The 115,343-nt window shown below is 37.4% G+C and carries 107 protein-coding genes, 1 pseudogene and 1 CRISPR repeat array (2 of these 109 only partly in view); of the genes and pseudogenes, 84 read left to right on the forward strand and 24 right to left on the reverse strand.

What is annotated here, in order from left to right; genetic code table 11:
* Positions 1 to 1,501, reverse strand: partial view of a M3 family oligoendopeptidase gene (locus tag IGL48_RS01970; RefSeq protein ID WP_025190670.1) — the 5' portion only. 326 nt of this gene lie to the left of the window's left edge; only the first 1,501 of its 1,827 coding nucleotides appear in the window; it begins with the start codon at positions 1,499 to 1,501; the stop codon falls past the left edge of the window.
* A 127-nt stretch (positions 1,502 to 1,628) separates the two neighbouring features.
* Between IGL48_RS01970 and IGL48_RS01975 the strand changes: the two genes are divergently transcribed.
* From IGL48_RS01975 to IGL48_RS01985, 3 genes are all read left to right on the forward strand, one after another.
* Positions 1,629 to 2,138, forward strand: a complete 510-nt coding sequence (locus IGL48_RS01975; RefSeq protein WP_002366143.1) for a VanZ family protein — start codon at positions 1,629 to 1,631, stop codon at positions 2,136 to 2,138.
* Between the two features lie 130 nt (positions 2,139 to 2,268).
* Positions 2,269 to 2,997 carry a YebC/PmpR family DNA-binding transcriptional regulator gene (locus IGL48_RS01980; RefSeq protein WP_002361233.1) on the forward strand — a complete coding sequence of 243 codons (729 nt, stop codon included), beginning with the start codon at positions 2,269 to 2,271 and terminating at the stop codon, positions 2,995 to 2,997.
* Positions 2,998 to 3,049: 52 nt separating this feature from the next.
* Positions 3,050 to 3,520, forward strand: a complete 471-nt coding sequence (locus IGL48_RS01985) for a C-GCAxxG-C-C family protein (RefSeq protein ID WP_002384891.1) — start codon at positions 3,050 to 3,052, stop codon at positions 3,518 to 3,520.
* 75 nt (positions 3,521 to 3,595) lie between these two features.
* On the opposite strand, the gene IGL48_RS01990 is transcribed toward IGL48_RS01985, so the two are convergent.
* Positions 3,596 to 3,769, reverse strand: a complete 174-nt coding sequence (locus IGL48_RS01990) for a hypothetical protein (RefSeq protein ID WP_002355495.1) — start codon at positions 3,767 to 3,769, stop codon at positions 3,596 to 3,598.
* A 112-nt stretch (positions 3,770 to 3,881) separates the two neighbouring features.
* Positions 3,882 to 4,856, reverse strand: coding sequence for a ring-cleaving dioxygenase (locus IGL48_RS01995; RefSeq protein WP_048949422.1), 975 nt, complete (start codon positions 4,854 to 4,856; stop codon positions 3,882 to 3,884).
* Positions 4,857 to 4,886: 30 nt separating this feature from the next.
* Between IGL48_RS01995 and IGL48_RS02000 the strand changes: the two genes are divergently transcribed.
* Positions 4,887 to 5,459, forward strand: a complete 573-nt coding sequence (locus IGL48_RS02000) for an alpha/beta hydrolase (RefSeq protein ID WP_002358653.1) — start codon at positions 4,887 to 4,889, stop codon at positions 5,457 to 5,459.
* A gap of 141 nt (positions 5,460 to 5,600) precedes the next feature.
* Here IGL48_RS02000 and IGL48_RS02005 read toward each other — a convergent pair whose 3' ends face one another.
* Together IGL48_RS02005 and IGL48_RS02010 are read right to left on the reverse strand one after the other, a co-directional pair.
* Positions 5,601 to 6,023 (reverse strand): cytidine deaminase family protein, encoded by a 423-nt coding sequence (locus IGL48_RS02005; RefSeq protein ID WP_002364839.1) that lies wholly within the window; start codon positions 6,021 to 6,023, stop codon positions 5,601 to 5,603.
* 128 nt (positions 6,024 to 6,151) lie between these two features.
* Positions 6,152 to 7,672 carry a UDP-N-acetylmuramoyl-L-alanyl-D-glutamate--L-lysine ligase gene (locus tag IGL48_RS02010; RefSeq protein WP_080120651.1) on the reverse strand — a complete coding sequence of 507 codons (1,521 nt, stop codon included), beginning with the start codon at positions 7,670 to 7,672 and terminating at the stop codon, positions 6,152 to 6,154.
* A gap of 203 nt (positions 7,673 to 7,875) precedes the next feature.
* Here IGL48_RS02010 and IGL48_RS02015 point away from each other — a divergent pair, with 203 nt between their 5' ends.
* The 17 genes from IGL48_RS02015 (at position 7,876) to IGL48_RS02095 (ending at position 24,838) form a co-directional block, all read left to right on the forward strand.
* On the forward strand, positions 7,876 to 9,525 hold the full coding sequence (locus IGL48_RS02015; RefSeq protein WP_002364837.1) for a putative polysaccharide biosynthesis protein: 1,650 nt from the start codon (positions 7,876 to 7,878) through the stop codon (positions 9,523 to 9,525).
* Between the two features lie 108 nt (positions 9,526 to 9,633).
* On the forward strand, positions 9,634 to 10,368 hold the full coding sequence (locus IGL48_RS02020; RefSeq protein WP_010824393.1) for a pseudouridine synthase: 735 nt from the start codon (positions 9,634 to 9,636) through the stop codon (positions 10,366 to 10,368).
* A 133-nt stretch (positions 10,369 to 10,501) separates the two neighbouring features.
* On the forward strand, positions 10,502 to 11,917 hold the full coding sequence (pepV, locus tag IGL48_RS02025; protein WP_010824394.1) for a dipeptidase PepV: 1,416 nt from the start codon (positions 10,502 to 10,504) through the stop codon (positions 11,915 to 11,917).
* A 143-nt stretch (positions 11,918 to 12,060) separates the two neighbouring features.
* A complete protein-coding gene (locus IGL48_RS02030) occupies positions 12,061 to 12,294 on the forward strand; it encodes a hypothetical protein (protein ID WP_002355504.1) in 234 nt (77 codons plus the stop codon).
* Positions 12,295 to 12,766: 472 nt separating this feature from the next.
* Complete coding sequence (gene cas9, locus IGL48_RS02035; RefSeq protein WP_202518390.1) at positions 12,767 to 16,780, forward strand: type II CRISPR RNA-guided endonuclease Cas9; 4,014 nt, start codon at positions 12,767 to 12,769, stop codon at positions 16,778 to 16,780.
* On the forward strand, positions 16,781 to 17,647 hold the full coding sequence (gene cas1 / locus IGL48_RS02040; RefSeq protein ID WP_002407325.1) for a type II CRISPR-associated endonuclease Cas1: 867 nt from the start codon (positions 16,781 to 16,783) through the stop codon (positions 17,645 to 17,647).
* On the forward strand, positions 17,644 to 17,973 hold the full coding sequence (cas2, locus tag IGL48_RS02045) for a CRISPR-associated endonuclease Cas2 (RefSeq protein WP_010824396.1): 330 nt from the start codon (positions 17,644 to 17,646) through the stop codon (positions 17,971 to 17,973). Before cas1 ends, cas2 begins: the two co-directional genes overlap by 4 nt.
* Positions 17,974 to 18,633, forward strand: a complete 660-nt coding sequence (gene csn2 / locus IGL48_RS02050; RefSeq protein WP_002364832.1) for a type II-A CRISPR-associated protein Csn2 — start codon at positions 17,974 to 17,976, stop codon at positions 18,631 to 18,633.
* 93 nt (positions 18,634 to 18,726) lie between these two features.
* Positions 18,727 to 19,092: direct repeats of the CRISPR family, unit length 36 nt; unit sequence GTTTTAGAGTCATGTTGTTTAGAATGGTACCAAAAC.
* Positions 19,093 to 19,286: 194 nt separating this feature from the next.
* Entirely contained in the window at positions 19,287 to 19,565 is a 279-nt protein-coding gene (locus IGL48_RS02055) for a hypothetical protein (protein ID WP_010824399.1), read from the forward strand.
* 2 nt (positions 19,566 to 19,567) lie between these two features.
* Positions 19,568 to 19,930 (forward strand): hypothetical protein, encoded by a 363-nt coding sequence (locus tag IGL48_RS02060; RefSeq protein WP_010824400.1) that lies wholly within the window; start codon positions 19,568 to 19,570, stop codon positions 19,928 to 19,930.
* Positions 19,924 to 21,597, forward strand: a complete 1,674-nt coding sequence (locus tag IGL48_RS02065) for a DNA/RNA non-specific endonuclease (RefSeq protein ID WP_010824401.1) — start codon at positions 19,924 to 19,926, stop codon at positions 21,595 to 21,597. The genes IGL48_RS02060 and IGL48_RS02065 overlap by 7 nt, the downstream gene beginning before the upstream one ends.
* A 19-nt stretch (positions 21,598 to 21,616) precedes the next feature.
* Positions 21,617 to 22,099 (forward strand): hypothetical protein, encoded by a 483-nt coding sequence (locus IGL48_RS02070; RefSeq protein WP_010824402.1) that lies wholly within the window; start codon positions 21,617 to 21,619, stop codon positions 22,097 to 22,099.
* 45 nt (positions 22,100 to 22,144) lie between these two features.
* Entirely contained in the window at positions 22,145 to 22,600 is a 456-nt protein-coding gene (locus tag IGL48_RS02075; protein WP_239660137.1) for a hypothetical protein, read from the forward strand.
* Between the two features lie 128 nt (positions 22,601 to 22,728).
* Positions 22,729 to 23,469, forward strand: coding sequence for a DNA/RNA non-specific endonuclease (locus tag IGL48_RS02080; RefSeq protein WP_229236160.1), 741 nt, complete (start codon positions 22,729 to 22,731; stop codon positions 23,467 to 23,469).
* Positions 23,470 to 23,486: 17 nt separating this feature from the next.
* A complete protein-coding gene (locus tag IGL48_RS02085; RefSeq protein WP_010824405.1) occupies positions 23,487 to 23,966 on the forward strand; it encodes a hypothetical protein in 480 nt (159 codons plus the stop codon).
* A gap of 21 nt (positions 23,967 to 23,987) precedes the next feature.
* Positions 23,988 to 24,467, forward strand: coding sequence for a hypothetical protein (locus IGL48_RS02090; RefSeq protein ID WP_010824406.1), 480 nt, complete (start codon positions 23,988 to 23,990; stop codon positions 24,465 to 24,467).
* Between the two features lie 35 nt (positions 24,468 to 24,502).
* Complete coding sequence (locus tag IGL48_RS02095; RefSeq protein ID WP_010824407.1) at positions 24,503 to 24,838, forward strand: hypothetical protein; 336 nt, start codon at positions 24,503 to 24,505, stop codon at positions 24,836 to 24,838.
* A gap of 1,323 nt (positions 24,839 to 26,161) precedes the next feature.
* On the opposite strand, the pseudogene IGL48_RS02100 reads toward IGL48_RS02095, so the two are convergent.
* Positions 26,162 to 27,174: pseudogene (locus tag IGL48_RS02100) on the reverse strand (acyltransferase family protein).
* 236 nt (positions 27,175 to 27,410) lie between these two features.
* On the opposite strand from IGL48_RS02100, the gene IGL48_RS02105 reads away from it, so the two are divergent.
* The 5 genes from IGL48_RS02105 (at position 27,411) to IGL48_RS02125 (ending at position 32,599) form a co-directional block, all read left to right on the forward strand.
* Positions 27,411 to 28,364 carry an ABC transporter ATP-binding protein gene (locus IGL48_RS02105; protein WP_002363150.1) on the forward strand — a complete coding sequence of 318 codons (954 nt, stop codon included), beginning with the start codon at positions 27,411 to 27,413 and terminating at the stop codon, positions 28,362 to 28,364.
* Positions 28,365 to 29,882 (forward strand): ABC transporter permease/substrate-binding protein, encoded by a 1,518-nt coding sequence (locus tag IGL48_RS02110; RefSeq protein WP_002355507.1) that lies wholly within the window; start codon positions 28,365 to 28,367, stop codon positions 29,880 to 29,882.
* 141 nt (positions 29,883 to 30,023) lie between these two features.
* Positions 30,024 to 30,479 (forward strand): arginine repressor, encoded by a 456-nt coding sequence (gene argR / locus IGL48_RS02115; RefSeq protein ID WP_002355509.1) that lies wholly within the window; start codon positions 30,024 to 30,026, stop codon positions 30,477 to 30,479.
* Positions 30,480 to 30,512: 33 nt separating this feature from the next.
* Positions 30,513 to 32,021 carry a phosphoglucomutase/phosphomannomutase gene (locus IGL48_RS02120; protein ID WP_010824410.1) on the forward strand — a complete coding sequence of 503 codons (1,509 nt, stop codon included), beginning with the start codon at positions 30,513 to 30,515 and terminating at the stop codon, positions 32,019 to 32,021.
* Positions 32,022 to 32,044: 23 nt separating this feature from the next.
* Positions 32,045 to 32,599 carry a GNAT family N-acetyltransferase gene (locus IGL48_RS02125; protein ID WP_002367997.1) on the forward strand — a complete coding sequence of 185 codons (555 nt, stop codon included), beginning with the start codon at positions 32,045 to 32,047 and terminating at the stop codon, positions 32,597 to 32,599.
* Positions 32,600 to 32,723: 124 nt separating this feature from the next.
* Here the strand turns inward: IGL48_RS02125 and IGL48_RS02130 are convergent, their stop codons facing one another.
* Positions 32,724 to 33,587: an RluA family pseudouridine synthase gene (locus tag IGL48_RS02130; protein WP_002364824.1), complete on the reverse strand. Its 864-nt coding sequence runs from the start codon at positions 33,585 to 33,587 to the stop codon at positions 32,724 to 32,726.
* Positions 33,588 to 33,929: 342 nt separating this feature from the next.
* On the opposite strand from IGL48_RS02130, the gene IGL48_RS02135 reads away from it, so the two are divergent.
* The 5 genes from IGL48_RS02135 (at position 33,930) to IGL48_RS02155 (ending at position 41,560) form a co-directional block, all read left to right on the forward strand.
* The gene (locus IGL48_RS02135; protein ID WP_048949564.1) at positions 33,930 to 36,116 is read left to right on the forward strand and encodes a PBP1A family penicillin-binding protein; all 2,187 of its coding nucleotides are present in this window, start codon (positions 33,930 to 33,932) and stop codon (positions 36,114 to 36,116) included.
* A 62-nt stretch (positions 36,117 to 36,178) separates the two neighbouring features.
* Positions 36,179 to 36,520, forward strand: coding sequence for a YlbF family regulator (locus IGL48_RS02140; RefSeq protein ID WP_002355518.1), 342 nt, complete (start codon positions 36,179 to 36,181; stop codon positions 36,518 to 36,520).
* A gap of 155 nt (positions 36,521 to 36,675) precedes the next feature.
* A complete protein-coding gene (locus IGL48_RS02145) occupies positions 36,676 to 37,911 on the forward strand; it encodes a DNA repair exonuclease (RefSeq protein ID WP_010824411.1) in 1,236 nt (411 codons plus the stop codon).
* Entirely contained in the window at positions 37,908 to 40,619 is a 2,712-nt protein-coding gene (locus IGL48_RS02150; protein WP_048949565.1) for an ATP-binding protein, read from the forward strand. Before IGL48_RS02145 ends, IGL48_RS02150 begins: the two co-directional genes overlap by 4 nt.
* The gene (locus IGL48_RS02155) at positions 40,616 to 41,560 is read left to right on the forward strand and encodes a 3'-5' exoribonuclease YhaM family protein (protein WP_002355522.1); all 945 of its coding nucleotides are present in this window, start codon (positions 40,616 to 40,618) and stop codon (positions 41,558 to 41,560) included. Before IGL48_RS02150 ends, IGL48_RS02155 begins: the two co-directional genes overlap by 4 nt.
* Before the next feature lie 39 nt (positions 41,561 to 41,599).
* Here IGL48_RS02155 and IGL48_RS02160 read toward each other — a convergent pair whose 3' ends face one another.
* The 3 genes from IGL48_RS02160 to IGL48_RS02170 form a co-directional block, all read right to left on the reverse strand.
* On the reverse strand, positions 41,600 to 42,628 hold the full coding sequence (locus IGL48_RS02160) for a peptidylprolyl isomerase (RefSeq protein ID WP_010716801.1): 1,029 nt from the start codon (positions 42,626 to 42,628) through the stop codon (positions 41,600 to 41,602).
* Between the two features lie 163 nt (positions 42,629 to 42,791).
* On the reverse strand, positions 42,792 to 43,136 hold the full coding sequence (locus IGL48_RS02165) for a YtxH domain-containing protein (protein ID WP_002398135.1): 345 nt from the start codon (positions 43,134 to 43,136) through the stop codon (positions 42,792 to 42,794).
* A complete protein-coding gene (locus IGL48_RS02170) occupies positions 43,137 to 43,562 on the reverse strand; it encodes an HIT family protein (protein WP_002398134.1) in 426 nt (141 codons plus the stop codon). It lies immediately after the preceding gene.
* Positions 43,563 to 43,777: 215 nt separating this feature from the next.
* Here IGL48_RS02170 and IGL48_RS02175 point away from each other — a divergent pair, with 215 nt between their 5' ends.
* The 4 genes from IGL48_RS02175 (at position 43,778) to trmB (ending at position 47,353) form a co-directional block, all read left to right on the forward strand.
* Positions 43,778 to 44,515, forward strand: coding sequence for an ABC transporter ATP-binding protein (locus IGL48_RS02175; protein ID WP_033627612.1), 738 nt, complete (start codon positions 43,778 to 43,780; stop codon positions 44,513 to 44,515).
* A gap of 1 nt (position 44,516) precedes the next feature.
* Positions 44,517 to 45,728 carry an ABC transporter permease gene (locus IGL48_RS02180; RefSeq protein ID WP_033627613.1) on the forward strand — a complete coding sequence of 404 codons (1,212 nt, stop codon included), beginning with the start codon at positions 44,517 to 44,519 and terminating at the stop codon, positions 45,726 to 45,728.
* 128 nt (positions 45,729 to 45,856) lie between these two features.
* Positions 45,857 to 46,636, forward strand: coding sequence for a phosphotransferase family protein (locus IGL48_RS02185; protein WP_002355531.1), 780 nt, complete (start codon positions 45,857 to 45,859; stop codon positions 46,634 to 46,636).
* 72 nt (positions 46,637 to 46,708) lie between these two features.
* On the forward strand, positions 46,709 to 47,353 hold the full coding sequence (trmB, locus tag IGL48_RS02190; protein WP_002355532.1) for a tRNA (guanosine(46)-N7)-methyltransferase TrmB: 645 nt from the start codon (positions 46,709 to 46,711) through the stop codon (positions 47,351 to 47,353).
* Positions 47,354 to 47,412: 59 nt separating this feature from the next.
* Here the strand turns inward: trmB and IGL48_RS02195 are convergent, their stop codons facing one another.
* The gene (locus tag IGL48_RS02195; RefSeq protein ID WP_002363162.1) at positions 47,413 to 48,159 is read right to left on the reverse strand and encodes a MurR/RpiR family transcriptional regulator; all 747 of its coding nucleotides are present in this window, start codon (positions 48,157 to 48,159) and stop codon (positions 47,413 to 47,415) included.
* A gap of 178 nt (positions 48,160 to 48,337) precedes the next feature.
* Between IGL48_RS02195 and pfkB (IGL48_RS02200) the strand changes: the two genes are divergently transcribed.
* From pfkB (IGL48_RS02200) to bph, 5 genes are all read left to right on the forward strand, one after another.
* Positions 48,338 to 49,264: a 1-phosphofructokinase gene (pfkB, locus tag IGL48_RS02200; protein ID WP_002355534.1), complete on the forward strand. Its 927-nt coding sequence runs from the start codon at positions 48,338 to 48,340 to the stop codon at positions 49,262 to 49,264.
* A 4-nt stretch (positions 49,265 to 49,268) separates the two neighbouring features.
* Complete coding sequence (locus IGL48_RS02205; RefSeq protein WP_002355535.1) at positions 49,269 to 50,687, forward strand: PTS fructose transporter subunit IIC; 1,419 nt, start codon at positions 49,269 to 49,271, stop codon at positions 50,685 to 50,687.
* 26 nt (positions 50,688 to 50,713) lie between these two features.
* Positions 50,714 to 51,175, forward strand: coding sequence for a fructose PTS transporter subunit IIA (locus IGL48_RS02210; protein ID WP_002358680.1), 462 nt, complete (start codon positions 50,714 to 50,716; stop codon positions 51,173 to 51,175).
* Positions 51,172 to 52,149, forward strand: coding sequence for a tagatose-bisphosphate aldolase (lacD, locus tag IGL48_RS02215; RefSeq protein ID WP_010824416.1), 978 nt, complete (start codon positions 51,172 to 51,174; stop codon positions 52,147 to 52,149). The genes IGL48_RS02210 and lacD overlap by 4 nt, the downstream gene beginning before the upstream one ends.
* Positions 52,150 to 52,337: 188 nt before the next feature.
* A complete protein-coding gene (bph, locus tag IGL48_RS02220) occupies positions 52,338 to 52,871 on the forward strand; it encodes a biofilm phosphatase Bph (RefSeq protein ID WP_002355538.1) in 534 nt (177 codons plus the stop codon).
* A gap of 87 nt (positions 52,872 to 52,958) precedes the next feature.
* Here the strand turns inward: bph and IGL48_RS02225 are convergent, their stop codons facing one another.
* Positions 52,959 to 53,390, reverse strand: a complete 432-nt coding sequence (locus IGL48_RS02225) for a GNAT family N-acetyltransferase (protein WP_002355539.1) — start codon at positions 53,388 to 53,390, stop codon at positions 52,959 to 52,961.
* Between the two features lie 75 nt (positions 53,391 to 53,465).
* On the opposite strand from IGL48_RS02225, the gene IGL48_RS02230 reads away from it, so the two are divergent.
* From IGL48_RS02230 to IGL48_RS02255, 6 genes are all read left to right on the forward strand, one after another.
* On the forward strand, positions 53,466 to 54,680 hold the full coding sequence (locus IGL48_RS02230; RefSeq protein ID WP_025190675.1) for an AI-2E family transporter: 1,215 nt from the start codon (positions 53,466 to 53,468) through the stop codon (positions 54,678 to 54,680).
* A 174-nt stretch (positions 54,681 to 54,854) separates the two neighbouring features.
* Entirely contained in the window at positions 54,855 to 56,234 is a 1,380-nt protein-coding gene (locus IGL48_RS02235) for a hemolysin family protein (RefSeq protein WP_002363168.1), read from the forward strand.
* Between the two features lie 173 nt (positions 56,235 to 56,407).
* Positions 56,408 to 57,982, forward strand: coding sequence for a peptide chain release factor 3 (locus tag IGL48_RS02240; protein ID WP_002355543.1), 1,575 nt, complete (start codon positions 56,408 to 56,410; stop codon positions 57,980 to 57,982).
* Between the two features lie 175 nt (positions 57,983 to 58,157).
* Positions 58,158 to 58,601: a DUF3290 domain-containing protein gene (locus tag IGL48_RS02245; protein ID WP_002355544.1), complete on the forward strand. Its 444-nt coding sequence runs from the start codon at positions 58,158 to 58,160 to the stop codon at positions 58,599 to 58,601.
* A 15-nt stretch (positions 58,602 to 58,616) separates the two neighbouring features.
* Positions 58,617 to 59,264 carry a DUF421 domain-containing protein gene (locus tag IGL48_RS02250; protein WP_002368017.1) on the forward strand — a complete coding sequence of 216 codons (648 nt, stop codon included), beginning with the start codon at positions 58,617 to 58,619 and terminating at the stop codon, positions 59,262 to 59,264.
* Between the two features lie 66 nt (positions 59,265 to 59,330).
* Positions 59,331 to 60,401, forward strand: a complete 1,071-nt coding sequence (locus IGL48_RS02255) for a hypothetical protein (protein WP_048949566.1) — start codon at positions 59,331 to 59,333, stop codon at positions 60,399 to 60,401.
* A gap of 41 nt (positions 60,402 to 60,442) precedes the next feature.
* Here the strand turns inward: IGL48_RS02255 and IGL48_RS02260 are convergent, their stop codons facing one another.
* Both IGL48_RS02260 and IGL48_RS02265 read right to left on the reverse strand, forming a co-directional pair.
* Positions 60,443 to 60,757 carry a DUF1827 family protein gene (locus tag IGL48_RS02260; protein ID WP_002355547.1) on the reverse strand — a complete coding sequence of 105 codons (315 nt, stop codon included), beginning with the start codon at positions 60,755 to 60,757 and terminating at the stop codon, positions 60,443 to 60,445.
* Between the two features lie 194 nt (positions 60,758 to 60,951).
* Positions 60,952 to 63,192, reverse strand: a complete 2,241-nt coding sequence (locus IGL48_RS02265; RefSeq protein ID WP_048949567.1) for an ATP-dependent Clp protease ATP-binding subunit — start codon at positions 63,190 to 63,192, stop codon at positions 60,952 to 60,954.
* Between the two features lie 301 nt (positions 63,193 to 63,493).
* Between IGL48_RS02265 and IGL48_RS02270 the strand changes: the two genes are divergently transcribed.
* From IGL48_RS02270 to ptsP, 3 genes are all read left to right on the forward strand, one after another.
* On the forward strand, positions 63,494 to 63,685 hold the full coding sequence (locus IGL48_RS02270; protein WP_002366170.1) for a hypothetical protein: 192 nt from the start codon (positions 63,494 to 63,496) through the stop codon (positions 63,683 to 63,685).
* 170 nt (positions 63,686 to 63,855) lie between these two features.
* Entirely contained in the window at positions 63,856 to 64,122 is a 267-nt protein-coding gene (locus IGL48_RS02275) for a phosphocarrier protein HPr (protein ID WP_002355551.1), read from the forward strand.
* A complete protein-coding gene (gene ptsP, locus IGL48_RS02280; RefSeq protein ID WP_002363173.1) occupies positions 64,122 to 65,849 on the forward strand; it encodes a phosphoenolpyruvate--protein phosphotransferase in 1,728 nt (575 codons plus the stop codon). The genes IGL48_RS02275 and ptsP overlap by 1 nt, the downstream gene beginning before the upstream one ends.
* A gap of 44 nt (positions 65,850 to 65,893) precedes the next feature.
* Here the strand turns inward: ptsP and IGL48_RS02285 are convergent, their stop codons facing one another.
* The 3 genes from IGL48_RS02285 to IGL48_RS02295 are packed head-to-tail and all read right to left on the reverse strand — an operon-like array spanning position 65,894 to position 70,176.
* Complete coding sequence (locus tag IGL48_RS02285; protein ID WP_048949568.1) at positions 65,894 to 66,973, reverse strand: DUF916 and DUF3324 domain-containing protein; 1,080 nt, start codon at positions 66,971 to 66,973, stop codon at positions 65,894 to 65,896.
* 35 nt (positions 66,974 to 67,008) lie between these two features.
* Positions 67,009 to 67,746, reverse strand: a complete 738-nt coding sequence (locus IGL48_RS02290) for a WxL domain-containing protein (RefSeq protein WP_010777416.1) — start codon at positions 67,744 to 67,746, stop codon at positions 67,009 to 67,011.
* 54 nt (positions 67,747 to 67,800) lie between these two features.
* Entirely contained in the window at positions 67,801 to 70,176 is a 2,376-nt protein-coding gene (locus IGL48_RS02295; RefSeq protein WP_048949569.1) for a hypothetical protein, read from the reverse strand.
* Between the two features lie 263 nt (positions 70,177 to 70,439).
* On the opposite strand from IGL48_RS02295, the gene tig reads away from it, so the two are divergent.
* Together tig and IGL48_RS02305 are read left to right on the forward strand one after the other, a co-directional pair.
* Positions 70,440 to 71,723, forward strand: a complete 1,284-nt coding sequence (tig, locus tag IGL48_RS02300) for a trigger factor (protein WP_002355556.1) — start codon at positions 70,440 to 70,442, stop codon at positions 71,721 to 71,723.
* Between the two features lie 111 nt (positions 71,724 to 71,834).
* Positions 71,835 to 72,497 carry a hypothetical protein gene (locus IGL48_RS02305; RefSeq protein ID WP_002355557.1) on the forward strand — a complete coding sequence of 221 codons (663 nt, stop codon included), beginning with the start codon at positions 71,835 to 71,837 and terminating at the stop codon, positions 72,495 to 72,497.
* 45 nt (positions 72,498 to 72,542) lie between these two features.
* Here IGL48_RS02305 and IGL48_RS02310 read toward each other — a convergent pair whose 3' ends face one another.
* The 4 genes from IGL48_RS02310 to IGL48_RS02325 form a co-directional block, all read right to left on the reverse strand.
* Positions 72,543 to 74,465 carry a PTS fructose transporter subunit IIABC gene (locus IGL48_RS02310; protein ID WP_010824420.1) on the reverse strand — a complete coding sequence of 641 codons (1,923 nt, stop codon included), beginning with the start codon at positions 74,463 to 74,465 and terminating at the stop codon, positions 72,543 to 72,545.
* Positions 74,466 to 74,488: 23 nt separating this feature from the next.
* The gene (gene pfkB, locus IGL48_RS02315; RefSeq protein WP_010824421.1) at positions 74,489 to 75,406 is read right to left on the reverse strand and encodes a 1-phosphofructokinase; all 918 of its coding nucleotides are present in this window, start codon (positions 75,404 to 75,406) and stop codon (positions 74,489 to 74,491) included.
* Positions 75,403 to 76,155 (reverse strand): DeoR/GlpR family DNA-binding transcription regulator, encoded by a 753-nt coding sequence (locus IGL48_RS02320; RefSeq protein ID WP_002381250.1) that lies wholly within the window; start codon positions 76,153 to 76,155, stop codon positions 75,403 to 75,405. The genes pfkB (IGL48_RS02315) and IGL48_RS02320 overlap by 4 nt, the downstream gene beginning before the upstream one ends.
* A 138-nt stretch (positions 76,156 to 76,293) precedes the next feature.
* Positions 76,294 to 77,853 (reverse strand): ClC family H(+)/Cl(-) exchange transporter, encoded by a 1,560-nt coding sequence (locus tag IGL48_RS02325; RefSeq protein ID WP_002358694.1) that lies wholly within the window; start codon positions 77,851 to 77,853, stop codon positions 76,294 to 76,296.
* A gap of 164 nt (positions 77,854 to 78,017) precedes the next feature.
* Between IGL48_RS02325 and pcrA the strand changes: the two genes are divergently transcribed.
* The gene (gene pcrA, locus IGL48_RS02330; RefSeq protein ID WP_033657650.1) at positions 78,018 to 80,276 is read left to right on the forward strand and encodes a DNA helicase PcrA; all 2,259 of its coding nucleotides are present in this window, start codon (positions 78,018 to 78,020) and stop codon (positions 80,274 to 80,276) included.
* Between the two features lie 125 nt (positions 80,277 to 80,401).
* A complete protein-coding gene (ligA, locus tag IGL48_RS02335; RefSeq protein WP_430601655.1) occupies positions 80,402 to 82,432 on the forward strand; it encodes an NAD-dependent DNA ligase LigA in 2,031 nt (676 codons plus the stop codon).
* On the opposite strand, the gene IGL48_RS02340 is transcribed toward ligA, so the two are convergent.
* Positions 82,429 to 82,644, reverse strand: a complete 216-nt coding sequence (locus tag IGL48_RS02340) for a hypothetical protein (protein WP_002382998.1) — start codon at positions 82,642 to 82,644, stop codon at positions 82,429 to 82,431. The genes ligA and IGL48_RS02340 overlap by 4 nt on opposite strands.
* Between IGL48_RS02340 and IGL48_RS02345 the strand changes: the two genes are divergently transcribed.
* From IGL48_RS02345 to IGL48_RS02380, 8 genes are all read left to right on the forward strand, one after another.
* Positions 82,610 to 82,696 carry a hypothetical protein gene (locus IGL48_RS02345; RefSeq protein WP_306173767.1) on the forward strand — a complete coding sequence of 29 codons (87 nt, stop codon included), beginning with the start codon at positions 82,610 to 82,612 and terminating at the stop codon, positions 82,694 to 82,696. The genes IGL48_RS02340 and IGL48_RS02345 overlap by 35 nt on opposite strands.
* A 317-nt stretch (positions 82,697 to 83,013) precedes the next feature.
* Positions 83,014 to 83,319 (forward strand): Asp-tRNA(Asn)/Glu-tRNA(Gln) amidotransferase subunit GatC, encoded by a 306-nt coding sequence (gatC, locus tag IGL48_RS02350; RefSeq protein ID WP_002355569.1) that lies wholly within the window; start codon positions 83,014 to 83,016, stop codon positions 83,317 to 83,319.
* Positions 83,319 to 84,788: an Asp-tRNA(Asn)/Glu-tRNA(Gln) amidotransferase subunit GatA gene (gene gatA / locus IGL48_RS02355; protein WP_002398120.1), complete on the forward strand. Its 1,470-nt coding sequence runs from the start codon at positions 83,319 to 83,321 to the stop codon at positions 84,786 to 84,788. Before gatC ends, gatA begins: the two co-directional genes overlap by 1 nt.
* Entirely contained in the window at positions 84,788 to 86,218 is a 1,431-nt protein-coding gene (gene gatB / locus IGL48_RS02360; protein WP_002358703.1) for an Asp-tRNA(Asn)/Glu-tRNA(Gln) amidotransferase subunit GatB, read from the forward strand. The genes gatA and gatB overlap by 1 nt, the downstream gene beginning before the upstream one ends.
* An 18-nt stretch (positions 86,219 to 86,236) precedes the next feature.
* On the forward strand, positions 86,237 to 87,325 hold the full coding sequence (locus IGL48_RS02365; protein ID WP_002355572.1) for a diacylglycerol kinase: 1,089 nt from the start codon (positions 86,237 to 86,239) through the stop codon (positions 87,323 to 87,325).
* 199 nt (positions 87,326 to 87,524) lie between these two features.
* Positions 87,525 to 88,898 (forward strand): 23S rRNA (uracil(1939)-C(5))-methyltransferase RlmD, encoded by a 1,374-nt coding sequence (rlmD, locus tag IGL48_RS02370; RefSeq protein ID WP_002368027.1) that lies wholly within the window; start codon positions 87,525 to 87,527, stop codon positions 88,896 to 88,898.
* The gene (locus IGL48_RS02375) at positions 88,899 to 89,027 is read left to right on the forward strand and encodes a hypothetical protein (RefSeq protein ID WP_002355577.1); all 129 of its coding nucleotides are present in this window, start codon (positions 88,899 to 88,901) and stop codon (positions 89,025 to 89,027) included.
* 139 nt (positions 89,028 to 89,166) lie between these two features.
* Complete coding sequence (locus IGL48_RS02380) at positions 89,167 to 89,484, forward strand: thioredoxin family protein (protein WP_002358707.1); 318 nt, start codon at positions 89,167 to 89,169, stop codon at positions 89,482 to 89,484.
* A 40-nt stretch (positions 89,485 to 89,524) separates the two neighbouring features.
* On the opposite strand, the gene IGL48_RS02385 is transcribed toward IGL48_RS02380, so the two are convergent.
* On the reverse strand, positions 89,525 to 90,370 hold the full coding sequence (locus IGL48_RS02385) for a helix-turn-helix domain-containing protein (protein WP_002392183.1): 846 nt from the start codon (positions 90,368 to 90,370) through the stop codon (positions 89,525 to 89,527).
* 398 nt (positions 90,371 to 90,768) lie between these two features.
* Here IGL48_RS02385 and ptcA point away from each other — a divergent pair, with 398 nt between their 5' ends.
* The 9 genes from ptcA (at position 90,769) to IGL48_RS02430 (ending at position 100,238) form a co-directional block, all read left to right on the forward strand.
* Complete coding sequence (gene ptcA / locus IGL48_RS02390) at positions 90,769 to 91,788, forward strand: putrescine carbamoyltransferase (RefSeq protein WP_048949570.1); 1,020 nt, start codon at positions 90,769 to 90,771, stop codon at positions 91,786 to 91,788.
* 66 nt (positions 91,789 to 91,854) lie between these two features.
* Positions 91,855 to 93,231: an APC family permease gene (locus tag IGL48_RS02395; protein WP_002355588.1), complete on the forward strand. Its 1,377-nt coding sequence runs from the start codon at positions 91,855 to 91,857 to the stop codon at positions 93,229 to 93,231.
* On the forward strand, positions 93,224 to 94,321 hold the full coding sequence (aguA, locus tag IGL48_RS02400) for an agmatine deiminase (RefSeq protein WP_002364800.1): 1,098 nt from the start codon (positions 93,224 to 93,226) through the stop codon (positions 94,319 to 94,321). The genes IGL48_RS02395 and aguA overlap by 8 nt, the downstream gene beginning before the upstream one ends.
* Positions 94,322 to 94,332: 11 nt before the next feature.
* Complete coding sequence (gene arcC / locus IGL48_RS02405) at positions 94,333 to 95,262, forward strand: carbamate kinase (protein WP_002355590.1); 930 nt, start codon at positions 94,333 to 94,335, stop codon at positions 95,260 to 95,262.
* A gap of 196 nt (positions 95,263 to 95,458) precedes the next feature.
* Positions 95,459 to 97,045 carry an amidase family protein gene (locus IGL48_RS02410; protein WP_048949571.1) on the forward strand — a complete coding sequence of 529 codons (1,587 nt, stop codon included), beginning with the start codon at positions 95,459 to 95,461 and terminating at the stop codon, positions 97,043 to 97,045.
* 561 nt (positions 97,046 to 97,606) lie between these two features.
* A complete protein-coding gene (gene pnuC, locus IGL48_RS02415) occupies positions 97,607 to 98,305 on the forward strand; it encodes a nicotinamide riboside transporter PnuC (protein WP_002355593.1) in 699 nt (232 codons plus the stop codon).
* Positions 98,306 to 98,313: 8 nt separating this feature from the next.
* The gene (locus IGL48_RS02420; RefSeq protein ID WP_002355594.1) at positions 98,314 to 98,958 is read left to right on the forward strand and encodes a deoxynucleoside kinase; all 645 of its coding nucleotides are present in this window, start codon (positions 98,314 to 98,316) and stop codon (positions 98,956 to 98,958) included.
* A gap of 349 nt (positions 98,959 to 99,307) precedes the next feature.
* Positions 99,308 to 99,739 carry a hypothetical protein gene (locus tag IGL48_RS02425; RefSeq protein ID WP_002398115.1) on the forward strand — a complete coding sequence of 144 codons (432 nt, stop codon included), beginning with the start codon at positions 99,308 to 99,310 and terminating at the stop codon, positions 99,737 to 99,739.
* Positions 99,740 to 99,851: 112 nt separating this feature from the next.
* On the forward strand, positions 99,852 to 100,238 hold the full coding sequence (locus IGL48_RS02430; protein ID WP_002358717.1) for a DUF1149 family protein: 387 nt from the start codon (positions 99,852 to 99,854) through the stop codon (positions 100,236 to 100,238).
* A 46-nt stretch (positions 100,239 to 100,284) separates the two neighbouring features.
* On the opposite strand, the gene IGL48_RS02435 is transcribed toward IGL48_RS02430, so the two are convergent.
* The gene (locus tag IGL48_RS02435) at positions 100,285 to 100,620 is read right to left on the reverse strand and encodes a hypothetical protein (RefSeq protein WP_002366186.1); all 336 of its coding nucleotides are present in this window, start codon (positions 100,618 to 100,620) and stop codon (positions 100,285 to 100,287) included.
* A 297-nt stretch (positions 100,621 to 100,917) separates the two neighbouring features.
* On the opposite strand from IGL48_RS02435, the gene IGL48_RS02440 reads away from it, so the two are divergent.
* From IGL48_RS02440 to IGL48_RS02505, 14 genes are all read left to right on the forward strand, one after another.
* Entirely contained in the window at positions 100,918 to 102,309 is a 1,392-nt protein-coding gene (locus IGL48_RS02440) for an L-cystine transporter (protein ID WP_002355598.1), read from the forward strand.
* Between the two features lie 133 nt (positions 102,310 to 102,442).
* A complete protein-coding gene (locus tag IGL48_RS02445; RefSeq protein ID WP_002358720.1) occupies positions 102,443 to 102,823 on the forward strand; it encodes a VOC family protein in 381 nt (126 codons plus the stop codon).
* 152 nt (positions 102,824 to 102,975) lie between these two features.
* The gene (locus IGL48_RS02450) at positions 102,976 to 104,142 is read left to right on the forward strand and encodes a serine hydrolase domain-containing protein (protein ID WP_010777421.1); all 1,167 of its coding nucleotides are present in this window, start codon (positions 102,976 to 102,978) and stop codon (positions 104,140 to 104,142) included.
* 99 nt (positions 104,143 to 104,241) lie between these two features.
* On the forward strand, positions 104,242 to 104,952 hold the full coding sequence (locus IGL48_RS02455) for a DUF1003 domain-containing protein (protein WP_010777422.1): 711 nt from the start codon (positions 104,242 to 104,244) through the stop codon (positions 104,950 to 104,952).
* A 153-nt stretch (positions 104,953 to 105,105) separates the two neighbouring features.
* Positions 105,106 to 106,056, forward strand: coding sequence for a rhodanese-related sulfurtransferase (locus IGL48_RS02460; RefSeq protein ID WP_002355603.1), 951 nt, complete (start codon positions 105,106 to 105,108; stop codon positions 106,054 to 106,056).
* 178 nt (positions 106,057 to 106,234) lie between these two features.
* Positions 106,235 to 106,618: an LPXTG cell wall anchor domain-containing protein gene (locus tag IGL48_RS02465; RefSeq protein WP_002379123.1), complete on the forward strand. Its 384-nt coding sequence runs from the start codon at positions 106,235 to 106,237 to the stop codon at positions 106,616 to 106,618.
* Positions 106,618 to 107,349 (forward strand): WxL domain-containing protein, encoded by a 732-nt coding sequence (locus tag IGL48_RS02470; protein WP_002358725.1) that lies wholly within the window; start codon positions 106,618 to 106,620, stop codon positions 107,347 to 107,349. Before IGL48_RS02465 ends, IGL48_RS02470 begins: the two co-directional genes overlap by 1 nt.
* Positions 107,350 to 107,365: 16 nt before the next feature.
* Positions 107,366 to 108,145, forward strand: coding sequence for a WxL domain-containing protein (locus IGL48_RS02475; RefSeq protein WP_002355607.1), 780 nt, complete (start codon positions 107,366 to 107,368; stop codon positions 108,143 to 108,145).
* Between the two features lie 19 nt (positions 108,146 to 108,164).
* Positions 108,165 to 110,264 carry a lectin-like domain-containing protein gene (locus IGL48_RS02480; RefSeq protein ID WP_282853207.1) on the forward strand — a complete coding sequence of 700 codons (2,100 nt, stop codon included), beginning with the start codon at positions 108,165 to 108,167 and terminating at the stop codon, positions 110,262 to 110,264.
* A gap of 22 nt (positions 110,265 to 110,286) precedes the next feature.
* A complete protein-coding gene (locus IGL48_RS02485; protein WP_002355609.1) occupies positions 110,287 to 111,027 on the forward strand; it encodes a WxL domain-containing protein in 741 nt (246 codons plus the stop codon).
* A 74-nt stretch (positions 111,028 to 111,101) separates the two neighbouring features.
* Positions 111,102 to 112,196 carry a DUF916 and DUF3324 domain-containing protein gene (locus tag IGL48_RS02490; protein WP_002361272.1) on the forward strand — a complete coding sequence of 365 codons (1,095 nt, stop codon included), beginning with the start codon at positions 111,102 to 111,104 and terminating at the stop codon, positions 112,194 to 112,196.
* 201 nt (positions 112,197 to 112,397) lie between these two features.
* A complete protein-coding gene (locus tag IGL48_RS02495; RefSeq protein ID WP_002420007.1) occupies positions 112,398 to 112,847 on the forward strand; it encodes a hypothetical protein in 450 nt (149 codons plus the stop codon).
* Positions 112,848 to 112,850: 3 nt separating this feature from the next.
* Positions 112,851 to 114,299 (forward strand): helix-turn-helix domain-containing protein, encoded by a 1,449-nt coding sequence (locus tag IGL48_RS02500; RefSeq protein ID WP_048949573.1) that lies wholly within the window; start codon positions 112,851 to 112,853, stop codon positions 114,297 to 114,299.
* A gap of 109 nt (positions 114,300 to 114,408) precedes the next feature.
* On the forward strand, positions 114,409 to 115,343 hold the 5' portion of the coding sequence (locus IGL48_RS02505; RefSeq protein WP_033594587.1) for a heavy metal translocating P-type ATPase. The gene runs 970 nt beyond the window's last position; the window shows 935 of its 1,905 coding nt (coding positions 1-935); the start codon lies at positions 114,409 to 114,411; the stop codon falls past the right edge of the window.

Genomic DNA, 115,343 nt, shown 5'->3' on the forward strand with positions numbered 1-115,343 from the left:
TGTAGCTTTCTTTTTGCGCCGCTAACATTAATTCAGTAATATCTTCTTCCGCTACTAAACCTTTTTGGCGCGCTTGATAAAAATTATTTTCAAAGATAAAACGCGCATGAATGTTCATAAACATGGCAATGGCATTTTGCATTTTTGTGTCTAAAAGGTTAATCTTTTCAACGTCTGATTTGGCCTCTTTTAAGGTGGCGTCAGCAACAATCAATTCTGCAAAGGTACTAGCCGTTTCTGCTACGTTCATGGCATACTCTCGATTCAATGAAGGTAAATCCCACATCACGCTACTATGGAAAGCGTGACCTAATTCATGGGCTAAAGTAGCTACTTCGTTGATTGAATTGCCAAAGGTCATGAAAATCCGCGACTCTTGTGTTTCAGGTAATTCTGTACAATAACCCCCAGGACGTTTGCCTGGACGATCTTCAGCTTCAATCCAACTTTTTTCAAAAGCCATCTGGGCAAAATCAGCCATTTTTGGACTGAATTTACGGAAATTTTCTAAAATAAAGGCAGCGGCTTGATCAAAGGAATACGTTTTTTCTTCTAAATCACCTAAAATAATTGGTGCATCTTGGTCTTGCCAATCCATTTTTTCTTTGCCGAATAATTGCGCTTTGCGCGTTAGAAAGTCGACGAATGGTTGTTTATTTTTTTGGATGGTTTCCCACATAACCGTTAATGTTTCTTGACTCATTCGATTATAGTTTAAGGGATTTTCTAAATAATCTGTAGTGCCATGCAATTTGTAATCAGATAAACGGAACCCATCTAAGTGATTTAGGGTGTCTGCTAAAATTGAAGCTTTGCTACTCCAAGCTTTCTCCCAGGCTGTAAACAAACGTTGACGAACCTCTTTGTCAGGATCTCCCATCATGCGGTTAAAGGCTTGGCCTGCAGATAGTTCTGTCACAGAGCCATCTTTTTCTTCAAAAGGAATCACAATGGAAGCAACAATCGTATCGTAATGTGTACTCCAAGCATTTAAACCATCTAGAGAAAGCGTATTGATGATATTTTCTTCTTGTTCGGAAAGCAGTTTTTTTCCATCACGGCGTAATTCATTTAAGCGAAAAGCCATTGTTTTGAACGGTTCTTCGGCTAACAGGGCTTGCCAATGTTCTGCTGAAATCTCGGTGATTTTTTTAGTAAAAATGGTTTCAGCTAATTGAATCGCTGGCAACAGATTGTATAAATCGCCTGATAAAATTTTGGCCTTGGTATCATTAGTATTAGCAGAAATTAAAGCAGTTAAAAAACTATTACATTGTGAAAAGCCATTTGAGATTTTCCCTTGTAACGTTAAGATTTCAGCAAATTGTTCTTTGCCTTGGGCACTTTCTGGTGTCCATTCTGTGATTAATTGATGGTACTCTTTTGTCTGTTCGGTTAATTGAGTCATTCGTTGGCTAAGTTCTTTGGACTCGCTCCCATTGGGGAAAATACTGTCTAAATCCCATGTAATAGAATAGGTCATATCCAATCCTTCTTTCATTTTTTTCTTTTCAGTATATCATAAGACCTAAGAGAAGTTGTTTCTTTTTCCCTCGAAACCGACTATAATAAAAAAGAATTTTCCGTGGCAGGCACGGGGCAACTTGAAACCAAGAAAAGAGGATTATATGAAAAATTATTTGAAAGATAGTAATTTATATTTAGTCATTGCGTTTGTAATTATGGCCATTTTATTTTTCAGTTCATCACAGACGTATGAACAGCAATCACAAGTTGGTCTTTTAGATAAACTTCTGAGCAGTCATCCTTTTGAAGAACAATTAAAAAATATTTCTTTTCAATATGCTGGCAGTGAAGTGAGCATTCAAGCTAGTGGTTATAGTAAATTTGTTGAATTTTTTATTCGTAAGGGAGCCCATTTTGGTACGTATTTTCTATTAGGTGGTAGTTGGTTTATTGGATTAGTGCCAAGAATCAAAGGTCTGTTTTTAACAGCTGTTGTTTCCTGGCTAGCTGCTACTGGCTATGCAGGTTTAGATGAATTTCATCAAATGATCACAGGCGGAAGGACCCCTCTTTTTCAAGATGTTATGTTGGATGCCATGGGTGCTTTGACAGCCATCGTTATTTGTTTGGTGGTTCATGGTTTGAAGAAAAATAAAAAAAGAAGACGCTAATTTAGAAGAGCTTCGTTTATTCGTCAGAAAGATGGATAAGCGAGGGTCTTTTTTTGGTAGCGCTTGTTCCTAACTGAAAAGAAGAGTAGAATAAAGGAGAATAGTAACGAAAAGTCAGGAGGAATCAAGGATGTCAGGACACAGCAAATGGAGCAACATTCAAGGGCGTAAAAATGCGCAAGATGCCAAACGTGGGAAAATTTTCCAAAAAGTTTCAAGGGAAATCTATATGGCGGCAAAAGCAGGTGGCCCTGACCCCGCAATGAATCCTGCTTTACGTTTAGCAGTCGATAAAGCTAAGTCAGCCAATATGCCCAATGATAATATTGCGCGCGCCATAAAAAAAGCCAGTAGTGCTGGTGAAGGGGAACATTATGACGAGGTAACTTATGAAGGATACGGGCCAGGTGGCGTGGCAGTTTTAGTTCATGCACTAACAGATAACCGCAACCGAACGGCCACCAATGTTCGCGTCGCGTTTACTCGAAATGGTGGCTCTTTAGGTGAAACGGGTTCGGTGAATTATATGTTTGATCGTAAAGGCTATATTGTCATTAAGCGAGAAGATCATGCAATTGAGGAAGACGACATGTTAGAAGTCGTTTTGGAAGCAGGCGGCGAGGATTTAGAAACATCACCAGAAGTATTTGAAATTTACACAGCACCAGAAGATTTTACAGCGGTTCGCGATGCTTTAGAACAAGCAGGTTATTCATTAGCACAAGCTGAATTAACAATGGTTCCGCAAACCTTACTAACCTTGAACGATGAACAAAAAGCGCAATTAGAGCGCTTGGTTGACAAGTTAGAAGACGATGATGATGTGTCAGAAGTATTTACCTCTGCAGAAAATCTATAAAATAAAGGGATGCTTGGCGTCCTTTTATTCATAAAATGAAAGCGGATACAGAATGGAGGGCATTTTGAAAAAGAGAATTTGTTTACAAGCAATCAGGGAAGAAGCGGAAGCCTATTATCGTAACGGTGATTTTTATTGCTCGGAAGCGATTGTGGCGACCATTCGGCAACACTTTGATGCGGAGATTCCCATTGAAGCTGTGGCCATGGCTTCTGGGTTTCCTGTAGGTGTTGGAGGAGCGAAGTGTATTTGTGGTGCTCTTTCAGGCGGGGTTATGTGCCTGGGCTACTTTTTTGGTCGGACAGAAGCCAAAGGAGAACAAGTAAATAAAACGATGGCTTTAGCCAACGAATTGCATCAAAGTTTTCGACAAAAGCATCGAGTAGTTTGCTGCAGTATTTTGACAAGTAAAATGACGATGGGTTCACCTGAGCATATGGAACAATGCATTGGCTTTACTGGAGAAATCGCTGAAACAACCGCAAAAATTATTGCACGAGAACTTGCTTACGAATTAGTCTAGTAAAAAATGAGAGAGGAGCAACCAGATTCATTCACCTGAATCTGGTTGCTCCTCTCTCATTTAATGCGTAATCAATTAACCAAGTACTTTTTCATAAGCTTCCACTTGAGATAAGACACGTTGGAGCTGTAATTCATTTTCAATATAGTTGATTGAATTACCTAAATCTTCTTGGCGGTTTGTTTCTAAACGATCGACTTCTTTTTTTGCTTCGTTCAATAAGTGTAGAACTTCTTCCTTAGATAACATGTACTCACCTCCTTGCGCAGTTCATCTACTATTAGTGTACTCCTTTTTTTCAAAAAAGGGCAATAATAGGATATTAAAAAACAAAAATAGCGGTCCTAACCGCTATTTTTGTTTACTCATGGCGTTGTTGTGCTAAAATCGCTTCGATTCGTTCTCTTTGATCTGCCAAAAAGTGAGGCAAATAAAGGGGGATTTCATCAAAGTTTGAGCTTTGATTTTCATAGGCTTCGACATCTAGCAGGCCTTTTTGTGTGGCTACTTCAAATAATAAGTGGTTCGGTTCTCTAAAATACAATGATTTGAAAAATTCACGGTCTTTAATCCCTGAGTTTGTAAAATTCTTTTCATCCAACAGGCTGTCAACTTGCGTTAATTCTTGCGTATCTTCCACCCCAAAGGCGACGTGATGAACGCCACCAATTCCTTCAATGGCAAGCGGATTGGTACGGTCATCAATGATATGAACCTCTTGATAAAACTGTGGATGATGATTTTCCAGAACGGTTACTTCATGTGCAGTTTCAAAAAAAGGTACTGTTTCTTTTTCATGCCAATGTAAATAATCCACTAAAGGTTGTTTGGTAGCTGCGGCATATTGGACGCGTAATTGAATTGCATCAATGCCTAAAATTGCATGTTCTACTGGAATTTCAGCATGCTCAGCTGGAAAATAATCTTCCGCATTTTCAAATTCACGTAACGGAACAAGCGCCATTTGTGTATTATCGGGCGCTTCAAAACGCAAAATTGGGTGTTGGTTAAATGTTTCCACACCATAGTGGCAGATACCCGCTTGCTCAAGACGTTCTGCCCAAAAATCCAAAGAGGCGCGCGTTGGTACTTTTAAAATAGTTCGTTCAATTGTATTTGTCCCAAAGGATTGATCTTGGCCATCATTCAATTCAAAAAAAGTTAATTCGGTACCTGTTCGTTGCTCATTATCTGAGAAAAACAAGTGATACATGGTGTGGTCATCTTGGTTGATCGTTTTCATTAGTAATTTTAATCCCAGTGTATTATGATAGAAGTCAAATGTAGGCTTTATCAATCGATTTAAAATAGAGATGTGATGAATTTGTGCATACATAGTAAAATTCCTTTCTTGGAGGTTTATTAAATGAAACAATTTTTTCAAAAAGGGTCGAAACCTAATCAATTAGTTGTCGCTTTCCATGGTACTGGTGGCAATGAATATCAATTATTAACGACCATCGCAACCCTTTATCCAGAAGCGAGTGTTCTAAGTTACTTAGGGACAGAAGGTGTAGGCGAACAGCGACGCTTTTTTGCGCCATTAGTCAATGGAGCATTACCTCGTGCTAACTTTGATGAGCGAGTGACGGCGTTTCTAGAAGAAGTTTGGCAACCGCAAAAGTTATACGATGAAGTTATTTTTATAGGGTACTCTAACGGTGCCAATTTTATTTTAGGCCTGTTAGAAAAGAACCCGACTATTGCTAACACTGTTATTTTACTGCATCCAAGCAATTTAGGCTATCAATATGTATCTGGTGAGTTTGCGACAAAAGTGATTGTCACAACAGGGGCTCAGGATGAGTTGAGTATTCCGGGACAAGTTCTTTCTTTAGCTAATCAATTAAAGAAACATTTCCCGGTCGACTTTTTGCTCGTTGATGGCGGTCATGGCTTATCAGAAGAAGAAGTAACGAAAATAAAAGAAGTTCTTTAAAAAACAAGCTGCAACCTTTGCTGATAAGTGGTTGCAGCTTGTTTTTTTCATGTGTGTAACTAAAAATGAATGCCAGTAATTGATAATAGAGAGGACTACAAAATTAACATCTTATTATCTTGAAATAGCTAATTTTATTCTTTAGTCATTAGTATAACGTGACCAACCCCACCACTTAGGCATTAACTCTTTTAACCGAACTATTTCTCGTTTTTGATAATCAACTAAGATTTCTGTATCAGCATTTTTAGGAGAAAGCTGGAGCAATAATTCTCTACAAGCACCACAAGGCATACCAGAAATTCCATTAGGAACATCGTCCCGAAAAGTAATAATTCGTTTAATCACTGTCTGTCCACTATCGGCATACATATTCAAAGCGGCAACTCGTTCTGCACATAAATCTAGAACACCACAACAGCTTTCAAAACAAAAGCCGGTAAATAATTGTCCATCTTCTGCCTCTAGGGCACAGACGACATGGTGTGTGTAAATAAATGGTGTTACTTCTTGAGGATGGTATTCTTTCTTTGCGTATTCATACATTTTTTTCCAAATATCCATGAATAAATTCTCCTTTATTTTTAGTTAGAATTATTATAGCAAATGTTCACACACAAAGAATAAAAAATAGAAGCATAAGAATGGATCATACTGAGATAGTAAGTGATAATCCTTATGCTTCTAAAAAATTATTTGTCAATAATCATTTTCGCAAGGGCAAAGTCTCCTGCGTAAGGTTCATCTACGCCGTTTACTTTTTGATAAAGGTCGGCACCTTTACCAGCTAAGACAATCGCATCATCAGCCGTTGTGCTTAAAGATAATGCGTGAGCAATTGCTTCGCCACGATCTAAAACGGTGTAAACAGGCATTTCTTTGGTAATATGGGCTTGAATTTCTTGGCAAATTTTTGCTGGATCTTCACTGGCTGGGTCATCGGTTGTTAGGACTGCAACATCAGCCAATTCAGAAAGAACCCTACCAAAGTCTTTGCGGCGAGAAATCGCTTTGTCTCCCGTGCTACCGACAAGAACAATTAAGCGGCCGTCAGGATGTTCTTCACGGACAAAGGTTAAAAGATTCTTCAAACTGTCATAGTTATGAGCGTAATCAACATAGACGGTTGCACCATTGGTATTCGTTAAAGATTCCATCCGGCCAGGGACGGTGGTTGCTGCGATCCCTTGTTGACACTCTTCTTTTGAAGCTCCCACAAGGACACTAGCAATCGCCGCACTTAACGCATTACCTTTGTTAAAATCACCACCTAAACGAAGGTGATAAGAGCCGGCCAATCCTAACGCATCTGCAGGACTTTCAACGATAAAACGTAAGGAATCCTCTGAAGAAACAGCGAATGAATAGTCAACTTCTGAAGCTGGCTGACTGCCATAGACAATGGCAGGGACTTTTTGCTGTTGTGCAGTTTCTTTAAGTAATGGAAAATAATCAGCTTCGTGATTCAACACAATGACTTTAGAATGTGTAATCAATTGACGTTTGCAATAAAAGTAATCGTCAAAGGTTGGATGTTCAATTGGACTGATATGGTCGGGGGTAATGTTTAAAAAAATGCCGACATCAAAAAATAACTTGTAGACACGATTAGTTTTGTAGGCTTGGGAAGAAACTTCCATAATAAAATGAGTCATCCCGTTAGCAACAGCGGTTGCCATCATTCGATACAAGTCCAAAGATTCGGGTGTAGTCAAGGCAGATTTAAAGAATGTTTTGCCATCTAATGTCGAATTCATGGTAGAAAGCAAGGCTGTTTTTTGTTGTGTAGCAACATCTAAAATATATTTGGTGAAATAAGCCGCTGTTGTTTTACCTTTGGTTCCAGTAAAGCCAATCAGTTTTAATTTATTTTGTGGATAATCATAAAAAGCCATGCTTAACACAGCCATTGCTTTTTTAATGTCAGTCACGATAATTCCTAGTTGCGCCGGAACCTCATAAGGCACCTCAGAAACATAGATTTCTAGGCCGTCTTTTACAGCATTTTCTAAATAGATTTCTTTAAAGTTTAATCCTTTACAAAAAAAGAGTGTTTCTGCTGTTACGTCTCTCGAATCGTAAGAAAGAGCCGTTACTTCTCGTTGACCTAACGTGTCGGAAAGGGTCAAGTGCCAGCCTTCTGGTGAAATAAATTCTTTTAATAGATCTTCTTTTTCTAAGCAATCGCGAATTGCGAATAATGAAATCGTCACTTTTTTTGCCTCCAAACGTTTCAACGAAATTTCAAAACTGATGTCATTATAGCATTATTTTTCTTTTAAAAAAACCATCTCGTTAGCGTGAGAAAATCCATGAGAAATGTTAAAATAGGATAATTCTTCGAGAAAGTCGTTGCATATCCCAAGATGAACAATTAAAATAAAGAAAGCATACTCAAAGAATATTGGAGGACAAAATGATCAATCAACCAAATTCAGTTGATCAACCAATCCTGACGAACCAAGAAAAAATGGTCAAAGGCTCAGCTTGGATGACAGCTAGTAATATTATCTCCCGCATGTTAGGGGCGATTTACATCATCCCCTGGTACGCTTGGATGGGCGAGCACGGAAACGAAGCGAACAGTTTGTTTTCAATGGGGTATACGATTTATGCCTTATTCCTAATGATCTCTACCGCCGGAATTCCAGGTGCGATTGCCAAGCAGACCTCGCATTATAATTCATTGAACGAATATAAAATTAGTCGACAGCTTTTTTATCGTGCCTTACAACTAATGGGTGGCTTAGGTGTGGTTTTTGCTATTGTGATGTATTTGGCATCTCCGGCATTAGCAGCTTTGTCTGGCGGAGGGCCTGAATTAGTTCCAACGATGCGTTCATTAAGTTTAGCCGTTTTAGTTTTCCCAAGCATGAGTGTCATTCGCGGTTATTTCCAAGGAAATCAAGAAATGATGCCCTTTGCTTTATCACAAATTGTTGAACAAGTAGCACGAGTTTTTTACATGTTATTAACTGCTTTTATTATCATGAAAGTCTTTGAAGGTAATTACGTTACAGCGGTGACCCAAGCCACTTTTGCGGCATTTATTGGGATGCTCGCAAGTTTTGCGGTTTTAGGTTATTACATGTACAAACAAAAACCATTATTTGATTATTTAGAAGAACACAGCGCCAATGAACATGAAATTGCTCCAAAAGAGTTATTGATTGAAACTTTTAAAGAGGCGATTCCTTTTATCGTAGTTGGCTCAGGGGTAACGGTCTTTAAACTTGTCGATCAGTTTACTTTCTCAAACTTTATGCGTTTGTTTACGGATTATTCAGATACCCAATTACGAGAGCTTTTCGGTATTTTTAATGCCAATCCGGACAAATTAACCATGATTGTCGTGGCTTTAGCAACTTCGATTTCGGCTACTGGATTACCGTTGATTACAGAAGCGGTCACCTTAAAAAATCACCGTGAGTTAGCGCGTTTGATTAGTAATAATTTACAACTTTTTGTGTTTGTAATGTTGCCAGCAACGTTTGGTATGATTGTTTTAGCGCAACCACTATACACTGTTTTTTACATGCCAGATGCTTTAGGCACTTCTTTATTAGTGCAAGCTTGTTACGCTAGTTTATTCTTGGGCTTGTATATGTTAGTGTCAAATATGTTAATGGGGATGTATGAAAATCGTGACGCAATGCGTTATTTAGGAATTGGTTTAGCAGTGAAATTAATCGTGCAATTCCCAGCAATCCGTTTATTTGAAGTTTACGGTCCGTTATTAGCAACGATGATTGGCTTTACGGTTTCTTGCGTATTGATTCTAAGAAGAATTCGTCAAGTGACACGTTTTAATTACAAATTAACCTTACGGCGAACATTGTTAATGTTCTGTATTACAGTCATCATGATGATTATCGCTTTGATTTTCCGTCAGTTCTTGTATCTATTTTTAGATCCAACTAGACGTTTCCAAGCCTTCATTATCGTTGTAATTGTGGCTGCTGCAGGAGGCGCTTTTTATGGCTATTCGGTCTTGAAGATTCGCTTAGCTGATCGTTTATTAGGGAAAAATGCCGCAAAATTACGTGCAAAATTCAATATTAAATAATAGCTGATTGAACTCCTTTCAGCAGATTCTCTTAAGAGACAAGGCTTGAGACATCGATCGATTCGATTTATGTCCCAAGCTATTTTTTTAAAGGAAAGAGGAATGACGATGCGTTTAGATAAATTTTTAGCCGATGTTGGTATCGGTAGTCGTAAAGAAATCAAACAATTGTTAAAGAAAAAAGTCGTTACGGTGAATGGTGACGTCGTAAAAGAAGCCAAAACACAAGTAAATGAAGAAACAGATCAAATTGCCTTGATGGGAGAAATTCTTACGTATCAGAAATTCTTTTATTACATGTTGCATAAACCACAAGGTGTCATTTCTGCGACGGAAGATCAGCGAGATGAAACGGTAATTGACTTGTTAACTGATCAGGATTACCGTGCCGACTTGTTCCCAGTTGGTCGCTTGGATAAAGATACCGAAGGCTTGCTTCTATTAACAAATGATGGCCAGTTAGCGCATCAATTATTATCGCCTAAAAAGCATGTGGATAAAGAATATTTAGCTGAAGTTGAGGGACTTGTGACAGCGGAAGATTGTCAACTGTTTGCGCAAGGATTTGCCTTGAAAGATGGAGAAATGGTTAAACCAAGTCGTTTAGTCATTGAGACGATCAATGAGGAAGAAGGGACTTCCGTAGTCCGTTTAGTGATTCAAGAGGGGAAATTTCATCAAGTCAAACGGATGTTAGCCACTGTAGGCAAACCTGTGACGTATTTAAAACGATTACGAATGGGCGAACTATGGTTAGATGAAACGTTAGAACTAGGGGAATATCGGCCCTTAACAGAAGACGAATTGCAACAACTACAACCTAAACAATCATACCTCAATTAAAATAAACAAAAACCCAGCACTTTCTGCGGAAAAGATAAAAATTTTCTCGAAAAATAGTGTCGGGTTTCTTTCTTTTTCTGCATAAAATGGTATGATTGACTATGTAGAACTTTATGAATAGGAGTGACAACAAATGACAATTGATTGGACAAAAGAAGTCGAAGTACGTAAAGACGACTTATTAGAAGATTTACAAAACTTATTACGGATCAACAGTGAACGTGATGATGCACAAGCAACACCTGAAGCGCCCTTTGGACCTGGACCAGTTGCTGGCTTAAAACACATGTTAGCGTATGGTGAACGTGATGGCTTTACGGTGAAAAATGTCGACAATTACGCTGGACACATTGAATATGGTGAAGGCGACGAAACGTTAGGGATTTTTGGTCATATGGACGTTGTTCCTGCTGGTGATGGTTGGGAAACAGATCCTTATGAACCAGTCATTAAAGATGGCAAAATTTATGCACGTGGCGCAAGCGATGATAAAGGCCCAAGTATGGCTGCTTATTACGCAATGAAAATTATCAAAGAATTAGGCTTACCCGTGTCTAAAAAAATTCGTTTCGTAGTAGGAAGTGACGAAGAAAGCGGCTGGGGCGATATGGATTACTATTTCCAACATGAAGAAGCGCCAGACTTTGGTTTCTCACCAGATGCTGAGTTCCCAATTATCAATGGGGAAAAAGGAAATGTGACTATTCGTTTAACTTTCCGAGGCGGTAACGGCGCTGATTATAAATTAGAAAGCTTCAAATCTGGTTTACGTGAAAACATGGTTCCGGGAACAGCAGATGCTGTTGTAACGGCTGCTTCAGCAGACGAAGCGGCTTCACTAGCTGCTAGCTTTGAAACATTCATCAAACAAGAAGCAAAAATTTCAGGTAACGCAGAACTTTCAGATAAAACAGTGACTTTCCATGTAGTTGGTAAAGGTGCTCACGGTGCTAGCCCACAATCTGGAATTAACGCAGCGACTTTCTTGGCAACTTTCTTAAATGATTACAGCTTTGCAGAAGGCGCATACAGCTTTATTAATACCATTGCTGAATTTATCCATGAAGATTTTTATGGCGAAAAATTAGGTGTGGCTTTTGAAGACGAAAAAATGGGTAAATTGACAATGAACGCTGGGATTGTTAACTTTGATCCAGAAAATCCTGAAAATAGCTTAGTAACATTAAACTTCCGCTATCCAAAAGGAACTTCAGCAGAAGAATTACAAGCAAAAGTTCAAGCAACAGTCGGTGAAACGGTCACTGCAACACAAGGAGATCGCAACCAAGAACCGCATTATGTACCAGTTGATGATCCATTGGTGGCAACGTTACTACAAGTTTATGAAGACCATACAGGCGAAAAAGGCCAAGAACAAATCATTGGTGGCGGTACTTATGGCCGCTTATTAAAACGTGGTGTTGCCTATGGCGCAATGTTCCCTGGCTACACAGACACAATGCACCAAGCCAACGAATTTATGGAATTAGATGACTTATTCCGAGCAGCTGCTATTTATGCAGATGCGATTTATCGTTTAGCGAAGTAAAGTAAAAAAGCTGTTTTCGATTTTCGAAAACAGCTTTTTTTGCAATTTTTGCCTTTTAAAAACCCAAAATCAGAACCGCCAATTTACTGAAAATTTCTTGCAAATCAAGGGATCCCACGATACGATAAATAGGAGAAAAGGCAATGAGTGAAACACTTATTGTTAACTATTTAATCAAAGGACGTGTGAAGATGAACGTAGAAGAATTAGTTCAAAAAGCAAAAGATTTAATTGGAGAAGGCAACGTGGAACATGCGCAACAATTCATTGAAGAACATAAAGATGAATTAGGCGAACACTATCATAAAATTACAGCGATGTTAGCTGATACAACGACAGATGGTTTGTTTGATAAAATTAAAGGATTGTTTCAATAGTCGTAATTAAAAAGGCAAAACACAGTTAACCACGCACTGTGTTTTGCCTTTTTTGCCGTGTAAAGTTTGACAACATCAACAAATAGTAAAAGATATTACCATACAATAAATACAGATTCGTTATTTTAAGAAAAGTAAAGGAATTAAGGTAAGAGATTCTTAATTAGATAATGTTATTTTTGTTATATATATAATTCTATTAGTTTACAAAAACTATAAATACCCCTTTTTTTAAGAAAATAAGAATGGTAAACTTTAAGTAGCGGTATTCAGTTTGATTAATTTGGAAGCGATTACTTTCTGGCTGTAAACAAAAAAAGCGCCGAAACAGCGCCACTTTACAGTTGATTACGGTTAAAACCTTATTTTAACTTGCTATGTTGTTTAGAATAGTCCCAAAAGAACTTAACTAAATTATAGCATAGAATAAAAATCATTCAAGTAGTAATTTAAAAAAAGGAGTGGAAATAAAATGAAGAAAGACTACGTTATCGGTTTGGATATAGGGAGTAATTCTGTCGGTTGGGCAGTTATGACAGAAGACTATCAGTTGGTGAAGAAAAAAATGCCTATTTATGGAAACACTGAAAAAAAGAAAATCAAGAAAAATTTTTGGGGTGTGCGTTTATTTGAAGAAGGGCATACAGCCGAAGATCGCCGATTAAAAAGAACAGCACGACGAAGAATTAGTCGTCGACGGAATCGTTTACGCTACTTACAAGCTTTTTTTGAAGAAGCGATGACAGATTTGGATGAAAACTTTTTTGCTCGTTTACAAGAGAGTTTTTTAGTGCCTGAAGATAAGAAGTGGCACAGACATCCGATTTTTGCTAAGTTGGAAGATGAAGTAGCTTACCATGAAACGTATCCGACAATCTACCATTTACGCAAAAAATTAGCAGATTCATCTGAGCAAGCAGATTTACGACTAATTTATTTGGCGTTGGCCCATATTGTCAAATATCGTGGACATTTTTTAATTGAAGGAAAACTAAGTACAGAAAATACTTCTGTTAAAGACCAATTTCAACAATTTATGGTCATTTATAACCAAACCTTTGTGAATGGGGAGAGTCGCTTAGTTAGTGCGCCTTTACCTGAATCTGTCTTGATTGAGGAAGAGTTAACTGAAAAAGCTTCTCGGACTAAAAAATCTGAAAAAGTCTTACAACAATTTCCTCAAGAAAAAGCTAATGGCTTATTTGGTCAGTTCTTAAAGCTAATGGTAGGGAATAAAGCTGACTTTAAAAAAGTTTTTGGTTTGGAAGAAGAAGCCAAAATAACTTACGCTAGTGAAAGCTATGAAGAAGATTTAGAAGGCATTTTAGCAAAGGTTGGGGATGAATATAGTGACGTGTTTTTAGCTGCTAAAAATGTGTACGATGCAGTTGAATTATCAACGATTTTAGCAGATTCGGATAAAAAAAGTCACGCGAAATTATCTTCTAGCATGATTGTCCGTTTTACAGAACATCAAGAAGATTTAAAAAATTTCAAACGATTTATTCGTGAAAATTGTCCAGACGAATATGATAATCTCTTTAAAAATGAACAGAAAGACGGCTATGCAGGCTATATTACACACGCAGGTAAGGTTTCACAGCTTAAATTTTACCAGTATGTTAAGAAAATCATTCAAGATATTGCTGGAGCAGAATATTTTTTAGAAAAAATTGCTCAAGAAAACTTTTTAAGAAAGCAACGGACCTTTGATAATGGGGTGATTCCTCATCAAATTCATTTGGCTGAGTTACAAGCAATCATTCATCGTCAAGCGGCCTATTATCCATTTTTAAAAGAAAATCAAGAAAAAATTGAACAACTGGTTACATTTCGAATTCCTTATTATGTCGGACCATTATCAAAAGGAGATGCAAGTACCTTCGCTTGGTTAAAACGTCAAAGTGAGGAACCAATTCGTCCTTGGAACCTTCAAGAAACCGTTGATTTGGACCAATCAGCGACAGCCTTTATTGAACGAATGACCAATTTTGATACGTATTTACCTTCTGAAAAAGTTTTACCGAAACATAGTTTGTTATATGAAAAGTTTATGGTATTTAATGAATTGACCAAGATTTCTTATACGGATGATCGAGGAATCAAAGCCAATTTTTCAGGTAAGGAAAAAGAAAAAATCTTTGACTATCTGTTTAAGACGCGTCGAAAAGTTAAGAAAAAGGATATAATTCAATTCTATCGAAACGAATATAATACGGAGATTGTCACGCTTAGTGGACTTGAAGAAGACCAATTTAATGCTAGTTTTAGCACGTATCAGGATTTACTGAAATGTGGTTTGACAAGAGCAGAATTAGACCACCCAGATAATGCCGAAAAATTGGAAGATATCATAAAAATTTTAACTATTTTTGAAGATCGGCAACGAATTCGGACGCAACTTTCCACATTCAAAGGGCAGTTCTCAGCAGAAGTACTAAAAAAATTAGAACGCAAGCACTACACTGGCTGGGGAAGATTGTCGAAGAAATTAATCAATGGTATCTACGATAAAGAATCGGGTAAAACAATTTTGGACTATTTAATTAAAGATGACGGGGTCTCAAAACACTATAATCGCAATTTTATGCAACTGATTAATGATTCACAATTATCTTTTAAAAATGCGATTCAAAAAGCACAGTCCAGTGAACATGAAGAAACATTAAGTGAAACTGTCAATGAATTAGCTGGTAGCCCAGCAATAAAAAAAGGAATTTATCAAAGTTTAAAAATTGTCGATGAACTAGTCGCGATTATGGGTTATGCGCCCAAGCGGATTGTTGTCGAAATGGCACGTGAAAATCAAACGACTAGCACTGGCAAGAGAAGATCTATCCAACGCTTGAAAATAGTTGAAAAAGCAATGGCCGAAATCGGCAGCAATTTATTAAAAGAACAACCAACGACTAATGAACAGTTACGAGATACCCGTCTTTTCCTTTACTATATGCAAAATGGTAAAGATATGTACACGGGAGATGAATTATCGCTTCATCGTTTATCTCACTATGATATTGATCATATTATCCCACAAAGTTTTATGAAAGACGATTCATTGGATAACCTAGTTTTAGTGGGCTCTACTGAAAATCGAGGGAAATCTGATGACGTCCCAAGTAAGAAAGTTGTTAAGGATATGAAAGCTTATTGGGAGAAATTATATGCTGCTGGCTTAATTAGTCAACGGAAATTCCAACGTCTGACCAAGGGGGAGCAAGGTGGCTTGACTCTCGAAGACAAAGCGCATTTTATCCAACGGCAATTAGTAGAAACTCGTCAAATTACTAAAAATGTTGCGGGAATCCTAAATCAACGCTACAATGCTAATTCAAAAGAGAAAAAAGTCCAAATCATCACCTTGAAAGCTAGTTTAACGAGCCAATTTCGTTCGATTTTTGGCTTGTATAAAGTTCGTGAAGTGAATGATTATCACCATGGACAAGATGCTTATTTAAACTGTGTGGTCGCAACCACGTTATTAAAAGTTTATCCTAATTTAGCACCAGAATTTGTTTACGGAGAATATCCTAAGTTCCAGACCTTTAAAGAAAATAAAGCCACGGCGAAGGCTATAATTTATACAAATTTGCTGCGCTTTTTCACGGAAGATGAACCACGGTTCACGAAGGATGGCGAAATTCTTTGGAGTAACAGTTATTTAAAAACTATCAAAAAAGAATTAAATTACCATCAAATGAATATTGTCAAAAAAGTAGAAGTGCAAAAAGGCGGTTTTTCAAAAGAGTCGATTAAACCCAAAGGACCATCGAATAAATTGATTCCTGTCAAAAATGGTTTGGATCCCCAAAAATATGGCGGTTTTGATAGTCCTGTAGTTGCTTATACAGTGCTATTCACGCATGAAAAAGGTAAAAAACCTCTTATTAAACAGGAGATACTGGGCATTACGATTATGGAAAAAACAAGGTTTGAACAAAATCCTATTCTTTTTTTAGAGGAGAAAGGCTTCCTGCGGCCTCGTGTATTAATGAAATTGCCTAAGTATACACTGTATGAATTTCCAGAGGGGCGCCGGCGCTTATTAGCCAGCGCTAAAGAAGCGCAAAAAGGGAACCAGATGGTTTTACCCGAACATTTACTTACATTACTGTACCATGCGAAACAATGTTTGTTACCAAATCAATCAGAAAGTTTGGCTTATGTAGAACAACATCAACCAGAATTTCAAGAGATTTTAGAGAGAGTGGTTGACTTTGCTGAAGTGCATACATTAGCCAAGTCAAAAGTCCAGCAAATTGTGAAACTTTTTGAAGCAAATCAAACAGCAGATGTGAAAGAGATTGCGGCATCCTTTATCCAACTTATGCAGTTTAATGCGATGGGCGCACCAAGTACGTTTAAATTTTTCCAAAAAGATATTGAGCGAGCACGCTACACGTCAATCAAAGAAATTTTTGATGCCACTATCATTTACCAATCGACTACGGGCCTGTATGAAACACGCAGAAAGGTTGTCGACTAGATGGGCTGGCGAACGGTAGTGGTTAACAAGCATTCAAAATTATCCTATAAAAACAATCATCTTGTTTTTAAAGCCATTGATCACCAAGAATTAATTCATTTGTCTGAGATTGATGTTTTGTTGTTGGAAACAACGGACATTTCGTTAACCACGATGCTATTAAAACGATTAATTGATGAAAAAATATTAGTGTTATTTTGCGATGATAAGCGTTTGCCAATTGGTAAAATTTTGCCCTTTTATGGACGGCATGATAGTAGCTTGCAATTGACACGTCAGTTGGCTTGGACGGAAGAACGAAAAAGTCAAGTTTGGACAGCGATCATTGCACAAAAAATCACCAATCAGAGTTTACACTTAGCGCAACGAGACTATGGCCAAAAGGCTGCTGCTTTGTTAGCTATGCGTGCTGAATTACGTCTGTTTGATCCAGCCAATCGAGAAGGTCATGCAGCTCGAAGTTACTTTAATACTCTCTTCGGCAATGATTTTACACGTGAACAAGAAAATGACATTAATGCTGGTTTAAACTATGGTTATACGTTGTTATTAAGTATTTTTGCTCGAGAGTTAGTCCAGACAGGTTGTTTTACACAACTAGGACTAAAACATGCCAACCAATTTAATGACTTTAACTTAGCAAGTGATCTTATGGAGCCTTTTCGTCCATTGGTAGATCAAATCATTTATGAGAATAGAAAAGAAGCCTTTCCGATAATGAAACGTAAGTTATTTGCTTTGTTTATGAATACGTATATGTACAAGAAAAAACAAATGTTTTTAACCAATATTGCTACCGATTATACAAAACATGTAGTAAAAGTTCTGAATCAAGAGGAGGAAGGAGTTCCAGAGTTTGGGATATGAGTTATCGATATATGCGTCTATTATTAATGTTTGATATGCCAACGGACACAGCCAGTGACCGGAAAGCGTATCGGAAGTTCCGGAAATTTTTGATTAATGAAGGATTTATTATGCATCAATTTTCGGTTTACAGCAAAATTTTGTTGAATGATACTGCTAATAAAGCAATGTTGGTTCGCTTAAAGCAGAATAATCCGCAAAGAGGACTAATTACACTATTAAATGTAACAGAAAAACAATTTTCTCGAATGATTTATTTACATGGAGAACAAGACAATCGAGTTGCTAATTCAGATGAACGGATTGTCTTTTTAGGAGAAGAATAGATGAGAGTTAATTTTTCTTTATTGGAAGAACCCATTGAAATTGAAAAAGCCACCTTTTTAACGATTAAAGACGTTCAAACCTTTGCCCATCTAGTGAAGTTAATTTATCAATATGATGGGGAAAATGAGTTGAAACTATTTGATGCGCAACAAAAAGGGCTGAAACCAACGGAATTATTTGTTGTTACGGATATTTTAGGCTATGACGTTAATTCGGCTGCCACGCTGAAATTAATCTATGGGGATTTAGAAGCACAATTAAATGATAAACCAGAAGTCAAATCAATGATTGAGAAGTTAACTGGAACAATTAGTCAATTAATTGGCTATGAATTGTTGGAACATGAAATGGATTTGGAAGAAGATGGCATCACTGTGCAGGAACTTTTCAAAGCTCTTGGAATCAAAATCGAAACAACGAGTGATACGATTTTTGAAAAAGTTATGGAAATTACACAAGTACATCGTTATTTATCAAAGAAAAAATTATTGATTTTTATTAATGCGTGTACGTATTTGACAGAGGATGAAGTGCAACAAGTGGTAGAATATATCTCTTTAAATAATGTGGATGTCCTGTTTTTAGAACAAAGGGTGGTCCAGAACAGATTCCAATATATTTTGGACGAAAACTTTTATTTGAGTTATGAAAAAGCTTAAATTGTTATTGATTAGTGGTTCATTCTAAACTGAAATCTAGCTATGGATAAGTGATGCGAGTACGGAACTTTGGAGAAAAAATAATTCTCCGAGGTTTTAGAGTCATGTTGTTTAGAATGGTACCAAAACAAGCTTGCGTAAGTGCCTTATTCGCCATCTGTTTTAGAGTCATGTTGTTTAGAATGGTACCAAAACTTTCACCGAAGAACCTCATTTATTCCGTTCGTTTTAGAGTCATGTTGTTTAGAATGGTACCAAAACGAATCAAAAGTGGACATGGCGAACAATTGCGTTTTAGAGTCATGTTGTTTAGAATGGTACCAAAACGTGATAATGACGGCGAAACACGTAAACATAGTTTTAGAGTCATGTTGTTTAGAATGGTACCAAAACTTCATCAAACAGGTTGTGACTATGGCTGGTGTTTTAGAGTCATGTTGTTTAGAATGGTACCAAAACGGATATTTTGAATTTATGTTATAATTATTGGTTTTAGAGTCATGTTGTTATCTTCGAATGAAGAAGAGGAGTGCTAAAAGGTTACTGTTTCCAGTAGCCTTTTTTGTTATTTTTATTTCTTTCATTAAAAAAGTTTAGTAAAATGAAAGTATCTTAAATTTTAAGTGAAATAATTTTAATAAAGGAGAACAATGATGGAAGGAAAGATTGTTTCAAGTACGAGTTCAGCCCAAAGTGCTGTCTCAAAGTTGACTGGTATCAACGAGCGTTTAGAAGCCCCAAAGGTAACCTTTTCAGGAAGTACAGTTTCAGGAATGACCAAAGGCAAACAAGTAAATGCTCAAGTTTTAACAAACTTAACAGATTTAGCCAATTGTGTTTGGAAGCAAGCCGAGAAATTCCCACAAATTGCAGAAAAAATTGCTTATCGTGATCAACAATCTGCGGAACAATTCCGAGGAGGTGGGCGTTAAGTATGAGTGAAAAAGAGAGAAATGATGAATTACGTGCGACAATTACAAGAAAAATTGCCCAAGTAGAAGAACAGGAAGATATCTTATGTAGAGAAGAACGCAAGCAAATGGAACAATTAGAGAGCACGGTTCAAGAATTAAAAAGAGAAGAAGCTAAATACATGGATATTTTTCAACAACTACATTCATTAGGTGATCAAGATGCTCAGAAAACGAGCAGTTTTTTGCAAGCGATTACTTGCGATGTTAGAAATTCCTGTCAGAGTCAACAACAGCTTTTAGATGAAAATTATCGTTCACTCAAACGGAAATTAGACGATGACCGTGAAGCATTGTTCAGAGAGCGAGGGCAGATTCCATGGTAAGATATGTTCGAGCAGATTCTCAAGCGCTGGTTTCAAGTATGAAAACCACGATTCAGCAAGCACGGGAATTGACCAGCAAGTTAAATCAAGGCAGTCAACATTTGGTTCAATCGGTGGATGGCAAACAACTTTCAGGAGCTGCTTATACCGCTGGCAAAGGACTTTTTGAACAAGTCATTATTCCCACAATTAAACGAGCTGATCAAGCCATTCAATCGTTAGAACAGGATTTAGCAAGATACCGTCATGCTGAAATGGCGGTGGAACGCTGGTCGCTGATTGACTCAGAACTGCAACAAGAATTGATTCGTTCGCTACAACGTCAGCTTCGAACCATTGATTATCAAATTGACATGGCGAGACAATTGGAATCTTCTTTGATTGGCGAACTGGCGAAACCGCTTCTTCACGCCATTCACATGGACACACAACGTCTCCATAATGCCAAAGTTGCCTTACTGGACAAGTTGAGAGAAGCCGAACAAAAGCTAAATGGACTCAAACAATTTGACCATCAAACTGCTTTGCTTTTTGAAAATAGTTTACAACAATTGAAAATCGTGACACAATCCATTCAAATACTTAATGGTACCAAAGTGGATTCAGCCACAGGAAAGTATACATTACCAGTTGGTTTTGATCATTCTTGGTTTACTTCCGTGAAAAAACAAAGTGTTACTGATGAAAAGAAACAAATTGCGTTAACCAAAGGCATGGTTGAGTTAAACTTGCCTGTGGAAGCTCAGAAATATTATCAAGAAATTATGCAGGAAGCGTTAAAAAACGTTCCTGTGAAGCAATGGGACAAAGCCATTCAAGAACTGAATCAGCTGTTGTTATTTGATGAAAAAGGGAATATTTTGCGTGTCCTGCCTGCGAATTTTGGTGCAGGTAACGGCGTGATTATCCTGAAAAATGGCAAGAATGACAAGGAACTGACCGAGCAAGCCAACAAAGAACTAGACAAAAAACAATGGGAAGCCTTGAATGAATCGTTGTTGCAATTAGCAACAGGCGTGGTGACTGCATTAACTGGCTTAGGAATTACCGGATTGGACTTGGCAGGCACTTATTTCTCTGGTGGAACATTGGCAGCTGTTGGTGTCAGCCAAGCAGGCATGGTGGCTGGTGCCACAACGATGGGCGTAGGAGCTGTGGCTGTAACAGATGCCATTCGGAAAATGGGTGTGGCGACTTCTTCGGTGAGCTATAGCTTTGCACGGAATTATGGACACCAGCATAAAGATTTGAAACCGAATAATGAGTACAAATCAGGGGAACATGATTATGGGTATAAGACAGATGAGTTGGGGAGAATTTCGGAAGCAGAAGCACCTTCTTTAAAGTATAAAACACATTCTGGTAGAAAACGACATAATTCTAAAACACCAGACAAATTATCGGACGACCATGCGGGACATATCTTTGCGGATATGTTTGGTGGTTCACCAGAATTAAATAATCTGATTTCTCAAGCTAAAAATGTTAATTGGAAAAAATATGGGGATTTAGAACGGGCTTGGAAAAAAGCTTTAGATGCTGGTAAAGAGGTTTCTGTAAAGATAAAAATTAATTATAAAGGTAACTCTCTTAGACCTTCGTCATTCGATATTGATTACACTATTGATGGTGTAAGGAAACTTAGAACGATAGAAAACATAAATTAAAGGATAGGGAAGTGCGACAATGACTAAAGTCTTTGAAGATGAGTTTATGGATTGGCAAGCAGATATGGTTGCCATTGCAAGGGAATATATTGACGATCGAGCAGAAAAAATTTATTTGTATGGATCTATAGAAGAAGGAGAGTATTTCTTTAACTTATTTTATCAAATAAAAAATAAGGTTGTTTTCATGAATCAAGTAAATTCTGTTTTAACTGCTAGTGAAGAAAAATATGATATTTCTGATGATAGACAATACCAAGTTTTAAGAGTGGGTGTTGATGATTTAAAAGAAATAGCTGAAATTTGTAAGAAATATAAAAAAGAGATTCCTAGTCAGTTTAAATTATTTTATGATGTAAAACAGAATAGTTTAAAAACAAAATATAAATATGGGTTACTTTACTCCAATACAAGAGATTTAGATACCGATGATATTTTTATGTCCTGGTACGAAGAAGTAAAAAGTGCTGTAGAAAATCCCCAAGAATTTGGGTTTTACTAACTCATTGGTATATGTAATATGACAAAAATATTTGAAGATGAATTTATGGAGTGGCAAGCAGATATGGTGGATATCGTAGATGAGTATACAGAAGGACGAGCAGAAAACATTTATTTATATGGTTCAATAGAAGATGGTGGTTATTTCTTTAATTTATTTTTTAAGATAAAGGGTAAGATTCTTTTTATGCACCAAGTTAATTCGGTGTTATCTGAAAAAGATTTAAAATTTGATACGTCTGATTATAATCAAGGAAAGGTTCTTGAAGTTGGTGTAGATGATTTACAAAAAGTTGCTGATATTTGTAAAAAGTATAGTAAAGACATTCCTACAGAACTTAAATTATTTTATGATGTTAAAAATAATAGTCTAGATGCAAAGTATAAATATAACCCTATGTATTCGGATACCTATGAAATAGGGCCTGATGACCTCTTTATATCTTGGTACGAACAAGCAAAAAGTGCTGTAGAAAACCCACAAACATTCGGTTTTGAGTAACTAGAAGCATAATAATAAAATTCCTTTTCAAAATAGAATATATTTTGAAAGGAATTTTATTTACTCAAAAAGATAATTAAGTAACCTAAGCTTCTTACCAAACAATCATGAAAGAAGCGCTGAAAAATGTGCCACTTTCGCAATGGGATAAAGTTAACAAAGAATTATCAGACCAACAATTAGAAGTTTTGAACCAATCCTTATTGCAGTTGGCAACAGGTGTGGTGACTGCATTAACTGGCTTAGGAATCACAGGTTGGGACTTGGCAGGCACCTATTTCTCTGGCGGAACTTTAGCTTTAGCAGGAATTACCCAAATAGGCGTGGCTGTAGGAGCAACGACAACTGGCGCAGGAGTTGCGCTTGTCACTGATGTCATTACTAAAATGGGTGTGGCAAATGGACAAGTAAGTTACAGCTTTGTCCAGAACTATGGACAGCAACATAAAGATTTGAAACCTAATAATGAATACAAATCTGGGGAACATGACTATGGGTATAAGACAGATGAGTTGGGGAGGATTTCAGATGCTAATGCTAATTTGAAACTCAAGACACATCAAGGTAGAAAACGGCATAATCCTAATACACCAGATAAATTACCAGATGATCATGCAGGACATATCTTTGCGGATATGTTTGGTGGATCCCCTGAGTTAAATAATCTATTGTCGCAAGCTAAAAACGTAAATTTGAAAGATTACGGTCGTTTAGAGAGAACTTGGAAAAAAGCAATCGAAGCTGGAAAGGAAGTCTCTGTGAAAATAAAAATTCATTATAAAGGGAATTCTCTTCGTCCAAAGTCTTTTGATGTTAATTATACTATTGACGGGGTAGACTACTCTGCATTGATTGAAAATATAAATTAAACTTAGGAGAAACTTATATGACAAAAATATTTGAAGATGAATTTATGGACTGGCAAGCAGATATGGTAGATATTGCAAAAGAATATATTGACGATCGAGCAGAAAAAATTTATTTGTATGGATCTATAGAAGGAGGTACGTACGCCTTTAATTTATTTTATCAAATTAATAACAAAATTGTTTTTATGAGTAAGGTAAATGATGCGTTAAAAAATTTTGAAGAAAAATATGATGTATCAAGTGATAGGCGGCGGAAAGTATTGGAGATCGGTGTACAGGACTTAAAAGAAATAGCCGAAGTATGTAAGAAATATGATAAACCAATTCCCACTCAGTTTAAGCTGTATTATGATGTTCAAAAGAATAATCTAAAGGCAAAGTACCAGTATGATTTACAATATTCTAACACAGAAGACTTATATACCGATGATATTTTCATGGCTTGGTACGAAGAAGTAAAAAGTGCTGTAGAAAATCCCCAAGAATTTGGATTTTAATAACTTGTTGGAGAAAGTTAGATGACAAAAGTATTTGAAGATGAGTTTATGGAATGGCAAGTAGATATGGTTGCCATCGCAGAAGAATTTATTGAAGAGCGCGCAGAAAAAATTTATTTGTATGGTTCAATAGAAGGCGGTAGTTACTCATTTAACCTATTTTTTAAAATTAATAATAAAATTGTCACGATGGACGAAGTAAATACGGCATTAAAACCTGAAGAAAAAAAGTATGATAACTCTGACGATAGGTGTTGGGAGGCATTAAAGCTGGGTACGAAGGATTTACAAGAAATAGCTGAAGTATGCAAAAAGTATTCTAAACCTGTACCTACACAGTTTAAACTGTTTTATGATGTTAAACAAAACAGCCTTGAAGCAAAGTATAAATATGATTTTCAGTATTTAGATTCTGATGATTTAACTAACTATGATATTTTCATGGCTTGGTACGAAGAAGTAAAAAATGCTGTAGAAAATCCCCAAGAATTTGGATTTTAATAAAAAATACTATGAAGATAGTTAGTACGGTAGTCATGGATAAATACAAAAATAGTGAGAGCTATAAAGCAATAGGTAATGGCGTGTTTAAAGACTTAATTAATAAAAGATATGTGGTTACTTTATTTATTGAGTTAGAGGAAGGCGAAGATTTTCAGTATCCAGTAGAAGATATTTTAGATAGGTACTATGTGAATTGTACAGATTACATTTTTGAGAATGAGCAAGACAGAACGATGGTAGTTGAAATTGAAGATGGTAACGATGACAATTTTGATAGTTTAAAAACGATTCAGGAAATTGCGGGTTTAATGGGAAAGAGGGTATACAACCAAGAAGAAGGAGAATATTTAATTCTTAAAATAGAATAACAGTGAAGTTTTATTTTTTTCTTTCTCAAGATTTAAAATATTTTTCTATTTATTTGAACAAAAAACGGCTCTTTGTCAAATAATGTTGGTAAAGAGAAAGTTTGGTATAATGAAAGAGTAGAAACAAATCAATACATTCTAAACTGAAATCTAGCTATGGATAAGTGATGCGAGTACAGAACTTTGGAGAAAAAATAATTCTCCGAGGTTTTAGAGTCATGTTGTTTAGAATGGTACCAAAACTGAATCTTTAGACATGTGGAACAAAGACACGTTTTAGAGTCATGTTGTTTAGAATGGTACCAAAACACAAACAAATTGGCGCTACTACCTTTCACGGTTTTAGAGTCATGTTGTTTAGAATGGTACCAAAACGTAAATTTCTAGTGAGCGTTTTTGGTTTTCGTTTTAGAGTCATGTTGTTTAGAATGATACCAAAACTTAAACGTTCTATTCCCATTCGTTCCGACTGTTTTAGAGTCATGTTGTTTAGTTTTCGCAAATACGATATGATTGATGTAAAAATATCATTGATATGTATAAATATGGTTATTATATAAAAAATATAAGTAACGAATTAAAGCTTTGCTAGAGCAAGTGATGCGATTACGAAATTATTTAATTTTAGAGTCACGTTATTTATTACTTTACGAATAGAGAGTACGATTAGTTAAATATTTAGTTTTACAGCTATGTTGTTATTATATGTGTTGAACGAAGTTATTGATTTTAAAAGTAGTTGTTCCTCCTTTTTTTATATGCTACAATTTTTCTATATTAATTATTAGTTAAATATTTAAGGAGGTGATTATAATAAGAAGGAAAGGATTTAACAAAATAAAAAAAGAAATGGAATATGTTAAAGTAGTTACGAATTTACTAATGGTATCAAAATTTTTTACGCTACAGTCCGATGAAGATTTACATACATTAACTCTGTTTGGAACATTACTTATTTATATTTATAGACGCTTTGTAATGAATGCGCTTTCTACGAAACTGGATAATAAAAATTGGCATTTTTCAAATGCTACTTTATGTAGTTTACTTTTTTATAGTGGCTATGTATGTTCGCATTTATTTCTTTTGAATAAAAATCACTTATCTATAAATCAAGAATTAATCCCCAATTTATTGAAAATGACACTCCCTGTTTTATTAATATTTCATGCTTTTGTTGTACTATTTGATGATACAAAAAAGTAAAACTGAGGCCCCAATTAAAGTCAAGTTAACCACATTGAAAGATAAACCTTTCAATGTGGTTAAAGATGCTTAATGAGATTCATGAAACATAGAGAGCGGATTAATTTCCTATGTTCTTTATTTGTATATTTTCTTGGGAATCATTATTGATTGTGGATTAAAAAGATAATCCGCTCCCCGTTTCACCACAGGCATATTCGTAATAGCTAAATGAAGAGGGCTAAGAAGAAGAGTGCCAGGATTCGGAAAGTAAACCATTCTTTAAAGAGTGTGTCTAATTGCAAACCACTTTCCAACAGAATAATTAAGGGCATATGCAAGAGATAAGGGTAGAGAGTATCTTTTCCGAGGGCGCTTAAAGGTAACTTTCGTTTCGGCAATAATGCAAACCAAGAAAGAGACACCAATGCTGCAGCAACGTAAAAGAACAGCTGAATGAAACTACTGTATTCAAAGGCCGGACTAATTTCAGCGTAGGAAGCCCAACCAGTTAAGAAGCCCCAAAATTTCGTTGCCAATGACCATTGACTATTTACAAATAAAAAGGAGCTTAAAATTACGCCTATCGCTGCCCATTTGACTTTGCGATGATCTAAAAAGGTTTGTAGCTTTTGAATATCCATTAAGTAGCCACAATAGAAGAAAGGGAAGAAGCCCAGAGTCCGTCCTAAAGACAAGAAACCTTCCACAGGCAAATAGCCTGAGGCACAGCCGATAACAATGATGATGGGCAACATGATTTTCGGCTGAACGCGCTGAAGAAAGATGGTAATTAAGTAGAAACTTGCTAAGGAAAGTAAGTACCAAGGAACGCCTGTTTCGTTCAGTAAATCAAAATTCATTTTATTTGCAAAGGCGAAATTAGCAAGCGTAATCAACAACTTCGCTAAGAGATAAAGCCAAACAAAGGAAAGTAAGCGTAGATATTTTCGTTGTTTAATTGCATGTTTACTAAAGAGTCCAGAGACAAAAATAAAGGCTGGCATATGGAATGAATAGATCCAAAAGTTGATCGTTTCCATGAGTCGTGAAGGAGAAGCTTCACGATCTAAAATATGCCCAAAAATCACTAAGAAAATTAAAAAAAGTTTCACGTTGTCCCATTTATAAATTCGCTTGTCGTTTTCCATAACGATCACTCCTTTTAGTAGAAAACAGTTCACTTTTGTTTAAGGCAGAAGAGGACAATTTTTCCATTCATTGAGTAGATAATTGTAGATACGAACCGGCAGCCGTTAAATGAGCCCCCACATACTTGCGCTTAAAACAAAAAATTAGGCAGGATGTTAGTCTTAAATTATACTGAAAGAGTGACGATCCTCCAAAGATTTTGTTTATTAAGAAGTGAAAGATGCGGTGAAAATAAATGATAAAATTTCAAAATGTTTCAAAAGTATATCAAGAAAATGCCGTTTTGTCCGATGTGAATTTAACAATCCAACAAGGCGAATTTTTTGTATTAGTAGGGCCGAGTGGTAGTGGAAAAACGACGACTTTGAAAATGATTAATCGGCTCATTGAGCCAACGACAGGTGAAGTGGCTCTCAATGAACAAGCGGTAACCAACTACCCTTTACGTGAATTACGACTAAAAATTGGCTATGTTCTTCAGCAAATTGCCTTATTTCCTAACTTAACCGTGGCGGAAAATATTGAGTTGATTCCTGAAATGAAAAAATGGCCCAAAGAGCAACGCAGAGAGCGAACCATTGAACTATTGAAAAAAGTTCAGCTGGATCCTGAGGAATATCTGCATCGTAAGCCAGCAGCGCTTTCAGGAGGCGAACAACAACGTATCGGGATTTTACGCGCCATTGCAGCCGAACCAGAAGTGATTTTAATGGATGAACCTTTTAGCGCGCTAGATCCGATTTCAAGACATCATCTTCAACGTTTGGTGAAAGAACTTCATCAGGAATTAGCGAGTACCATTGTTTTTGTGACCCATGATATGAATGAAGCTTTATTGTTAGGTGAGCGCATCTGTATTATGGACGCTGGCAAAATTATTCAAGTCGATACGCCAGAAGCCATTCAAAAACATCCGAAAAATAATTTTGTCGGTCAATTTTTCAAACAATCTTCGCCAGAACTAGCGAACTATTGTGGCGCTGACTTGACTGCATTTTTAGAAGCCGCAGATGAGACGATTGAGCCAGTGCCGACTGTTTTCATGGAAACCAATTTAAAAGAGATTGTCCAACTCATTAATGCGCAAGAGAAAGCAAATTTAGTAGAAAAACAACAAGTTTTAGGGTGTATCACCTCAAAAACGATTACTCGTTTTATGGAACAACTGTTGGAAAGCGAGGGACAGTAGATGCAAGCACTGATTGAAACTTTTTTCGCTCGAAAAGAAGAATATCTGCAAGCGTTAATCGAGCATATGCAATTATCCTTTATCTCGTTATTATTCGCTGCATTGATTGCAATTCCTTTAGCCATTTATTTAACGAGTCATCGTAAGTTAGCGGAAAGTCTGTTACAAGTGACTGGGATTTTCCAAACCATCCCTTCTTTAGCCTTGCTAGGCTTACTGATTCCGTTAATTGGTATTGGTCGACCACCGGCAATTGTTGCGCTAGTGATTTATGCCTTATTCCCAATTTTACAAAACACCTATACTGGTTTGACGGAAATTGATCCTTCGTTAGAAGAAGCCGCAGAAGCATTTGGGATGAGTAAAAAAGAAAAACTGTTTAAGTTTGAGTTGCAAATGGCATTACCATTTATTATTTCAGGTATTCGAACGGCTACCGTTTTAATTATTGGTACGGCCACGTTGGCGGCGTTAATTGGAGCAGGCGGTTTAGGGACCTTCATTTTATTAGGAATTGATCGAAATAATTTATCGTTGATTTTTATTGGAGCCCTTTCATCGGCTGCACTAGCAGTCTTATTTAATTATGGAATTCATTGGTTAGAAAAAGCGAATGGGCGGCGACTAATCATTGGCGGTACTATTTTAGGCCTTTTGTTAGGTGGTTCATTTTTCTGGAATCAACAAACTTCTTCAAAGGAAAAACAGCTGACAATTGCTGGCAAATTAGGAGCGGAACCAGATATTATTATTAATATGTATAAAGCCTTAATTGAAGAAAATAGCGACATTCAGGTGACGTTAAAGCCAAACTTTGGCAAGACTACTTTTTTATATAATGCCTTGAAATCAGATGAAATCGATCTTTATCCGGAATTTACAGGAACAGTGATCGAAACCTTTTTAAAAAATCCTCCTCAGCTAGACAATCAACCTCAAGTAGTCTATGAAGCGGCACGCGCTGGCTTGAAAAAGCAAGAAAACCTTACTTTGTTGAAACCGATGCGCTATGAAAATACGTATGCCGTCGCAGTTAAGCGCTCATTTGCAAAAGCGCATCAATTAAAAACGATTAGTGATTTACAGAAAATTAGCAATCAGTTGAAAGCAGGTTTTACGTTAGAATTTATTGATCGGCAAGATGGTTATAAGGGATTACAAGAAAAATATCATTTAAATCTGAATGTCCAATCGATGGAACCAGCATTACGCTACCAGGCGATTAATAATGGTGAGGTAAATGTGATTGATGCCTATTCAACGGATAGTGAATTGAGACAATACGATTTAGTAACGTTAGAAGATGATCAAGCGCTATTTCCGCCTTATCAAGGAGCACCACTTATTAAAACAGCAACGTTGGAAAAATATCCAGAATTAGCAGAAATATTGAATAAATTGGCAGGAAAAATTAGCGAAGAAGAAATGAGTGAAATGAATTATCAAGTCAATGTGGAGGGGCAAGATCCTAGCATAGTGGCGAAAGACTATTTAAAAGAAAAGAATCTTCTTAAATAAGTATTTTTTACTGAAAAAGACTGGTATATAAACATTTATCCAGTCTTTTTCAGATAAATAAAGAGTTTAATGTGAAAAGTACCTGTATTTTTACTCATTTTTGGATATAATAAAAGAAATGAATGGAGAGGAGTGGTCTATATGAAAAAAGCAGAACGTCAACGTTTGATTAAACAATTAATTATGCAACAAGAAATTGAAACACAAGATGAATTAATCACTCGTTTGGAAGAACTTGGCGTCCGAGCCACTCAAGCGACTGTTTCAAGAGATATCCGTGAAATGAGTATTGTTAAAACACATGGTGCAGATGGTCGTGTCAAATATGCAATTTTTTCTCAAGCACAAGGCACAAGCAGTGAAGAGAAATTACGAGAATCAGTGAAAGATTCAGTTGTTCGAATGGAGCGAGTACAATTTATTGTCATCTTGCATACAGAGATGGGGAATGCCGATGTGGTGAGTAACTTTTTAGATGAAGTAGCTTATCCAGAAGTGGCGGGTACAGTGGCTGGTGCGGATACGATTATTGTGATTACACGTTCAGAAGAGGATGCGGAACACTTTATCGAACGCATCGAAAATATGATTTTTTAAAATTGAAAGCATCAATAGAAGGGAGTTTTTTTCTTGGTAGAATTGAAAGCGCTACAAAATGGTTCGGATATTCGGGGAATTGCTTTGGATACGGAAGAACAAACTGCAACATTAACCGCAACAGCAGTAGCCGAGATTGCGGTGGGCGTGGTTCGTTGGTTACAGGACAAAAAACAGCTGCCACGAAAGGCACAACAGCGCCTGACAATTGCAATCGGACATGATAGTCGTCTAACGGCGGAGCCGATTAAGCAAGCATTAGTAGATACGTTTCTTTCATTAGGCATTCAGGTGATTGACGTTGGTTTAGCTACGACGCCTGCTATGTTTATGGCTACTCAATTTTCAACGCTTCAATGTGATGCAGCGATTATGATCACAGCTAGCCATTTGCCTTACTATTTTAATGGCTTGAAGTTCTTCACGGCAGAAGGTGGAGCAGAGAAAGAAGATATTCGGTATATTTTATCTCATACTGATCCGCTGACAGCCAATGAAAATGGCACACTGATGAAGCAAGAGTTACTGCCAATTTATGCGGAGCATTTGGTGGAAAAAATCCGCCAAGGAATTCATTCGCCAGAAGAGAAACCTTTACAGGGCTTTCGAATTATCGTTGATGCGGGTAATGGGGCTGGGGGCTTCTTTGCGGAGCAGGTTCTTCAAGTTTTGGGCGCTGATACGACGGGATCACAGTTTTTAGAACCAGATGGGCATTTTCCTAATCATGTACCTAATCCAGATAATTCTGAAGCAATGAAAAGTATTCAAACAGCTGTTTTAGCTAATCAGGCAGATTTGGGCATTATTTTTGATACAGATGTAGATCGTTCGGCTGTGGTGGACCAATCAGGTGAGGTACTAAACCGAAATAATTTAATTGCTGTTTTAGCGGCAATCGTTTTAAAAGAAGCGCCTGGTAGTTATATTGTGACAAATTCGCCAACCTCAAGTCATTTAAAAACATTTATTGAAGAAAAAGGCGGCCAACAGATTCGTTATATTTCTGGTTACCGAAATGTCATTAATAAAATGATTGAATTGAATCATGGGGGCTTTCAGACACCGTTAGCTATTGAAACCAGTGGTCATGCAGCGTTTCAAGAAAACTACAATCTGGATGATGGTGCATATGTCGTGGCGAAAATTTTAATGTTGTTACCAGAATTGAAACAAAACAATCAAACGTTAGGTGATCTGATTGCTACGTTGAAGCAACCGGCAGAAACCAACGAATTTCGCTTCAAAATTACTGCGGAGGATGTTACTTGTTATGGGCAACAAGTCTTGCGAGACTTTGAATTGTTTGTAGAAAATCAAGCAGACTTTGCTGTGGACCGTGAAAACCAAGAAGGTGTTCGAGGAAACGTGTCTGGTCAATATGGCAGTGGGTGGTTTTTACTACGCTTAAGTCTGCATGAACCGTTGCTTGTTCTTCAGGTAGAGAATGACCAAAGCGATAAAAATGCGTGTGTCATCGAAAAAATTACCACTTTTTTACAAAAATACGAGGAAATAGATAGTCAGCAAATAGAAAAATAATCTAGGAAATTAAAGGTGTTCTTATGGAAAATGTCTTAAAAGGAAAACACATTGGCTTTTCTCATTTTAGAGAAGAATATATCGAACATATTGCAAAACAGCAATGGGATAATGAATTGCTTCGGCATTTGAGCTGGGATGCTTTACATCCGTGGGGGCTTGAAGAATGGAAAGATTTCACAATTAATAAAGGAGAAGATGATCGATTTCTATTTGCTATTTTAGAAAATACGACAGAGGAATTTATTGGTTGGGTTTCGTTGTCTGATGTACAGTTGAAAAATAGAGGGGCCAATTTAGGGATTGCTATTTTACAAAAAGAGCAACGTGGTCAAGGATATGGCTTTGAGGCGGTGTCTTTAATTTGTAAATTTGCTTTTTATGAATTGGGCTTGCACAAAATCAGATTAGCTGTCAATAGTAACAATCAAAAAGCGATTCATGTTTATGAAAAAGTAGGCTTTAAAAAAGAAGGAATTGATAGAGAAGCATTATTTCAAGATGGCCAATGGCTGGATATCTACAATTACGGAATTTTACAAAAAGAGTGGCTACAAATGATTAAGGCTGAGAGTTAGCTCAGGAACTGTTTAACACCAAGACACTTAGCAAACGCAGATATGCCGTTCTCAGCAGTGAATGTGCGGTAAAATAAAAAAACAGAAGAAATCGGCGGTTACCGTCCGATTTCTTCTGTTTTTTTTACCATAGGCCAGGCGCTGCAGTCACAACGATTTGTTTTTTTGTAAACGGATGGAGTAAATGAAGTTGTGAAGCATGGAGCATTAAACGAGCTGCCTGCGATTTTGGGTTGTATAACGGATCACCAATAATTGGATGCCCTTCGCTAGCTAAATGGACCCGAATTTGGTGCGTCCGACCTGTTTCTAAAACACAGGTAACTGCAGTTTGATTATTAGAAAGAGCTTGGACCACTTGGACATGTGTAATCGCTGAATCCCCTTTTTGAGGATCAATCCGTCGTTTCCGGCGATCATGTCGATCACGACCGATCGGCTGATTGATTGTCTGCTCTTTTTGGTTAAAGTGACCAGCCACAATCGCTTGATATTGGCGGTAAATTTGTTTTGTTTCTAATAAACGCCCTAAAATAGGTAAGACAAAAGGATTTTTAGCAAAGACAATCGCACCACTGGTTTCTTTATCTAATCGATGAACGACATAAGGGACCTGATTTTTCTCAGCTAAATAGGCAGCAACATGATTTAACAAGGTGTCTGTTTCCTGTGGCTGATTTGGATGGGTTTTAATGCCATAAGGTTTATTTACAATCATTAAATGTTCATCTTCATATAGAACCTTCACACGCGTTGCTTCCCCCAAATGAATAGTGGGACGTACATAATCGGTTTCTTCAAACGTTAAGGTGACACAATCGCCAGCTTGGACTGGAAAATGAAAAGCAGCTGTTTCTCCGTTGATTTTGACATTTTTTCGCGTGCGTAAAAAATGGCGTACTTTTCGAGGGACTAGCCACTCATTTTCTAATAGTTCTTTTACAGTCATTGTTGAAAAATTTTCAGGTAATCTCATTGAATATTCCACCAAATCCCACCTTTCACTGATTCGCTATTTAGTGTAACAAAGCTACTCAAAAGGTCAAGTCAGAACGGAAAAAAAGCTGAAATTTGTTAGAAAGGCAGTTCCTTGAGAGATTCTTAAACAAATTTACATAAAAAACGAAGAAAAGCATGATAGAATAGAGGCTAAATAAAGACTCGTTTCTAAACGTAAGCAATTATTTACCTCTAGTGAAGGCCACATTTCCTTTGCTACAGCGAAAAGACCATTGAAATTGTTTTTCAAGAATTTTTCATGCTTTAGACCTAGGTCGTACCCACAAGAATATGGTAGACTTAGCCAAGAAACGTAAACAGAGGGAGTACTATGGACAATCTTAAACAATTTTTTAGTAAAGTCGGTGTCGGATTACGTCATTTTTGGACGTGGATAAAGCCTTATTTAATACAATTCCATCAAGCCAGAAAGCGGATTTGGAAAAAGTATCAAATCAATAAAATTTTCTTGTTAATTGGTTTGGTAGTCGCTTTAGGTGCCAGTATTTATTTATTTTACTTAGCCAAGTCCGCAAACGTTGAGACCCTAAAATCGGGGCTAAGTGAATCAACACGCGTTTATGATGAGTCAGGAGAGGAAGTTGGAAAATTATTCGGGCAAAAAGGGACTTTTGTGGAACTGGATAATATTTCTCCTTATATTCAAGATGCGGTTATTTCAACTGAAGATCGCGGGTTTTATCAACATAAAGGGTATTCCATCAAAGGGATTGCCCGTGCGGTTGTTGGAAAATTGACCTTCGGGAAAATCGGTGGCGGTGGTGGCGGAAGTACAATTACGCAGCAATTAGCCAAAAATGCTTACTTAACGCAAGAGCAAACGTTAGATAGGAAAGCCAGAGAATTATTCTTAGCGATTGAAATCGAAAAGAAATATTCGAAAAAAGATATCTTGGCAATGTATTTAAATAATTCTTATTTTGGTAATGGTGTCTGGGGCGTGCAAGATGCAGCTCGTAAATACTTTGGCGTGGATGCGTCCCAAGTTACAGTGGGGGAAGCCGCAACGCTAGCGGGCATGTTAAAAGGGCCAGGAATCTATAACCCAATTGATTACATTGACAATGCCACAGCGCGACGGAATACCGTTTTACAACTTATGGTCGACAATAAAAAACTGTCTCAAGAAGAAGCCAATCAAGAAGCGAGTGTTAACTTAGCGAGTCTATTAAATGACACCTATGTTGGCGACGAAAATAGTTACAAATATCCATATTATTTTGATGCGGTAATTGATGAAGCGGTCAATCGTTATAAATTTAAAGAAGAAGATATTTTAAATAAGGGCTACAAGATTTATACTTCTTTAAATCAAAAATATCAAGATGCGATGGATGCAACTTATAAAAATGATGCACTATTTCCACCCAATGCAGAAGATGGTGCCATGGTTCAAAGTGGCTCTGTAGCCATTGATCCGAAAACCGGCGGCGTGCAAGCACTGGTGGGCGGTCGAGGAGAACACGTTTATCGAGGCTTTAACTTTGCAACGCAAACAAAACGTTCACCAGGCTCGTCCTTAAAACCAATTTCTGTCTATACACCAGCTTTAGAGGATGGCTATAAACCAGACTCTGTTTTAGAAGATAAACCACAAGATTATTATCCAGCGCAAAACTATAGCCGAACGTACAGTGGAGAAGTTCCTATGTACCAAGCCTTAGGAGAAAGCTTAAATTTACCAGCGGTATGGTTATTACATCAAATTGGTTTAGATAAAGGCTATGAAAAAACAGAGAAATTTGGCATTCCATTATCAGAAAAAGATCGATATTATGGTTTAGCACTTGGGGGATTACAAACGGGTGTTTCGCCACTAACCATGGCGGGAGCTTATAGTGCCTTTGCCAATGAAGGCTATAAAACTGAAACGCATTTAATTACAAAAATCGTCGACTCAACTGGCGCAATTGTAGTTGATAATACTAAAGTCAAGAAAGAGCAAGTCATTACCAAAGATGTTGCAGATGGGATTACAAGTATGCTACTAGGGGTCTTTAGTTCTGGGAGCGGGGTCAACGCACAACCAGCAGGCTACGTAATGGCTGGTAAAACAGGTACGACAGAAACCAACTTCGATAGTAGTAAAACGAACGATCAGTGGGTGATTGGTTATACACCAGAAGTTGTCATTGCTACTTGGCTAGGCTTCCAAGAAACCAGTAAAACCCATTATCTGGAAGGTAGTAGCGCCACATATGCCTCTCAGGTGTTCAACAGTCAAGCTAGTGGCATCTTGCCTGAAGTTAAACAAGCACAATTTCCTGTCGCGGATGCTTATGCCACAGGTGGGAAAGTTGTTGATAGCAACGATAGTTTAACCGGTGGTGCCAATTCTAATTGGCGGGATAACTTAAAAGACTTTGGAAACTCTGTTCAAGATGGCGCTAGCAATTTCGGAGATACATTGAATGAAGTTGGGGGACAAATTAAAGACGGCGCGAAAAAAGTCAAAGACAAGATTGAAGGAATTTTCGGAGGCTTATTAGGAAATTAGTTGGGAAAACCTAAGAGAAATGGTACAATAAAGATGAAACTATTGAGAAAAGAGGGATTCCATTGAGTAACATTTATGATACAGCCAATCAGATTGAACGTGAACTACGTGAGTTAGACGAATTTAAAGCATTACAAGCAGCGTATGAAGAAGTAAAAGCAGACGAAGCAGCTTACACATTGTTTAAAGAATTCCAAGGATTCCAACAAGGACTTCAAGAAAAACAAATGCGCGGTGAAGAATTCACGGATGAAGATGCTGAAAAAGCACAAAGCATTGCAACGAAAGTGCAAGAAACAGCAGTTATCAACGAATTAATGCAAAAAGAACAAGCGTTTAGCTTAGTTGTCAATGATTTAAACCGAATTATCATGACTCCTGTGCGTGATATGTATAACGATTAATTTACGTAATTGAACTCTGACAAGTTGTCTATAAGACAATTTGTCAGAGTTTTTCTTTTACTGAAAATAAAAAAACGAACAAATTTTCGTATGTTTTTACTGACCAAGCTGGCAGAAAATGATATGATAAAGGAAGGAGAAAAGGAGGGGAAACGATGAAACTATTGCATACAGCTGATTTACATATGGATCGATCTTTTGAAGGGTTAACTGGGATCCCGACAGCCTTAGCGAAGCGCTTAAGAGAAGCTAATCAACAATTGTTGATGAATATCGTAACAGTTGCCATTCGAGAAGCGGTGGACTTGGTTATTTTTGCAGGAGATACGTTTCATCAAAGTCAGACCTCTATTTCAATGCAAGCCCAATTGATGGCCGCATTAGAACAGTTGAAACAAGCAGAAATTCCTGTGATTCTAACATTTGGGAATCATGATTACTATAAAAAAGACCGCTATTGGTTTTCTTTTCCAGACAATGTTTTTTTATTTGAAAAAGAAATGGTTGAGACACTGTATTTTGAAACGAAAGCGGGCGAACAAGTGGCTGTTTCGGGGTTTAGTTATGAGCATCCCTGGATTGATGAAAATAAAGCACTAGAATTTCCTATCAAACAAGCAGATTCTGACATTCATATTGGGATTTATCATGGAGACACCAGTCGGAAAGCGCAACAAAATTATGCTCCGTTTACATGGAAGGATTTAAAAGCCACTGGCTATAATTATTGGGCATTGGGCCACATTCATCAGCCGCAAATTGTTAGTGAACAACCGCTAATTGTTTATCCTGGAACACCTCAAGGGCACACGAAAAAAGAACAGTCTTTACAAGGTGTTGCAGTGGTCACACTTTCCCAAAATCAAGCGACTGTTCAATTTGAAAAAGTCGCAGAAATAGATTGGACGAATGAAGAAGTATCTCTTGCGCAATGCCGTGACACCCAAAGCGTTTTGTCTTATCTTGAAACCAGTTTGCTGACGAAGTGGCATGCGCATCAGCAACAGCAATTGATGGCGTTGACACTGAAAGAAACGCAACATTTGGATGTGACCGTGGTGCAAGCCATTGTCAATGGTGAACTATTAAGCTACTTACAGCAGCAGCTTTTACAAAAAACGCAAGGTGATTTTTTTGTTTATCGCCTAATATTGCAAGCAGAGGAACCAACGAAAGAACCGATCTATTTAGCCGCTAGTCCCAACTTATTAACGGCATTAGAAAAAACATACTTAGATCCAGTTATTTTTGAAGATACCACCAAGGAATTGTTACGTTATCCAGAATTTGCTGGAATTTTTTCAATGGATGAGCAGTGGCGATTAGAGAGCTTGCGCCTAGCACATGAGCAAATTAATGAAGACTTTACTATTCAGGAGGACCCACTATGAAATTACTCGCAGTAGAGATTGTGGGCTTTGGAAAATGGCAACAACAGAAAATTACATTTGAATCTGGTAATCAATTGCTGTACGGCGCAAATGAAGTTGGCAAGTCCACATTGTATCAATTCATTCAAGCAATGCTGTTTGGGTTTCCCACAAAGGGCAAAAGAAAACGCGATTACGCACCTAAAAATGGTGGTTCGTATGGTGGTCGTTTGTGGTTGGAACATCCTGTGTTTGGGGAAGTTCAAGTCGAGCGTTTTAAAGAAAAAAATAAAGGGCAAGCAATCATTTATTATCAACAACAAATGGGGGATGAAAAAACCTTACAGCAAATGTTACATCCGCTAACGAAAAAGTTATTTCAAGAGGTTTTTACTTTCCAACAAGAACAATTAATTACGAGTGACAAGTTGACAGAAGAGGAACTGCAAACATCCTTGTTAGCCATTGGTGTTTCTGGTAGTCAACAACTTTTGACTTACCGAAATGCGTACTTTAAAGAAGCACAAAAAATCTTTAAAGGTAAAGGACAGCAGCCATTACTCAATCAGAAGTTGGCGGCTTATCAAGAACTAAAAGAGCAAATTCAAGAGAAAGAAGCGCAGCAACAAACTTTTCAACAATTAGAAGAAACGATTCGCGAAACAGAACAACAGCGAGTGATACTGCAACAGCAATTAAAAGAAACGCAACAGGACTTGTTACAGGTTGCGGAACAGCAACGTCACTTTCCCTTGTACGAAGAATGGCAGTCGCTACCTGAAGAAACAGAGAACGTTGTTTTAGTAAAAGAAGACCAAGTTCAATTAGAAGAAACCTTTCAAGAATATATGTACCTAGACAAAGAACGACAACGTTTGACCAAAGAGTTATCTCTTCAGTCAGAAGCGCTCGATGTTCCAGAAGGGTATGCTTTTTACCTAGAACAAGAAGCATTGATTCAACAATTGTTGAATCAACGCTATGATATGCAACAATTGATGACGGAATCGGAATGGATGACCCAAACCTTTGAGCAAAATCGTCAAGAAATGGTCCTTTTAGAGAACGAATGGTCATGGTCGCCTGAACGACCACCACAGCTTTTTTATGACAACGAAACCGTTCAAAAGTGGCGCCAACAACAAGTTGCGTATACGCAAGCTCTTCAAAAAGGACAAGAACAGAAAGCATTCTTGGCTTCTCAAATTGAAAATCTGGAAGACCAGTTAACAGATTTTGAAAAAGCGCATGCCGCATTTTTTGGTGAAGCGACGCGTGCCCAAAAAGCGCAGAAAACAAGTCAACCACTTTGGTTATTGCTAGGAAGTATCCTTGCATTACTCGGTTTCTTTTTGCCAAGCCCTTTAAAATGGGGCCTAGTTCTCGTGGGAGTTAGTTTTATCGCGAAAGAAGTGCTTAGCTACGCCACTAGAAAAGAAGCTTCCTCTGATGAAGTGAAAGAAGAATGGCAGACGAAACTTTCGCAACTAGATTATTTAAATGAACAGTTCCAACAAGCGCTGAATCAAGAACGTGAGGCACAACTGCAAGTGGAACAACTTGAACAAGCAGTAGCGGAGCAAGCCCAAGTCCATCAATTAGGAAAAATGCAACAAATTGATACTTTAATGAATCAGCGGGAATTGATTACGCGCTATTTATTGCTTGTTCAAACAAATGAAGAACTCATGAGTCAATTGAAGGAAAATCAACAAAAACGCCAAGTATTTGAAGAACAAATCTTCCCATTGATGACGCATTTACCCTTGCAAGGAAAGAGCCTTTCCGAAAAGTTACACTTTTTAGAAGGGTTTGCTGAAGAAATGGAGAAAGTTCGCTTTGCTCAGGAGTATCAAGCAGATGGCTATCTCAAACAGCAGTTACGAGAGTTGAAAACTAAACAGCAAGAAGCGTTAACACGAATTCAGCCTTTACTAATTCGTTATCGGATTCTATCAATCGCTGATGTTCCAAGTAGGATTCAACAGCTGACCACTCAGCAAGCCCAAGTTGGTCGTGGACAAGAATTAGCGACACAATTAGGCAATCTGTTTCCAGAAGCAGTAACAGAAGCAACGTTAAAAGCCCGTTCTCTACAACTGGCGCAGCAACAAGCACTGGAAGAAAGCAAGTTAGATAAAATACAAGAACAGTATCAAGCGCTGATTTATGAAAAACAACAATTAATGACGGATGGTACCTTAGATGAGTTGTATCAACGACAAGCAATTTTAAAAGCGGAAATCAAAGAACTAGCTCAACGTTGGTCTGGGTATCAACTGGCGGGGCAACTGTTAATGGACCTATTAACAGAGCTTTCGGAACAACAATTGCCCAGCTTATTACAGTATGCATCAAGCTACTTTGCACTTTTAACAAATCAGCGTTATCAATCAATCCAAGTAGCCGAAGGTCAACTAGTTGCGGTGACGAAAGAACAAGAAATGTTTTATTTACATGAATTATCAACTGGCACTAAAGATCAATTGATGATGGCTGTTCGTTTTGCCTTTTTAGCAGTCCAAGGCGAGCAACTGATTTGTCCAATTATCATTGATGATGGCTGGTTACATTATGATCATCAAAGAAAAGCCCAATTAGCTGAATTATTTACTAAGTTTGGTCAAAAACAGCAAGTCATTTGTTTTTCTTCTGACCAAGAAATGGTAAGCTATTATCAGGACTTAAAACAAAGAGTAATTGCGTTAGAAGGAGGAAGCGTCAAGTGAAAAAATTACGTGAATTAACAGTAGAAGAACTTTTTGAATCATTTGTTCTAATTAAAAATGCCGATGTACGTGTAGCTAAAAATGGGAAAAAGTTTATTGCCTTTACCTTTCAAGACACATCTGGCACGATTGACGGAAAATATTGGGACGCCTCTGAGGATGAAATTACACGATTTACTGCGGGGAACGTTGTTTTACTGAATGGGAAACGAGAAGTTTATCAAAATAAACCCCAAGTAAAAATTTTACACATGCGTTTAGCGACAGCAGAGGAACCAAGCCAGCCAAGTTTATATATGGAACGAGCGCCTTTGAAAAAAGAAGAGATGGTCGAGGAAATCAATCAAGTAATTTTTGAAATTACCAATGCTCATTGGAATCGTATTGTGCGCTATCTCATGACGAAATACCAACAAGAATTTTATGAATTTCCTGCAGCCAAACGGAACCATCATGCTTTTGCGAATGGCTTAGCTTACCACACTGTCTCAATGTTACGCCTAGGCAAAGCAATTGCTAAGGAATATCCTGAAATTAACACGTCACTATTATACGCGGGGATTATTTTACATGACTTAGGAAAAGTTTTAGAATTATCTGGTGCTATTACGACAGAATATACGGTGGCAGGGAACTTAATTGGTCATTTAGTTTTGGTGGATGAGGAAATTACCAAGGCGTGTTTGGCTTTGAAAATTGATGATCGAGAAGAAGACGTTGTCGTTCTTCGGCACATGGTCTTAGCCCACCATGGATTGTTGGAATATGGCTCACCTGTGCGACCAAGAATTATGGAAGCGGAAATCTTACATCAAATTGATACCATGGATGCGTCCATTCAAATGATGCTAGGGGCAATTCGTCAAACACAGCCTGGGGAGTATACGGAACGAATCTTTGGTTTAGATAACCGCAGTTTCTATGTTCCAAAAGATAAATAAAAAAAGGGAGTGGTCAATCGACCACTCTCTTTTTTATGCTTATTTAGAAGAAGATTCTGTTGTTTTGCTTGAAGAATCTGTTGCTTTTTCAGAGTCGCTTGTTTTGGTATCGCTTGTTTTAGAATCACTTGATTTTGATTCTTTTTTCTCTGAAGAAGCGCTTGAAGATTCAGTTTGCATGTAGCCTGCTAAAGCATTCTTGAAGGCATCATCTTTAATTTTCACATTGGCCGCTTTTAATTCGTCACTAATAACTTTTGCTTGGAATGTTTGATCGGCTAATTTTGTATCTTCAGCAATTTTCTTGATCTCTTTTTCATAAGGTTTCATGTCATTGCCTTTTGCTTTGTTTTTCGTCATTTTCACTACATAGTAAGTTGTTTGGTACGTTTGTGCGTTTGTTGCAGCAATTGGTTCTGATACTTCGCCGTCTTTTAGTTTGAAGGCAGCTTCTTTAACTTCGGCAGGAACAGTTGTTGATTGTGAATCAAATTTAATTTTACCGCCGTCTTTTTTCGTTGCAGCATCGGTTGATTTGTCTTTGGCAATTTTTGCGAAATCGCCGCCGTCAGTGATTTCTTTCTTGACAGCTTTGGCATCATCTTCTGAAGCAACTTGGATAATTTGTGCTTCTACTTCTGGATGGAAGCTTGCCCAAGCTGTTTTTAAGTCTTCATCTGTAATTTTCAAATGATCTTTCAAACCTACTTGCATTGCTTCGGCTTGTTTTAATTGTTTCTTGAATGATTTTTCAGTTAAACCAGCTTGTGTTAGTGCATCAGAGAATTTTCCGCCTTGCGCTTCCACTTGTTTTTTAGCGTCATCAAATTTCTTTTGAATGGCTTTGTCAGTTACTTTGTCGCCATATTTTTCTTCAAAGACTTTATAAATAACCATTTGGCTAAACGCTTGTTGGCTAGTGCTTTGTTCTTTAATTTGGTTATAAAAATCATCAACAGTAATTGTTGAACCTTTCATTGTTGCGATATCTTTTGAACCGCTTGAACACGCTGCTAAACTAAAAACGGCCATTGCGCCCGCTGCAGCTAAGATTAGTTTTTTCTTCATTCTCTTATGCACTCCTGTTTTTTTTAGTTTTATTTCTGTTATAACTATACCATACCTCATTTTGAAAAAGAAAGAGTCTCAGGCATAGTTTCAAACAAAATTCGTATTTACGTCACACTTTTTATTTTTTTAATAACAAAAGAAATAATTAACATCAAAGACTTTACTTTTGCTTGTTGGTTTGTGTGTCAGGTAATTCAGCTGTAATTTTGGCAATTTGTTCTTTAATTTGAGCAATCCGAGGTTCCGCTTGGAATTTGAAATCAGTGATTTCTTGTTGCAGGTCTTTTGAAAATTCAGTTGCCAGTGGAACGTTTTCTTCGACAACTCCCAAGTTTCGTTGCACCTGATCCCAGTCATTCGTGACTTGATTTTTCAGTGAACGATAGTCCTCTAGCTCATTGATTAAATGCTGACGTGTTTCTTTCCCGCTTCTTGGAGCAGCCAACAAACCGCCAATGGTACCGGCAGCTGCGCCAAAAAAGAGGCCTTTAATAAATTTTTTCATTTAGTTCACCTGCTTTGCAATGGTCTCAGCAATTTCTTGCATCGCTTCGGCGGAATAGTCCTCTTGATGGTTGCCAAAATGAATAGAGAAATCATCTTCTTTTGAATAACGGGGAATCAAATGAACGTGGGAATGGAAAACGGATTGATAAGCCACTTCCTTATTGTTATTTAAAATGTTTAATCCTTCCATTTCTGGAAAAGCTTTTTCTAATGCTCGTGCTACTTTAGGAATACGAGCAAAGACGTCACTTGCTAAAAGGTCATTATATTCAAAAATATCAGCAACGTGTTGTTTTGGAATCATTAAGGTATGTCCTTTGGTCACTTGTGTGATGTCTAAAAACGCGTAGACTTTCTCGTCTTCATAGACTTTATAACTTGGGATTTCGCCGTTGATAATTTTACAAAAAATACAATCATTCATGAAAAATTCCTCTTTTCTCTAGGTTCTTTCCTTTACTTTACCACAAGTTGATTTCTCTGTGGATGAAAAAGTACGTGAGTTCGCTAAAAAGTTCGTTTCATTTCGTGTATAATAAGAGAAAGAAAAAAATCCATTTAATTAAGGGAGTAATTTTTGAATTCTTGGTTCGCTTAGGGTTTAATAATGGTAGAGAGAAAAGGTTGGAGGCAAAAGAAATGAGCTTAACAATTGAACATTTAACAGGAGGTTACGGCCATATTCCTGTCTTAAAAGATATTAATTTTGACGTCAAGTCTGGTGAAATGGTTGGTTTAATCGGCTTGAATGGTGCGGGGAAAAGTACCACCATCAAAAATATTATTGGGTTACTTACGCCGCAAAAAGGCAAAATTATGATTGACGGGGAAACATTGCAGCAAGCCCCTGAAGAATATCGTAAAAAAATCGGCTATATTCCGGAAACACCTTCTTTATATGAAGAATTAACATTGAAAGAGCATATCGAAGTAACGGCCTTGGCTTATGATATTTCATTAGAAGAAGCATTCAAACGAGCGGAACCATTACTAAAAACGTTCCGCTTAGACAATAAATTGGAATGGTTTCCTGCTAATTTTTCAAAAGGCATGAAACAAAAAGTCATGGTACTTTGTGCATTCTTAATTGAACCGAGTTTATATATTATTGATGAACCTTTTCTAGGCTTAGATCCTTTAGCAATTCATGCTTTATTAGAATTAATGGATACGATGCGTAAGCAAGGGGCAGCGATTTTAATGTCCACGCATATTTTAGCAACAGCTGAAAAATATTGTGATCGTTTTGTGGTGCTACACGAAGGGAAATTACGGGCAAACGGTACAATGGCTGAATTACGTGCAGAATTTAATTTACCAGAGTCTTCTTTAGATGATATTTATCTTGCCTTGACGAAGGAAGAAAAGGTGGGGTAACATGGGCGAATTTTTTAGTCAACGTTTGTCACGGCATTTCAAAAAAATGTCCAAGTACTTGCGCTATATTTTAAATGATCATTTTGTTTTAGTCTGTATGTTTTTATTAGGCGGATTAGGTCTGTACTATTCCCAGTTGTTAAAAGAATTACCTCGTGATTTTGTTTGGGGCAGACCGTTAATTCTATTGGGCTGGCTGCTACTCATTCAAGTTGGTAAGTTGGCTACTCTGACAGAAGAGCCAGACAAGGTGTTTTTATTACCAAAAGAAAAACAATTCGCTGCTTATCTGAAACGAGCGCTGCGCTACTCTTTACTTTTACCGATTGTAGTCAGCTTTCTAGGAAGTGGCCTATTGATGCCGTTGATTGTAGTCACAACAGGTTGGTCGTTTCAAACCTTCTTTTTATTTTTGGTCATGCTAGTTTGTATGATTTATACACATCTTAGTTTACAAAGCTATGGGCTCTATCATCTTTCGTCAACCACTTACCGTAGTTGGTGGTTTGTTTGGTTGATCAGTAGTCTCTTGATTATGACGGGAGCTATTTACTGGACGCCTTGGGTTGGTGTGATTGGTGGCATCATTCTGGCCGTTTGTTTATCGAGTATTTGGCAAAATAAGATGAAACAGAGTTTCTTGGATTGGGAAAAAATGATCCAAAAAGAACAAAACAGAATGCATAGAATTTATAAATTCATTCAGCTGTTTACAGATATTCCTGAAGTGAGTAGTACAGTGAAACGCCGTAAATACTTAGATCCTCTCCTCGGAGTAGTCAAAAAAACATCTGAGAACACGTATGCTTACTTATTCATTCGGAGCTTTTTACGAGGTAGCGAATATAGCGGCTTATTGTTTCGTTTGATTTTGGTTGGTGGCGTGCTACTCTTCTTTTTACAAGAATTCTGGATTGCGTTGGTAGTTGCTTTATTGTTTGTCTATTTAATCGGGTTCCAGTTGATTCCCATGTACACGCAATTTGATTATATGGTGATGACACAGCTATATCCAATTTCAATAGAAAAAAAACAAGCAGCGATTCGCCGGTTAATTGGTGGCGCATTATCTGTTGCGGCCATTATTTTTAGTGGGATTGTCTGCCTTCGTTTAGGCAATTTGCAAAATAGCTTGATCATTCTGGGTGCCTTAATTGTAGAAGTTGTGATTTTCACTAAAATGTATGTTCCAATGCGCTTGAATAAGTTATAAAGATGAGAAAACCCAGCAAAATTTACAAAAGAACCACATAGAAGCTTGACGAAGCAAGGTTTGGCGACTAAAATGGTAATTGCTGTAAAAATTGCAATAAAATTGTGTTGAGATAGGAGATAATTTCCATGGAATTTCAGTTGGATAAAGACTGGCGTCTGCAGCCGATAAAGGGCGCAACTGGTCAAACATACATGGGAATAAAAGAAACAGAGAAAGTGTTCATTAAACGAAACACTTCTCCACTTCTTGCAGCATTGTCTAAAGAAGGGTTAGCCCCGAAGATGATTTGGACAAAGCGGACAGCGAATGGCGACGTACTAACAGCCCAAGAATGGCTGGAAGGACGTTTATTACATGCGGACGAAATTGGCAAACGCAATGACGTGATTGACGTGTTATACCAATTGCATCATTCCAATTTGCTGAAAGACATGTTGAAAAAAATTGGTGGCGAAGTTTGTACCCCGCTAACAATGTTGAAAGAGTATAAGCGTCAACTACCTAAAGAATTAAAACGAAACAGTTATTTAAAAGAAGTAATCACTTATTTATATAATCATTTACCAGAATATCCAGAAACTAGTTATGTAGCTGTTCACGGCGATGTGAATCATCGGAATTGGTTAGTCTCGAATAATTATCTCTATTTAGTAGATTGGGATTCTGTGATGGTCGCGGATCCAGCGGTAGATTTAGGAATGATTTTGAGTCATTATGTCCCTCGTTCTGGCTGGAATCAATGGTTACTATCTTATGGTTTAATCCCGAATGAAAGTACGGTTCAACGAATTTATTGGTATGGTTTATTTAGCTTTTTACAAGAGATTGTTCGTCATCACCAAGAGGGCGAAAGAAGAGCAATGACTGCAGAAATTTTACAATTAAAACGAATGTTTAGTAGTTAAACTAATTCATTTAACATCCACACAGGCTGGCGAATTTCACCAGTCTGTTTTTAAAAGAAAGGAATTTTAAATATGCGTGTAAGAAATAGACCCGGAGCAGCAGAATATATGGCAAAATATCCACAATATGTGGTAGAAGGTCCTGAAAAATGGCAAGGGAAATGGCAAGAACGTTTTGGCAATAATCATCCCATCCACATTGAAATTGGTTCAGGTAAAGGTCGTTTTATTTATGAAATGGCTAAAGCACATCCTGAAATTAATTATATTGGTATCGATATGCAATTAAGTATTTTATCGATTGCATTAGATAAGCTAGTGGCCGAGCCGTTACCTAATCTACAGTTATTGCGAGTAGACGGCGAAGCATTAACAGAATATTTTGCTGAAAATGAAGTAGATTTAATCTATTTAAATTTTTCAGATCCTTGGCCAAAGAAAAAACATGAAAAACGTCGTTTAACGTATAAAAACTTTTTAGCAACAGATGAAATTATTTTAAAACCAAATGGAGAAATTCATTTTAAAACGGATAATCAAGGGCTCTTCGAATACTCATTAAGTAGCTTTTCTAAATATGGCATGATTATTGAACGTGTATGGCTAGATTTGCATAATAGCGAGTTTGAAGGCAACATTATGACAGAATACGAAGAAAAATTTTCTAGTCGTGGTCAACGAATTTATCGAGTAGAAGCACGTTTTGTTGCAAAATAAAAACAAGCATTCCTTTATTTTAAGTGAAGGAATGCTTGTTTTTTATTATTTAAGAAAGCCTAAGTTGTCGTTCTTAAAGCATAGGCGTCCAATAAAATTCTGGCCAGAATGGATAATGGTAACCGTGAACGCACTTCATAATCGGGGAAAAAGGAGCCTTCTGATTTGAAGCCTACGAACGGAATTTCAATGTATTTCATTAAACTAGAGTGTTTGCTTGCAGTTAAAAGGATAGTCCCAATTTCTGAGTCGTAACAGTTTTTACCAGCGACAACTAATTCTTGGGTTTCTCCGTTTAAAGAAACAAAAAGAGCCACATCTTTTTTTGATAACTTTTTACTAATATTTTTAATAATTTCTGGGTCCGTATGCAGTTCACAGTATTTGCCAGCCAATTGAAACTTAACCATCATTTCCTGAGCAATTAATTCTGAAAAACCTCTAGCAAAGATAATAATCCGTCGAGAAGCTTTGATTTTTTGGATCGCATCTTCGATATTACCAATTTCAATCATGTTAATCGTGCGAGTTACTTCTTCTTCATTCTTTAAAATGGCTGTCCGAATTCCTCGGTCTACTTTTTCTAATGCTGAAAAATTTATATTTTGGTTTTCTTTATCTTTCAAGTGATGCTTGAAGGATGTGAAACCTTCATAGCCTTTCTTTTTCATGGTTCTTACAATCGTCGCAGTTGATACATTGGCTCGTTCGCTTAATTTTACAATGGAATAATCAGGGATTTCTAAAATATGTGTTTCGATAAAATGCCAGAGATATTGCTCTGACTCACTCAATTTTTGTTCCATAATGACCAGCCCTTCTTTCTTTCACTAAAAAAACATTTATAAGCCTATTTTTAATGAAAAAAAATAAAAAAGCTAGAGAAATTATGAAATTGTAAATGTTTTCTATATTTTTGCGAAAGAATGAAAACCTTTACATGGCGTTTTGAGACATAATAAAGAGGAGAAAGGAGGAACTACAGTGACTATTTATACATGTACATTAAATTTAGCCATTGATTTATTTATCGAAACAGAAGAGCTAGTTCCTTTTGTCGTGAATCGTACGAAGGAAGATGATATTCAAGCAAACGGGAAAGGAGTCAATGTTTCCCTAATTTTAAAGATGTTAGGGATTGATAATACCGCTTTGGGAGTCAAAGCTGGTTTCACTGGGAACTATGTCGAGGACTATTTAAAAGAAAAAGAAATAACCACTGATTTTATCGAAGTCGCTGGTACAACGAGAATTAATGTGTTTACAAAAGTTACCCAAGATCAAAAGGAATACAAATTAGTCAATAAGGGACCAAAATTATCTGAAGAACATGTACAACGTTTTTTGAAAAAAATTTCAGAGTTACGTAAAGGGGATTATTTGTGCGTATCAGGAAGTTTACCACAAGGGGTTTCGCCAAGTATTTTGATTGAAATTAGCCGAATTTGTTTTGAAAAACAGGTGTTCTTAATCTTAGACAGTAGTTATGAAGAAATTTTAGATTGTTTGCCTTATCAACCATTTTTATTGAAACCAAATGAAGAAGAACTTCAAGAGTGGTTTCATACAGAAGTGCAGACTAAGGACGATTACATTTTTTACGGACAAGAATTACTGAAGCGGGGAGCCAAAAATATTTTACTTTCTTTAGGTAGTGAAGGGGCTTTATTTATGAATAATGAAAAGGTTCTTTCAGGTAATTCACCAACTGGAATGGTTGTGAATACAGCTTGTTCAGGGGATGCAATGTTAGGTACCTTTTTAGCTGGCTGGCATCAAGGACTTTCATTGGAAAAAAATTTAAAAAGAAGTATTGCAGCAGGTAGTTCAACAGCATTTCGCAAAGGATTGACAGATTTTTCAGATGTTCAGGAGTTAGAGCAACAAATAAAGATTCAAGAGGAGGAATAAACAGATGGCTACGTATCAATTAATAGCTGCTACAGGTTGTCCGACGGGAATAGCGCACACGTATATGGCACAGGAGGCATTGGAACAAGCTGCGAAACGTAAAGGTATTACGATTAAGGTTGAAACACATGGTCAGATTGGTATAGAAAACGAGTTAACACCTGCAGAAATCCAAGGAGCGGAGGCAGTCATTATTGCCGCCGACAAAGACGTTCAAGCAGAACGTTTTGCTGGGAAACGAATTATTGATGTCCCTGTCAGTGTGGGGATTAAAGAAGCAGATCGCTTAATTGAAGAAGCGCTCGCAGGAAAAGGATCGATTGCGGCCGAAAACCAAGCAGTGGATGAACTTGAACAGGAAACACAAATTTCTTCAGGAAATGTTGGACATAGTATTTATAAAAACTTAATGAATGGCGTCTCTCACATGTTGCCGTTTGTAGTAGCAGGCGGCGTTTTAATTGCTCTTTCTTTTGCTATTTGGGGTATTTATTCATTTGATCCAGAAAGTAGTCAGTATAATGCTACCGCTGCTATGTTAAAAAGTATTGGTGATGCCTCAATGGGCATGATGGTGCCAATCTTATCTGCGTATATCGCAGAGGGGATTGCCAAACGACCTGGTTTGGTTGTGGGCTTTGTCGGTGGTTTGATTGCTAACACTGGTGGTACTGGCTTTTTAGGAGGGATATTATCTGGTTTCCTTGCTGGGTATTTCATTCTTTTATTACAAAGAGTATTTAAAGGTTTGCCTAAATCATTAGATGGTTTAAAAGCAATTTTCCTTTATCCAGTCATTGGCGTTGCAGTTATTGGTATCACTATGTCTTTATTAGCAGATCCGATGAAAGCTGTTAACGAAGGAATGATGAGCTTTTTAGCTAGTTTCCAAAACTCCAGTCCGTTGGTTTTAGGAATTATTGTGGGTTGTATGTGTGCCTTTGATATGGGAGGTCCAGTTAATAAAGCGGCCTATGTTACTGGGACGGCACTCTTAGCTCAAGGAAATACTTCTTTTATGGCAGGAGTTTCTGCTGCCTGCATAGCGCCACCTTTAATTACAGGTTTTGCTACATTATTCTTTGGAAAATACTTTGACACAAATGAACGCAATGCGGGCCTAGTGAACTTTATTTTAGGCTCCACACATATTACAGAAGGCGCTATTCCGTTTGCGGCAAAAGACCCATTGAAGGTTTTACCAATTATGATGCTCGGATCTTCAATTGCGGCAGTCTTAACGTATATGTTTGGGGTACAAGTGCCAGCACCTCATGGAGGATTTCTTGTTTTACCAGTTGTTACTCACGCTGTTCAATGGGTTTTGGCAATTTTAGCTGGTTCATTGGTAGGTGGCTTATTGCTAGGTTTTGTACAAAAAAGTAGAATCGCCAAACAAGAGCAATCGTTATCAAAAAAATGAAATAACAGGAATTAGGAGTGGATGGAATGGCTTTTATTAAAGAAAATCATATTTTTTTAAATCAACAGTTACAAACGCAAGAGGATGTTTTTCATTTTTTAGCAAAAAAATCAACAGAATTGGAAGTTGCTCAGGACGCACAGGAAGTTTTCGATAAACTGAACGAGCGAGAACAAGAAGGAACAACGGGGATGATGAATGGATTTGCGATACCTCATGCAAAAGCAGCAACGATTCAACAAGCGGCCATTATCATCGTTACCTTGGACCAAGGTGTTGAGTGGCAGAGCCTTGACAACCAATTAACGGAGTTTGTGATTGCGCTGTTTATTCCAGATGCCGAAGCTGGCACGACACATTTGAAATTACTCTCTTCCGTTGCGCGCCTCCTATTAAGAGAAGAAGTTACTTCTGGACTGAAACAAGCAAGTTCGCCAGCTGAAATTGCTACGTTACTAAATAATCAATTAGGAGAGGGAACAGAATGAAAAAAATTAGTGAACAAAAACGTAAACATTTAGAAAATCTGGTAGATGATCAAGGGATTATTGGCGCACTAGCCATTGATCAACGTGGGGCCTTAAAACGCATGATGGGAAAATACAAAGAGGTGACTGCGCAAGAAATCAGTGACTTTAAAGTATTAGTATCTCGTTGCTTAACACCAGAGACTTCAGCAATTTTGTTGGATCCAGAATATGGCCTAGCTGCTGCTGAAAATCGAGCACAGACTTCAGGTTTGTTACTTGCGTATGAAAAAACGGGCTACGATGCTTCGACACCAGGACGGTTACCCGATAGTCTTGATGTTTGGTCGGTTAAGCGTTTAAAAGAAGCGGGCGCAGACGCGTGTAAATTTTTACTTTATTACGATGTTGACGAAAGTGAAGCAATCAATGAACGAAAGAAAGCTTATATAGAACGGATTGGTTCAGAGTGTTTAGCCGAAGAAATTCCATTCTTTTTAGAAATTGTCTCTTATGATGCAAACAATTCGGATAGTGCTTCAAAAGAATACGCTAAAGTAAAACCGCACAAAGTAATTGAAGCGATGAAAGAATTTTCAAAGGATCGCTATAATGTTGATGTTTTAAAAGTAGAAGTCCCTGTGAATATGAATTTTGTAGAAGGTTTTGGCACTGAAAGTCTTTATAGCCAAGATGAAGCGCAGGCCTTTTTCAACATGCAAAGTGAAGCAACACAACTTCCATTTATTTTCTTGAGTGCAGGGGTTAGTGCTGCGATGTTTCAGGAAACATTGAAATTTGCAAAAAAAGCAGGTTCCTCGTTTAATGGAGTCTTATGTGGTCGCGCAACTTGGGCAGACGGCGTGCTTCCATTTGTTCAACAAGGTGCTGAAGCAGCCGTTGCGTGGCTTGAAACAACTGGTAAAACAAATGTTGACGAATTAAATCAGGTTTTAAGAGAGAGCGCAGTATCAGTCTTTGAAAAAATCCAGTAATTAAGCTGAAAATATTTACTGAATTTGAACTATTTGGTCATCTGAATTAAATTTTTTCAGAAATCGTCTTCTTTAAGTGAACTCAATGTACGCAAACTCAAAAGATATGATATAATTATTTCGATATCGATGTATGAACACCCAAAAAGTAACATTGCTTTACTTTATTTGGGGAAAGTTGGGGTATTATGGGAATTCCTAAAGAAGGCGAGTTTGTAACCATTCAGAGTTATAAACATGACGGACATTTACATCGAACGTGGCGTGATACGATGGTACTAAAAACGAGCGAGTATTCTTTAATTGGTGTGAACGATCACACGTTAGTAACGGAATCCGACGGACGTCGGTGGGTGACTCGTGAACCAGCCATTGTTTATTTTCACAAGAAATATTGGTTCAATATAATAGCAATGATTAGAGAAAAGGGGGTTTCGTATTACTGCAATCTGGCTTCGCCATATGTTTTAGATGACGAAGCGTTGAAGTATATTGATTATGATTTAGATATCAAGGTTTTTCCAGATGGTGAAAAACGTTTACTAGACGTTGATGAATATGAATTTCATAGCAAACTAATGGATTATCCAGAAGATATTGACTTCATTTTAAAAGAAAATGTCAAGACTTTAGTGGATTGGATTAATAACGAAAAAGGCCCCTTCTCGCCCGAGTATGTAGATATCTGGTATCAACGTTATCAACAGCTATCAAAAAAATAGCCGATGTAAACAGCCCACAAAAGGAGCTTGGAGCATTAGCCAAAATGGCTAATGCTCCAAGCTCTAAATTTTCCGATTTAATTGGTGTTATAGTTCTTTATTCATTTCGTAGTGTTCAATGCCAGCATCCATAAAAGGTGCTCCTGTTTTTTGATAACCTAAACGTTCATAGAAGCCTACAGCGGTGACTTGTGCTCCTAGAGTAATCTTGTGGTAGCCTTGTTCTTTGGCAAAATTTTCCGCCGCTTCCATAATCACTCGTCCATAGTCGGCGCCACGGTAAGCTTTTTCAACGGCCATTCGTTGTAATTTCATAACGCCATTTTCTAGTGGAAGCAAGCGACAAGTTGCGACAGCTACATGGTTCGTGTACAAAACAAAGTGAATACAATGTGCTTCATATTCATCGATTTCCATCTCTTCTGGTACCCCTTGTTCCGCTACGAATACGCGTTGACGAAGCCGGACAGCATCTAAATAAAGATCACTCATGGTATCTTTTGTTTGAGCTACATGCATAGAAAAACCCCCAAGTTCAGAATCTGTTTCTATTTTATTATACCACGAAAAAGTTCTAGCAATGAAGTATTCTCAATGACTGAGGGGGGAAGGTGTGATAAAATAAAACAGCAACAATTGAATAAAAATAAAGGAGGAGCCGCTGTGATTAATCGATTTAAAGAATCGAAATTATTTTTCTGGTCAGTTGAATTACTTGTCGTGGCCATGCTATTATTTATTGCTTCGAAAATTAATTTCTTATTTGCACCGATTGGGACATTCTTTTCAACGTTGTTTGCCCCAGTCTTAGTAGCAGGCTTTTTGTATTATTTACTAAATCCTGTGGTCAATCTACTAATGAAGACGAAAATGAAACGAATTTATGCCGTCTTACTGGTATTTTTATTACTAATCATCGCATTAGTTCTGATCTTATTAACAATTATCCCTAAGTTGGCAGATCAGCTAGCTAGTTTAGCATCAAGTATGCCGGATTTCTTTAAACAAGTGGAGACCTGGATTTATGAGATTGCGGAGTTACCTATTTTTAAACAAATTGATTTAACAAGCTATATTGAAAAAATGGATATTTCTTATGCAAATATTATCCAACAATTTTTAAGTAGTTTATCAAGTAGCTTAGGTTCAATCGTATCAACGGTGGCGTCAACCACTATTGTTTTGGTCACTGCGCCATTTATTTTATTTTATATGTTAAAAGATGGAGATAAGCTAGTACCAGCGGTTCAACGCTTTTTACCTGAGAAAAGAAAAGATGATATTGTGGATCTTTTAGGACAATTGAACCAAACCTTATCCAGTTATATTAGTGGACAAGCGATTGAATGTTTATTTGTCGGTACATTTACGATTATTGGGTATTCATTGCTTGGCGTTCGTTATGCCTTTTTATTTGGTGTCATTGCCGGCTTTACGAATTTGATTCCCTATCTAGGCCCTTATTTAGGATTAGCGCCCGCTGTCTTAGTGACTATCTTTAATGAACCCGTCAAAGCAGCCTTATGTTGTTTAGTGGTGCTAGTGGTTCAACAATTGGACGGAAATATTATTTATCCAAACGTTATCGGAAAATCTCTAAAAATCCATCCATTAACGATTATTTTAATTTTATTGGTGGCAGGAAATTTAGCAGGTTTGCTAGGTATTTTCCTCGGTGTCCCATTTTACGCAATCTGCCGGACCATTATCTACTATGTTATTGATATGGTCAAAGCGGGTCGTAGTGAAAAAGTTACCAATGCTGTTCTTTTAGGGAATGAAACAAATACGAAAGAAAATAACGGTTAATGATTGAATCCGCTAATCTTTCGTGCTATGATTTTATGGATTAGGATAGAAAATAACCTGTCATAATACTGATTGTGTCTGTTTCTAAGCCTAACCATAAAAAGAGGAAGAACGTTAAAAGAGTACGAAAGTACAGCCTCGGAATTATCAACAATTAAGGAGAGAGAGAACATTATGAATAATGCTGACCCTGAGAGTCAGTCGCTAATTGCGCAACTTCTATTATTAGTCGTGTTGACGTTTATCAATGCCTTTTTGGCAGCGGCGGAAATTGCAGTCGTATCTGTTAACAAGAATCGTGTGGAACAAAAAGCGGAAGACGGCGACGCAAAAGCTCAAAAATTGCTTAAGGTATTGCAAGACCCCAATAACTTTTTATCCACAATCCAAGTAGGGATTACTTTGGTTAATATCCTATCTGGTGCTTCATTAGCAGAGACTTTATCTAGTCGTTTGGCCCCTGTATTAGGTGGCGGCGCCGCAGCTAAGAGTCTTGCCAGTATCATTATCTTAGCGTTGTTAACGTACGTTTCTATTGTATTTGGTGAATTATACCCTAAACGAATTGCTATGAATAAATCAGAAGAAGTCGCTCAATTGACTTCTGGTGCAGTCCGCTTTTTAGGAGTTATCGCGCGTCCCTTCGTTTGGTTGCTATCGGCTTCGACCGATTTATTATCCAAAATCACACCAATGACTTTCGATGATGCTGATTCGAAGATGACACGAGATGAAATGCGCTACATGCTTGAAACAGAAGGTGTTTTGGAAAACGAAGAACTAGAAATGCTACAAGGTGTCTTTTCATTAGATACAAAAGTGGCACGAGAAGTAATGGTTCCTCGGACAGACGCATTCATGGTTGACATCCAAGATGATGTCCAAGAAAACATCAATTTAATTTTAGGAGAAAATTATTCTCGGATTCCTGTTTATAGTGAAGACAAAGATAAAATTGTTGGTATTTTACATACCAAAACGTTACTAAAAGCTGCACGTAATTTAGGCTTTGAAAACATTGAATTAGGCGCAATCATCCAAGAACCATTATTTGTCCCAGAAACCATTTTTATTGATGATTTACTTTATGAGTTAAAACGAACACAAAACCAAATGGCGATTTTACTAGATGAATATGGCGGTGTTGTCGGTTTAGCAACACTAGAAGATTTACTAGAAGAAATCGTTGGTGAAATTGACGATGAAACAGATGAAGTAGAAAATTTATATACACAAGTGGCCGACAATGAATATTTGGTTCAAGGACGCATGTTAATTGACGAATTTAATGAAGTATTTGAAACAGATTTACACATGAGCGATGTTGATACAATGGCAGGTTACTTAATTACAGCATTAGGAACCATTCCTGATGAAGGGGAAAAACCTTCTTTTGAAGTGGGCAATATTAAGTTAACTGCTGAAGAAATGGAAGGCACACGTTTGCTAGTCTTACGCGTTCATTTCTACGATGAAGAAACTGTCGATGAAGAACCAGAAGAAAATCGTCGTTTTTTCCGTAAAGAAATGGAAGATGACGAACCAAGACGTTAAAAATAACCTGTGACATCAGTCGTTTTGACTAATGTCGCAGGTTTTCCTTTTAAAAAACAGCCAACAGCAGCTCTTTATTCTCAAGGCTTGACATGATATACTAGCAAAGGTTAATCAAAAATTATGCTGAAGAAAATAAATAAATAAACATCACAAGTGATAAGGAGATTTTTATGACGATCAATCAAAAAGAAGCAGTCGATAGTCGCCGTACGTTTGCGATTATTTCCCATCCGGATGCTGGGAAAACAACGATTACTGAACAATTACTATTATTTGGGGGCGCCATCCGCCAAGCTGGAACCGTCAAAGGGAAAAAAACAGGGAACTTTGCCAAATCTGACTGGATGGAAATTGAAAAACAACGGGGAATTTCGGTAACGAGTTCTGTGATGCAATTTGACTATCAAGACAAACGGATTAATATCTTGGACACCCCAGGGCATGAGGATTTCTCAGAGGATACGTATCGGACCTTAATGGCCGTGGATAGTGCTGTGATGGTTATTGATAGTGCCAAAGGGATTGAAGCACAAACGAAAAAACTTTTCCAAGTTGTTAAAAAACGTGGTATTCCAATTTTTACTTTTATTAACAAATTGGACCGTGACGGACGGGAACCATTGGAACTTTTAGAAGAATTGGAAGAACTATTGGATATTGAATCTTATCCAATGAACTGGCCAATTGGTATGGGAAAAGGCCTAGAAGGTCTATACGATATTTATAATGAACGTGTGGAATTATATCGTCCAGAAAATAATGGCGGGGAGCGTTTTATTCCTTTAAAAGATGGCGATATCCCAAGCGATTTACCATTGCACAATAACAGCGTTTATCAACAAGTGTTGGAAGATGTTGAGTTATTGGTAGAAGCAGGCGATGAATTTAGCGAGGAAAAAATCGCTCGTGGTGATCAAACGCCAGTCTTCTTCGGTTCTGCTTTGACAAACTTTGGGGTTCAAACATTTTTAGAAACCTTCTTACAATTTGCGCCTGCGCCACATGCGCATAAAACAGAAGAGGGTGGCGAAGTAAGTCCTTATGAAAAAGAATTTTCAGGCTTTGTCTTTAAAATTCAAGCGAATATGAACCCCGCCCATCGTGATCGAATTGCTTTTGTTCGAATTTGTTCAGGTGTTTTTGAAAGAGGCATGGACGTGACCTTAGGTAGAACAGGCAAAAAAGTCAAATTAAGTAACGTGACGCAATTTATGGCGGATGCCCGCGAAAACGTCACAGAAGCTGTTGCAGGCGATATTATCGGCGTGTATGACACAGGAAATTACCAAATTGGCGATACTTTGTATGAAGGGAAAATGAATGTTCAATACGAAGAGTTGCCGTCATTTACCCCTGAATTATTCATGAAAGTGACTGCCAAAAACGTAATGAAACAAAAATCTTTCCATAAAGGAATTTACCAACTGGTTCAAGAAGGAGCCATTCAATTATACAAAACATATTTAACGGAAGAATATATCATTGGCGCCGTAGGTCAATTGCAGTTTGAAGTTTTCCAATACCGAATGTCTAATGAATACAATGCTGAAGTGGTAATGACGCCAATGGGTTCTAAAATTGCCCGCTGGATTAATCCAGAAGATTTAGATGAACGCATGAGCTCTAGCCGAAACATTTTGGCACGGGACCGTTTCGATCAACCTTTGTTCTTATTTGAAAACCAATTTGCGGAACGCTGGTTTGCGGATAAATATCCAGATGTTGAACTGAAAAGTTTGATGTAAAATTAATTTGTAATCAATCAGTAGCTGAATCTTTAGAAGATTGAAGCTCGGCGCAATCATTCTCAAGATGATTGCGCTGAGCTTTTTCTTGTTATAAGGTATTAAAGCAGGCGTGATTGTTTTTTTTGAGATAGAATACTTATTATAACGAACCTATCAAGGAGTGGACAAGAACATGAATTTTTATGGCATCGAGTATTTAAAAAGCCAATCTAATTTAAATGATTACTTAAAGTATTTTTTTATTTTTGCTTTGTTAATCGGGCTAGTCATTGTGTTTAGTTTTTATGTGCGACATCAAATTCAAACGAAATATCGTGAATTAAGTATTATTATTTTTTTATCATTATTATTTGTTTTAGGGGTTCAATATTCCAATTATCAACTGAACCAAAATCAGCATTCACAATCTTCACAAATGGTACATTTTGTCGAACAAGTGGCACAGGAAAAAAAAGTTTCTCCAGAAAAAGTTTATGTCAATGGTACACAATTGGCTGACGGAACCATAGTTAAAATTGACGAAGTGTTTTACAAAATGAGTTTAAGTACGGATCAGCAGTCTTATACGTTACAAGAAACGTATTTATTAACACCAACGATTGAAATCATAAAGTAAAGTGAGGGAAAATTAATGCAGTTTTATAGTCCAATTATTATTAAATTTGCTTTAGGTATTATTTGTTTAATTGTCCAAATTAATTTGATGGGAAAAGGGAATTTGGCGCCCACATCGGCTATGGACCAAGTGCAAAACTATGTATTGGGGGGCATTATTGGTGGTGTTATTTATAATGATTCAATTACGGTGCTCCAATTTGTATTAGTGTTAATTTTGTGGACATTATTAGTCTTAATTTTAAAATTTGCAAAAGAACACAATCGCTATGTGAAGCAAATTGTGGATGGTAAACCCATTACTTTAATCAAGGATGGACAGGTTGTGGTGAAGGAATGTTTGAAAAATGGTATTTCTGCAAATGATCTAATGTTTAAATTACGAGCAAATGGTATTTATGAAGTCCAGCTTGTTAAACGGGCGGTTTTAGAACAAAATGGTCAATTAACAATCGTCGAATATGGCGATGAAAGTATTCGTTATCCGATTATTGTGGACGGTCAAGCCAACATGGATGTCCTAGAGTTAATCAAAAAAGATGAGCACTGGCTATTAACGCAAATCCAAGAACAAGGATTTCAAAGATTACAGGAAATCTATTTAGGTGAGTATTTATCTGGACAGTTAAGTTTATCGCCGTATGAAGAAAAAACGATTGCTTAGCTATACTTTTCATTCTACTTATATTAAAATTAAATGGTAATTCAATGAGTTTTAAAAGGAGGGAAAATGAAAACTAAAAAGATAGTTGTCGGGTTATTTTGTTCAATGATTGTTTTAATGGGGTGCCAACCAGATCAACGAACTGAAAAAATGAAAGAAAGTACTGAAGCAGAAGCAGTCCAAGTAACGAGTGGTGCCTCGGCAGCCACTAATGCCACTTCTGTAAAGCGGGAGGAGCAGACAAACACGAATGATCAACCGAAGGAGAGTGCTGCCAAAGTGAGTTATGAGCGTAATGGACATACCTTTGAAGTTGATGCTGTTTCTGGCGCTACAGTAGAAGCTAATAATGGACAATCAGTAATTAGTCCAGAAGAAAAAGCCCAGAAGATGTATTGGTCAGGTCGTCCAGAAATCGGGGAAGTTCAAGGAGATTATTATCATCATGAAGTCGTGTTTGATGGCGGCTATACGGCTTTAATTGATGTCGTTGTTAAGGATCAACAAATTCAGTTAGTGGAATTTGATGAACGTGGACCTAAAAACTATTATTCTGAAGAATGGGCAGGAGTGACAAAACGTTTATCCGGCTATGCAAATTTTCAAGCGAACAACGCCCGAACTGATCAATCGTTAGTGACCGTTGTTAATACGATGACTTTTTTAGAAAATCAAATGGTTACTGAAAATCGTCTAGATGGCGCCTTCCAGACAGCCAAAGGTCAATCCAATAGCGCTAATAATGGCTATCTTCCTGCTGCTAGGGCTTTAGCCAAGGAAATCAAAGAACCCTCAAAAGAACATTATACAAGTCTAACAGAAGATTTTGGGGAGGGGCTTTCTGGACGTTTAACTGTTATTACGTTAAAAGATTCAGGGAAAATAACCGATCTTCGTTATGATGAATATTTTGCAGATACAGAAGAAGAGATTAAAGATGCGAAACTGAAGGCTTATTCTCGCCAATCAAAATATTTTTCTAAAGATTATGCTCAAAAATCGGGAGAAAATTTCAAAAAAGAAGTGGATGACTTAAGAAAAAAAGCAATCAAGGAAAACAAATTAGTCAGTCCGACAAATGAGGAAGCCTGGTCGGAAAATTATCAAAGTCTTGTAAAAAAAATAACGTCACAATAAATTAAAAAACTGCCGAAGTGGGGAAACTTCGGCAGTTTTTTTTAGTTTTCCATGAGGGAAACTTTTAATGGAACAGACACTTCGGTCACATGATTTAATTCAATGATAGAAATTTCATCTGGGTCATAAGCCTCTTTAGGTAATCGTTTTAACAGTTTTGCTAAAATTTCTTTTACTTCTGTCGGACGAATGCGACGATTTTTATTCATAATCAGAACTTCCACATGGTGAGCTGCTTCTGAATAGACAGCGGTCGTGTTTCCTGCTGAGTAGACTTTTACAAAGTAAGCATCCGTGTTTTCCAATTGTTTATTTACTAATTGTTTGTAGCTATTGGTCACATTCACTAATTTCATTTTATCACCTCATTATAGTTGTGTGCTGCAAAAGAGCGTTTCCAATTATGTACAGGAGTTCCAGATTGAATTTTTTCTATGAGGAACAAGTATACGAATATCTTTCTTCTATTATAGTTTTTTTTGATGAAAATAAAAAGTGAAAAGCATAAAAAAATCCGCACGCATTGTTATTAATGCGTGCGGATTTTTGATTATTCTGCTTGGTCAGATGTTGAAGTTTCTGTTTTAGTCACTTCTTGTGCGCCAGTTACGATAATTTTACCTTCGTTATCTAACGCTGCGACTAATTGATGATTTTCAGGATGATCTAGATAGTATTCAGCAATGCCGTCTTCAATTTGTTCTTGAATCGTTCGGCGTAAAGGACGAGCGCCCATTGCAGGATCATAACCTAAATCAACGAGTTTCTCTTTGACTTCTGTTGGAACCTCAATGTGTAATTTTTGTTTAGCTAATAAGCCATTTACTTCTTCTAACATCAAGCTAACAATGTTCATCAGGTTTTCTTTGCTTAATGCTTTGAATTCGATAATACCATCGAAACGGTTAAGGAATTCGGGGGTGAAGAAGTTGTTCAATTGACCTAAAACAGATTTAGTCACACCTTCACGGGCAGCGCCAAAGCCAACGTTGGCTTCCACAGCTCCTGTTCCAGCATTACTTGTCATGATAATGATGGTGTCTTTAAAGCTGACCGTACGACCTTGTGCATCTGTTAAACGACCATCGTCGAGAATTTGTAAAAACATGTGTAAAACATCAGGATGCGCTTTTTCAATTTCATCCAATAAAATTAAACTATAAGGATTACGACGGACTTTTTCTGTGAGTTGTCCAGCTTCGTCATACCCAACATAGCCTGGAGGAGAACCAATCAGTTTAGAAACACTGTGTTTTTCCATATACTCACTCATATCAAAACGAACCATCGAATCTTCTGAACCGAATAGCTCAAAAGCTAATTGTTTTGCTAATTCTGTTTTACCAACGCCTGTTGGCCCTACAAATAAGAAGGAACCAATTGGGCGGTTTTGTTTGCCTAGGCCTACACGATTGCGACGAATCGCTTTAGCTACTTTATCGACGGCATCATCTTGTCCGACAACATGAGCTTTTAAGTCAACAGCTAAATTTTTCAATTGGGTTTGTTCTTTTTCTTTTAAGTCACCGACAGGAATGCCAGTTTTTTGTTCCACAATGGCTTCAATATCTTTTTCAGTGATGACGGGTGTTTCTTCATCGCTGATTTGTTTTTCTTTCATTGCTTGTAATTTATTGATTTGATCACGATAATAAGCCGCTTTTTCAAAATCTTCTTCTGCGGAAGCTTGTTGTTTTTGTTGTTCCGCTTCTGCTAATTTTTTATCAATTGTTTTTGGATCGACGAGTTGAATAGTTAGATTCATTTTTGAACCAGATTCATCTAACAAGTCAATCGCTTTATCTGGTAAAAAGCGATCTTGAATGTAACGGTTGGATAAGTTTGCTGCTGCGTTAATCGCTTCATCTGTATATTTAACATGATGATAATCTTCATAACGTTTTTGCAAACCATGTAAAATCGTTATGGTTTCGGCAACGGTTGGCTCATCTACTTGGACTGGTTGCATCCGACGTTCTAAGGCAGCATCTTTTTCAATAATACGGTACTCATTTAAAGTTGTGGCACCGACTAATTGTAATTCACCACGTGCTAAGGCTGGTTTTAAAATATTGCCAGCATCCATATTGCCATCACCAGCAGCACCAGCACCCACAATTTCATGGACTTCATCAATAAATAAAATGACATTTTCAGCTTCAGTGATTTCTTCAATCAATTTTTGCATCCGTTCTTCAAATTGTCCGCGAATACCAGTTCCTTGAACAAGTGAAACCACATCTAAACGAATGACTTCTTTGTCCAATAATTTTTGGGGCACATCGCCATCGACAATTTTTTGGGCTAAACCTTCGACAACGGCTGTTTTACCAACACCTGGTTCACCGATTAAAACGGGGTTGTTTTTTGTACGGCGATTTAAGATTTCAATGACACGCTTAATTTCTTGGTCACGTCCTACCACAGGATCGATATCTCCTTGGCGTGCCGCTTCGGTGATGTTAATCCCATACTCGCCTAGTAAACCTTGACCAGCGCCAGCGCCTCCGCGAGGGGGTTGACCTCCATTACCACCATCACCAAATTGAGTGGGTGGTGTTTGTTGTTCATAAGGATTCCTTTGTTGCATTTGGCGAGAAAGAGAACGATATAAATCGTCTAAACTCCCAAAGCCAAAAGGGTCTTGTCCCATATTTTGAGGGGAATTATTTGCTTGATTTTTTAATTTTTGATAGCAGCTTTGGCAATAGTCCAGTTGTTTTCTTTGACCATTCACATTTGCATATAAATGAATTGTTGCTTCATTTTGTTGACAATTTTGACAAATCATTGAATGAAACACATCCTTTCAAAATAACTGAGGCCAGAAAAATAGTTGTTTGCTCTATTATTTCTAGTAAACAGACCATTTTTCCTCAAACCAGCCAAGTACTAGATAGCAAGAATAAATTCTGTCTATAAAACCACTTGACCATTTTTGACCTTTGAAGTTATTATAGCATTTTTTGTAAGAGAATCAAGTAAAAGACCTTGTTTAAAAAAAGGCAAAGATTCGATTTTTTTACAGACAATTGCGCCATTTTCAAGTAAACTATAAGAGTTGATATTTAAGAGAAAGAGTGGTGAAATCAATGGCTGAAAATCCTTTTGTAGAAAAAATTGCTTCATTAAAAGCTGGAGAAATCTCTGAATTAATCGTGGAGCAAAATGAATTTTTCCAATTTCGTGATGCTTGGATTTCTTTACCTGACCGCGCGGAAATTGTTGGAGAAGCGGGGTTAAATGGACGAATCATTTATCGTTACCAAAAAGAGGAAGAATAGTCAGTGCAAAACATCACGAAATTTAAGCAAAAAGTGTTGTGTAAGATAGAAAAAAATGGTAATCTTAGAAACTGAAAGGGTCTTTTTTCGAGTAGACGTTTGATTTTAGCGTATCAAGAAAGGAAAACCCTAACATAAAAATTTTTTATTTACGAAGGAGACCGATTTATATGGAAAAGAAAGAATTTCACATTGTAGCAGAAACAGGAATTCACGCACGTCCAGCTACTTTATTAGTACAAACTGCAAGCAAATTTAACTCAGATATTAACTTAGAATACAAAGGTAAATCTGTTAACTTAAAATCAATCATGGGCGTTATGTCTTTAGGCGTTGGTCAAGGTTCTGACGTAACAATCACTGTTGATGGTGCTGACGAAGCTGAAGGAATGGCAGCAATCGTTGAAACATTACAAAAAGAAGGATTGGCTGAATAATGTCTGAGATGCTAAAAGGGATTGCCGCAAGTGATGGCGTTGCTGTTGCTAAAGCTTACCTGCTAGTTCAACCTGACTTGTCTTTCAACAAAACTTCCGTAGAAGATACTGAAGCAGAAGCAACTCGCTTAGACGATGCTTTAGCAAAATCTACTGAAGAGTTGCAAGCAATTCGCGACAAAGCAGCTCAAAGCCTTGGTGAAGCAGAAGCGCAAGTTTTCGATGCTCATTTAATGGTTTTATCTGACCCAGAAATGGTTGGTCAAATCAAACAAAATATCCAAGACAACAAAGTCAATGCAGAAGCTGCCTTGAAAGAAGTTACGGATATGTATATTGGTATGTTTGAAGCAATGGACGATAATGCTTACATGCAAGAGCGTGCAGCAGATATTCGTGACGTTGCCAAACGTATCTTAGCACATTTATTAGGTGTGACTCTTCCAAATCCTTCAATGATTAACGAAGAAGTAATCGTGGTTGCCCATGACTTAACACCTAGTGATACTGCACAATTAGACCGTACGTATGTTAAAGCCTTTGTGACAGACATCGGCGGACGTACTTCTCACTCAGCAATCATGGCTCGTTCGTTAGAAATCCCTGCAATCGTTGGTACAAAAGAAATTACTGACAAAGTAAAAGCAGGCGATATTTTAGCAGTGAACGGAATCATTGGGGATGTTATTATTGACCCAACAGATGCTGAAAAATCTGAATTTGAAGCAGAAGCAAAAGCTTATGCAGATCAAAAAGCAGAATGGGATAAACTAAAAAATGCAGAAACAGTGACAGCTGACGGCAAACATGTTGAGTTAGCTGCAAACATTGGTACACCAAAAGATTTAGAAGGCGTACACAAAAACGGCGGCGAAGCTGTTGGTTTATATCGTACAGAATTCTTATACATGGATTCATCTGACTTTCCAACTGAAGAGGACCAATACCAAGCGTATAAAGCAGTTCTTGAAGGAATGGAAGGAAAACCCGTTGTGGTTCGTACAATGGATATTGGTGGGGACAAAGAGCTTCCTTACCTAACATTACCACACGAAATGAACCCATTCTTAGGTTACCGTGCATTACGTATTAGCTTATCAGAACTAGGTGACGGCATGTTCCGTACACAAATGCGTGCATTATTACGTGCGTCTGTTCATGGTAACTTACGTATCATGTTCCCAATGGTTGCTACTTTGAAAGAATTTAGAGCAGCGAAAGCAATCTTTGAAGACGAAAAACAAAAATTAGTCAACGAAGGTGTTGAAGTTTCAAACGATATCCAAGTAGGTATTATGATTGAAATTCCAGCAGCTGCCGTATTAGCTGATAAATTTGCCAAAGAAGTTGACTTCTTTAGTGTTGGAACTAACGACTTAATCCAATACACAATGGCGGCAGACCGTATGAACGAACGCGTTTCTTACTTATACCAACCATACAACCCATCAATCTTACGTTTAATTAAAAATGTAATTGATGCAGCACACGCTGAAGGTAAATGGGCTGGTATGTGTGGTGAAATGGCGGGCGATCAAACAGCTGTTCCATTACTATTGGGTATGGGCTTAGATGAGTTCTCAATGAGTGCTACATCTATCCTTAAAACACGTAGCTTGATGAAACGTCTAGACACAACTAAAATGGCTGAACTTGCTGACCGCGCATTAAAAGAATGCGACACGATGGAAGAAGTCGTTGCATTAGTTGAAGAATATACAAAATAATTAAGCGATTATGAAAGCACATCGACAATTGTCGATGTGCTTTTTTACTGTTGCGATTCACGTATTTTTTTCTTGAAATAATAAATCGTGCTTCCCAAAATGAATAGAAAAACCAGCGTGATGCTACTCACCAGTTTCCAAGGGAAATTGGTGTGTTTTTCAGGTGGGTGGTTGACGGCGGTAGCATTGTATTTTTTAGCTTCTTTTTCTTGGATGACTAAGTGTTTTTCCCACGAATAGTCTTGATAGCCATCGTTTGCTTTGATTTTTACAGTATAATTTCCAGGAACAAAAGGTTGTTCCTTTAAGTCAATCCGATAATTAAAATTTGTATTAGGAGCCATTGTTAACGACTCTTGGTGATTTTCGTAGCGAGGTTTGGTTTCTTTTTCATAATACAAAGAGGCATCGACTTGTAATTTTTTAATCATAGCCGCTTGTTTGTTTTGGAGATTCATTAATACGCGGTTACGACCGTTAGCTTGATCGGTTTTTACTTCATTTAAAGATAATTCTGGCTGAACAGGTTCATCTGTTTCACTAAGTAAGACGCCGACTACATAAGAAAAACGATTATTGATGGCCACACCGTTTTCTGAGTGAGCAGGTTGTTCATCTGACTTTTGTTCAAAGTAGAGTCCTCCTAAAACGTACCCATTAAATGGTTTTTCCGGTAAAGTAAGCTGACATTCAACAGTCTTGGTTGAGTGTTTAGGTAGGTGGATTTCTTTTGGTAATTGCGCAATCTCATTAAAAGTAAAAGGTGCAGATGGGTCTTTTTTTGTTTCAGCATGAGAATAATCTGCCAAGCCATTATCATTAGTAATCGCTGCATTAGCTGAAGCTAGCACGGTAATGTCGTTGGCTGTTTGATTCGTTAGTTCGATTTGTAGCTTTTGTGTTTGGTTTGGAGCGACACGTAGATCAAAATAACTTGTCTCTTTGGTTCGTTGATTGTCGGGTAAAATGGCTTTTACAGAAAAAGTCATTTCGCTTGCTTCTACAGAATAAGAGCCAATAAAAAATAAAAAAATGATGACGCTAATAGCATGGAGCCATTTAAAAAGCTGCTGATTCATAGTGTGCACTCCTTTTTGACAATTTTTTATAACAAGGTATTGCATGAAGTTGTTTCATGCAATACCTTGTTTGTTTTCTTTTAAAGTGGTGTATCATCCAAAATCCAAGTAAGCGTTGTTTTATATTGTTTAGCTGCAACTTTTTTCGTTGTCGCAGGAACAGTTAATTGAATGCCTTGAGCAGCGGTCGCTCCGCTACCAAAAGCTAATGTCCAAGTGCCCATTCCTGTTGAAAGAGCGGCAGTCGCCACAGGAGAAGTGGCGGCACCAGTTGGATCCAAGGTTACTGGGACCGTTAATGGCGCCAAAGAAAGTAACTGTGTTGAATTGGGTGTTGCTGCTAAAAAGGTCAAGGACGCATTATCCAAAACAGCGGGTGTTGAATCACTTGTAGCAAATTGCGCACTCTGTTTAACTGATAATTTCCAGCCAAGATTTAGACCACGTTTGTCAGTTACTTGAACATAGTTTGGCACGCTAATTAAATCGCCAGTACTATTTTGCACTTGGTCCAGTTGTGCCGAATAGATTGCTGTTCCGGCTTGAATTTGTTTTGATCCAAAATGGATATTTGAAACATAGTCAATACTAAGGGGTCCGGCTGTACCAGGTTGATGAGGATCAGCAGGATTAGGTGTCACAGGCTGGGAAGGGTTCGTCGGGTTGACAGGTGGCGTGACAGTATTATCAAGAGTAAACGTAATATCAGCGTTGGATTGAATAGAAGCGACTTGAGCTGCTTCAACTTTTGGACTATTTAAAAGCATAAGAGGCGTAGCAACGAACAAAATGCTTGAAATGCGCACGATCTTTTTCATTTTTTATTCCTTCTTTCTTGTTTATTTTTAACTTTTAAAAAAGCTAAATCCTAATTAGAGGGGTGTATCAGAAAGAATCCATTGTAATTCGGCAGTGTAAGATTCTTTGACCGTTAAATTAAGGTCAGGAGCAACGCTTAAAAAAAGTCCATTTTGTTGGTTCCAAGGAATTTCTACATTGTTATCGTCCGTTGCGGTGTATTGATAAACTTCGGTTGCTAAAGAGGAGAGAGGAAAATCACTGCCATTTTTTCGATAAATGAAAGCTTGCTGGATCGTTTTATTTGTAGAAGTTGAATGCATTGGCTGACTCTCTCTTACCAACAAATGCCATGGTGTTTTTGCAACTCGACCATCGGCAATGAGGAAAGGAGTGCTAATGGTCGATGGTGAGTAGAGGATTCGTTTGCTGGGAAAAGGTAAATTTTTAAAGGAAACTGTAGTTGGCATCTGCACAAAACGGAGGGTACCGTTTTTGATGGGTAAAGACTGTTCCTTAGTGATTGGCGTAATTGGCGTTCCGCCACCATCATTGCCAGTAACCGTGCTAGAAAATAAAAGAAATTGGTTTATCCATTCTTCTGTAACCGTTGCTGTATATTGTAAGGTGAATTGTGTATTGGCTTCCGTAAAATTATCTGCTGGCAGCGAATTATGATAACTCCAATACGGCAAACCAGTGGAACTATCAGTTAAAAGTTGAAGCCCAGCTATTGGCGTACTTAAACCTGCTGCTGATTGTTTTGTTAATGTAGCAGCTGAAAGTTGGGACAGTCCTTTAGGCACCGTTGCTCGTAATTGCTGATTCATCCACGTTGCTGGTTGATTGGTTAAACGTGTGGTTAACGTAAAACGAATGATTTGACCACTTACGACAGAGTTTGCAGCTTCCCAGAGCCCTTGTGCATTTTTCCGCTCAATGATTTGCGTGACCGTTAGTTGAGGCACAGGATAAGCAACTGTTTGAGAAACAGTAGAACTGGTTAGCAAAGGCAGGCCAGTGCGATTGCTGAGCCCTTGGGCCCACAAGCTGACCGTTTCTCCTCCTTGGAAAGTGGGTAAATTAGCAAATTGAAAATGGCTATTGGAATCTAAGGACGTTGTGTAAATAGAACCACCATTTATTTGTACTTTAACTTGATAGGTTCCGTTAGATACTTGAGAAGCTTTACCTGAAAGTTGAGTTGAGCCGGCATTGGCGACTACGTTTGTGACTGGTTGGATTGACCAATTGACACTTTGGTCAGCTGAGGGGCTGCTTTGAATATAGTCGGTTGACGTTTTGGAACGAGCAAAGACAATTGTAGAGAGCGTGTCGCCATATTCTAATGGTGAAGCTAACGATGTCGAGAAATTTCCGGCTGCATCGACAGAAATCCCTTTCACCACAATGGGGGTAGTGGTGCCATCATGGCGGTTCAAGGTTAATTGAACAGAGTAGTTATAGTTTGGGTCTTGTACTTGTTGAATGGTCCCTGTTACAGTAGTGTCCAGATGATTTGATTGAGTTAGTTTGGCTGGTGTGACTTGAGGAACGGGATAATTCCCTAAACTAAGTTGAGCTTTGCTAATTACGCCTGTTTTTGTATTATTCCCAATAATAATATTAATTGCACCTAATCCAGTGCCAACATCTGTAAAGGTTCCTCGAATCGGATAGTCTTTGCCGTTAAGAGCAGGAGGGATTGAAATTCCTCGTTTATAAAGTGCGCCCACATCAAACGAAATGGCGGCAGACCATTTGGTTCCGGGAAGTAACACCAAGGTGCTACTTGGAAAAGTCAGATATACAGAATGATAAGTGCTACTATAAGAGAGGCTGACGCCGTTAGTTGAACTGTGAATATCTTGAGTGGTTGTTCCTGGATAACTGACAGTCCCTGTTAAAAGAGTCAGAAAATCTTGTTGCTTTAGAGTGTCGTTATCTAACTGGCTTGAAATTTCTGTAGGAAGTTGAATAGCAATAATCGGTCGATCATTAATTGCTAAGCCGATAAGTGTCACACTGTATTCATACGAAAGTGTGATAATATCTTGGTTATACGTTCCCGTGCTTAAGGTACTTTTTAAGGTGCTATTACCAACAGAAACACTAGCTGGCGTAGGTGCCATAGGTTCATCGTTTTCAGAGGAAGCATGGGTTTGCTCGGTTTCTTGTTCCACGATATCGGTTGCTTGAGTTGTTTGTTGTTCTGTTGAAACTGAGGTAAATGTTTCACTAAAAGTAGAGGCGTGAGTTGTAGGGTTCAGTGTTTCAGAATGAGCTATCAAAGGTTGAGTCAGCGATAAAAAAAGCCATGATATGATGCAAGAAAAGATTCCCCAGACGAACTTATTCAAAACCATCCTCTCCTTTTTTGATATTATATGTATAATGACGAAAATATATAATGCGTAAATATTGAGTACATACATTCTATAATGGGCCATTCATAAAGTAAAGCGATTACATCCGATGATGAACAAGATATTTTGTTCACAATCTTTTAGGATTTTAAGAAGGAAATTTCTCGAAATTCTATGCTTTTTTAATCCGAAAAAATTAAAAAACTGATAGTTTGCTAAAAATCGAGTCTTTCTTTCACTTCTTAGCACTTAAAATATTTACATTTTCCTAGGGATAGTGTACTATTTAAAGGTATGCATAAATAAAGTTTGATGTATAAAATTAAATGTTATTCGGAGGGAAACAAATGTCTGCGAAATGGGAAAAAAAAGGCACTAATGATGGTGTATTAACTTTTTCAATCGAACAAGCAGTAATCGAAAAAGGATTAACGCAAGCGTTCAATAAAGTGAAAAAAAACTTAAACGTACCTGGTTTCCGTAAAGGAAAAGTATCACGTACTGTTTTTAACCGTATGTATGGAGAAGAAGCGTTATACGAAGATGCGTTAAACGCTGTTTTACCAGAAGCATATGAAGCGGCTGTATTAGAAGCAGGAATTGAACCAGTAGCACAACCAAAAATTGATGTTGAAAGCATGAATAAAGGGGAAGACTGGGTTATCACTGCTGAAGTAACTGTAAAACCTGAAGTAAAATTAGGCGAATACAAAAACTTAACAGTGTCTAAACAAGACCGTGAAGTAACAGATGAAGACGTGGAAGCACGTTTGAAACGCGAACAAGAATCTCAAGCTGAATTAGTAATCAAAGAAGATGCCGCTGCTGAAAATGGCGACACTGTAGTTATCGACTTTGAAGGCTTCTTAGGCGACGAAGCATTTGAAGGCGGCAAAGGCGAAAATTACTCATTAGAATTAGGTTCTAATTCATTTATTCCAGGCTTTGAAGACCAATTAGTTGGCAAAAAAGCTGGCGAAGAAGTAGAAGTAAACGTTACTTTCCCTGAAGATTACCAAGCAGAAGATTTAGCTGGTAAAGAAGCAGTCTTCAAAGTAACTGTTCATGAAGTAAAAGCAAAAGAATTACCAGAATTGGATGATGAATTTGCAAAAGACGTTGACGATTCAGTAGAATCATTAGACGAATTAAAAGAAAAATTCCGTAAAGAATTGACAGAAGCAAAAGAAGCAGCAGCTGAAGAAGCAAAAGACGAAGAAGCAATTCGTTTAGCTGTTGAAAATGCTGAAATCGTTGAATTACCACACGTAATGGTTCACGACGAAGTTCACCGTTCAATGGATGAATTCTTAAACAACATGCAACGCCAAGGAATTTCTCCTGAAATGTACTACCAATTAACTGGTTCTACAGAAGAAGATTTACACAAACAATTTGAAGGCGAAGCAGAAACACGTACAAAAACAAACTTAGTGATTGAAGCAGTTGCCAAAGCTGAAAACATCGAAGTAACACAAGAAGACATCGATGCTGAAGTGAAAGATTTAGCAGAACAATACAACATGCCTGAAGCGCAAGTACGTAAAGTATTAAACAACGACATGTTAGAACACGATATTCGTATGAAACGTGCTGTTGAAACAATTACTGAAACAGCTGTTGAAAAATAAACATTTTTAATAAGCTCTTCATTCGATAGAGTTTTCTAAAACTGTAGATGGAAGGTGTCTTTCATCTACAGTTTTTTTCATATAAAATAACTTTTGAAAGGGTGTGTCAAAATGGATAAAAATTATTCGAAAATTAAATATGGATTAGTGGTGTTTGGCATCTTATGCTTGACGTACAATCTCTGGGAATTTTTTACGGCTAAGTATTCAACAAAACAAGGTGTGACGTTTGTTATCGAATGTTTACTTGGAATTGGTCTAATCTTTTTACCGGATCTTGTCAATAAATTTTTAAAAATTATTATGCCACCGACTATCGTTTATTTTTACTGGTTTTTCTTATTTATTTCAGTATTCCTAGGAACCTCGTTGCATATGATCTCAATCATTTCGTTCTGGGATAAAATTTTACACTTTGTTAGTCCGATGCTGTTAACTGCTGTGGGTTATGGTATTGCTGCTTTCCTATTGAAGAAAACGAAGTACGCCGATGTTTCCCCGTGGTTATTTTTATTATTTGGGTTTGCATTTGCAGGGCTTTGTGGCGTCTTCTGGGAATTCTGGGAATTTATCTGCGATTCATTAGGGAACATGAACTTACAACGCTATAATATGTCCAACGGCCAACCATTTATTGGGCGTGCTGCTTTAATGGATACGATGGGGGATTTATTTACCAATACCCTTGGGGCCTTTGTGATGGGCGTGTACACGTATATCAGAAGCAAAGGAAATCCTGAGTATTTAGAAAATTATGCGATAAAGAGAAAATAATAAAAAAGCGATTCAACCATGGTTGAATCGCTTTTTTGCTTTTTTTTAAGCAGGTACTTCGACAGGTTTTTTCAAAAGTCCGTAGACAATTCCTGAAATAATCGCCCCAATTAAGATGAACAATAGATATAGTAATGGATTACTTAATAGGAAGACGACGAAGATTCCTCCATGTGGTGCCAATAATTTGATACCAAACGCACCAACCAACGCACCAGTAAAGGCAGAACCTACCACGAAACTTGGAATCACACGTAATGGGTCAGCTGCTGCAAAAGGAATTGCCCCTTCAGTGACAAAAGAAAGTCCCATTACAATATTGGTTAAGCCGGCATCTTGTTGATCTTTTGTAAATTTATTTTTAAATAAACGAGTTGCTACGAAAATTGCTAATGGAGGAACCATTCCGCCAGCCATTACAGAAGCCATGACCACGCTGCCACCTTCTGCAACAGTACTTGCTAGCGTAGCTGTACCGAAAACATAAGCAGCTTTGTTAACTGGTCCACCTAAGTCGATGGCCATCATACCAGCTAATAAGGCACCAAGTAAAGCTGCATTTGTGCCATCTAAGCCAAGTAGGAAATGATTTAACGCATCATTAATTGCTTTCATCGGGATGTTAATGACTAACATTAATAAGCCCGTAATAATCAAACCAAAAACTGGATAGAATAAAATGGTTTTAATTCCATCTAATGATTTTGGCAAGCCTTTGAAGACTTTACGTAAAAGAACCACTACATAACCAGCTAAGAAACCACCGATTAGGGCCCCAAGGAATCCAGCTCCGCCAGCGTTTGCTAACGCACCAGCCGCAAAACCAGCGACTAAGCCTGGACGATCCCCAATACTAGAAGCAATAAAACCAGCTAAGACAGGTAACATAAAGCCAAATGCTGCGCCACCAATTTGGTTAAACCAGCTAGCTACGTCATTGTAATTCCCTAAATTGGCTAATTGATCTTGAGGAACCCCGATAAATTGATCAATCATAAAGGAAAGAGCAATGGCAATTCCGCCACCAATAACGAAAGGTAACATATGAGAAACACCATTCATTAAATCTTTATAGATACGAGAACCGATTGAACCTTCCGCTGAATCCTCTTGGTCGCTTGCAGCCGAGTCACTGCCATGGAAAGTAGGAGCTTCGCCACTAATGGCTAAGTTAATTAGTTCTTCGGTTTTACGAATTCCATCACTAACGGGACGGTTGACTAATTTTTTACCGTCAAAACGATTCATTTCTACTTTTTTATCGGCTGCGACAATCACGCCATCAGCACGAGCAATATCTTCAGCAGTTAAACGATTTTTAATTCCTTCGGAACCGTTTGTTTCTACTTTAATGTCTACGCCCATTTCTTTTGCTTTTTTCTTCAGCGCATCTTCGGCCATGTAAGTATGGGCAATTCCTGTAGGACAAGCAGTCACAGCAATAATATATTTACGATTGCTTTCTGGTGCTGGCATTGTTTGTTCTTGTTCTGCTTTTTCTTCCGCTTCTTTTTGATCTTCTGCTGCTTGGAAAAGCGCTTGTACTGCTTCTGGAGTTTCCGCTTCTTTCAATTTGCCAACAAAGTCTGGATCAATAAGTAATCGAGAAAGGGCCGCAAGCGCTTGGAGATGTGTATCATTGGCGCCTTCTGGAGCAGCAATCATGAAGAATAGATAAGTAGGTTGTCCATCTAGTGCTTCATAATCAACACCTTTTTTACTTTTAGCAAAAAGAACTGTCGGTTCTTTTACGGCACTATTTTTTGCGTGAGGCATAGCGATGCCGTCGCCTAAACCAGTCGATGTTTGTGCTTCGCGTTTTAAAATTCCTTCTTTGTAAGTGTCGATGTCAGAGATGCGGCCACCATCGTATAATTTTTGGACCATTTCATCAATCGCGCCTTTTTTATCAGTAGCTTGTAAATCCATAATCATGACATCTTTTATTAATAAATCATTAATGTTCACTCTATTTTCCTCCCTTAGTGGATTTATTCTGAAATTTTTTCAATTGTTACTTCGTGAATAAGTTCTTGGATAAAATCTTCTGAGGCTAAATCATCAGAAAATGCGGTCGCGCTACCGCAAGCGACACCCCATTTGAAAGCCTCTAAAGGATCTTGTGTTTTTGAAAAGTTGCCAATAAAACCAGCAATCATTGAGTCGCCAGCGCCGACAGAATTTTTCAGTGGGCGTTTTAAAACGTTGGAACGATAAACACCTTCTGTTGTGAAAAGTAATGCACCATCACCAGCCATTGAGATAATTACGTGTTGCGCTCCTTCTTCTAGTAACCGATGTCCATAAGGTAAAATGTCTTCAACACTTGTAAAGGTTGTATGATATAATTCTGCCAACTCATGATTGTTTGGCTTGACCAATAAAGGCTTTTGTGGCAAAGCGTTCATTAAATCTTCACCTGTCGTATCAATAACAAATTCTGCGCCTTTTTCCTTCACAATTTGGATTAATTCTTCGTAAAATCCTTTGCGTAGAGAAGCAGGTGTACTTCCTGAAAGAACAACAATATCACCAGCCTGAACACGACTAACTGCTTGTTTTAGTTCTTGAATTTCTTCGTTTGTTAGAGTAGGTCCTAAGCCGTTAATTTCTGTTTCAGTATCTGATTTCAATTTAATGTTGATTCGTGTATCAGCAGACACGGGAGTGAAATTCGTTTGGATTTCTTCTTTTTTCAACCAATCGGCAATGAATGAGCCTGTAAAACCACCTAAAAAACCTAAGGCAGTGGATTCTGTCTCCATACGTTTTAAAATACGTGAAACGTTGATTCCTTTGCCGCCAGGTAATTTAAAATCATTCGTCATCCGATTTAAATCACCAATTTGTAGATGATCGACATGAACGATAAAGTCGATAGAAGGGTTTAAAGTCACTGTGTAAATCATTTGTTTGCCTCCATTAAAATAGTTTTTTGCTGGAATCCTTGAAGCGATTCAGCAGGGCAGTAGTCAGTTAGTAAAGTAACTGACTCTAATTCTTCCACTTTGGTAAACGTTACTTCATTAAATTTTGTATGATCCAGTAAAACATAGGCTGTTTCTGCTTGATGAATAGCCAAGGCTTTTAGCGCTGCTTCTTCGGGATCAGGCGTCGTTAAACCAAACTCTAAATGTGCGCCGTTAGTTCCTAAAAAAGCTTTGTTAAAACGAAAATGTTGTAGCTGTTCCATACTAGTGGCACCAATGATTGCTTTAGTGGAGAGCTTCAAAGTACCACCAAGCATAATAGTGGGAATTTCCATATCGCTAAGTTTTGCAGCGTGATGCACGGAATTCGTCACTACATGGATTTGTTTCCCAACTAAAAAAGGGATCATTTCTAACGTGGTTGAACCAGCATCTAAATAGATCATATCGCCATCTTGTACACAACTAGCGGCTAAAGAAGCAATCTTTTGCTTTTCGTGCGTGTTTTTGATTGATTTTTCCGTCATGTTTTGTTCAAAGCCTAAATTAAGAATACGCTTAGCGCCGCCGTGAATGCGTTCTAACAAATTGGCGTCTTCTAATTCTTGTAAATCGCGGCGGATTGTGGATTCTGAAGCATTGAATAAGCTAGCAAGTTCTTGTGATTTGACGACTGATTTTTGATCTAACAATTGTAAAATTTTTTGATGTCGTTCTTCCGTAAGCATTTTCATCCCTCATTTCATGGATATAATAGCACAAATGAAAACGCTAATCAATCTAAAACGGTCAAAAACATTCAAAAAAATTAAAAAACAGTCATAAGAAAAAAAGAAAGCTGCTGAACTCAGGTTCAGCAGCTTTCTTTAATTCACTAAATCATTCGGTAAAGTTTTTTGATAAATTTCTTTTTTGACTTGGTAAGCGAGTTTTTCATCGGTCAAAATAATGAGCACATCGCCAACATGCATAACAGTATCACCATGTGTTAAAATTTCCGATTCGCCACGGCGAATGGAAGTGAGCAACATTTGTTTAGGCCAGACAAAATCACGTACCATCGTATCATCTAAGGAACTTTCTGCAGTGATAGGTAATTCAATAATCGTTTTGTGGCCACGAATATTACTTACTTTAGAAGGAACCAAACGTTCTAATAAGCTTTCATAAATTGGCTTGCCGCCAAGACTATCGATGGTAATATAACTAACTAAAGCAACAACCCCTAAAGACATTAAATGAGAAAAATTGCCGACCATTTCTGTTACTAAAATAATCGCTGTTAACGGTGCTTTACCAATCGCAGTAAAATAACCAGCCATGGCAAAAATTAAAAAGTTTTTCACAAAAATTGGATCCATCCCTACGTATTGGACAAGTAGACTGCCATACAATGTTCCGATAATGGCACCTAAAGTTAGAATAGGCAAGAAAATACCACCAGGGAGATTCGAACCGTAAGAAACCATTGAAAAAACAAAACGTAAAACCAGTAAGCCGACTAAAGCCCAAATCGTGGCCGGTTGATTGCCTAAAGCTAATACAATTTGATTCCCACCGCCAAGTAAATGTGGAAAGAAATAACCAATCGGTAAAATCAAAATAAAAGGAACAAAACCATAATAATTAGAAGAAAGGCCTTTGATTTTTCCATATACTTTTGGTAAGGACAACAATGTTTTTTGATATATCCAACCTAATAATCCTAGCAAAACGCCCAGCAGGACTAATGTCCAATAGTACTCTAAAGGCAAAGATTTAACCGGACCAATATAAAGAACTGGCTGCAATCCGAAGAAATGCAAAGAAACAAAGTTAGCGGAAATGGCCGCAGAAAAAGAGGTTAACCAAACTAAAGGTGAAAAGGAATGGTGAACCTCTTCTAGAACAAATAAAAGTCCTGCGATTGGTGCATTAAAAGCGGCGGCTAAACCAGCACTGGCACCACTACTGATTAAAATTTTTTCTTCAGACTTGGTGCTTTGCCGCCATTGACTATAGCCTTGTCCAACCACTGCACCTAGTTGAATTGAAGGACCTTCACGTCCCAAAAATAGCCCAGGACTAATCGCTAAGATCCCACCGATAAATTTTTTCCAAAGCACTGGAAACCAGTGAATTTCTAATTGACCTTGAAGTTGTCCTTCCACTTGGGGGATGCCACTGCCTTTAATTGCTGGTTCGCTTTTGATCAGTCGTCCTAATAAATAAGCAAGCACGAGAGAAAATAAGAACCAAGGAATCATCCAAAAGGGTTTTTCGTGAAACGTTTGATACAGATGCACGACTTGTTCGCCAATTTTTTCAATGCCTAAGCGAAATAAGCTGACAACAAAGCCGACCAGGATTCCGACGACGATGCCTTTAAGGATAAAGCCGATTCGGGTACCATCTAATTGTTTAATTTCATGTACATCATTATTCATTTCATTTTTAGCCTCCATCACTACTTACTAATGTACTGCGGTTTGACTTGATTTACAAGAAAATTTCATATAAAAAGAAAAAGATTTTTTGTTCTTTTCTAAAGAACTTCAAAGGGATTTTTGGTATACTGTATAAGATTGAAAAAAGAGAGAGGACGTTTAATATGACACAAAAACATGCCTTGGTTCAGGGAATGAATCCTCGACAAGAAGAAGCCGTTTTGCATACAGAAGGACCACTGTTAGTCATGGCTGGTGCTGGTAGTGGAAAAACGCGGGTTTTAACACACCGAATTGCCTATCTAATTGAGGAAAAAGAAGTAAATCCATGGAATATTTTGGCGATTACGTTTACCAATAAAGCTGCTAAAGAAATGAAAGAGCGTGTAAATAAATTACTGGAAACGGGTGGCGAAGATGTATGGGTCTCCACTTTTCACTCCATGTGTGTAAGAATTTTACGTCGTGATGTGGATCAGATTGGTTACAACCGTAATTTTACAATTATTGACCCATCGGAACAAAAAACATTAATGAAACGCATCTTAAACGACTTAAATATTGATTCAAAAAAATATGATCCTCGCTCAATTTTAGGTACGATTAGCAATGCCAAAAATGAATTACAAACGCCTGAAAAAGTTGCTGAAATGCAAGGTTCCTTATATGAAGAAATTGTCGCAAAATGCTATGAAGCCTATCAAAAAGAATTACGCAAAAACCAATGTATGGATTTTGATGATTTGATTATGAATACGATTCGTTTATTCAATGAACAACCAGATACGTTAGCTTTCTACCAAAATAAATTTCACTATATTCATGTGGATGAATACCAAGATACCAATCATGCACAATATACCTTAGTCAATTTATTGGCTGCACGTTTCAAAAATCTGTGTGTCGTAGGTGATGCCGACCAAAGTATCTATGGTTGGCGCGGGGCGGATATGCAAAATATCTTGGATTTTGAAAAAGATTATCCAGATGCCAGTGTAATTTTGCTAGAACAAAATTATCGATCCACCAAAAACATTTTGGCGGCTGCGAATGATGTCATCAAAAATAACCGTAACCGCCGCGAGAAAGAACTGTGGACAGAAAATATAGACGGTGAAAAAATTGTCTATTATCGCGGGGACACAGAACGGGATGAAACACAATTTATTGTGAGCCAAATCCAAAAAGAAATGCGGGAAAATGACCGAATTTATGGTGATTTTGCGGTATTATATCGGACCAATGCCCAATCCCGTGTAGTGGAAGAAATGCTCTTGAAATCTAATATTCCGTATACCATGGTGGGCGGACATAAATTCTACGACCGTAAAGAAATTAAAGATATCTTGGCTTATTTAAGTTTGATTGCCAATCCAGATGATTCGATTAGTTTTGAACGAATTGTCAATGAACCAAAACGAGGAATCGGTAAAAGTTCAATTGAAAAATTACGGCTATTTGCGGATACGCATGGTTGGGCTTTGCTGGAAGCTGCCCAAAATGTTGATTTGGCAAATATTTCAGGAAAAGCGGGTAAAGAGCTTGGCAATTTTGGCATGATGATTCAAGACTTAACGAAAACAGTGCCCTATTTAACGATTACAGAATTGGTGAAAGAAACTTTACAACGTAGTGGTTATCGGGAAGCTTTGATGGCGCAAAATAATTTAGAGTCTCAAGCTCGCTTAGAAAACTTGGACGAATTTTTATCTGTGACACAAGAATTTGATAAACGTTTTGAAGCGCAAAATAACGACGATCCAAATGGGGAAGAAACAAAATTGGCGGATTTTTTAACAGATTTAGCCTTGGTTTCTGATTTAGATAATTTAGAAGAGAGCTCTTCACAAGTAACCTTAATGACGTTGCATGCGGCCAAAGGGCTGGAATTTCCAGTGGTCTTTTTAATGGGCTTAGAAGAAGGGGTTTTCCCATTATCACGTGCCATGCTAGAAGAAAGTGAACTGGAAGAAGAACGGCGTTTGGCTTATGTTGGTATCACTCGAGCGGAAGAAGCCTTGTTCTTAACGAATGCTTATTCGAGAACATTATATGGTCGCACGCAATATAATCGACCAAGTCGCTTTTTAGAAGAAATTGAGGCGGAGCGTTTAATGAAACAAGGGGCGGCAGCCAATTTACAGAAAGTTCCAGCGCGCACCTTTGATCCTAAAGTATTTAAGCCCAGCGCAAGTAAACCAGCTTATACACAGCCAGCTACAAAATCAGTTAGCAACAAAGTGGCAAGTGGTGGCGAAAAAGTTTCTTGGCAAGCAGGTGATAAGGTCCAACATAAAGCATGGGGAGTTGGTACAGTCGTTCGTGTAGGCGGTTCGGCCAAAGACTTAGAGTTGGACATTGCTTTCCCAGAAAAAGGCATAAAACGGTTGTTAGCGGCATTTGCACCAATTGAAAAAATTTAACATGCAAAATAGGTCAGCGATTTAATGAGAAAGCATCATTAGATAAATTCTTTTTATTTTCTATCTTAGTGTAAATGTGTTAAAAAGACGATAAGAGCATTACACTTATGAGGAGGAGTTCTACGATGGAACAACAACCATTAACATTAACGGCGGCGACAACTCGTGCGCAAGAATTAAGAAAACAACTCAATCAATATTCCCATGAATATTATGTCAAAGATCAACCATCCGTAGAAGATTATGTTTACGATCGTTTGTATAAAGAGTTAGTCGATATTGAAACGGAGTTTCCTGATTTAATCACGCCAGATTCGCCGACACAACGTGTAGGTGGCAAAGTTTTATCTGGTTTTGAAAAAGCTCCGCATGACATTCCAATGTATAGTTTAAATGATGGGTTTAGCAAGGAAGACATTTTTGCTTTTGATGAACGTGTTCGTAAGGCGATTGGTAAACCCGTTGCTTACTGTTGCGAGTTGAAAATTGATGGGTTAGCAATTTCATTACGTTATGAAAACGGGGTGTTTGTACGCGGAGCAACACGAGGCGATGGAACGGTTGGTGAAAACATTACAGAGAACTTACGAACGGTTCACTCTGTGCCGATGCGTTTAACGGAGCCCATTTCAGTGGAAGTTCGTGGCGAGTGCTACATGCCTAAACAATCCTTTGTCGCATTGAATGAAGAACGTGAAGAAAATGGCCAAGATATTTTTGCCAATCCTCGGAATGCAGCGGCGGGAAGCTTGCGCCAATTAGACACAAAAATTGTGGCAAAACGGAACTTAAATACGTTTTTATACACAGTTGCTGACTTTGGACCAATGAAAGCGAAGACGCAGTTTGAGGCATTAGAAGAGCTTTCTGCAATTGGTTTTAGAACCAATCCCGAACGGCAATTATGTCAGTCAATCGATGAAGTTTGGGCCTACATTGAAGAATACCATGAAAAGCGGAGCACTTTGCCATACGAAATCGATGGAATTGTGATTAAAGTGAACGAATTTGCGTTGCAAGATGAATTAGGTTTCACTGTCAAAGCACCTCGCTGGGCGATTGCCTACAAATTTCCACCAGAAGAAGCAGAAACAGTAGTGGAAGATATTGAATGGACAATTGGGCGCACGGGGGTGGTCACTCCTACTGCAGTCATGGCTCCTGTACGAGTCGCGGGAACCACGGTTAGTCGGGCAAGTTTGCATAATGCAGATTTTATTCAAATGAAAGATATCCGTTTAAATGATCATGTTATTATTTACAAAGCCGGCGATATTATCCCAGAAGTAGCGCAAGTCCTAGTTGAAAAACGTGCAGCCGATAGTCAGCCTTATGAAATGCCGACACATTGTCCAATTTGTCATAGTGAGTTGGTGCATTTAGATGAGGAAGTGGCGTTACGTTGTATTAATCCAAAATGCCCTGCGCAAATTAAAGAAGGGCTGAATCACTTTGTCTCACGAAACGCAATGAACATTGATGGCTTGGGGCCACGAGTGTTAGCACAAATGTATGACAAAGGATTAGTGAAAGACGTAGCGGATCTGTATTTCTTAACAGAAGAACAATTAATGACTTTGGATAAAATCAAAGAAAAATCAGCAAACAACATTTATACTGCCATTCAAGGGAGTAAAGAAAACTCTGTCGAACGTTTGATTTTTGGCTTAGGGATTCGCCATGTGGGGGCGAAAGCGGCGAAAATTTTAGCGGAGCATTTTGGTGATTTACCAACCTTAAGTCGTGCAACCGCGGAAGAAATTGTGGCTTTGGATTCAATTGGCGAAACAATCGCAGACAGCGTTGTGACGTATTTTGAAAATGAGGAAGTTCATGAATTAATGGCTGAACTGGAAAAAGCCCAAGTGAACTTGACATATAAAGGTCTCCGGACAGAACAATTAGCAGAAGTGGAGTCACCTTTCAAAGACAAAACAGTTGTTTTAACAGGAAAATTAACGCAGTACACTCGCGAAGAAGCCAAAGAAAAAATTGAAAATCTTGGTGGAAAAGTTACAGGGAGTGTTTCGAAAAAAACTGACATTGTGGTTGCTGGCGAAGATGCAGGCAGTAAATTAACCAAAGCTGAAAGCTTAGGCGTGACCGTTTGGAATGAACAAGAAATGGTCGATGCGTTAGATGCAAGTCATTTTTAAGAAGAAAAATTAACGTTGTCAGATTTTATGTAGTAATTTGATGGTATGCTTATTTTAGTCATAAAAGTTATATGAACGAGAACTTTCTGAGTTGAGAAAGGAGGTTGATGCTTATGCGCAATTCTTCTTACTTTAACGAAAGGAGCAATGTTTTTGTCCGTTGAAGCAGCGCTAGGACTGATGATTGGTTTTGCAACGCTTGTTGTGACCATTATCTTCGGTATCTTAGCGCTTGTCTTAGACAACAAAAATAACCGTTCATAAGCTTTGAGGAGCTGAACGGTTAAGCGTTTGAAATAAAACCAATAACTCAGTAAGCCACTAGTTCTTATAACTAGTAGTGGCTACTAGAGAGGTATGTTCCTGCATATCTCTCTTTTCATTTTCATAATAACATGTTTCCATCATTTTTGCGAGCGACAAATTATCAATGAAATTCAAGGTTTCATCTAAAATATCCGACCATTTTATGGTAGAATAGGAACAGAGTGAACAGCTGTGCTAAGCTGTTTAAAGAAATACAATCCAATTGATTAATCTGAAAATGAAAATTTCAGTAAATGATAGAAAGAAGGGTATCTATGGCAATTACAGAAGAACAAGTCAAACATGTCGCTAAATTATCAAAATTATCTTTCTCCGAAGAAGAATTAGCGGACTTTACCAATCAACTAGATAAAATTATTGATATGGTGGAATTACTAGAAGAAGTAGATACAACAGGGGTTCCTTTTACTTCAAATGTGAATGAATCAATCAATGTCATGCGTGAAGACGTAGCGACACCAGGAATGGACCGTAAAGAATTAATGCGGAATGTTCCGGAATCAGAGAATGGTTACATTAAAGTGCCTGCAATTATGGATAACGGGGAGGCAGGAGCCTAATGGAAAAATTATACGACAAATCGTTAACAGAGTTACATGATTTATTGGTCTCAAAAGAAATCACTGCAGTTGATTTAACCGAAGAAACATTAAATCGTATTCAAGATACAGAAGAACAACTAGGTTCTTTTATCACAGTTAGTGAAGAAAAAGCAATGGCATTAGCCAAAGCGATTGACTTAAAAGGCATCACTGAAAGTAATCCATTAGCTGGGATTCCTATTGGGATTAAAGACAACATTGTCACAAAAGATATTTTAACAACAGCTGGCTCAAAAATGTTACACAATTTTGACCCAATTTATGATGCGACCGTGATGGATAAAGTCTATCAAGCAGATATGATTCCAGTCGGAAAATTGAACATGGATGAATTTGCCATGGGCGGAAGTACGGAAACGTCTTACTTCAAGAAAACAAAAAATGCTTGGGATCAAACCAAAGTTCCTGGCGGTTCTTCTGGTGGTTCAGCTTCTGCTGTCGCAGCCGGACAAGTCCCAGTTTCTTTAGGGAGCGATACAGGTGGCAGTATCCGCCAACCAGCCGCATTCAACGGTATTGTGGGCCTAAAACCAACTTATGGACGTGTGTCTCGTTTTGGTTTGATTGCTTTTGCTTCAAGTTTAGACCAAATTGGTCCATTGACACGAAATGTTAAAGACAATGCCTTAGCTTTAAACGCAATTAGTGGTTATGACGAAAAAGACGGCACTTCTGCAGGCGTTTCTGTTCCTGATTTTACGGCAGATTTAACTGGCGACATCAAAGGCATGAAAATTGCTTTGCCAAAAGAATACTTAGGTGAAGGGGTACAATCGGATGTTCGTGAAGCGGTATTAAAAGCAGCAGAAACATTTAAATCTTTAGGCGCAACGGTGGAAGAAGTTAGTTTGCCACATTCTAAGTACGGCGTAGCGGTTTATTATATTATTGCCTCTTCAGAAGCAAGTTCAAACTTACAACGCTTTGATGGTATTCGTTATGGTTACCGTTCAGACAATGTACAAAACTTAGAAGATGTCTATGTTAATTCACGTTCTGAAGGTTTCGGAACAGAAGTTAAACGTCGGATTATGTTAGGAACCTTCTCTTTAAGTGCTGGTTATTATGATGCGCACTTTAAAAAGGCTGGTCAAGTCCGTACACTAATCAAACAAGATTTTGAGAATGTCTTTGCGGATTATGACTTAATCATTGGCCCATCCACACCAACAGTTGCCTTTGGTCTAGGGGAAAACATCAATGATCCAATCACAATGTATATGAATGATATTTTAACCATTCCTGTCAACTTAGCAGGACTACCAGGCATGTCCATTCCAGCAGGCTTCTCAGAAGGCTTGCCAGTTGGTTTACAAATTATTGGGAAACATTTTGACGAGCATACAATGTATAAAGCAGCCTATGCTTTTGAACAAGCGACAGATTTCCATACGAAAAAACCAGTCATTTTAGGGGGGAACGATTAATGAACTTTGAAACTGTCATTGGATTAGAAGTCCACGTAGAATTGAAAACCAACTCTAAAATTTTCTCCTCTGCGCCAGCGCATTTCGGAGCAGAACCAAACAGCAACACAAATGTGGTTGACTGGAGTTACCCAGGTGTTTTACCGGTTATGAATAAAGGTGCTTTAGAATTTGGGATGAAAGCAGCTCTTGCGTTGAACTGTGAAATTTCAAAAGAAACACATTTTGACCGTAAAAACTATTTTTACCCAGATAACCCGAAAGCATACCAAATTTCTCAATTTGATCAACCAATCGGACATGATGGTTGGATTGAAATTGAAGTCGAAGGCAAAAAGAAAAAAATTCGCATTGAACGGGTGCATTTAGAAGAAGATGCTGGGAAAAATATTCACGGCACAGATGGCTATTCTTATGTAGACTTGAATCGTCAAGGTACGCCTTTAATTGAAATCGTTTCTGAAGCAGACATGCGCTCACCAGAAGAAGCGTATGCTTATTTAGAAGCGTTGCGTTCAATTATCCAATTTACAGAAGTTTCTGATGTGAAAATGGAAGAAGGTTCTATGCGTTGTGATGCCAATATTTCTTTACGTCCGTATGGTCAAGAAGAATTTGGTACTAAAGCGGAATTAAAGAACTTGAACTCTATGAACTTTGTAAAAAAAGGTTTAGCTTATGAAGAAAAACGCCAAGCCAAAGTCCTATTATCTGGTGGCGAAATTCAACAAGAAACACGCCGCTTTGATGAAGCAACTAGTACAACGTTGCTTATGCGTGTTAAAGAAGGCTCAAGTGACTACCGTTACTTCCCAGAGCCAGATGTTCCTCGTTTTTCAATTGATGATGAATGGATTGAAAAAGTTCGCGCTAGTTTGCCAGAAATGCCAGCCTCACGTCGTGCCCGTTATATCAGTGAATTAGGGTTACCTGAATACGACGCAATGGTCTTGACTTTAACGAAAGAAATGTCAGATTTCTTTGAAGCAACTTTAGCAAACGGTGCAGATGCGAAACAAGCATCAAACTGGTTAATGGGCGAAGTTTCTGCTTACTTAAACAGTGAAAAAGTTGAATTAGCCGATACTAAACTAACACCAGAAAATCTAGCGGGTATGATTACTTTGATTAACGATGGCACAATCAGCTCGAAAATTGCGAAGAAAGTGTTCAAAGAGTTAATTGAAAACGGTGGAGACGCTAAAGAAGTTGTCGAAGCAAAAGGTTTGGTTCAATTATCTGATCCAGCGCAATTATTACCAATGATTAACGAAGTTTTAGACAACAACCAACAATCAATTGATGACTTTAAAAACGGAAAAGACCGTGCAGTTGGTTTCCTTGTTGGACAAATTATGAAAGCAACTCGTGGACAAGCAAACCCAGGTGTGGTTAACAAGTTATTGCAAGAAGAGCTTTCAAAACGATAAGAAAGTAGCAGGCAAACCATGAAAAAAGCTAGAGTGATTTATAATCCAACGTCAGGAAAAGAGTTAATCAAAAAGAACTTAGCCGATATTTTATCTATTTTAGAAGAATGTGGTTATGAAGCCAGTGCATTTGCGACCACACCAGAAGAAAATTCAGCACGCAATGAAGCACATCGTGCTGCGCGGGCAGGATTTGATTTACTAGTAGCTGCAGGTGGAGATGGGACCATTAATGAAGTCGTGAATGGGATTGCTCCGTTGAAGCGGCGCCCTAAAATGGCTATTATTCCTGCTGGAACGACGAATGACTATGCACGGGCCTTGAAGATTCCTCGTGATAATATCGTTAAGGCAGCAGAAGTGATTAAAAAAAATCAGACTGTCAAAATGGATATTGGCCAAGCCGGCAAAAATTACTTTATCAATATTGCGGCGGGTGGTCATTTAACGGAACTGACTTATGAAGTTCCATCAGAGTTGAAAAGTATTTTTGGTTACTTAGCGTACTTAGCTAAAGGAGCCGAAATGTTGCCGCGAGTGAAGCCTATTAAAATGCGCATGACATATGATGAAGGTGTATACGAAGGCAACGCATCAATGTTTTTCCTAGGTCTGACTAACTCGGTGGGTGGTTTCGAGCAAATCGTACCAGACGCTAAATTAGATGATGGTAAGTTTTCATTAATCATTGTAAAAACAGCCAATATTTTTGAGATTCTTCATTTAGTTGCGTTAATGTTAAATGGTGGAAAGCATGTTGAAGATCATCGACTAATCTATACAAAGACCAGCTATTTACATGCAGAAACGTTAGAAAAGAACAATAAAATGATGATTAATTTAGATGGTGAATATGGAGGCGATGCTCCAATGACCTTTAAAAATATGCATCAACACATTGAAATTTTTGCAAATGGTGATGCACTGCCGTCCAATGCAATTATGGGTTCTGTCTTAACTGGTAGCGATGAGATTGTCGTAGAATCAGAAGACGAAGAGGAAGAAGCATATAACGAAGCTAGCAAAGAATTTGTCAAAGAAGTTGAACGACTAACAGACGAAGATATTGATGGCGATGGAAAGATTGCCGAAAAAGAAAAGCACTAGGTAGTCCGTGAATAGCTAATGAAAGATTTAGTTGATAAGATCTTTCATTGGCTATTTTTTGACTAAGGGAAAGGGTCTCATTCTTTTATTTACCCAAAAAGCTCAAACGGAATTGCTAAATCGCCATGAAAATTCGTTGTTGCTTTTCTTAGGTATTTTCATTAGAATGAGTGAAGTGTATAAAAAGAAGGAGCGACTTATGAAAAATTATCCAGTAAAGAAAAATGACGTCATTGAAGTAGAAATCATTGACTTGACGCATGAAGGTTTAGGCGTGGCAAAAGTGGACCATTATCCATTGTTTATTGAAAATGCCTTACCAGGTGAAAAACTTGAAATCAAAGTCTTAAAAACAGGCAAAAGTTTTGGTTATGGGAAAGTGTTGACTGTCCTAAAAAGCAGTGAACAGCGTGTGCCCGTGAAAGATGAAAACTTTACAAAAGTCGGAATCAGTCCGTTGCAACATTTAGCGTACGGCGCCCAACTATCATTTAAAACACAACAAGTCGAAAATGTTATGCAACGTGTTGCTAAATTACCAGAAGTCCCTGTTTTACCAACAATTGGGATGAATGATCCGTGGCATTACCGGAACAAAGCACAAATTCCCGTGCGTAAAATTGACAACCAATTACAAACAGGTTTTTTCCGGAAAAATAGCCATGATTTAATTCCAATGGAACATTTTTATATTCAAGACCCAGAAATTGATGCAGCAATTGTTAAAATCCGTGACATTATGCGTAAATATAGCGTAAAACCTTATAACGAATCTGATAATACAGGGAACTTACGCCATATTGTCGTTCGTCGTGGCTACCATACTGGGGAGATGATGGTTGTTCTAATTACGAGAACACCGAAATTATTCCCAATTAGTAAAATTGTGCCAGATATTTTGGAAGCTATTCCGGAAGTAGTCAGCATTGTACAAAATGTAAATCCAAAACGAACCAATGTCATTTTTGGCGACGAAACCATCTTATTACATGGGTCTGAAAAAATTACAGATACTATTTTTGATTTGAAATTTGAAATTTCCGCGCGTTCATTTTATCAAGTAAATCCACAACAAACAGAAGTGATGTATCAAAAAGTTAAAGAGTATGCGGCTTTAACAGGCAATGAAATTGTGGTGGATGCCTATTGTGGGATTGGGACGATTGGCTTAACTTTAGCCCAAGATGCAAAGCAAGTTTACGGTATTGAAGTAATTGAAGAAGCGGTCAAAGATGCAGAAAATAATGCTAAATTAAACAATATTGAGAATGCCACTTTCACGGCTGGTTTAGCGGAAGAATTATTGCCAAAATTAGTTGAAAATGGCTTGCAACCAGATGTTGTGGTGGTGGATCCACCACGGAAAGGGTTAGACGGTCAATTAGTAAACACATTAATTGAAACGCAACCTAAACGAATTGTTTATGTCAGCTGTAATCCAGCCACACTCGCTCGCGACATTGCATTATTAACAGAAGGTGGCTATGAAGCAAAAGAAATTCAACCAGTGGATAATTTCCCACAAACGACCCACATTGAATCTGTCACGTTATTAACAAAGGCGGTGGATTAAATGAATGAAAAAGAAAAAATGTTAGAATTAATTAAAAAGAAACAAGGTGGTGGCCGTTCTAAAAAAATGGAAACTCCCAAAAATGATCGTAAAAACATGCGCAAAGGGCCTAAAATTTTTAATAAATAAGCGGTTATCAGTAAAAAGTTGCCGCCCATTAATGAAATGGGCGGCAACTTTTTTGTTAAAGCATTCCTAGCCAAACAAATAAGTTGTTATTTTGCTAGTAAATCTGTTATTTTAGACAAAAGACAAGGAGGGCTATTCAGTGGAATATGTAACAACATTAGAAGAATTAGAAGAAAAAATTACAGACAATCGTCTACAAGCCGTCTTTTTGACAGCAAAAAATTGTAGTGTTTGTACAGTTGATAAACCGATTGTCGAAAAAATTGCAACAAAATATGAATTTCCTACATACATTGCAGAAGCTGATAAAAGTCCAGAAATAATTGGACAATTAAATGCTTTTTCTGCACCGACCATTATCTTATACTATGAAGGAAAAGAAATTCATCGCCAAGCTAAAATTATTAACTTTCAAGAAATTGAAAAGCGAGTTCGACAAGTACAAGAAAATAGATAATCAAAAAGGAAGCCACCGATCACGGAGACTTCCTTTTTAATTATCTCGCTAAATGTTCAGTTTGTTGTTGAGAAAAAAGTTGATAACTGACAAAAACTTCTGCTCTTTTGTTTACTTCTAATTTAACGAAAATATTGTGGATATGTGTTTTTACTGTCCCGATTGATAGGAATAGTTCGTTGGCTATATCTTGATTTGTTTTGCACTCTAAAAGTAACGAAAGCACTTCTCGTTCTCGCTGCGTTAATTGATAGGCATCACAAAAAGGCGCCAAAAGTACGGGTTCATCTGATTGATTTTCTTCCAATTTAGCAGCGTCTTTTTCAAGCACCGACAGAGGAAAATCACGATTACAGAAGTAGATAATGGCGATGGAGAGAATGATTGTATAAATATCTTCAGAAACGTTTCGGTTGTTAATTTTAAAGACAATATCAGAATATTGGTCAATGTTAAAAATAACGAAGGTATCTTCCAAAAGAATCGCCACACCGAAACCAATGCTTAGCCAACCAATAAAACGAAGATATTTTTTCGCAAGGGCTGATAAAGGATCTATTCGTAGTTGATAGAGCGCATAGCATCCAAGGTAAATTAAAAATAGCTGATTGGGTAAATAGTACAACCAAACTTTTAAGGCGGAATTTTGTGAAAATGGAATAGCTAGCATCCATAAACCAATTAAAAATAACCAGACAAATTGATAATTTTTAAAAGGACGACCACTAATAGTATTGATAATAGCCAGATAGGCAAAATTACAACAAATAAAAATGATGGTCTTTAAAAAAGGTGCGGTCATAAAGGTCTGATTATATTCGGTTGCAAACGAATTAATGAACTCAGTCATATAAACAATCACATTGTCACAAATAAAAATAACCATTAAAAAGAGAAGCAATAAAAAAATCGGTTGTTTATTTTTCAAGTAAAGATTTAAGGTAAAGGTTGAAGTAAACGAATATAAAATAATCAACAAGATGTTATAAATAAAAACAAATGTCACGATTGGAAACCCCTTTCATCTTTTATTTTAAGTGAATGATTTTTCAAAATAATTATACCATTTTCAAATCTATGATTGGTCAGAAATTAGAGAGAAATCCGCCTAAACTTTTATAAACCCCTGGTGTACCAACGGTTTATAACCATAAATAAACTTTTTTTAATGAAAAATCACGCCGAAAAAGAAAGCGTTTTCTAACTTTTGGTGGATAGTAAACTCTTCGCTAAACTTGGTAAAGTCGATGTGTAAACAAAAACAACTTTTAGGAGGAACACATCATGAAAAGAGATTACGTTACAACAGAAACATATACGAAAGAGGAAATGCACTATTTAGTCGATTTATCATTAAAAATTAAAGAAGCGATTAAAAATGGGTATTATCCGCAACTGTTAAAAAACAAATCTTTAGGAATGATTTTCCAACAATCTTCAACTCGAACACGAGTATCTTTTGAAACTGCAATGGAACAATTAGGTGGACATGGCGAATATTTAGCACCTGGTCAAATTCAATTAGGGGGACATGAAACGATTGAAGATACCAGCCGTGTATTGTCACGTTTAGTAGATATTTTGATGGCTCGTGTGGAACGTCACCATAGTATTGTTGATTTAGCTAATTGTGCTACCATCCCAGTCATTAACGGTATGTCTGATTACAATCATCCAACCCAAGAATTAGGTGATTTGTGTACCATGGTTGAGCATTTACCAGAAGGCAAAAAATTAGAAGATTGTAAAGTTGTCTTTGTCGGAGATGCAACACAAGTTTGTTTTTCTTTAGGATTAATCACAACAAAAATGGGCATGAATTTTGTTCACTTCGGTCCAGAAGGTTTCCAATTAAATGAAGAGCATCAAGCGAAATTAGCAAAAAATTGTGAAGTTTCAGGCGGTAGCTTTTTGGTTACAGATGATGCAAGTTCTGTTGAAGGCGCTGATTTCTTGTACACGGATGTTTGGTATGGCTTGTACGAAGCGGAATTATCTGAAGAAGAACGTATGAAGGTTTTCTATCCAAAATATCAAGTGAATCAAGAAATGATGGATCGGGCAGGTACCAATTGTAAATTCATGCACTGTTTACCAGCAACACGTGGGGAAGAAGTAACTGATGAAGTGATTGACGGTAAAAATTCTATTTGTTTCGATGAAGCAGAAAACCGTTTAACATCTATTCGTGGCTTATTAGTATATCTTATGAATGATTATGAAGCAAAAAATCCTTATGATTTAATCAAGCAAGCAGAAGCGAAAAAAGAACTAGAAGTTTTCTTAGACACTCAAAGCATTTAACGGCCAACTGTCCACTGATTGAAAAAATGAATCAGTGGACAGTTTATAAAGAGAGGAAGAGTCTTCATGGAGGGGAAAAAGAAATTTAGTTTAACGAGTGCCATTTTATCAGTCATCTGTGTGGTTTTCGTTGCCGAAGCAGCGGCGCCTGTTGCTGCAATTGGTAATTCTCAGTTTTTTTGGTGGATTTTCTTATTAATTGCATTCCTATTGCCATATGGGTTAATTTCATCAGAATTAGGAACAACTTATATTGGTGAAGGGGGCATCTATGATTGGGTGACCAAAGCATATGGTCATCGTTGGGGTGCCAGAGTTTCTTGGTATTATTGGATTAATTATCCATTGTGGCTAGCTTCATTAGCCGTTATGACGCCAGAACTATTAACGACAATTACAGGTATTAAGTTTTCAACACCGATGATGATTATTGTTGAATTAATTTTTACTTGGATTGTGGTTTGGATTAGTTTTTATCCAGTCAGCGACAGTATCTGGATTTTAAATGGAGCTGCCGTAATCAAGATGGTTTTAGCAGTCTTAATTGGTGGGCTAGGATTGTATGTAGCCTTGACGAAAGGTGTTGCCAATGAATTTACCTTGAAATCAATGCTACCAACGTTTGACTTAAGGAGTTTATCTTTTATTTCTGTAATCATTTTTAATTTGTTAGGGTTTGAAGTCATCTGTACGTTTGCAGATGATATGGAAAATCCTAAGAAGCAAATTCCACAAGCTATTGTAGCAGCGGGGTTAGTCATTGCGGCCATTTATATTTTTTCAGCCTTTGGAATTGGGGTAGCGATTCCCACCGATCAAATTAGTACCGGCAGTGGTATGATGGATAGCTTTAAACTATTGACAGGCTCGACAGAAGGTTGGTTCATTATGTTGATGGCTTTCCTATTCCTTCTTACGTTGTTCGGCAACATGATTTCTTGGTCATTAGGAGTCAATAATACAGCTTGTTATGCTGCTGAAAATGGTGACATGCCTAAATTTTTTGAAAAACGTAGTAAGAAAAATGACATGCCAATTGGGGCTGCTTTGATGAATGGCATTGTGGCATCGGTGGTCATTGTATTAGCACCAATTTTACCTAATCAAGATTTATTCTGGGCCTTTTTCTCCTTGAATGTCGTCCTATTCTTGTTATCGTATATCCCAGTTTTCCCAGCTTTTTATAAGCTTAGAAAAATTGATCCCGATACACCACGTCCGTTTAAAGTTAACGGAAAACCAGGATTTTTAAAAGTTTTAGTGGTTTTACCAATGATTATGATTATTATTTCACTGATTTTCACAGCAGTGCCTTTAGATTTTAGTCCCGCAGCATTAAATGAAAAATTACCAATCACAATTGGGGCAATCATTTTTATTCTGTTTGGTGAAGTAATTATTTACGTGAAAAAAATTAAGAAGGGAACGAAAGAAAATGGCTAAACGAATTGTAGGAAGTACCCCTAAACAAGATGGCTTTAGAATGCCAGGAGAATTTGAACCACAAGAGAAAGTTTGGATGATTTGGCCAGAAAGACCGGATAATTGGCGCGATGGTGGTAAACCTGTCCAAGAAGCTTTTACTAATGTGGCCAAAGCAATTAGTCAGTTTACACCGATGAATGTGGTGGTTTCTCAACAACAATTTCAAAATTGCCGCCGCCAATTGCCGCCAGAAATTACGGTTTACGAAATGTCAAACAATGACGCCTGGGTCCGTGATTGTGGACCATCATTTGTCATTAACGACCATGGAGAAATCCGTGGTGTGGATTGGACATTCAATGCTTGGGGGGGATTAGTAGATGGTTTATATTTCCCTTGGGACCAAGACGATTTGGTTGCACAAAAAATTTGTGAAATTGAGCATGTAGATTCTTATCGTACAGATGATTTTGTTTTAGAAGGCGGTTCATTCCACGTAGATGGACAAGGAACAGTCTTGACTACAGAAATGTGCTTATTAAGTGAAGGTCGAAATCCACAACTTTCAAAAGAAGCAATCGAACAAAAATTATGCGACTATTTAAATGTTGAAAAAGTTCTTTGGCTAGGTGATGGAATTGACCCAGAAGAAACTAATGGTCATGTGGATGATGTAGCTTGTTTTATTGCACCTGGTGAAGTGGCTTGTATTTACACTGAAGATCAAAATAGCCCATTTTATGAAGCGGCACAAGATGCGTATCAACGTTTGCTTAAAATGACTGATGCTAAAGGACGCCAATTAAAAGTCCACAAATTATGCTGTCCTGTCAAAAATGTAACCATTAAAGGCTCCTTCAAAATTGATTTCGTGGAAGGAACCATGCCACGAGAAGATGGCGATATTTGTATCGCATCCTATATGAACTTTTTAATTACAAATGATGGCGTGATTGTGCCACAGTATGGTGATGAAAATGATCGTTTGGCTTTAGAGCAAGTTCAAACGATGTTCCCAGATAAAAAAATTGTCGGCGTTAATACGGTAGAAGTTGTTTATGGGGGCGGCAATATTCACTGTATCACACAACAAGAACCAAAGCGCTAGGAGGGAAACAGATGTCAAAAATAGTGATTGCATTAGGTGGAAATGCGTTAGGAAATTCTTCGAAAGAACAATTGGCAAAAGCACAAACCGCTGCAAAATCCATTGTTGATTTAATTGAACAAGGCCATCAAGTGGTGATTGCTCATGGCAACGGGCCACAAGTTGGCAAAATTCGCTTAGCTTTTGAGGAAACGAGTCAATCTCCAGAAGATGTCGTGCCGTTTCCTGAATGCACAGCAATGAGCCAAGGCTATATTGGCTATCATTTACAACAAGCAATTGATGAAGAACTAGTAGCCAGAAATTTAGGGGAACAACCAGTTGTTACGTTAATTACACAAGTCGTGGTGGATCCAAAAGACCCAGCGTTTACAAAACCAACAAAACCAATTGGTGGTTATTATGACGAAGAAACAGCCAAACAGTTGATGGCGGAAACTGGGAACGTCTATCAAGAAGATGCGGGTCGAGGCTGGCGACGGGTAGTTCCTTCACCAAAACCAGTTGATATTTACGAAAAAGTTAGCTTGCGAACACTTGTTGATGCAGGACAGATCGTAATTGCTTGTGGTGGTGGCGGGGTTCCTATTGCCTATGATGGTCCAGTCTATCATGGTGTAGATGCAGTCATTGATAAAGACTTTGCGGCAGCAAAAATGGCTGAACTCATTGAAGCAGATGTTTTTGTGGTATTAACTGCAGTGGAACATGTTTTTGTTAACTTTGGTCAAGCAAATCAACAAGCTTTGACCGATGTTACGGTTACGGCAATGCAACAATATATAGAAGAAAATCAATTTGCGCCAGGTAGTATGTTACCTAAGGTAGAAGCGGCCATCAGTTTTGCAGAAAGTAAACCAAACCGCCAGGCGATTATCGGGCTTTTAGAATTAGCTTCGGAAGCAATCAAAGGAGAAAGTGGTACACGAATTACACAATAAATTCTCAGTATTTAACTTTCAAAAAAGACTAAAACAAACGCATTTAGCGGACTAACTTAATCGTTAGAGAGTAGGACATCGGTCGTTTTGACGGATGTCCTACTCTTTATTTTGTCTTTTTAACGAACAAAACTGTTAGTTGTCATGCAAAAATAAACATAGTAAGATAATCTTTAAATGGTATAGGAGGATAAAAATGTCTAAATTTTTAAAAGTAATCGGAATAATTGCTGTTTTGTTAGTCATAATAGGAGCTGCAGCGTATTGGTTTATACTCAAAAAGTTCACTCCTGAGGCAGAAACCCCAGCAATGTACAATCAAGAGAGAATCGTTAAAACGATTGAAGACCAATTAAAAGAAACAGATGTACAAAAAGCTCGGACCAAAGCACCGTTGATTATTGAAAAAAATATCACTGAATTACAGCAAGCGATTGCCAACGGAACATTGACCTATGAAGAACTTACGGCGTTTTATTTGGACCGTATTTTACAGTTCGATCAAATAGATAATGGCATGAACAGCATCTCTGAAATCAATCCGCAAGCAATTAAGGAAGCCAAGGCATTTGACCAGCAAGCCTCTCAAACACCGAAAAAGCCTTTGTATGGTATTCCTGTGACTTTGAAAGAAAATATAAATACGACCAACATGATTTCGAGTGCAGGAGCTTATGCCTTACGCACGTTCAAGCCTAAGGAAGATGCGGAAGTAGTTAAGAAGTTAACAGAGGCGCAAGCTTTGATTTTAGGAAAAGTAAACTTATCTGAACTAGCGAATTATATGTCAATGAAAGCACCAAGTGGCTATAGTTCCAAACATGGACAAACACTTAATCCTTATGGGCCACTCAAAATAACACCTTCAGGTTCAAGTTCTGGGAGTGCGGCTAGTGTGACGATGAATATCGGCGCCTTCTCTTTAGGCACTGAGACGATGGGATCGATTGTTTCCCCCGCTTCTCATCAATCAGTGGTTGGTTTTAAACCGACCCACAGTTCAGTAAGTGGCGAAGGTGTTTTGCCATTGGCACCGTCATTAGATACAGTTGGCCCGATTGCCCGAAGTGTCGTTGATGCTGCGCAAGGCTATAATGCGTTTAAGAAAGACACGGTTCCGAGCATTGATTCAACGAAATTTACTAAAAATAACTTACAAGGTCAACGCATTGGTTTGCTAGAAATGCCGAGTGCTGAAGAAGAATTTGCGACTGCTAAAAAGGCCCTCCAAAAAGCTGGAGCAGAAGTGATTCCGGTAACACCAGACATGGAAGGGATTGATGGCGGGAAAGTTATTTCCAATGAATTTAAGTTTGCATTGGAAGAATTTGCGAAACGTTATGACTTACCATTTAAAACACTGGAGGAACTAATTGCGTATAATCAACAAGATAAAAAGGTTCGTGCCAAGTATGGGCAAGATTTATTAGAAGCAGATGTTAAAAAGAAACAACCAGATAAAGAAATCATTCAAACAACCATTAAAAAAGCACAGCAAACGTTTGATGCGTTGCTAAAAAAACAACAATTAGACGGATATGCCTTTATTGATTCTGAAGGTACGGGTTTAAGTGCTGTGGCAGGATATCCTGAATTGACTGTTCCTTTGGCGAAAAACAGTGAAGGACAACCTTATGGGCTGACTTTTACACAAACTGCCAATAAAGAGCAAACGTTATTTGAGCAAGCTTACAGCTTTGAACAAAGTACCAAAGGACGGATAGTACTTTCAGACAACGAGCTGTTGGCAAACAGTAAAAAAATAAATAGAGATGATCAGTAAAGGGAAACTAGGAATGGCGAAACATCCGTATCAAACCTAATAAAGATAATCGACCTACAAATGAAAGGAATTGTTTGTAGGTCGATTATCTTTATTAGGTTAGTCGTTTTTTTTTTGCTTTTTTAGGCGAATGTTTTCATGTAATAAGTTAATAAGTGGCCAGATTCGAGAAATAAGGCCGTCAATTTTTAAGCATATCAATAAAAAGAGTGAACGATGGCTGTGTTTGAAGCATGAATATGTGTGGTTGCTTCCGCTTTCACAACATTAATTTGGAGCGCTACCGTCGTAAAGGGTTCTGCTGCAGGAATTATTAGATGGAAACAAATCCATGAATACATAGAAGATTAAAACAAGATGAAGAAAATATTGTGGCAATAAAGGATATCAGAAAGCTTGCGAAATAACTATATGTAGTATTTTATTATTTTACCAATCAATATATAGTATTAAAATCTTCTTTTTATTCCAAAATCTGATTGACTTGTTTTTTAAAACGGAGTACTCTTATTGAGACGTCAACAGAGAAAAGTTTGGTTTTAGGAAGGTCGGAAATTTGTCGTGAATAAGAATTTTTTGGTGAATGATTTTAAAGGTTGGGAAACGAGAAGTTACTTGTTTTTAGCTTTGATGGTGGGGGTACAGTTGATTGCATTTGCTATCAATCCATCGAATTGGATTACGTTAGTAGGTGGTTTAGCCGGCATCATTTGTGTGAATTTAATTGCCCAAGGAAAAGTCAGCAATTACATTTTTGGGTTAATCAGTGCAGTGATTATTGGCTATTTTGGGTTAGTGACACGGGTATATGCGGAAGTTCTTTTACAAAGCTTCTATATTATTATGGACATTACAGGGCTTTATGCTTGGCTTCGGGCTAGCGAAGATGGCTCGGGTCAAGTAACCGAAGTAAAAGTTTTAAAAGGTATTCAGTGGTTGTATGCCTTTTTCACGTGGCTGCTCATTGGCGTAGCTGCATATATTTTGTTAGGTTTTGTAAATGATGCGCAACAAACATTAGATGCAATCACGTTCAGTGTTTCAGCGACAGGGATGTTATTGATGATTAAACGTTATCAATCGCAATTCGTGTTTTGGCTACTAGGAAATATTTTTTCAATTTTGTTATGGTTCCGAGCAGGGACGCACGCTGGTGGTGATTATGCGATATTTGTTATGTATTGTATGTATACTTTTAACTCAATTTTTGGTATGTTTAATTGGTTGAAGATAAAAAATAAAATGGAAAAAAATAGGTAGGGAGTTCGATGGCAGTGATTGTTTTAGCAGGTACGATTGGCGCTGGTAAATCTAGTTTAACAGCTTTAATTGCAAACCGTTTAGGTTCAGAAGCCTTTTACGAATCAGTTGATGATAATGAGGTATTACCTTTATTTTATGCGGAACCGGAAAAGTACGCATTTTTATTACAAATTTATTTTTTAAATAAACGTTTTGATAGTATTAAACAAGCATTAACGCATGAAAATAATGTATTGGATCGCTCGATTTATGAAGATTCATTACTTTTTCATTTAAATGCAGATTTAGGTCGTGCCAACGAAACAGAGGTCAAAGTGTACGATGACTTATTACAAAACATGCTCCAAGAATTGCCTTATGCTGCGCATAAAAAAAGACCTGATTTGTTAGTTCACATTCGTATTTCATTTCCCAAAATGTTGGAACGCATCAAAAAACGTGGCCGTCCTTATGAACAAATTGAGACAGATCCAACGTTGTATGATTACTATCAAATGTTGAACGAGCGTTATGATCAATGGTATGAAGACTATGATGAAAGTCCTAAAATTCAAATTGATGGCGATAAATATGATTTTGTCGAAGATCCTGAAGCGTGTCAATATGTCTTGGCGTTAATTGAGAAGAAAATTGAAGAATTAGAAAGATAAATAAAAAGAAGCAAGTCCGGACTTGCTTCTTTTTGACTTAAAATGTGGATAGATAGGCTAAAGTTGCTACTAAATAAAGGAGTGTAGTGCTAAATTATAGAATCGGATTTTAACCTTCCCCTAAGTTAAAATCGGATAATCTATCCATCGACAGTTTAAGTTTGTATAAAATAGCGGTAGCTATTATCAACGAAGTCATTCATCGGTTGACCTGACTTCTCTAGAAGTATACCATCGAAAATAACCAACAGTTGTTCAAAATTTGGACTTAGTAAGTGTAAATTTTGATTGAAAGTTTCTGTAAATCAATCATTTATTCAAAAAATAATGCTCGAAAGAAGGAAGATAAATGGGCCAAATTTGGTTTGAACGCATTCTACGTTGGCGCAAAAAAGCGCAACGATTTTTACAAGGACGTTATGCCCGGTTCGATGAATTGAATCGAACGCTGTTGCTAACAAGTGTCGTGCTGGCGCTCATCAATATTTTTACTGGCTATCTTTGGGTTCGATTATTGATTTTAATCACAGTTGCCTACGTGTATTATCGCTTTTTTTCAAAACATATTCATCCGCGATTGAATGAAAATCAACGGTTTATTCTTCGAAAACAACGCCTAATGCAAAAGGTTCATGCTTTTCGCAAGCGACACCTGACTCAGAAAGAGTATCGTTATTTTAAATGTCCAAAATGTCAGCAGTCATTACGTGCGCCGAAAGGACGAGGAACAATCAAAGTCACTTGTTCAAACTGCCAAAATCAATTTATCAAAAAAGTCTGACCTTCTGTGTTTTTTGGTCTAGGCAACTTTCGGACTTGTGGTATACTTGAGAAAAGAAACCATTGGATATTCTAAAAGGGGAATATCTTGTTAAAAAAGGAGAGAAAAAACAATGGAAATTAAACGCCAACAAGAAATTGTTGAAGCGTATCACTATGATATGCGAGTACCTGATTCAGAAGTAGAGACAGATTTACGTGTCAGTTTTTCACCAATTGAAGTAGAAGAAGAAAATTATCCAGAAAACAGCTCAGCACTTGTTGCTCGCTTAGAATTTCGAATTGTCTTTGACGAATTTGTTTTATCAGGGGCGATTAGCCAAATTAATCACATTATTGATCGTAAAATTGAAAAACAAGAAGATATTTCGCAAGAAGAAGTCGATGAACTTGTGCGTCCTTTATTTAGCATCGTCGAACGTTTATCTTATGAAGTAACTGAAATTGCTCTGGATCGTCCAGGTGTTCAATTGAATTTTCAACAATCAGAAGAAGCTTAAACTTTAAAAACAGCGTTTATAACGGATTACGTTATAAACGCTGTTTTTATTCTTGTGAAGATTTAGCAACCAAAGCTTTTTTAAACTGTTCATAATTTTTTGTAGCGATATCCACATAAGCAATCGGCTGACCAACTTTGGTGATTTTTTCGGGAAGATAGGGAGCGAGCATTTCATTGTACAAAATGAACGCAGCTTCTGGTACTTCCTCTGAAAGAACATCATAACTGATAAAGTCAATTTCATAGGTTGGTTGAAAAAAGGCTTTGATGTTTTGCTGCTCTTTATTTGAAAAGAGCCAAGGACCCGCATTTGCAGGGCTTCCCACAAATAACGTCGCTCCATCACGGTTGACAGAAAGGATCCAACAAATTTTTTGCATACGCTTACACCTCCTAGAACTAAGTATACCACGTCAGCTTAAAAGAAAGAGGACAAAAAACAAATTATTTTTACAGTGACTAGTAAAATAACACTTGGTGATAGTTTTAAACTATCGCAACGGTTATTTTCTATCAAAAAGTAAGCAAATTATCCCACTATTTGCTATAAAATAAGGTACAATAGAACTATCACTGGAAACAGTCTGCTGTTTTCAGGGTATTTACTGGAGAGTGAGTACCGGGAACCTTTACTTCCTTTGATGTACTTGTCATTAAAAACATAGGGAGGAACTAAAATGACAACATTCATCACTGTATTAGTGATCCTTGCATTTATTGCTGTGTTATTCGGTTTCTACCAAATGCAAAAGAAACATTTAAAATTCTCAACACGTGTCTTTTCAGCATTGGGCGTGGGGATTGTTTTAGGTGCAATTATTCAATTTGCTTTTGGTACAGACAGTAAAATTACTACGCAATCAATGGAATGGATCGGAATTGTAGGTAATGGTTATGTAGCGTTTCTACAAATGCTCGTAATTCCGTTAGTATTTGTATCTATCGTAGGTGCATTTACAAAAATGAAAGAATCCAATAAATTAGGAAAAATTAGCTTTAATGTGTTAGCCACCTTACTAGGAACAACAGCAGTAGCTGCCTTGGTGGGGATTGGAACAACCTTAGCGTTTGGCCTTCAAGGGGCAAAATTCACGCAAGGTGCTGCAGAAACGTCAAGAATTGCCGAGTTAGCGACGCGTCAAGATGCGATTCAAGATTTGACGATTCCACAACAAATCGTTTCATTTATTCCTAAAAATGTCTTTGCTGACTTTGCGGGAACACGACCAATGAGTACCATTGGGGTGGTAATCTTTGCTGCGTTTGTTGGTGTCGCTTATTTAGGCGTTCGTCGTAAAGCGCCAAAAGAAGCTGAATTTTTTGCAAATTTAATTGATAGTTTATATAAAATTACCATGCGAATTGTTACCTTAGTTTTACGCTTGACCCCTTATGGCGTGTTAGCGTTAATGATTAATGTTGTAGCAACAAGTGATTTTGTTGCGATTATTAACTTAGGTAAATTTGTGTTGGCATCGTATGTGGCCTTAATTATTGTTTTTGCCATTCACATGTTGATTTTAATTACTTTAAAAGTCAATCCAGTTACGTATCTAAAAAAAGTTTTTCCAGTCTTGAGCTTTGCTTTTACTTCTCGTTCAAGTGCAGGAGCTTTACCATTAAATATTGAAACACAAACCAAAGCATTAGGTGTCGATGATGCCACAGCAAACTTTGCTGGTAGTTTCGGTTTATCTATTGGACAAAATGGTTGTGCCGGCGTTTATCCAGCTATGTTAGCAACCATCGTTGCACCAACTGTTGGAATTGATGTCTTTAGTTTACAATTTATTTTAATGTTAGTAGCAGTTGTCACAATCAGTTCATTTGGCGTAGCCGGTGTCGGCGGCGGAGCAACTTTTGCTTCTCTAATCGTTTTAGGCGCAATGAACTTGCCAGTTGCAATTGTTGGTTTAGTAATTTCGGTTGAACCACTTATTGACATGGCGCGGACAGCTGTTAACGTTAACGATAGTATGGTTGCAGGTGTGTTAACAAGTGCTCGTATTCATGAATTAGATCGTGATGTCTTAAATGATCGCGACGTTGTCTTAGATGCAAATATCTAAATCAATAAAACGAAAAGTGTTTGAGCAATGTCTTGCTCAAACACTTTTATTTTGATTTTAAGCGAAAGTGCAGTAATTATTTAAAAGAACGTATATAATAAGTTGTTAACTAAATTCAAAAGGACGTGAAGGAATGTTTTCAAACCAAGTAAAGATTATGTTATATGTGAATAATGTTGAGGAATCTAGTCAATTTTGGCAAACGTTTGGCTTTGTTGAAAAGGAAAGAGAGGAAGTTGACGGCACATTGGTGGTAGAAATTGCACCAAGTGAATCAGCAGAAGCGATTATTGTTTTATATGATTTGGCCTTTATTCAAAAACATTCACCAGAAGTGGCGGGGAATACCCCTTCTTTAATGTTTGCTAGCGATGATATCATTGGTCTCTATAAAAAAATGCAAGAGGCTGGCGTTACTGTCGGTGAAATGGTTCAATTGCCAACAGGCTTAGTTTTTAATTTTGCAGATAACGATGATAATTACTTTGCTGTGATGGGGCAAGAAAGTAAATAAAAAACAGCTTGGCACTGGAATCTAGATTGATTCTGGTGCCAAGCTGTTTTTTATAAAAGTTGAAAGTTTTATAAATTTTACTAAAATCTGTAATTTTCATGAAAATATAGCGTATGATAATGCTGTTAATAGAATAGGCGGAGGTAAGCGGTATGCGTAAACGACATGCAAAGAAAAGACATGGAGGAGTGAATTGGCTTTTTATAGTGTGTTTGTTGGTGGTGATTGGTGGTAGTGGTTATTTAATAAAAACGTTCTTTTTCACTAGAGATTCACAAGTTAGTCAAGAATCGAAAGTGGTCTTGGAAGAAGATCGCCGAAGTGATAATTATGCGAATTTAACGAAAGAAATAGTTGCACCAGATAGTGGCGAACTTGATCAAAAAATTCAAGAAACAAATTATATTGGTTCGGCTTTGATCATTAAAGATGGTCAGGTTTTAGTAAATAAAGGATATGGCTTTGCCAATTTTGAAAAGCAACAAGCCAACACGCCAAACACAAGGTTTCAGATTGGCTCGATTCAAAAATCTTTTACCACAACCTTGATCTTAAAAGCGATTGAAGAAGGTAAACTTACATTAGATACAAAACTCGCTACGTTTTATCCGCAAGTTCAAGGTGCTGGAGACATTACGATTAGCGATATGTTGAATATGACAAGCGGTTTGAAGTTATCAGCAATGCCTAATGATATCGTTACCGATGAAGAAATTATTCAATTTGTTAAACAAAATACCATTCAAGTCAATAAAGGAAAATACAATTATTCCCCAGTAAATTTTGTCCTTTTAGCAGGAATGTTAGAGAAAATGTATCAACGTACCTATCAAGAATTATTTAATAATTTTTATCACAAAACGGCTGGTTTAAAGAATTTTGGCTTCTATGAAACCTTATTGGAACAGCCCAATAATTCAACAAGTTATAAATGGACAGAAGATAATTCATATAACCAAGTGCTCTCAATTCCTGCAGCTAGTTTTGCCCATGAATTTGGGACTGGTAATGTGGATATGACGACAGGTGATTTGTATTGGTACTTACATCAATTAACGAGTGGACATTTAGTTTCCACCGCACTTTTGCAAAAATTATGGACGTCTTCTCAGCAAAGCTCTTATCATGGCGGCATCTATGTTCATGATAATTATTTACGTTTACACGGAGTTGAAGCGGGTCAACAAGCCCTAGCTTTATTTTCAAAAGATATGAAAACTGGGATCATATTGCTAACTAATTGTGTAAATCCAGCGAAATACAAAGAATTAATTGGTTCGTTGTTCCATGATGTAACCAATTTAACTGTTAAATTTTAAAGCAGAAGTAACAACGATCACTCCCAAAGCCTTTTTAGGTTTCTTCTGAGAGACTTTATATTAAAATAAAGGGAAGAACGATCAAAGGGAGTGACGAAGATGAAACAATCAAAAAATAAACAAGTTGTTATTGGTGAACCAACGAAAAAAAACATTTATCTTCAAGATATAGAACAGGAAACGCAAGCTTTTATTCTCCAAAACAATCCACAATTGACAGCTGAATCGATGATTACATTGGCGGAGTTACTTAATTATCGTTTGGATTACATGAAACAATTGGTCGCAAATGATTCTGAAAAAATCCAACAACTGAATGAATTAGTGGTTCAACACATCAAAGAAGATAAGCTGATTTCCAATAATATGAATGAAAAGATGGAAAAGAAATTAACCTTTGGCCAACGAGCAGCGGATACCATTGCTAAATTTGGCGGTAGCTGGGTGTTTATTGGCTTCTTTTGCTTCGTGTTGATTGCTTGGATCGTGATTAACTCTACCACTTTATTGGGACAACCATTTGACAAATATCCTTATATTTTGTTGAATCTTGCCTTATCTTGTTTAGCAGCTATCCAAGCACCGATTATTATGATGAGTCAAAACAGACAAGAAGCCCGTGATAGAGAACAAGCGAATAATGATTATAAAATTAACTTAAAAGCAGAGGTAGAAATTAATTTATTACATGAGAAAATGGATTATATTATCAATAATCAACTAGAAAATTTGGTAAAAATCCAAAATATTCAAATTGAACTTTTAGGTGAGTTGCAAGAACAACTCGCTACGACTTCTGAAAAGGAGTAGTAGATAGAAGTAGCTCGTTGTTGCGTAATAATTATTACGCAACAACAAGCTACTTTTTTATTGTGTGTAAATACACAAGCAAAATAATCGCTTTCCCTTTTTCATTCACCGTATAATGGGATAGAATGACTTTATACAAAAGGGGAAAACAAGATGAAATACCAAGTATTACTTTATTACAAATATACAACAATTGAAGATCCAGAAGCTTTTGCGAAAGAGCATCTAGCCTTTTGCAAATCATTAAACTTAAAAGGCCGTATTTTAGTAGCGACAGAAGGGATTAACGGAACGTTATCTGGTACTGTCGAAGAAACAGAAAAGTATATGGAAGCAATGCAAGCAGATGAGCGCTTTAAGGATACATTCTTTAAAATTGATCCAGCAGAAGAAATGGCCTTCCGCAAAATGTTTGTTCGCCCACGTTCTGAATTAGTGGCGTTGAACTTAGAAGAAGACGTTGATCCATTGGAAACGACGGGGAAATATTTGGAACCTGCAGAATTTAAAGAAGCCTTATTAGACGAAGACACTGTTGTAATCGATGCTCGTAACGATTATGAATATGATTTAGGTCATTTCCGTGGTGCCGTGCGCCCAGATATCCGTAGCTTCCGTGAATTACCACAATGGATTCGCGAGAACAAAGAACAATTTATGGATAAAAAAATTGTTACCTATTGTACTGGCGGGATTCGCTGTGAAAAATTTTCTGGCTGGTTATTAAAAGAAGGATTTGAAGATGTTGCTCAATTGCATGGTGGTATCGCCAATTATGGGAAAAATCCAGAAACACGTGGCGAACTTTGGGACGGCAAAATGTATGTCTTTGATGACCGAATCAGTGTCGAAATTAATCATGTTGATAAAAAAGTTATTGGGAAAGACTGGTTTGATGGAACACCTTGCGAACGCTACATTAACTGTGCAAACCCAGAATGTAATCGTCAAATCTTAACTTCAGAAGAAAATGAACATAAACATTTAGGTGGCTGCTCATTAGAATGTAGCCAGCATCCTGCCAACCGTTATGTAAAAAAGCATAATTTAACAGAAGCAGAAGTTGCTGAACGTTTAGCTTTGTTAGAAGCGGTTGAAGTATAAAAATAATAAAAAAATAAACAAAAAAACTTCGAAAATTATTTTTCGAAGTTTTTTTGTTTATTTTTTTGTCTTTAAAAGTGTTGATTTTAAAGCTTTCTTAGCTTAAACCATTTTATTTTTTAAAAGCGTCTGAAAAAAATAAAAAAATCTAATAAATATTTCTTTTATATAATGTTTATTGGCTGGGCCAGTCAATGTTGAAAATGGGGAAGGAGGAATTCAGATGAAAATCATAAAAAGGTTTAGTTTGGTATGTTTAGGGCTATTGATCATTGGGTTGCAAACAAAAAGCGTTATGGCTGAAGAAAATAATTATGAATCAAATGGTCAAGCGAGCTTCTATGGCACCTACGTTTATGAGAATGAAAAAGAGTCAAATGACGTAGCGTATACCCAACAATCAGAAGAACAGGGAAGAAACAATTTAGCTGCTTCTGGACAAGCAGTTTTACCTAAAACAGGCGAGTCTGAAAATCCGCTGTATTCCTTGATAGGAGTTAGTTTGTTTGGGGTAGTCATTTATTTAATTAATAAAATGAAACGAGAGAAGGAGCTTATTTAATGAAAAAAACTGTTTTACTTACATCGGCAACCATACTTTTAGGCGTAGGGTTTCAAGCAATAAACGCATCAGCAGCAGAAACTTTTCCGAAAGAATACAATACGGAAGGCACAATTACTTTTGAAGCAGGCGATAACGAAATCACACCGCCTGTTGATCCAGAAAATCCCGATCCTACTGATCCAGTAGACCCAATTGATCCTCCAGGGCCAGGAACGGGTGGTGCCTTATCAATTGATTATGGGTCAAAATTTAAATTTGGTACACAAAAGATTTCTACGGCAGATCAAACGTATTATGCTGCGCCAGATGAAATGAAAGATGGTTCAAAAAAACCAACCTATGTACAAGTAACTGATAAAAGAGGAACGTTAGCAGGATGGAAACTAACGCTTTCCCAACCTGAACAATTTAAAACAGCTACTGGAGAGGAACTAGTCGGCGCTCAATTAACGTTTACAAAGGCAGAAGCTGCCTCAATGGTGGATGAAAAATATAAACCTTCTGAAGTCAGTAGTACTATTTCCTTAACACCTGGTGTAAATAATAATCTAGCGATGAACGCTAAAAAAGAAACAGGGGTTGGGACTTGGGTTTATCGCTTTGGTTCAAATGAAGCAACAAATAAAGAAGCTGTCCAACTATTCGTTCCCGGAAAATCTGTAAAGCTTGCACAACAATATTCAACGAAGTTAGTTTGGGCATTAGAAGATACGCCCGCTAATAATTAAATAAAGGAGAAAAGCAATGAAAAAACAATTCACAGGAATCGTTCTATGCAGTACATTTGCAGTTGCTGGTTGGTCCTTACAAGCGAAGGCAGAAGAGCCAAAAGAGTATCGTTCGAATGGTTTAGTAGAATTTATTCCGAACGTAGATCCGACAGAGCCAGTTGATCCAGAAAATCCCGATCCAGAAAAGCCAGTCAAACCAATTGATCCGACAGACCCAGAAGGTCCCAATCCTGGTACCCAAGGACCGCTGTCTATTGATTATGCTTCAAGTTTTGACTTTGGGAAAAATCGTATTTCGAATAAAGACCAAGTATATTTTGCAAGAGCACAGCAATATCAAGAAAATCAAAAAGAAACACCAAATTTTGTGCAAATTTCTGATAATAGAGGAACCAATAGTGGTTGGTCTTTAACGGTTACGCAAAAGGAGCAATTTAAAGCAACAAAGGCGACTTTAAATAGTCAGTTGACAGGTGCGCAAATTTCTTTAGCTAACCCGACTGTTAATAGTAATGCGCAAAATGTTGTGAAACCAGAGGCAACAAATAAGATTGCCCTTGTTCCAGGAACTGCATCGCTAGTGGCAGCTGCGAAGCAAGGAACCGGTGCAGGAACTTGGGCTACTTATTGGGGCAAAGTAGAAGTGGTTGCAGAACGCGATGAAACCAATACGGTACACAATGTTAATGTTACAAAAGATGTCGCGCTATCAGTACCAGGGTCAACTCCTAAAGATGCCGTGAAATATCAAACAAAATTATTGTGGACGTTGACGGATGTACCAGGAATTTAAAAAGTAGAGGTGAAGAGAGATGCGAAACAAACAAAGCCTAGTCTTTTTGGCAAGTAGTTTATTCTTACTACTCCTTGCGCCTATTACTAGCGAAGCGATTAGTAATCCTTCGACAAATATCAACGAAGTCAATCGGGAAATAGTGGAGGAATCGGCCAATGATCAGGCAACTAGCGCTCCTTCTCACTCGGAAACATTAGAGCAAGAACCTTCCCTAGAAACGACAACAACAACCGATAATCATCCAGCAGAAACAGACCAATCAACGGCTACTTTAGAACCTAGCGAACAACAAAAGGATGACGATAACAGTGCAACGGAATCGGCGATAGTTGAACCACAGCCGCGCATGTTGGCTGCGCCATACGCTACTTCATTGCCTGATGATCCTAATATCATTCCAATCGACAAGGTATTTCAAGAGCCAATTGGAAATGCAACAAGTATTTTAGAAGGTGGGAAGTTATTACAACTAAACCCAGCTGTTAAATCACAAAAAGGAGCTATTTGGTCAAAAAAACCAATCAGTTTATTGTCGGATTTTACCTTTAAAAGTTATTTGTATTTAGGAAACGAGTATGCAAATGCTGGTGATGGTATGACCTTTACCTTAACGAATGATCCTAGAATGTCCACAACGCCTCAAGAAGTCATTGGTTCACCTGGGATGGGAATCGGTGCATACTCCACGAAAGCGGGTCAACCTTATGTTAGAAATGCCTTATCGATTGAGTTTGATACCTATAAAAATACTGGTAGTTCCAACCGAATGGACCGAGAAATTTCACAAGATAAGGGAAATGGGCATTTAGCTTTTGTCACTCCGAAAGCTAATAACAACAGCTATACAGGGGAGCATTCAGGCGTCACCGTTACGCCAACCTATCTATCTAATGGAACCTGGCGCATGTTGACTGTTCATTGGAATGCCGCAACCAAAGCATTAACATATGATTTAGAAGGTGTGGGCACGAATACGTATGTAGTTTCAGATTTAAATGCACAATTTGGCGCAACAACGGTTTATTGGGGCTTTACATCCTCTACAGGTGGCAAATACCAAGAGAATGCTTTAGCAATGACACAAATTCCTACCAACGTTACGTCACAAGCAGCCCTTAGCGTGAATGGTCAGGAGTTTAGCTCAGCTGTTGAAGCAGTGAAAAATGATCAGGTGAGACTACGGAATACGTTGAATATTGACAATGACTTTATCGAAGATCGTCAACCGCAAGTAAGCATTGACTTACCTGATGAATTAGCATATGAAGAAAATTCATTAACGATTGATGGTAAAAAGGTAGCAGCCAAAGATCTGACACAAACAGGGAATCACTTAACAATTACTTTAAATGACTACCTAGTCTTAAAGAAGGACATGATGATTGAATTAAAAACAACCCTTCAAGATAATACGTCCGAAAAAGTTTTAACTATGAACTTTGACTATTATGAAGAAGGAACCTTACTGCAAAAGTCAAATAATGTAACGATTACTATTCCTAAACCAACAGAAAAAACAGTAACCGTTTTTTATAAAGACGCGGAAGGTAAAGATATTGCTCCACCTAAAAGTGTAACAGGGAAAATTGGTACACCCTATCAAGAAGAACCCCTAGATATTTCTGGCTATGTTTTTACAAAAGACTCAGGCAATGCGGAAGGAACAATGACAGAGGAAACAAAAGATATTTATTTTTACTATCGTTTAGGGGAACTATATTTTAAAGAGGCACCAAAACAGATTACTTTTGGTACGGAAAAGATACGTAATCAACCACTAATTAAACTTGGGCATCCCACCGAAGGACTCAAAGTCGTGGATGAACGTAACGCAAATAATTGGCGCCTGCAACTAAAGCAAACGCAACCGTTAACAAATGATTCAATTGTAATGCCAGATGTTTTTTCTTTCGTTTCAACTGCTGGAAGCTCTCAGATTACAAATGAGGCAATTACGCTTTTAGAAAGTAATCAGAAAGGTGAAACAGATTTAACAGCATTACTTGATGAATCAAAACAACAAGGAATTCAAATCAATGTTCCTGTAGCTTATCAAAGAGTTGGAACATTTAAAGCTCGTTTATCTTGGGCGTTAGAAGATGTGCCAGGAAATTAAAGAAAAGAATGGAGAAAAGAAAATGAAAAAAGTAACAACAGTATGTTTATCCACATTTATTTTAGGGAGCTTAGGCATGACTTCTCAAGCCTTTGCAGAAGATGGCGGTAGTTATACATCTAATGGTATCGTAGAATTTACACCAAGTGAAGAGCCAACTAATCCGGTTGACCCAACGGATCCAACTAATCCAGTTGATCCTATTGACCCAACAGATCCTGAAGGTCCTAATCCAGGAACAAACGGTCCGTTGTCAATTGATTATGCGTCAAGTCTAGACTTCGGTGTTCAAAAAATCACGTCGAAGGATCAGACTTATTTTGCTGCTACCCAAAAATACAAGACGGTAGGCGCAACCGATGAAGTCAAAGAAGGTCCTAACTATGTCCAAGTAACAGATAACCGTGGAACCGAAGCTGGCTGGTCATTAAAAGTGAAACAAGAAGGACAATTTAAATCAACTTCTGGTAAAGAATTGACTGGGGCAGCTATCACGTTTAAAAACGGAAATGTAGTGACTGCTTCAGATTCAGGCAAACCAACAGGCCCAGCCACAATCACGCTAAATTCAGATGGTAGTCAATCAGATGTAATGAGTGCAGCGAAAGGAAACGGTGCAGGAACTTATTTATTTGATTGGGGAACCGATGCAACTACAGCTGCTAAAAGTATTGAGTTAACTGTTCCAGGTTCTACAACCAAATACGCTGAAAAATACGCCACAAAATTAACATGGACGTTGACAGACGCTCCAGGAAATTAAACGAGTTTTAAAAGAAGAATAGCGGGGAACATGGTTACCTGCTATTCACTACATATAGAAAAGGAGTAAATAATTTGAACAGAAAAAAACAACGATTTCTTTTTTTCCCGATACTACTAATTCTTTTAGCGTTAGTACCTAGCAATGGTTTTGCCAGTGAATTTAATTTTGCGGTTACGCCTATTCCATCAGAAAAACAAGTAGATAAAGAAAAAACTTACTTTGATTTATTACTAGCACCAAATGAAGAAACTGAGTTGAAAGTGAACTTGCGCAATGATACAGATAAAGAAGTAAAGGTAGGTATTTCCATCAATAGTGCCATTACCAATTCAAATGTAATCGTGGAGTATGGTGAAAATAAGGGGAAAAAAGATCAAAGTTTAGCGTTTGATATAAAAGACTACGTTCAATACCCTAGCTCAGTTCGTTTAAAACCGAAAAGTGAACAAACGGTTTCTATTAACGTCAAAATGCCTAATACACCCTTTGATGGAGTGTTAGCTAGTGGTATCACTTTTAAAGAAGAAACGTCAGATGAAGGCAAACGTCAAGACGATAAGAGTCAGGGGTTATCCATTAAAAATGAATATTCGTATGTCGTTGCATTATTGATGCAACAAAACAAAAAAAAGGTTGAGCCGAATTTACTTTTGAAAAAAGTCTCACCAGGACAGATTAATGCTAGAAATGTGATTTTAGTCAATCTACAAAATGATCAAAAAACATATATTAACCAAGTTGCCTTTTCGGCAGAGATTACCAAAAAGGGGCATGAAGAAGTTTTATATAAAGAGGAAAAAGCAAACATGCAAATTGCACCAAATACCAATTTTTCTGTTCCCATTGCGCTAAAAGGGCAACCGCTTAAGCCAGGAGATTACCATTTGTCTATGACCGTTGTTGGGAATAAAGATGCTGCAGGCTCATTTAAAAAATCAATAAACAATGAATCGATATCTTTTAGAAATCAATGGCAATTTGAAAAAGACTTTACAATTAATGGTGAAGTTGCCAAAGAATTAAATGAAAAAGATGTCACCTTAAAAGAAAATCATTCGAATTTATATTTGATGATTGGCTTACTACTATTATTGATAGTAATTTTAATCATTGCCTGGTTGATTTGGCGAAAAAAGAAACAGGAAAAAAACGAAAGAGAAATATAAAGAGTAGTTAATTTTTGATTTGATTATCGGCAACGTTTTTGTTTGTTTTTACTTATCAAACATGCAGTTTATTCAACAAACCTAACTCAAAAAAAGAAATAATAAGAAGGAGTATTGTTAAATATCGTCTGATACCACTTTACTAGTTATATTTTTTATTTTGTTATGTAGCTAAAGTATTTGGCAATATATGTGAGAAAAATGGATAAATACAAACATTTACTATTATGGAGTACATTGTTACTCTCGTTTTTTCAAGTAACCAATGTGCAAGCAGCAGAAGAACGGAATCCAATTTATAATCCGACCAATCCAACAGAAGAAATTTATCCGATTGAGAATACTGGCACACCAGAAAAAATGGAAGAAACAAATGAAAGTACTATTACTAGCGAAACGCAAGCGGAAGAAAGTAACGAAGACGTTAGTAAAAAAGAAGTGAAAACCAATAATCCAAAAACAAATGAAGAAAGGCCTTCTTCCAAGAAAAGTCAGCATCAAGTATTTTTCACGGATGAATTATTTGATGCTAGCCATATCACCATTGTACCAAATAGCACAGGCGGTGCTGGAACGGAGGGGCAAAACACTTTTTACTTAAATTTCATACGGGAATTAGTAGGAACGGCTATTTATGGGAGAAAGAATTGATAAATGATGAATTATGAAATTTTTTTAAATAAAGAAGATCAACGAAGTTATTCCTTGCTAAGGCATTTAGAAGAAAGTCCCACGCTATCAAGTACTTTTATTGCACTTCGCGAAGAATTATCGATGTCGAATTTTTTAGTCAAAAAAACATTAGAAAAATTAAAAGCAGATATTGACAATCTAAAGTTAAGCGACAGCTTAACTTTAGTCGTTTCTGATGTAGATGTTACACTTGAAATTGATGGAAACTATTCAAGTAAACTTTTGCTCACGAAATACTTAACAGAATCGCTCTCTTTTAAATTAGTGTTGTCTTACTTTAGAGGAAATTATAGTTTGACAAAGTTTGCTGAATGTAATCATGTCAGCACCTCTGTGGCGTATAGTACCTTACAGCGGCTAAAAAAAGCCTTAAAGGAGTATCAGATCTATTTTAGTAAACGGGAAATTGTCGGCAATCAAAAAGCAATTTCATTTTTTTTGTATAAATTGTTCACGCTTTCCAATCAACCAATTTCTGAACTATATTCGGTAAAAGTCTATAATGAAGCGAAACGTGTATTACAGTCTGTTGAGTTAAACTATACTTTCACCACCTATGAGCGACGCAATTTTTTCCATTATTTAGCTATTATGATTAACAACGAAGGACGTGCGGTGGAAGGGATCGATACACGCGCACTGAATACATTTTCAGAGGAACTAATAAAAAAATCACAAGTGGCATGGGCATTGTCCTCAAAATCATTAACGTATACGATTGTTTTTTTCTTGTATTTGCATGGCAAACTAGAGAAAAAATATGTCATTCACGAAGATCCTACGATTGAAAGCCTAACTCGTGTTTTCATTGGAAGTTTTGAAAAAGCATTTAATTGTTTAGAGGAGTCAACAAGGAATACTCTAGAAGAAGGGTTAGCAATTATTCATTTCAATGTTATTTACTTTCCGATTAATATGTTTGACGATTTTGAAATGGATTTACAGTTTTTTAAGCAAACATATCCGGAATTTTATTTTTATTTAATTGAATATATTCGTTGGTTAACAGCAAAACATAAAAAAATTGCGAAAGCCAATCACTGTTTGTTTTTTAACTATCTATTGTTGCTAATTAATCATGTTCCGGTTCATTTAATTGCAGAGCCAGCCAAGGTCCTAATTGATTTTTCTTATGGAAAAGAGTATAACCAATTCATCAAAAAAAATTTATCCGTCTATGTGAATTTAAATGTAGAAATTATTGACCCGCTATCAGATATCTTACCAGATGTGGTGATTACCAATTTAAATAACTTGTATCAAGAAGAACAGAGTAAAGTTATGGTTTGGCTGGATCCACCTCGTTCGATTGATTGGGTTAATTTAACGCAATCATTATTGACTATTCAAGAAGAAAAATATCAACAACAAAAAGAATCGACAAAGACAAGCGGTGATCCTATCGAATAGAATCATCGCTTGTCTTTGTGTTTAAGTCTTTACAAAACCACCCAAGTGTTTTATAATATGAATATACATTCATATGAATAGGAAAACATTAATGAGGAGGCGCATAACAATGTCAAAACAAACAGGTGCACACACACATGAAGAAAAAGGTAAAAACGTTCCAGTTATTCTCTTTTTTACAGGATTGGCTCTTTTCTTTATCGGTTTATTTTTAGGGAACATGCTCTTAGTGAAAAATATTCTTTTCTCGTTAGCTGCTATTTTAGCTGGTTATCATATTATTGGGGAAGGCTTTGGAGATACGTATCGGGATACGAAAAACAATCGAAAGTTTTCGCCTAATATTCATTTGTTAATGACCTTAGCTGCAGTTGGTTCAGCATTAATGGGAAGTTTTGAAGAATCAGCATTGTTGATTTTGATTTTTGCGGCGGCGCATTTCCTTGAAGATTACGCTCAAGGCAAAAGCCAACGTGAAATTACAAAACTATTAAATTTAAATCCAACAGAAGCTCGATTGATAACAGACGATGGCTCAATTCAAACTGTGTCAGTTGAACAATTGAAGATTGGTGACCGCGTGCAAGTCCTCAATGGTGCGCAAATTCCGACAGATGGCGTCGTGATTGAAGGAAGTACCGCTGTGGATGAATCATCTATTAATGGGGAAAGTATTCCCAAAGAAAAAAATAGCGGGGACGCAGTTTTTGGTAGTACCATGAACGGTTCAGGCACAATTGTTGTTGAAGTAACGAAAGATAGTTCAGAAACAGTTTTTGCAAAAATCGTACAGCTCGTGAACCAATCACAAGAAAATCAATCAGAAATTGCAAGCAAAATTAAACGATTTGAACCAAAATATGTCACACTAGTTTTAGCAGTTTTTCCACTAATTGTTTTAGGTGGCGCATTACTTTTCCAATTGACTTGGGCTGAAAGTTTTTACAGAGGCTTGGTCTTCTTAATTGCTGCCTCCCCTTGTGCATTAGCAGCGAGTGCCGTTCCGGCAACTTTATCAGGAATTTCCAATTTAGCGAAACAAGG

This window comes from Enterococcus sp. DIV1090 (assembly GCF_050537975.1).
Lineage (GTDB): Bacteria > Bacillota > Bacilli > Lactobacillales > Enterococcaceae > Enterococcus > Enterococcus faecalis.

Bases quoted from the DNA above. Each gene is read 5' to 3' on its own strand.
- IGL48_RS01975 (WP_002366143.1), top strand. From the start codon at position 1,629: ATGAAAAATTATTTGAAAGATAGTAATTTATATTTAGTCATTGCGTTT.
- IGL48_RS01980 (WP_002361233.1), top strand. From the start codon at position 2,269: ATGTCAGGACACAGCAAATGGAGCAACATTCAAGGGCGTAAAAATGCG.
- IGL48_RS01985 (WP_002384891.1), top strand. From the start codon at position 3,050: ATGGAGGGCATTTTGAAAAAGAGAATTTGTTTACAAGCAATCAGGGAA.
- IGL48_RS01990 (WP_002355495.1), bottom strand. From the start codon at position 3,769: ATGTTATCTAAGGAAGAAGTTCTACACTTATTGAACGAAGCAAAAAAA.
- IGL48_RS01995 (WP_048949422.1), bottom strand. From the start codon at position 4,856: ATGTATGCACAAATTCATCACATCTCTATTTTAAATCGATTGATAAAG.
- IGL48_RS02000 (WP_002358653.1), top strand. From the start codon at position 4,887: ATGAAACAATTTTTTCAAAAAGGGTCGAAACCTAATCAATTAGTTGTC.
- IGL48_RS02005 (WP_002364839.1), bottom strand. From the start codon at position 6,023: ATGGATATTTGGAAAAAAATGTATGAATACGCAAAGAAAGAATACCAT.
- IGL48_RS02015 (WP_002364837.1), top strand. From the start codon at position 7,876: ATGATCAATCAACCAAATTCAGTTGATCAACCAATCCTGACGAACCAA.
- IGL48_RS02020 (WP_010824393.1), top strand. From the start codon at position 9,634: ATGCGTTTAGATAAATTTTTAGCCGATGTTGGTATCGGTAGTCGTAAA.
- pepV (WP_010824394.1), top strand. From the start codon at position 10,502: ATGACAATTGATTGGACAAAAGAAGTCGAAGTACGTAAAGACGACTTA.
- IGL48_RS02030 (WP_002355504.1), top strand. From the start codon at position 12,061: ATGAGTGAAACACTTATTGTTAACTATTTAATCAAAGGACGTGTGAAG.
- cas9 (WP_202518390.1), top strand. From the start codon at position 12,767: ATGAAGAAAGACTACGTTATCGGTTTGGATATAGGGAGTAATTCTGTC.
- cas1 (WP_002407325.1), top strand. From the start codon at position 16,781: ATGGGCTGGCGAACGGTAGTGGTTAACAAGCATTCAAAATTATCCTAT.
- cas2 (WP_010824396.1), top strand. From the start codon at position 17,644: ATGAGTTATCGATATATGCGTCTATTATTAATGTTTGATATGCCAACG.
- csn2 (WP_002364832.1), top strand. From the start codon at position 17,974: ATGAGAGTTAATTTTTCTTTATTGGAAGAACCCATTGAAATTGAAAAA.
- IGL48_RS02055 (WP_010824399.1), top strand. From the start codon at position 19,287: ATGGAAGGAAAGATTGTTTCAAGTACGAGTTCAGCCCAAAGTGCTGTC.
- IGL48_RS02060 (WP_010824400.1), top strand. From the start codon at position 19,568: ATGAGTGAAAAAGAGAGAAATGATGAATTACGTGCGACAATTACAAGA.
- IGL48_RS02065 (WP_010824401.1), top strand. From the start codon at position 19,924: ATGGTAAGATATGTTCGAGCAGATTCTCAAGCGCTGGTTTCAAGTATG.
- IGL48_RS02070 (WP_010824402.1), top strand. From the start codon at position 21,617: ATGACTAAAGTCTTTGAAGATGAGTTTATGGATTGGCAAGCAGATATG.
- IGL48_RS02075 (WP_239660137.1), top strand. From the start codon at position 22,145: ATGGAGTGGCAAGCAGATATGGTGGATATCGTAGATGAGTATACAGAA.
- IGL48_RS02085 (WP_010824405.1), top strand. From the start codon at position 23,487: ATGACAAAAATATTTGAAGATGAATTTATGGACTGGCAAGCAGATATG.
- IGL48_RS02090 (WP_010824406.1), top strand. From the start codon at position 23,988: ATGACAAAAGTATTTGAAGATGAGTTTATGGAATGGCAAGTAGATATG.
- IGL48_RS02095 (WP_010824407.1), top strand. From the start codon at position 24,503: ATGGATAAATACAAAAATAGTGAGAGCTATAAAGCAATAGGTAATGGC.
- IGL48_RS02105 (WP_002363150.1), top strand. From the start codon at position 27,411: ATGATAAAATTTCAAAATGTTTCAAAAGTATATCAAGAAAATGCCGTT.
- IGL48_RS02110 (WP_002355507.1), top strand. From the start codon at position 28,365: ATGCAAGCACTGATTGAAACTTTTTTCGCTCGAAAAGAAGAATATCTG.
- argR (WP_002355509.1), top strand. From the start codon at position 30,024: ATGAAAAAAGCAGAACGTCAACGTTTGATTAAACAATTAATTATGCAA.
- IGL48_RS02125 (WP_002367997.1), top strand. From the start codon at position 32,045: ATGGAAAATGTCTTAAAAGGAAAACACATTGGCTTTTCTCATTTTAGA.
- IGL48_RS02135 (WP_048949564.1), top strand. From the start codon at position 33,930: ATGGACAATCTTAAACAATTTTTTAGTAAAGTCGGTGTCGGATTACGT.
- IGL48_RS02145 (WP_010824411.1), top strand. From the start codon at position 36,676: ATGAAACTATTGCATACAGCTGATTTACATATGGATCGATCTTTTGAA.
- IGL48_RS02150 (WP_048949565.1), top strand. From the start codon at position 37,908: ATGAAATTACTCGCAGTAGAGATTGTGGGCTTTGGAAAATGGCAACAA.
- IGL48_RS02160 (WP_010716801.1), bottom strand. From the start codon at position 42,628: ATGAAGAAAAAACTAATCTTAGCTGCAGCGGGCGCAATGGCCGTTTTT.
- IGL48_RS02165 (WP_002398135.1), bottom strand. From the start codon at position 43,136: ATGAAAAAATTTATTAAAGGCCTCTTTTTTGGCGCAGCTGCCGGTACC.
- IGL48_RS02170 (WP_002398134.1), bottom strand. From the start codon at position 43,562: ATGAATGATTGTATTTTTTGTAAAATTATCAACGGCGAAATCCCAAGT.
- IGL48_RS02175 (WP_033627612.1), top strand. From the start codon at position 43,778: ATGAGCTTAACAATTGAACATTTAACAGGAGGTTACGGCCATATTCCT.
- IGL48_RS02180 (WP_033627613.1), top strand. From the start codon at position 44,517: ATGGGCGAATTTTTTAGTCAACGTTTGTCACGGCATTTCAAAAAAATG.
- IGL48_RS02185 (WP_002355531.1), top strand. From the start codon at position 45,857: ATGGAATTTCAGTTGGATAAAGACTGGCGTCTGCAGCCGATAAAGGGC.
- trmB (WP_002355532.1), top strand. From the start codon at position 46,709: ATGCGTGTAAGAAATAGACCCGGAGCAGCAGAATATATGGCAAAATAT.
- IGL48_RS02195 (WP_002363162.1), bottom strand. From the start codon at position 48,159: ATGGAACAAAAATTGAGTGAGTCAGAGCAATATCTCTGGCATTTTATC.
- IGL48_RS02205 (WP_002355535.1), top strand. From the start codon at position 49,269: ATGGCTACGTATCAATTAATAGCTGCTACAGGTTGTCCGACGGGAATA.
- IGL48_RS02210 (WP_002358680.1), top strand. From the start codon at position 50,714: ATGGCTTTTATTAAAGAAAATCATATTTTTTTAAATCAACAGTTACAA.
- lacD (WP_010824416.1), top strand. From the start codon at position 51,172: ATGAAAAAAATTAGTGAACAAAAACGTAAACATTTAGAAAATCTGGTA.
- bph (WP_002355538.1), top strand. From the start codon at position 52,338: ATGGGAATTCCTAAAGAAGGCGAGTTTGTAACCATTCAGAGTTATAAA.
- IGL48_RS02225 (WP_002355539.1), bottom strand. From the start codon at position 53,390: ATGCATGTAGCTCAAACAAAAGATACCATGAGTGATCTTTATTTAGAT.
- IGL48_RS02230 (WP_025190675.1), top strand. From the start codon at position 53,466: ATGACTGAGGGGGGAAGGTGTGATAAAATAAAACAGCAACAATTGAAT.
- IGL48_RS02235 (WP_002363168.1), top strand. From the start codon at position 54,855: ATGAATAATGCTGACCCTGAGAGTCAGTCGCTAATTGCGCAACTTCTA.
- IGL48_RS02240 (WP_002355543.1), top strand. From the start codon at position 56,408: ATGACGATCAATCAAAAAGAAGCAGTCGATAGTCGCCGTACGTTTGCG.
- IGL48_RS02245 (WP_002355544.1), top strand. From the start codon at position 58,158: ATGAATTTTTATGGCATCGAGTATTTAAAAAGCCAATCTAATTTAAAT.
- IGL48_RS02250 (WP_002368017.1), top strand. From the start codon at position 58,617: ATGCAGTTTTATAGTCCAATTATTATTAAATTTGCTTTAGGTATTATT.
- IGL48_RS02255 (WP_048949566.1), top strand. From the start codon at position 59,331: ATGAAAACTAAAAAGATAGTTGTCGGGTTATTTTGTTCAATGATTGTT.
- IGL48_RS02260 (WP_002355547.1), bottom strand. From the start codon at position 60,757: ATGAAATTAGTGAATGTGACCAATAGCTACAAACAATTAGTAAATAAA.
- IGL48_RS02265 (WP_048949567.1), bottom strand. From the start codon at position 63,192: ATGATTTGTCAAAATTGTCAACAAAATGAAGCAACAATTCATTTATAT.
- IGL48_RS02270 (WP_002366170.1), top strand. From the start codon at position 63,494: ATGGCTGAAAATCCTTTTGTAGAAAAAATTGCTTCATTAAAAGCTGGA.
- IGL48_RS02275 (WP_002355551.1), top strand. From the start codon at position 63,856: ATGGAAAAGAAAGAATTTCACATTGTAGCAGAAACAGGAATTCACGCA.
- ptsP (WP_002363173.1), top strand. From the start codon at position 64,122: ATGTCTGAGATGCTAAAAGGGATTGCCGCAAGTGATGGCGTTGCTGTT.
- IGL48_RS02285 (WP_048949568.1), bottom strand. From the start codon at position 66,973: ATGCAATACCTTGTTATAAAAAATTGTCAAAAAGGAGTGCACACTATG.
- IGL48_RS02290 (WP_010777416.1), bottom strand. From the start codon at position 67,746: ATGAAAAAGATCGTGCGCATTTCAAGCATTTTGTTCGTTGCTACGCCT.
- IGL48_RS02295 (WP_048949569.1), bottom strand. From the start codon at position 70,176: ATGGCCCATTATAGAATGTATGTACTCAATATTTACGCATTATATATT.
- tig (WP_002355556.1), top strand. From the start codon at position 70,440: ATGTCTGCGAAATGGGAAAAAAAAGGCACTAATGATGGTGTATTAACT.
- IGL48_RS02305 (WP_002355557.1), top strand. From the start codon at position 71,835: ATGGATAAAAATTATTCGAAAATTAAATATGGATTAGTGGTGTTTGGC.
- pfkB (WP_010824421.1), bottom strand. From the start codon at position 75,406: ATGATTTACACAGTGACTTTAAACCCTTCTATCGACTTTATCGTTCAT.
- IGL48_RS02320 (WP_002381250.1), bottom strand. From the start codon at position 76,155: ATGCTTACGGAAGAACGACATCAAAAAATTTTACAATTGTTAGATCAA.
- IGL48_RS02325 (WP_002358694.1), bottom strand. From the start codon at position 77,853: ATGAATAATGATGTACATGAAATTAAACAATTAGATGGTACCCGAATC.
- pcrA (WP_033657650.1), top strand. From the start codon at position 78,018: ATGACACAAAAACATGCCTTGGTTCAGGGAATGAATCCTCGACAAGAA.
- ligA (WP_430601655.1), top strand. From the start codon at position 80,402: ATGGAACAACAACCATTAACATTAACGGCGGCGACAACTCGTGCGCAA.
- IGL48_RS02340 (WP_002382998.1), bottom strand. From the start codon at position 82,644: ATGGTCACAACAAGCGTTGCAAAACCAATCATCAGTCCTAGCGCTGCT.
- gatC (WP_002355569.1), top strand. From the start codon at position 83,014: ATGGCAATTACAGAAGAACAAGTCAAACATGTCGCTAAATTATCAAAA.
- gatA (WP_002398120.1), top strand. From the start codon at position 83,319: ATGGAAAAATTATACGACAAATCGTTAACAGAGTTACATGATTTATTG.
- gatB (WP_002358703.1), top strand. From the start codon at position 84,788: ATGAACTTTGAAACTGTCATTGGATTAGAAGTCCACGTAGAATTGAAA.
- IGL48_RS02365 (WP_002355572.1), top strand. From the start codon at position 86,237: ATGAAAAAAGCTAGAGTGATTTATAATCCAACGTCAGGAAAAGAGTTA.
- rlmD (WP_002368027.1), top strand. From the start codon at position 87,525: ATGAAAAATTATCCAGTAAAGAAAAATGACGTCATTGAAGTAGAAATC.
- IGL48_RS02375 (WP_002355577.1), top strand. From the start codon at position 88,899: ATGAATGAAAAAGAAAAAATGTTAGAATTAATTAAAAAGAAACAAGGT.
- IGL48_RS02385 (WP_002392183.1), bottom strand. From the start codon at position 90,370: ATGGTTATTTTTATTTGTGACAATGTGATTGTTTATATGACTGAGTTC.
- ptcA (WP_048949570.1), top strand. From the start codon at position 90,769: ATGAAAAGAGATTACGTTACAACAGAAACATATACGAAAGAGGAAATG.
- IGL48_RS02395 (WP_002355588.1), top strand. From the start codon at position 91,855: ATGGAGGGGAAAAAGAAATTTAGTTTAACGAGTGCCATTTTATCAGTC.
- aguA (WP_002364800.1), top strand. From the start codon at position 93,224: ATGGCTAAACGAATTGTAGGAAGTACCCCTAAACAAGATGGCTTTAGA.
- arcC (WP_002355590.1), top strand. From the start codon at position 94,333: ATGTCAAAAATAGTGATTGCATTAGGTGGAAATGCGTTAGGAAATTCT.
- IGL48_RS02410 (WP_048949571.1), top strand. From the start codon at position 95,459: ATGTCTAAATTTTTAAAAGTAATCGGAATAATTGCTGTTTTGTTAGTC.
- IGL48_RS02420 (WP_002355594.1), top strand. From the start codon at position 98,314: ATGGCAGTGATTGTTTTAGCAGGTACGATTGGCGCTGGTAAATCTAGT.
- IGL48_RS02425 (WP_002398115.1), top strand. From the start codon at position 99,308: ATGGGCCAAATTTGGTTTGAACGCATTCTACGTTGGCGCAAAAAAGCG.
- IGL48_RS02430 (WP_002358717.1), top strand. From the start codon at position 99,852: ATGGAAATTAAACGCCAACAAGAAATTGTTGAAGCGTATCACTATGAT.
- IGL48_RS02435 (WP_002366186.1), bottom strand. From the start codon at position 100,620: ATGCAAAAAATTTGTTGGATCCTTTCTGTCAACCGTGATGGAGCGACG.
- IGL48_RS02440 (WP_002355598.1), top strand. From the start codon at position 100,918: ATGACAACATTCATCACTGTATTAGTGATCCTTGCATTTATTGCTGTG.
- IGL48_RS02445 (WP_002358720.1), top strand. From the start codon at position 102,443: ATGTTTTCAAACCAAGTAAAGATTATGTTATATGTGAATAATGTTGAG.
- IGL48_RS02450 (WP_010777421.1), top strand. From the start codon at position 102,976: ATGCGTAAACGACATGCAAAGAAAAGACATGGAGGAGTGAATTGGCTT.
- IGL48_RS02455 (WP_010777422.1), top strand. From the start codon at position 104,242: ATGAAACAATCAAAAAATAAACAAGTTGTTATTGGTGAACCAACGAAA.
- IGL48_RS02460 (WP_002355603.1), top strand. From the start codon at position 105,106: ATGAAATACCAAGTATTACTTTATTACAAATATACAACAATTGAAGAT.
- IGL48_RS02470 (WP_002358725.1), top strand. From the start codon at position 106,618: ATGAAAAAAACTGTTTTACTTACATCGGCAACCATACTTTTAGGCGTA.
- IGL48_RS02475 (WP_002355607.1), top strand. From the start codon at position 107,366: ATGAAAAAACAATTCACAGGAATCGTTCTATGCAGTACATTTGCAGTT.
- IGL48_RS02480 (WP_282853207.1), top strand. From the start codon at position 108,165: ATGCGAAACAAACAAAGCCTAGTCTTTTTGGCAAGTAGTTTATTCTTA.
- IGL48_RS02485 (WP_002355609.1), top strand. From the start codon at position 110,287: ATGAAAAAAGTAACAACAGTATGTTTATCCACATTTATTTTAGGGAGC.
- IGL48_RS02495 (WP_002420007.1), top strand. From the start codon at position 112,398: ATGGATAAATACAAACATTTACTATTATGGAGTACATTGTTACTCTCG.
- IGL48_RS02500 (WP_048949573.1), top strand. From the start codon at position 112,851: ATGATGAATTATGAAATTTTTTTAAATAAAGAAGATCAACGAAGTTAT.